General features: G+C 42.0%; 103 protein-coding genes and 1 pseudogene (2 of these 104 running past the window's edge). 23 read left to right on the forward strand and 81 right to left on the reverse strand.

Features of this window, described 5'->3' with window-relative positions:
• From QNN06_RS15165 to QNN06_RS15195, 7 genes are all read right to left on the reverse strand, one after another.
• Positions 1 to 867, reverse strand: the 5' portion of a protein-coding gene (locus QNN06_RS15165; RefSeq protein WP_213115570.1) for a proline dehydrogenase family protein. Its footprint begins 120 nt before the window's first position; the window shows 867 of its 987 coding nt (coding positions 1-867); the start codon lies at positions 865 to 867; its stop codon lies beyond the left edge, outside the window.
• 97 nt (positions 868 to 964) lie between these two features.
• Positions 965 to 1,414, reverse strand: coding sequence for a hypothetical protein (locus tag QNN06_RS15170; RefSeq protein WP_217034692.1), 450 nt, complete (start codon positions 1,412 to 1,414; stop codon positions 965 to 967).
• A 124-nt stretch (positions 1,415 to 1,538) separates the two neighbouring features.
• A complete protein-coding gene (locus QNN06_RS15175) occupies positions 1,539 to 2,477 on the reverse strand; it encodes an NAD-dependent epimerase/dehydratase family protein (protein WP_217034694.1) in 939 nt (312 codons plus the stop codon).
• Between the two features lie 83 nt (positions 2,478 to 2,560).
• On the reverse strand, positions 2,561 to 3,628 hold the full coding sequence (locus QNN06_RS15180) for a phosphotransferase (protein WP_284037835.1): 1,068 nt from the start codon (positions 3,626 to 3,628) through the stop codon (positions 2,561 to 2,563).
• A gap of 29 nt (positions 3,629 to 3,657) precedes the next feature.
• On the reverse strand, positions 3,658 to 4,836 hold the full coding sequence (locus QNN06_RS15185; protein ID WP_284037836.1) for a carboxylate--amine ligase: 1,179 nt from the start codon (positions 4,834 to 4,836) through the stop codon (positions 3,658 to 3,660).
• A 14-nt stretch (positions 4,837 to 4,850) separates the two neighbouring features.
• The gene (locus tag QNN06_RS15190; protein WP_284037837.1) at positions 4,851 to 6,146 is read right to left on the reverse strand and encodes a glycosyltransferase family 4 protein; all 1,296 of its coding nucleotides are present in this window, start codon (positions 6,144 to 6,146) and stop codon (positions 4,851 to 4,853) included.
• A complete protein-coding gene (locus tag QNN06_RS15195) occupies positions 6,143 to 6,799 on the reverse strand; it encodes a PIG-L deacetylase family protein (protein ID WP_213115564.1) in 657 nt (218 codons plus the stop codon). Before QNN06_RS15195 ends, QNN06_RS15190 begins: the two co-directional genes overlap by 4 nt.
• Positions 6,800 to 6,949: 150 nt before the next feature.
• On the opposite strand from QNN06_RS15195, the gene QNN06_RS15200 reads away from it, so the two are divergent.
• Positions 6,950 to 8,530, forward strand: a complete 1,581-nt coding sequence (locus tag QNN06_RS15200) for an acetolactate synthase large subunit (RefSeq protein WP_284037838.1) — start codon at positions 6,950 to 6,952, stop codon at positions 8,528 to 8,530.
• Positions 8,531 to 8,598: 68 nt separating this feature from the next.
• Here the strand turns inward: QNN06_RS15200 and QNN06_RS15205 are convergent, their stop codons facing one another.
• From QNN06_RS15205 to QNN06_RS15215, 3 genes are all read right to left on the reverse strand, one after another.
• Positions 8,599 to 10,554 carry a TRAP transporter permease gene (locus tag QNN06_RS15205; protein WP_284037839.1) on the reverse strand — a complete coding sequence of 652 codons (1,956 nt, stop codon included), beginning with the start codon at positions 10,552 to 10,554 and terminating at the stop codon, positions 8,599 to 8,601.
• Positions 10,541 to 10,975: a DUF1850 domain-containing protein gene (locus tag QNN06_RS15210; protein ID WP_284037840.1), complete on the reverse strand. Its 435-nt coding sequence runs from the start codon at positions 10,973 to 10,975 to the stop codon at positions 10,541 to 10,543. Before QNN06_RS15210 ends, QNN06_RS15205 begins: the two co-directional genes overlap by 14 nt.
• 178 nt (positions 10,976 to 11,153) lie before the next feature.
• On the reverse strand, positions 11,154 to 12,161 hold the full coding sequence (locus QNN06_RS15215) for a TAXI family TRAP transporter solute-binding subunit (RefSeq protein WP_213115560.1): 1,008 nt from the start codon (positions 12,159 to 12,161) through the stop codon (positions 11,154 to 11,156).
• Between the two features lie 166 nt (positions 12,162 to 12,327).
• Between QNN06_RS15215 and QNN06_RS15220 the strand changes: the two genes are divergently transcribed.
• A complete protein-coding gene (locus QNN06_RS15220; RefSeq protein WP_213115559.1) occupies positions 12,328 to 12,831 on the forward strand; it encodes a DUF2243 domain-containing protein in 504 nt (167 codons plus the stop codon).
• Positions 12,818 to 13,621 carry a cytochrome c oxidase assembly protein gene (locus tag QNN06_RS15225; protein ID WP_217034702.1) on the forward strand — a complete coding sequence of 268 codons (804 nt, stop codon included), beginning with the start codon at positions 12,818 to 12,820 and terminating at the stop codon, positions 13,619 to 13,621. The genes QNN06_RS15220 and QNN06_RS15225 overlap by 14 nt, the downstream gene beginning before the upstream one ends.
• A 27-nt stretch (positions 13,622 to 13,648) precedes the next feature.
• On the opposite strand, the gene QNN06_RS15230 is transcribed toward QNN06_RS15225, so the two are convergent.
• From QNN06_RS15230 to QNN06_RS15240, 3 genes are all read right to left on the reverse strand, one after another.
• Entirely contained in the window at positions 13,649 to 14,554 is a 906-nt protein-coding gene (locus QNN06_RS15230; protein WP_284037841.1) for a fumarylacetoacetate hydrolase family protein, read from the reverse strand.
• A 14-nt stretch (positions 14,555 to 14,568) separates the two neighbouring features.
• Entirely contained in the window at positions 14,569 to 15,339 is a 771-nt protein-coding gene (locus QNN06_RS15235; protein WP_213115556.1) for a cyclase family protein, read from the reverse strand.
• Between the two features lie 167 nt (positions 15,340 to 15,506).
• A complete protein-coding gene (locus QNN06_RS15240) occupies positions 15,507 to 16,697 on the reverse strand; it encodes an aminotransferase-like domain-containing protein (protein WP_213115555.1) in 1,191 nt (396 codons plus the stop codon).
• 239 nt (positions 16,698 to 16,936) lie between these two features.
• Between QNN06_RS15240 and QNN06_RS15245 the strand changes: the two genes are divergently transcribed.
• Positions 16,937 to 17,836: a DMT family transporter gene (locus tag QNN06_RS15245; RefSeq protein WP_284037842.1), complete on the forward strand. Its 900-nt coding sequence runs from the start codon at positions 16,937 to 16,939 to the stop codon at positions 17,834 to 17,836.
• A 112-nt stretch (positions 17,837 to 17,948) separates the two neighbouring features.
• On the opposite strand, the gene cysI is transcribed toward QNN06_RS15245, so the two are convergent.
• Positions 17,949 to 19,667, reverse strand: coding sequence for an assimilatory sulfite reductase (NADPH) hemoprotein subunit (gene cysI / locus QNN06_RS15250; protein ID WP_284037843.1), 1,719 nt, complete (start codon positions 19,665 to 19,667; stop codon positions 17,949 to 17,951).
• 26 nt (positions 19,668 to 19,693) lie between these two features.
• The gene (locus QNN06_RS15255) at positions 19,694 to 21,505 is read right to left on the reverse strand and encodes an assimilatory sulfite reductase (NADPH) flavoprotein subunit (RefSeq protein ID WP_284037844.1); all 1,812 of its coding nucleotides are present in this window, start codon (positions 21,503 to 21,505) and stop codon (positions 19,694 to 19,696) included.
• Positions 21,506 to 21,741: 236 nt separating this feature from the next.
• Between QNN06_RS15255 and QNN06_RS15260 the strand changes: the two genes are divergently transcribed.
• Both QNN06_RS15260 and QNN06_RS15265 read left to right on the forward strand, forming a co-directional pair.
• The gene (locus QNN06_RS15260) at positions 21,742 to 22,629 is read left to right on the forward strand and encodes a LysR family transcriptional regulator (RefSeq protein ID WP_213115551.1); all 888 of its coding nucleotides are present in this window, start codon (positions 21,742 to 21,744) and stop codon (positions 22,627 to 22,629) included.
• A 111-nt stretch (positions 22,630 to 22,740) separates the two neighbouring features.
• Positions 22,741 to 23,586: an MBL fold metallo-hydrolase gene (locus tag QNN06_RS15265; protein ID WP_213115550.1), complete on the forward strand. Its 846-nt coding sequence runs from the start codon at positions 22,741 to 22,743 to the stop codon at positions 23,584 to 23,586.
• Here the strand turns inward: QNN06_RS15265 and QNN06_RS15270 are convergent.
• Together QNN06_RS15270 and QNN06_RS15275 are read right to left on the reverse strand one after the other, a co-directional pair.
• Complete coding sequence (locus tag QNN06_RS15270) at positions 23,563 to 24,237, reverse strand: NUDIX hydrolase (protein WP_284037845.1); 675 nt, start codon at positions 24,235 to 24,237, stop codon at positions 23,563 to 23,565. The genes QNN06_RS15265 and QNN06_RS15270 overlap by 24 nt on opposite strands.
• 124 nt (positions 24,238 to 24,361) lie before the next feature.
• Positions 24,362 to 24,865, reverse strand: coding sequence for a DinB family protein (locus QNN06_RS15275; protein WP_213115548.1), 504 nt, complete (start codon positions 24,863 to 24,865; stop codon positions 24,362 to 24,364).
• A gap of 164 nt (positions 24,866 to 25,029) precedes the next feature.
• Here QNN06_RS15275 and QNN06_RS15280 point away from each other — a divergent pair, with 164 nt between their 5' ends.
• Positions 25,030 to 25,425 carry a DUF2243 domain-containing protein gene (locus QNN06_RS15280; RefSeq protein WP_213115547.1) on the forward strand — a complete coding sequence of 132 codons (396 nt, stop codon included), beginning with the start codon at positions 25,030 to 25,032 and terminating at the stop codon, positions 25,423 to 25,425.
• 660 nt (positions 25,426 to 26,085) lie between these two features.
• Here the strand turns inward: QNN06_RS15280 and clpP are convergent.
• The 9 genes from clpP to QNN06_RS15325 form a co-directional block, all read right to left on the reverse strand.
• Positions 26,086 to 26,670 (reverse strand): ATP-dependent Clp endopeptidase proteolytic subunit ClpP, encoded by a 585-nt coding sequence (gene clpP, locus QNN06_RS15285; protein WP_213115546.1) that lies wholly within the window; start codon positions 26,668 to 26,670, stop codon positions 26,086 to 26,088.
• Between the two features lie 28 nt (positions 26,671 to 26,698).
• Entirely contained in the window at positions 26,699 to 27,388 is a 690-nt protein-coding gene (locus QNN06_RS15290) for a sigma-70 family RNA polymerase sigma factor (protein ID WP_284037846.1), read from the reverse strand.
• Positions 27,389 to 27,543: 155 nt separating this feature from the next.
• On the reverse strand, positions 27,544 to 27,690 hold the full coding sequence (locus QNN06_RS15295) for a hypothetical protein (protein WP_213115544.1): 147 nt from the start codon (positions 27,688 to 27,690) through the stop codon (positions 27,544 to 27,546).
• A gap of 110 nt (positions 27,691 to 27,800) precedes the next feature.
• Positions 27,801 to 28,985: an MFS transporter gene (locus QNN06_RS15300; protein ID WP_284037847.1), complete on the reverse strand. Its 1,185-nt coding sequence runs from the start codon at positions 28,983 to 28,985 to the stop codon at positions 27,801 to 27,803.
• Positions 28,986 to 29,239: 254 nt separating this feature from the next.
• Complete coding sequence (locus QNN06_RS15305) at positions 29,240 to 29,953, reverse strand: type 1 glutamine amidotransferase (RefSeq protein WP_249366378.1); 714 nt, start codon at positions 29,951 to 29,953, stop codon at positions 29,240 to 29,242.
• Between the two features lie 33 nt (positions 29,954 to 29,986).
• On the reverse strand, positions 29,987 to 31,333 hold the full coding sequence (locus QNN06_RS15310; protein WP_284037848.1) for a glutamine synthetase family protein: 1,347 nt from the start codon (positions 31,331 to 31,333) through the stop codon (positions 29,987 to 29,989).
• Positions 31,334 to 31,335: 2 nt separating this feature from the next.
• The gene (locus QNN06_RS15315; RefSeq protein ID WP_284037849.1) at positions 31,336 to 32,526 is read right to left on the reverse strand and encodes a M20 metallopeptidase family protein; all 1,191 of its coding nucleotides are present in this window, start codon (positions 32,524 to 32,526) and stop codon (positions 31,336 to 31,338) included.
• 14 nt (positions 32,527 to 32,540) lie between these two features.
• Positions 32,541 to 33,905 carry an APC family permease gene (locus QNN06_RS15320; protein ID WP_213115540.1) on the reverse strand — a complete coding sequence of 455 codons (1,365 nt, stop codon included), beginning with the start codon at positions 33,903 to 33,905 and terminating at the stop codon, positions 32,541 to 32,543.
• Positions 33,902 to 35,071, reverse strand: a complete 1,170-nt coding sequence (locus tag QNN06_RS15325) for an amidohydrolase family protein (protein ID WP_284037850.1) — start codon at positions 35,069 to 35,071, stop codon at positions 33,902 to 33,904. Before QNN06_RS15325 ends, QNN06_RS15320 begins: the two co-directional genes overlap by 4 nt.
• Positions 35,072 to 35,389: 318 nt before the next feature.
• Between QNN06_RS15325 and QNN06_RS15330 the strand changes: the two genes are divergently transcribed.
• Complete coding sequence (locus tag QNN06_RS15330) at positions 35,390 to 37,153, forward strand: sigma 54-interacting transcriptional regulator (RefSeq protein WP_249366377.1); 1,764 nt, start codon at positions 35,390 to 35,392, stop codon at positions 37,151 to 37,153.
• 14 nt (positions 37,154 to 37,167) lie between these two features.
• Positions 37,168 to 38,496 (forward strand): aspartate aminotransferase family protein, encoded by a 1,329-nt coding sequence (locus QNN06_RS15335; protein ID WP_213115538.1) that lies wholly within the window; start codon positions 37,168 to 37,170, stop codon positions 38,494 to 38,496.
• Positions 38,497 to 38,751: 255 nt separating this feature from the next.
• Here QNN06_RS15335 and deoD read toward each other — a convergent pair whose 3' ends face one another.
• Both deoD and QNN06_RS15345 read right to left on the reverse strand, forming a co-directional pair.
• Positions 38,752 to 39,465, reverse strand: coding sequence for a purine-nucleoside phosphorylase (gene deoD / locus QNN06_RS15340; protein WP_217034751.1), 714 nt, complete (start codon positions 39,463 to 39,465; stop codon positions 38,752 to 38,754).
• A 132-nt stretch (positions 39,466 to 39,597) separates the two neighbouring features.
• On the reverse strand, positions 39,598 to 40,167 hold the full coding sequence (locus QNN06_RS15345) for a YitT family protein (RefSeq protein WP_307851961.1): 570 nt from the start codon (positions 40,165 to 40,167) through the stop codon (positions 39,598 to 39,600).
• A gap of 160 nt (positions 40,168 to 40,327) precedes the next feature.
• Between QNN06_RS15345 and QNN06_RS15350 the strand changes: the two genes are divergently transcribed.
• Positions 40,328 to 41,452 carry a CAP domain-containing protein gene (locus tag QNN06_RS15350; protein ID WP_213115535.1) on the forward strand — a complete coding sequence of 375 codons (1,125 nt, stop codon included), beginning with the start codon at positions 40,328 to 40,330 and terminating at the stop codon, positions 41,450 to 41,452.
• A 106-nt stretch (positions 41,453 to 41,558) separates the two neighbouring features.
• Here QNN06_RS15350 and QNN06_RS15355 read toward each other — a convergent pair whose 3' ends face one another.
• Together QNN06_RS15355 and QNN06_RS15360 are read right to left on the reverse strand one after the other, a co-directional pair.
• Positions 41,559 to 42,260, reverse strand: a complete 702-nt coding sequence (locus QNN06_RS15355) for a 3-oxoacid CoA-transferase subunit B (protein ID WP_213115534.1) — start codon at positions 42,258 to 42,260, stop codon at positions 41,559 to 41,561.
• A 1-nt stretch (position 42,261) separates the two neighbouring features.
• Positions 42,262 to 42,948 (reverse strand): CoA transferase subunit A, encoded by a 687-nt coding sequence (locus tag QNN06_RS15360; protein WP_213115533.1) that lies wholly within the window; start codon positions 42,946 to 42,948, stop codon positions 42,262 to 42,264.
• A 401-nt stretch (positions 42,949 to 43,349) separates the two neighbouring features.
• Here QNN06_RS15360 and QNN06_RS15365 point away from each other — a divergent pair, with 401 nt between their 5' ends.
• Positions 43,350 to 44,126 (forward strand): acetoacetate decarboxylase, encoded by a 777-nt coding sequence (locus QNN06_RS15365; RefSeq protein ID WP_213115532.1) that lies wholly within the window; start codon positions 43,350 to 43,352, stop codon positions 44,124 to 44,126.
• A 91-nt stretch (positions 44,127 to 44,217) separates the two neighbouring features.
• On the opposite strand, the gene QNN06_RS15370 is transcribed toward QNN06_RS15365, so the two are convergent.
• The 6 genes from QNN06_RS15370 to QNN06_RS15395 form a co-directional block, all read right to left on the reverse strand.
• Positions 44,218 to 44,748, reverse strand: a complete 531-nt coding sequence (locus tag QNN06_RS15370; RefSeq protein WP_213115531.1) for a DUF2179 domain-containing protein — start codon at positions 44,746 to 44,748, stop codon at positions 44,218 to 44,220.
• A 72-nt stretch (positions 44,749 to 44,820) separates the two neighbouring features.
• The gene (locus QNN06_RS15375; RefSeq protein WP_284037930.1) at positions 44,821 to 46,548 is read right to left on the reverse strand and encodes a CocE/NonD family hydrolase; all 1,728 of its coding nucleotides are present in this window, start codon (positions 46,546 to 46,548) and stop codon (positions 44,821 to 44,823) included.
• 112 nt (positions 46,549 to 46,660) lie between these two features.
• The gene (locus QNN06_RS15380; RefSeq protein ID WP_213115530.1) at positions 46,661 to 47,545 is read right to left on the reverse strand and encodes a glycine betaine ABC transporter substrate-binding protein; all 885 of its coding nucleotides are present in this window, start codon (positions 47,543 to 47,545) and stop codon (positions 46,661 to 46,663) included.
• Between the two features lie 12 nt (positions 47,546 to 47,557).
• A complete protein-coding gene (locus tag QNN06_RS15385) occupies positions 47,558 to 48,394 on the reverse strand; it encodes an ABC transporter permease (protein WP_217034762.1) in 837 nt (278 codons plus the stop codon).
• On the reverse strand, positions 48,391 to 49,590 hold the full coding sequence (locus QNN06_RS15390; protein ID WP_217034764.1) for a quaternary amine ABC transporter ATP-binding protein: 1,200 nt from the start codon (positions 49,588 to 49,590) through the stop codon (positions 48,391 to 48,393). Before QNN06_RS15390 ends, QNN06_RS15385 begins: the two co-directional genes overlap by 4 nt.
• A 61-nt stretch (positions 49,591 to 49,651) precedes the next feature.
• On the reverse strand, positions 49,652 to 50,425 hold the full coding sequence (locus QNN06_RS15395) for an IclR family transcriptional regulator (RefSeq protein WP_284037851.1): 774 nt from the start codon (positions 50,423 to 50,425) through the stop codon (positions 49,652 to 49,654).
• A gap of 272 nt (positions 50,426 to 50,697) precedes the next feature.
• On the opposite strand from QNN06_RS15395, the gene QNN06_RS15400 reads away from it, so the two are divergent.
• The gene (locus QNN06_RS15400; RefSeq protein ID WP_026576247.1) at positions 50,698 to 50,892 is read left to right on the forward strand and encodes an alpha/beta-type small acid-soluble spore protein; all 195 of its coding nucleotides are present in this window, start codon (positions 50,698 to 50,700) and stop codon (positions 50,890 to 50,892) included.
• 69 nt (positions 50,893 to 50,961) lie between these two features.
• Here QNN06_RS15400 and QNN06_RS15405 read toward each other — a convergent pair.
• The 6 genes and pseudogenes from QNN06_RS15405 to QNN06_RS15430 form a co-directional block, all read right to left on the reverse strand.
• A pseudogene (locus tag QNN06_RS15405) lies at positions 50,962 to 53,134 on the reverse strand (malate synthase G).
• 219 nt (positions 53,135 to 53,353) lie between these two features.
• Complete coding sequence (locus tag QNN06_RS15410; protein ID WP_284037852.1) at positions 53,354 to 54,259, reverse strand: fumarylacetoacetate hydrolase family protein; 906 nt, start codon at positions 54,257 to 54,259, stop codon at positions 53,354 to 53,356.
• Between the two features lie 253 nt (positions 54,260 to 54,512).
• Positions 54,513 to 55,253 (reverse strand): maleate cis-trans isomerase family protein, encoded by a 741-nt coding sequence (locus tag QNN06_RS15415; RefSeq protein WP_284037853.1) that lies wholly within the window; start codon positions 55,251 to 55,253, stop codon positions 54,513 to 54,515.
• Positions 55,254 to 55,273: 20 nt separating this feature from the next.
• A complete protein-coding gene (locus QNN06_RS15420) occupies positions 55,274 to 56,608 on the reverse strand; it encodes an MFS transporter (RefSeq protein WP_217034769.1) in 1,335 nt (444 codons plus the stop codon).
• A gap of 143 nt (positions 56,609 to 56,751) precedes the next feature.
• A complete protein-coding gene (gene hydA, locus QNN06_RS15425; protein WP_213115522.1) occupies positions 56,752 to 58,158 on the reverse strand; it encodes a dihydropyrimidinase in 1,407 nt (468 codons plus the stop codon).
• A gap of 187 nt (positions 58,159 to 58,345) precedes the next feature.
• Positions 58,346 to 59,026, reverse strand: coding sequence for a GntR family transcriptional regulator (locus tag QNN06_RS15430; RefSeq protein ID WP_213115521.1), 681 nt, complete (start codon positions 59,024 to 59,026; stop codon positions 58,346 to 58,348).
• Between the two features lie 322 nt (positions 59,027 to 59,348).
• On the opposite strand from QNN06_RS15430, the gene QNN06_RS15435 reads away from it, so the two are divergent.
• The 3 genes from QNN06_RS15435 to QNN06_RS15445 all read left to right on the forward strand — a co-directional run bounded on the left by QNN06_RS15435 (position 59,349) and on the right by QNN06_RS15445 (position 63,364).
• Positions 59,349 to 60,737 carry a TldD/PmbA family protein gene (locus QNN06_RS15435; RefSeq protein ID WP_284037854.1) on the forward strand — a complete coding sequence of 463 codons (1,389 nt, stop codon included), beginning with the start codon at positions 59,349 to 59,351 and terminating at the stop codon, positions 60,735 to 60,737.
• 3 nt (positions 60,738 to 60,740) lie between these two features.
• Positions 60,741 to 62,084, forward strand: a complete 1,344-nt coding sequence (locus QNN06_RS15440) for a TldD/PmbA family protein (protein ID WP_213115519.1) — start codon at positions 60,741 to 60,743, stop codon at positions 62,082 to 62,084.
• Between the two features lie 143 nt (positions 62,085 to 62,227).
• Positions 62,228 to 63,364 carry an SLC13 family permease gene (locus tag QNN06_RS15445; protein WP_217034775.1) on the forward strand — a complete coding sequence of 379 codons (1,137 nt, stop codon included), beginning with the start codon at positions 62,228 to 62,230 and terminating at the stop codon, positions 63,362 to 63,364.
• A 47-nt stretch (positions 63,365 to 63,411) separates the two neighbouring features.
• Here QNN06_RS15445 and QNN06_RS15450 read toward each other — a convergent pair whose 3' ends face one another.
• Positions 63,412 to 63,951: an NADPH-dependent FMN reductase gene (locus QNN06_RS15450; RefSeq protein ID WP_213115518.1), complete on the reverse strand. Its 540-nt coding sequence runs from the start codon at positions 63,949 to 63,951 to the stop codon at positions 63,412 to 63,414.
• Between the two features lie 1,274 nt (positions 63,952 to 65,225).
• On the opposite strand from QNN06_RS15450, the gene QNN06_RS15455 reads away from it, so the two are divergent.
• The 3 genes from QNN06_RS15455 (at position 65,226) to QNN06_RS15465 (ending at position 71,930) form a co-directional block, all read left to right on the forward strand.
• Complete coding sequence (locus QNN06_RS15455) at positions 65,226 to 65,807, forward strand: anthranilate synthase component II (protein ID WP_213115517.1); 582 nt, start codon at positions 65,226 to 65,228, stop codon at positions 65,805 to 65,807.
• Complete coding sequence (pabB, locus tag QNN06_RS15460; protein WP_217034777.1) at positions 65,797 to 67,539, forward strand: aminodeoxychorismate synthase component I; 1,743 nt, start codon at positions 65,797 to 65,799, stop codon at positions 67,537 to 67,539. The genes QNN06_RS15455 and pabB overlap by 11 nt, the downstream gene beginning before the upstream one ends.
• A 338-nt stretch (positions 67,540 to 67,877) precedes the next feature.
• Positions 67,878 to 71,930, forward strand: coding sequence for a cupredoxin domain-containing protein (locus QNN06_RS15465; RefSeq protein WP_284037855.1), 4,053 nt, complete (start codon positions 67,878 to 67,880; stop codon positions 71,928 to 71,930).
• Positions 71,931 to 72,025: 95 nt separating this feature from the next.
• Here QNN06_RS15465 and QNN06_RS15470 read toward each other — a convergent pair whose 3' ends face one another.
• From QNN06_RS15470 to QNN06_RS15560, 19 genes are all read right to left on the reverse strand, one after another.
• Complete coding sequence (locus QNN06_RS15470) at positions 72,026 to 73,126, reverse strand: DmpA family aminopeptidase (protein ID WP_284037856.1); 1,101 nt, start codon at positions 73,124 to 73,126, stop codon at positions 72,026 to 72,028.
• Between the two features lie 85 nt (positions 73,127 to 73,211).
• Positions 73,212 to 74,111 carry an acetamidase/formamidase family protein gene (locus QNN06_RS15475; protein WP_284037857.1) on the reverse strand — a complete coding sequence of 300 codons (900 nt, stop codon included), beginning with the start codon at positions 74,109 to 74,111 and terminating at the stop codon, positions 73,212 to 73,214.
• Between the two features lie 22 nt (positions 74,112 to 74,133).
• Positions 74,134 to 75,066: a metallophosphoesterase family protein gene (locus tag QNN06_RS15480; protein WP_284037858.1), complete on the reverse strand. Its 933-nt coding sequence runs from the start codon at positions 75,064 to 75,066 to the stop codon at positions 74,134 to 74,136.
• Between the two features lie 37 nt (positions 75,067 to 75,103).
• Entirely contained in the window at positions 75,104 to 76,705 is a 1,602-nt protein-coding gene (locus tag QNN06_RS15485) for an APC family permease (protein WP_213115511.1), read from the reverse strand.
• Positions 76,706 to 76,916: 211 nt separating this feature from the next.
• Positions 76,917 to 77,855: a malate dehydrogenase gene (gene mdh, locus QNN06_RS15490; RefSeq protein WP_284037859.1), complete on the reverse strand. Its 939-nt coding sequence runs from the start codon at positions 77,853 to 77,855 to the stop codon at positions 76,917 to 76,919.
• Between the two features lie 27 nt (positions 77,856 to 77,882).
• On the reverse strand, positions 77,883 to 78,212 hold the full coding sequence (locus QNN06_RS15495) for a BMC domain-containing protein (RefSeq protein WP_284037860.1): 330 nt from the start codon (positions 78,210 to 78,212) through the stop codon (positions 77,883 to 77,885).
• A 6-nt stretch (positions 78,213 to 78,218) separates the two neighbouring features.
• Positions 78,219 to 78,875 carry a phosphate propanoyltransferase gene (gene pduL / locus QNN06_RS15500; protein ID WP_217034791.1) on the reverse strand — a complete coding sequence of 219 codons (657 nt, stop codon included), beginning with the start codon at positions 78,873 to 78,875 and terminating at the stop codon, positions 78,219 to 78,221.
• 39 nt (positions 78,876 to 78,914) lie between these two features.
• Positions 78,915 to 79,199: a BMC domain-containing protein gene (locus QNN06_RS15505; protein ID WP_213115508.1), complete on the reverse strand. Its 285-nt coding sequence runs from the start codon at positions 79,197 to 79,199 to the stop codon at positions 78,915 to 78,917.
• Positions 79,200 to 79,219: 20 nt separating this feature from the next.
• Positions 79,220 to 80,734 (reverse strand): aldehyde dehydrogenase family protein, encoded by a 1,515-nt coding sequence (locus tag QNN06_RS15510; RefSeq protein ID WP_481819253.1) that lies wholly within the window; start codon positions 80,732 to 80,734, stop codon positions 79,220 to 79,222.
• A 28-nt stretch (positions 80,735 to 80,762) separates the two neighbouring features.
• Entirely contained in the window at positions 80,763 to 81,161 is a 399-nt protein-coding gene (locus QNN06_RS15515; RefSeq protein WP_284037861.1) for a hypothetical protein, read from the reverse strand.
• Between the two features lie 35 nt (positions 81,162 to 81,196).
• Positions 81,197 to 82,210: a phosphotransferase enzyme family protein gene (locus QNN06_RS15520; protein ID WP_284037862.1), complete on the reverse strand. Its 1,014-nt coding sequence runs from the start codon at positions 82,208 to 82,210 to the stop codon at positions 81,197 to 81,199.
• 22 nt (positions 82,211 to 82,232) lie between these two features.
• The gene (locus QNN06_RS15525) at positions 82,233 to 83,495 is read right to left on the reverse strand and encodes a class-III pyridoxal-phosphate-dependent aminotransferase (RefSeq protein ID WP_217034799.1); all 1,263 of its coding nucleotides are present in this window, start codon (positions 83,493 to 83,495) and stop codon (positions 82,233 to 82,235) included.
• Between the two features lie 82 nt (positions 83,496 to 83,577).
• Entirely contained in the window at positions 83,578 to 84,354 is a 777-nt protein-coding gene (locus tag QNN06_RS15530; protein WP_213115503.1) for a DeoR/GlpR family DNA-binding transcription regulator, read from the reverse strand.
• 78 nt (positions 84,355 to 84,432) lie between these two features.
• Positions 84,433 to 85,191, reverse strand: coding sequence for a 3-oxoacyl-ACP reductase FabG (gene fabG, locus QNN06_RS15535; protein WP_284037863.1), 759 nt, complete (start codon positions 85,189 to 85,191; stop codon positions 84,433 to 84,435).
• A 246-nt stretch (positions 85,192 to 85,437) separates the two neighbouring features.
• Positions 85,438 to 87,069 carry an ABC transporter substrate-binding protein gene (locus QNN06_RS15540; RefSeq protein ID WP_213115501.1) on the reverse strand — a complete coding sequence of 544 codons (1,632 nt, stop codon included), beginning with the start codon at positions 87,067 to 87,069 and terminating at the stop codon, positions 85,438 to 85,440.
• 127 nt (positions 87,070 to 87,196) lie between these two features.
• Complete coding sequence (gene opp4C, locus QNN06_RS15545) at positions 87,197 to 88,111, reverse strand: oligopeptide ABC transporter permease (RefSeq protein WP_213115500.1); 915 nt, start codon at positions 88,109 to 88,111, stop codon at positions 87,197 to 87,199.
• Positions 88,112 to 88,128: 17 nt separating this feature from the next.
• Complete coding sequence (locus QNN06_RS15550) at positions 88,129 to 89,079, reverse strand: ABC transporter permease (RefSeq protein WP_284037864.1); 951 nt, start codon at positions 89,077 to 89,079, stop codon at positions 88,129 to 88,131.
• A gap of 28 nt (positions 89,080 to 89,107) precedes the next feature.
• The gene (locus tag QNN06_RS15555; protein WP_284037865.1) at positions 89,108 to 90,100 is read right to left on the reverse strand and encodes an ABC transporter ATP-binding protein; all 993 of its coding nucleotides are present in this window, start codon (positions 90,098 to 90,100) and stop codon (positions 89,108 to 89,110) included.
• Positions 90,097 to 91,113: an ABC transporter ATP-binding protein gene (locus QNN06_RS15560; protein WP_213115497.1), complete on the reverse strand. Its 1,017-nt coding sequence runs from the start codon at positions 91,111 to 91,113 to the stop codon at positions 90,097 to 90,099. Before QNN06_RS15560 ends, QNN06_RS15555 begins: the two co-directional genes overlap by 4 nt.
• 216 nt (positions 91,114 to 91,329) lie before the next feature.
• On the opposite strand from QNN06_RS15560, the gene QNN06_RS15565 reads away from it, so the two are divergent.
• The gene (locus QNN06_RS15565; RefSeq protein ID WP_213115496.1) at positions 91,330 to 92,067 is read left to right on the forward strand and encodes a response regulator transcription factor; all 738 of its coding nucleotides are present in this window, start codon (positions 91,330 to 91,332) and stop codon (positions 92,065 to 92,067) included.
• A 12-nt stretch (positions 92,068 to 92,079) separates the two neighbouring features.
• Positions 92,080 to 93,849: a sensor histidine kinase gene (locus QNN06_RS15570; protein ID WP_284037866.1), complete on the forward strand. Its 1,770-nt coding sequence runs from the start codon at positions 92,080 to 92,082 to the stop codon at positions 93,847 to 93,849.
• Between the two features lie 64 nt (positions 93,850 to 93,913).
• On the opposite strand, the gene QNN06_RS15575 is transcribed toward QNN06_RS15570, so the two are convergent.
• From QNN06_RS15575 to QNN06_RS15610, 9 genes are all read right to left on the reverse strand, one after another.
• Positions 93,914 to 95,101 (reverse strand): M20 metallopeptidase family protein, encoded by a 1,188-nt coding sequence (locus QNN06_RS15575; protein ID WP_284037867.1) that lies wholly within the window; start codon positions 95,099 to 95,101, stop codon positions 93,914 to 93,916.
• Between the two features lie 27 nt (positions 95,102 to 95,128).
• On the reverse strand, positions 95,129 to 96,316 hold the full coding sequence (locus tag QNN06_RS15580; protein WP_284037868.1) for an amidohydrolase: 1,188 nt from the start codon (positions 96,314 to 96,316) through the stop codon (positions 95,129 to 95,131).
• Between the two features lie 212 nt (positions 96,317 to 96,528).
• Positions 96,529 to 96,999 carry an SRPBCC family protein gene (locus QNN06_RS15585; RefSeq protein ID WP_217037491.1) on the reverse strand — a complete coding sequence of 157 codons (471 nt, stop codon included), beginning with the start codon at positions 96,997 to 96,999 and terminating at the stop codon, positions 96,529 to 96,531.
• A 159-nt stretch (positions 97,000 to 97,158) separates the two neighbouring features.
• Positions 97,159 to 98,430, reverse strand: coding sequence for an MFS transporter (locus QNN06_RS15590; protein WP_284037932.1), 1,272 nt, complete (start codon positions 98,428 to 98,430; stop codon positions 97,159 to 97,161).
• Between the two features lie 71 nt (positions 98,431 to 98,501).
• Positions 98,502 to 99,062, reverse strand: a complete 561-nt coding sequence (locus tag QNN06_RS15595; protein ID WP_217037490.1) for a class I SAM-dependent methyltransferase — start codon at positions 99,060 to 99,062, stop codon at positions 98,502 to 98,504.
• A gap of 108 nt (positions 99,063 to 99,170) precedes the next feature.
• Positions 99,171 to 99,830: a class D sortase gene (locus QNN06_RS15600; protein ID WP_284035378.1), complete on the reverse strand. Its 660-nt coding sequence runs from the start codon at positions 99,828 to 99,830 to the stop codon at positions 99,171 to 99,173.
• A 57-nt stretch (positions 99,831 to 99,887) separates the two neighbouring features.
• Positions 99,888 to 100,019, reverse strand: a complete 132-nt coding sequence (locus tag QNN06_RS31390; RefSeq protein WP_481819261.1) for an LPXTG cell wall anchor domain-containing protein — start codon at positions 100,017 to 100,019, stop codon at positions 99,888 to 99,890.
• Positions 100,016 to 100,246: a hypothetical protein gene (locus QNN06_RS15605; RefSeq protein ID WP_284035379.1), complete on the reverse strand. Its 231-nt coding sequence runs from the start codon at positions 100,244 to 100,246 to the stop codon at positions 100,016 to 100,018. Before QNN06_RS15605 ends, QNN06_RS31390 begins: the two co-directional genes overlap by 4 nt.
• A 49-nt stretch (positions 100,247 to 100,295) precedes the next feature.
• Entirely contained in the window at positions 100,296 to 100,760 is a 465-nt protein-coding gene (locus QNN06_RS15610) for a hypothetical protein (RefSeq protein WP_284035380.1), read from the reverse strand.
• 204 nt (positions 100,761 to 100,964) lie between these two features.
• Between QNN06_RS15610 and QNN06_RS15615 the strand changes: the two genes are divergently transcribed.
• Positions 100,965 to 101,963, forward strand: coding sequence for an NADPH:quinone oxidoreductase family protein (locus QNN06_RS15615; protein WP_217037487.1), 999 nt, complete (start codon positions 100,965 to 100,967; stop codon positions 101,961 to 101,963).
• Positions 101,964 to 102,015: 52 nt separating this feature from the next.
• On the opposite strand, the gene QNN06_RS15620 is transcribed toward QNN06_RS15615, so the two are convergent.
• The 4 genes from QNN06_RS15620 to QNN06_RS15635 all read right to left on the reverse strand — a co-directional run bounded on the left by QNN06_RS15620 (position 102,016) and on the right by QNN06_RS15635 (position 105,450).
• Positions 102,016 to 102,951 (reverse strand): aldo/keto reductase, encoded by a 936-nt coding sequence (locus tag QNN06_RS15620; RefSeq protein WP_217037486.1) that lies wholly within the window; start codon positions 102,949 to 102,951, stop codon positions 102,016 to 102,018.
• A 40-nt stretch (positions 102,952 to 102,991) separates the two neighbouring features.
• Positions 102,992 to 103,936 (reverse strand): phosphotriesterase family protein, encoded by a 945-nt coding sequence (locus tag QNN06_RS15625; protein ID WP_284035381.1) that lies wholly within the window; start codon positions 103,934 to 103,936, stop codon positions 102,992 to 102,994.
• A gap of 16 nt (positions 103,937 to 103,952) precedes the next feature.
• Positions 103,953 to 104,123 (reverse strand): hypothetical protein, encoded by a 171-nt coding sequence (locus QNN06_RS15630; RefSeq protein ID WP_284035382.1) that lies wholly within the window; start codon positions 104,121 to 104,123, stop codon positions 103,953 to 103,955.
• Between the two features lie 130 nt (positions 104,124 to 104,253).
• Positions 104,254 to 105,450, reverse strand: coding sequence for a CaiB/BaiF CoA transferase family protein (locus QNN06_RS15635; protein ID WP_284035383.1), 1,197 nt, complete (start codon positions 105,448 to 105,450; stop codon positions 104,254 to 104,256).
• A gap of 142 nt (positions 105,451 to 105,592) precedes the next feature.
• Between QNN06_RS15635 and QNN06_RS15640 the strand changes: the two genes are divergently transcribed.
• Positions 105,593 to 106,390 (forward strand): HAD family hydrolase, encoded by a 798-nt coding sequence (locus QNN06_RS15640; protein WP_284035384.1) that lies wholly within the window; start codon positions 105,593 to 105,595, stop codon positions 106,388 to 106,390.
• A gap of 123 nt (positions 106,391 to 106,513) precedes the next feature.
• Here QNN06_RS15640 and QNN06_RS15645 read toward each other — a convergent pair whose 3' ends face one another.
• The 6 genes from QNN06_RS15645 to QNN06_RS15670 form a co-directional block, all read right to left on the reverse strand.
• Complete coding sequence (locus tag QNN06_RS15645) at positions 106,514 to 108,256, reverse strand: acetolactate synthase catalytic subunit (RefSeq protein ID WP_217037481.1); 1,743 nt, start codon at positions 108,254 to 108,256, stop codon at positions 106,514 to 106,516.
• A gap of 15 nt (positions 108,257 to 108,271) precedes the next feature.
• Entirely contained in the window at positions 108,272 to 109,249 is a 978-nt protein-coding gene (locus QNN06_RS15650; RefSeq protein ID WP_284035385.1) for an NAD(P)H-quinone oxidoreductase, read from the reverse strand.
• 22 nt (positions 109,250 to 109,271) lie between these two features.
• Positions 109,272 to 110,291, reverse strand: coding sequence for a zinc-dependent alcohol dehydrogenase (locus QNN06_RS15655; RefSeq protein ID WP_284035386.1), 1,020 nt, complete (start codon positions 110,289 to 110,291; stop codon positions 109,272 to 109,274).
• A gap of 691 nt (positions 110,292 to 110,982) precedes the next feature.
• A complete protein-coding gene (locus tag QNN06_RS15660) occupies positions 110,983 to 112,710 on the reverse strand; it encodes a CocE/NonD family hydrolase (protein ID WP_284035387.1) in 1,728 nt (575 codons plus the stop codon).
• Positions 112,711 to 112,849: 139 nt separating this feature from the next.
• The gene (locus tag QNN06_RS15665; protein ID WP_213115479.1) at positions 112,850 to 114,271 is read right to left on the reverse strand and encodes an amidase; all 1,422 of its coding nucleotides are present in this window, start codon (positions 114,269 to 114,271) and stop codon (positions 112,850 to 112,852) included.
• 125 nt (positions 114,272 to 114,396) lie between these two features.
• Positions 114,397 to 114,750: a globin domain-containing protein gene (locus QNN06_RS15670; RefSeq protein WP_213115478.1), complete on the reverse strand. Its 354-nt coding sequence runs from the start codon at positions 114,748 to 114,750 to the stop codon at positions 114,397 to 114,399.
• A gap of 302 nt (positions 114,751 to 115,052) precedes the next feature.
• Here QNN06_RS15670 and QNN06_RS15675 point away from each other — a divergent pair, with 302 nt between their 5' ends.
• Positions 115,053 to 115,343: the 5' portion of an alpha/beta fold hydrolase gene (locus QNN06_RS15675; protein ID WP_284035388.1), read on the forward strand. The gene runs 489 nt beyond the window's last position; the window shows 291 of its 780 coding nt (coding positions 1-291); the start codon lies at positions 115,053 to 115,055; the stop codon falls past the right edge of the window.

Consider the following 115,343-nt stretch of genomic DNA (forward strand, 5'->3'; position numbering starts at 1 on the left):
CTGCGGTCTTTCTGCCAGACGACGCATGAAATAGCCGTACCAGTCGTTGCCAAATGGGACATACGTACAGAAATTATAGCCTTCTTTTGCCAGCTTTAACTGCAGCTCTTTTCTAAAACCATACAGCATTTGGAATTCAAATTTATCGTTAGGAATATTGTTCCGTTTAACAAATTCCTTCACGTGATTGATGATTCGATGATCATGAGTGGCAATTGATGTAAATTTGCCGTTTAATAGATGCCATTCAATCAACTTGATATAGTTGGCATCAATATCCTTTTTGTCCTGATAGGCAATCTCTGCAGGCTCTTTATAGGCTCCTTTTACAAGGCGAATCCGATAGTTTTTATATTTTTCAAGGTAATCCATGGCATTATGGAAGTAGGCTTGGATAACCGTACCAACATTATCGTATTCCAAAGAAAGATCATCCAAAAGATCAAGCGTTGGCTGAAGATGCTTGAAATCTTCCATGTCAATATTGACAAACATGTTATATTGATTTGCCTTGTCGACAATCTCTCTGACATTGTTTAAGCAAAGACTATAATCAATATCTAACCCAAGTTGAGTCGGTTTTAGAGAGATATGTGCGTCGGCATTATTACTATGTATTGCTTCGATAACTTTAAGAATCTGTTCCCTAGCAGCTGCTGCCTCTTCTTCTTTGAATACAAACTCTCCCAAATTATCGACAGTGCAGGAGATTCCGTTGGCGTTGAGGTCCTTAATACTCTTTATTGCTTCCTCAATATTTGTTCCCGCAACAACACTTTGTGCTCCCATCTTCAAGCCGTACTTTTTGGCAGTACTATTAAGGAATTGATTTTGCGATAGACTCATAAAAATATCTTTTAACATCATGACTGCTCCCTTTTACTGATGTATTCAATTTACAAAAATATTATAGCATACGCTTTCAATAAAACTTATTTTGAGAAAATTCAAAATGAATCTAGGCTTATACCCAATTATCGTCACCGCTGTCCCAATTTCCTTGATCATAATCATCCTGATGGTCATCGTTGTCAGCATTGTCATAATCGTAATCCTGGTTTGGGTCATCCCCTAGCTCTTCCTGGAGCTGGTCAATTTCATCCTCTTGGATAATATTTTGGTCCATCAACTGCTGCATGATTTCATGGTCTTGCAGATGCTGCATGGCTTGAAATTGATCAAAGCCAATTCTACCCTGTTCAAAAAGATAGGTCAATAAAGCTCCTGCTGCCATGCCTCCTGCGAAGGTTCCAAAACGTCCAAAACCACCGCCTCCCGGAGGGTAATAATCCGGTCTGCCGTAGTAATTTCTGCGCGGAGGTTCCATGTTTTGTGGACGGTTGCGATTGGTTAACGGTCGAATAATCAAAAAGTATACTAATAAGATAATAATTATGATGCTTGTATAAATCATTTTCATCCCTGCCTTCAAATAGCTTAAGTCTGTCTGCCAATAGTATTACACTTAAATAATATTTTATTTTCCCGTAATTCTTATCGCTATAAAGTAAAAAAGCCCCCAGTTTAGGAGGCGATGTTCAGGCACCAAATGAACCTTTTTCATTGGTGTTCAAGTAATAATTTAGTGTTTCCGTTAGACCGCTTTGAAGATCATATTTTGGCTCCCAGTCCAAAAATGACTTAGCTTTGGAGTTGTTAAGGCGGCTGTGGTGGATATCTCCACTGCGGGCTTGCGTGTAGATTGGGTGGATGTTTTTATAAGAAAGCTTGGAGATAGATTGATAGAGTTCATTAATGCTAGTTTTTGTATTGCAGCCAATATTAAAGGTTTCATTCGTACCGCTATTAAGCGAAAGTACATTAGCCTCGCCAACATCTTTCACGAAGACGAAATCTCTAGTCTGCTCCCCGTCGCCATAAATAAAGGGCGGAATTCCCTGAAGGACCTTTTGCGCAAAAATCGAAATGACCCCGCCTTCCCCTTTTGTGCTTTGCCGGGGTCCGTACACATTTGCATATCTCAATATCGTATATGGAAGTTGATGCAAACTGTTAAAGGCTTTGATATACATTTCTGAGGAATACTTGGAAATCCCATAATAGGATAAAGGATTAACAGGGAATGTCTCATCTATACTTACATCATCCTGTTTTCCATAGACAGCACAGCTAGAGGAAAAGATAAATTTCTTCACATCAAATCGCTGGCTATTGGCCAAAAGTTGAATCGTTCCTAGAATATTTTGTCTCGCGTCCCCCGCCGGATCTTGAATTGAATAGGCCACATCCACCTGTGCTGCAAGGTGGATAACCGCATCCGGCCGTTCCTTTGCAAAAACAGTCTCGATCTTTGGCGTGGTTATATCTACCTTGTAAAAGGGGACATCCTTTTCAACAAACTCAAGACTACCTGTACATAAATTATCGGCCACAACAGGATCATGGCCGGACTTTACTAAATTTTGCACAACATGCGAACCGATAAACCCCGCTCCACCTGTTACCAGCACCTTCATTTATACTCACTGCTATCCAGTTCGGCGAGACTGCCCTGCTTCTTTCTCATAAAAAACGATCCCCCTTACTTTCAATAAAAAGCCTAATATAAATCGAGCTCCTTACCCCAAACCACGATTTTCTCCAGGTATCTTTTTAAAAGGAGGCTCTTTTCTCCGTTTAACACCCTTCGTAAATGATTAAGCAATCTTTTTTCCAAAACCCGTTGCAAATAATTCATTTTTAAAAGTTTAACAGGATCTTCTTTAAAGACAATTCCGTACTTTGCCATTTCCTTGTTGTAAATGTCTACACATCGGCTGCGAATGTCATCCTCCTTCTTTTGCCAATCGCCGCGGAAATCAATAAGTAGTTCAACAAGTACAACAAGATCATACCAGCAAGGTGCGTATTTGGCAGATTCCCAATCAATCAATTGAACAGGCCAATTGTGTTCATCACTCGTGTCTTGACAGCAAATATTGTGAATATGAAGATCACCGTGGATGAGGCACTGCCCCGCTTCAATGACTTCCGGGAAAAATATTGGCCCCTTTCCCAAAATGACTTTAATGATATCATAGGCAGGTTCTACCACTTTCCTTAAATCTGGATCCTGCATGGCTAAATCAAGGTATTCCTTTGTTTTTTCTATATGCTGGATCCTCTCCGCAGTCAACTCCTTAGACTCATAACGGGGAAGCCATGAATCAAATAACGTCGCCTGCTTATCCGAAAGACGGTTTTTAAAAGTAAGGGCATGAAATTTAGCTACCGTTGGAATCATCCGTTCCAGATGATAAGGTCTCAGCTTAATCTGCCCCCGAACGGGCTCCAAGCATTCAGTAAATAGCCAGAATTCACCATTCTTTACATCAGACTCTAGCCAGATCATTTTCGGCATCATTTCCTGAAAAACTGGATAAGCCTTACGATACATATTCATTTCTACTAGGTGGTTTTCTTTTAGCGGTTGCTGAAAAATTTTCAAGATGACAGGAACGGTTTCTGATCCAGAATTTAAGGTTAGTTTCCAAACGCTAGTTTTATCTCGTGAATTTTTCAAACATTCTATTTCGCTTAAGGTGACGGGTTTTTGAAGAACGCCCGCAAACTTTTCTTCCCAGCCATAGTGCTTCCATTGGCTGTTAATTTCTTTCTTACTGGTCAAAGGAAAAATCCCCCTTTGATACAAATTTTTTAATGCCTGCCCCATAAATTTCGAAGATGCGAGACGAAGCTGCGAATAAACGGAAGCGGATCGTCCCACCTGAACAGCGCTTCGACTTTTTTCCCAGAAAGCCCCTTCAGCCACTGGAAAAATGTCGTCTCGCCAAGTCTTTTCCTTTGCCGGTAAGACAAGAAATCACGAACAAAGTAGACCCATTTGATTCCATCTTTCTGCACTACGACCGGATCCGGATTTTGATTCGTGAGTGATAAATAATATAAATATGCTAAATCAACGCCGCAAGCAATCGATAAGCCTTGAGTCAAGCCAATCCTTGGGTTAATTTCGATGAATTTAAACTTTCCGTCTCTAGGATCCTTCTTAAACTCAGCAATTGCCAATCCCTTCATTTCAATTGACTTTAGAAATGGTACAGCAAGCTCGATGACTTCTTCCTCCCTTTTGCTGACGACCAGTGCCGAAGAGCCAAAGTGCGGCGGAAATTGATGGAGCTTTTGATTCATCCACAGACCCTTTAAATCCATCTTCTTATCAAAAAAGGTTTTAACGGAGAAAATGGCATTCTCTTCACCTGGTATGGCTTCTTGAATCATTAGCTCTCCATATTGACGATAAAAAAGATATTCCTCTTGTAGCTGAGCGGCATCTTCAATCAAGATGGCTTTTTTATACAGCTTGTGGTCAATATTAGAGCGAAAATGAGAGGAATGGACAGGCTTTAAAATACAGGGGAAGATCAGTTGACCGATAATTTGATCTAGCTGATGCTCGTCGTTTACGATAAAAGTCTTTGGACAGGGAACGCAGTATTTAACGGCTAATTCATAGGTGAGTCGTTTATCGAGGACTGCTTCGATAAGAGCGTGCTCTGGCAATAAAAAACGATAATATTGCGATAAAACGTATCTATTTTTTGAAATAAAATGAACATAATCATCTGAGCCTGCTAACATGACCGCTTTCTGCGGAAAGTTATGACCAACTTGGCAGAGAAAATAGAGCAGCTCCTCTTCTTCGGTTACCGGATTTGGACAGGCGCCGCAAATGGCATGCCGCGTTTTACCAATTTTGTATTTTCCTAAAGTATCAAACGCGTAAACCTTAATTCCTTTTTGTGCCAGGCTTCTGACGATACCGATTCCGGTGGCACTCATATCAAGTACGACGGCAGGGATATCGTGATGCACACGTTTCCCTCCTTTCATAATAAAGATTGATAGATTTCAGCTATCTTTTGAGCCATATAATTCACAGTTAAATGTTTTTTCGCATATTTCTGTGCCTGTGTTGCTAATTTTTTCCTTAAATCCTGTTTCTTTACGAGCCTGAGGAGCTTTTTCGCGAGCTGTTTGGAATTGGCGGGCTCTGCAATCAGTCCGGAATAATCATCTCGGATGATCTCCGGAATACCTCCGCAATCAGTTGTAATTATGGCCTGCTTGGCGAACATTGCTTCAATGACAGAAATCGGCAGAGTATCACTTGTCGTTGGCAGGACAAAGATATCGGATTCGCTTAATAATGCTGGAATATCAGTCCTCTTTCCTAAAAATCTAACATTCGCTAGTTGAAGTTCCTGAACCTGCTTCTCGAGTTCCTCCCGCATCTCCCCGTCACCGACAATGCGGACTTCTACATTACCTAGTTTTTTTTTAAGAAGGGCAAGGGCCTCGAATAAATATTTATGGCCCTTGCGCGGGCGAAGACGAGAAACACAGGTAATCACAACGCTATCCTCCTGCTTCGCCGCTTTCACTCTTTCAAATTGGATACCCGTATAAACGGTTGTCATCTTTTCGTTTTGAGCTCCTAGATTTTTCAGAAGAGGCTTGAAAACTTCGCATAAGATGACGATATGGCTGGCATTGATTACGGCTTGTCTATCAATTTCAGAAAAGTAGAATTCCTCTACCGACCCTTTTTCAATTAGATTGAACTTAAGACGGCGTTGGGTCATGAATCCATGAGGAGTGAATAAGTGAGGTTTGTTATAGTGCTGATTTAATTTTGCCATCACCAGTGCAGTGAATCGATCTTGCGAATGAATAATATCGTATTCTTGTAAATCCACCCTTTTTGCCAAAGCTTCATAAACAGATAAATCACAATAATTTCTTAAAATTTTTTGATTATAACTCCCGTAACGGTTAATAAAAAATTGTTTTGCATTTTCGGTAATCACTGACCGAAGCTTTTTCACTTCATCTCTTGGAAATTGATTCGGGCTCAAAACATCAACCTGGTGACCCAAATCCTCAAGCCCGATCTTCAAGGCCGCAATATAATTCTGCAAGCCCCCCACTATCGGATAATCCCAAAAAGTTGTAATCAAAATACGCAATTTATATTTTTGAGAACTTATGGATGAAGGTGCTTGACACCTTTTCCTATTATCCTCCAATTGTTCCGTTAATCCATAATATTTGTCCATTTGGGAGATGAGCTGCGGGAATAAGATTTGTGTGGAGGTTTGGTCTTTTTTTTGTTCTTCAGTCACTTCCATACCCTCCTGATGATTTCAAATGCTTCGGCATATTCGACACCGACCGTCATCCCGCGGATTCGAGCCAAATAGGTGACTCCCTCATAAGAACGTGGATGCGGATAAGGGCGCATTTCAACATCATAATGCTTTAGGGCACTGATTTTATCATCAATGGTATCGGATATATCGACAAAATAATTAGGTTTGAATTCCTTGTCATTTGTGTGCTGACTCCACTCGCTCGAGGAAACTGTTTCGAAGCAGAGAATCTCTATCGGTCGCCTGCCGGGCAGCGGTCGGGCTGCCGTAAGGACCGCTTGAAACAGAACCTGATGATCTCGGTTTAGGTCGCCATAATGATGGGTAAAAATCATGCATGGGTCATATTGGGCGATTAGTTTTTCCACTTCCTTATTAAGTTCGTGCAAGGGCATCATTTCTAATAACAGGTTCGGCATTTCTAAAAAAACGCTTTCTTCCACCCCTAGTTGTTCGTTTGCTTGTTGCATAAAGGGCTTGATATGATTCTCCTCTTCCTTCCTACCTTTTGCTGCAACAACGGTCACAACCTTATAGTCGTGATTGATTAATTTTTTTATGGTTCCGCCGATTCCGAGGATTTCATCATCCGGGTGTGCAGCAACCACGAGAACTGTCTGATTCACTTTTCCACCTCACCTGATAAAAAATGGTTTCTTGTAATTATATGTTAAAAGTGTATTAGGGACATGGACACCCGTTCAGGAACAAAGAAAACGGGCAGATTTTTTGGACTTTATTTGGTAAAAACTAGAGTATGAAAAAATTTTGGGGAGATGATTGATTTGAAAGTAACGGATGTGCTTGTACAATGCCTAGAGAACGAAGGTGTGGAATATATATTTGGAATTGTCGGAAAGGAAACGCTTGATTTTGCCGAATCCTTGTCAAAATCGGAGCAGATCGAGTTTGTAAATGTCCGGCACGAACAAGGTGCCGCTTTTATGGCAGATGTTTATGGGAGGTTATCTAATAAACCTGGTGTTTGTACGTCCACACTTGGACCCGGTGCCGCCAATCTAATTACTGGCATTGCCAGTGCCCAGCTCGACCATTCACCGGTCGTGGCCATTATCGGCCAGGCGGGCTTGAACAGGCAGCATCCGGAATCGCATCAATTTGTCGACATCGTCAAATTGTTTAAACCGGTCACAAAATGGTGCACGCAAATACTGGAGTCTCAATTCCTTCCAACTGCCATCCGAAAAGCTTTCAGAACGGCAAAATTAGAAAAACCCGGCTCTATAGTGGTCACCCTGCCAGAAAATCTGGCAGCGCAAATGATTCCGAACCTGCCACTGTCTGTGGCACCGATTCCAGAAATTATTCCTGACATGGACTCCGTAAAATCTGCAGTCCGGCTTATTGAAAACCACCTAAAACCGTTTGTTATTGTCGGAAACGGGGTCATCCGTCAGGATGCGGGGGACGCACTGCTCTCCTTTATCGAGGCCCTCGATGCCCCTGTCACACATAGTTTTATGGCCAAAGGGGTGCTGCCAAAAGACCACCCTCAGCAATATTTTACATTTGGCTTTAATGAGCAGGACGAAGTTTTAGCTGGACTAGAAGAGGCAGACTCACTCATTGTCATAGGGTTTGATTTTGTGGAAAAACTGCCAAAGGAGTGGAATCCGAAAAAGCTGCCGGTTATCCATATTGATACAGTTCCGGCAGAAATCAATGAGTATTACCCAGTTCAAGCTGAATTGGTTGGAAATATCAAGAAAACACTTGAAATGCTTGTGCAGCAAAAGCTTCCGCACAAAACATGGGCCCCATCAGGCGGTCTTCAGGAAAAAATAAAAATGGCTTATAAAACAGAGCAAACCGATTCAAATTTAACGATCGAAAACATTCTTCATATAGTTGAAAAATGCTCCAACGAAAACGCAATTGTGATTTCCGATGTAGGTGCCCATAAAGTTGCAATTGCCCGAACCTATCAGCCTAAAAAGCCGAATAGAACGATTATCTCAAATGGGCTGGCTTCAATGGGGATTGCCATCCCGGGATCCATTGGAGCGAAGCTTGCCTGCCCTTCCGACCAGGTTATTTGCATTACCGGAGACGGCGGAGCTTTAATGAATATTTCCGAAATCGAAACCGCCAAGCGTTTAGGCCTTTCTTTTATCATCATTGTCTTAAATGACTCAATGCTCAAACTTGAAGTCCAAATTATGAACAAAATGTTTGGAGAAAACTACGGCCTTACCTTCGGGAATCCTGATTTTGTCCAGTTGGCCGATAGCTTCGGCATTAAAGGTTTCCGGGGTGAAACGTTGTCGTATTTTGAAAAAGTTTTTAAAGAGGCACTTGCCTCAGAGGAAATCGTTTTGATTGATGTTTCCATCTGAAAGTAACCCATAACGGGATATAAAAAGGCGGATCCACCATAGACCTTTTTGGTGGAACCGCCTTGTGTTTACGCGCTTGTTTTAGCAGCATTTCCTCGTTTATTTATTACCTGTAAGGCAAATAAAAGCGCGAACGCCACCAGCCCGATAATGTCGCTTATTTTTTCCGGATAAATCAAACATAAACCGGCAATCAAGGCTACAATCCGTTCTACCCAGTGCATTTTTCTCATCCAAAAACCAATTACACCTGCACTGATGGCAATCATCCCGATAAACGCCGTAAAAACCACCCAAATCAAATACATCCAGGTTGTATTTATCATCAGCAATTCCGGTGACAACACAAACATATACGGTATGATGAAGGCGCTGATCGCCAGTTTGGTTGACTCCACCCCTGTTCGGAACGGCTCACCTCCCGATATAGCCGCTGCAGACATCGCAGCTAAGGCCACTGGCGGTGTAATATCAGCGACAATCCCGAAATAAAACACGAATAAATGGGCTGATAAATCTGGAACCCCTAATAAAATGATGGCTGGTGCGGCAATCGTGGAGGTGATGACATAGTTGGCCGTCGTCGGAGAACCCATGCCCAATATCAGAGAAGCGATCATTGTCAAAAATAAAGTCGGCAACAAATATCCACCGGATAAATCGAGCAAGCCATTCGCCATTTTCAGGCCCAGCCCCGTCTTCGTCACCACCCCAACAATGATACCGGCGGCTGCCGTAGCGGCGGCCACTCCGAGTGCCGACCTTGCGCCATCTGCCAACGCGTCGATGATTCCTTTAAAACCGATTCTGGTTTCTTTTTTAATCGCACTTACCACCACGGTGATGACGATTGACCAAAGAGCCGCGCGGATTACACTCATCCCGGACATCAACAACAGAACGATGGCAACAATCGGAAGCAATAAATAAAGCTTGCTGAATACTTCTTTCCGGTTTGGCATCTCTTCCTTTGTCAACCCGCGAAGACCGATTCTCTTAGCTTCGAAATGAGTCATAATCCAAATTCCGGTAAAATACAGGACAGCAGGTATCGCCGCAGCTTTAGCAATGTCCCAGTAAGATATCCCGTTTCCGATAAACTCGACCATGAGGAAGGCTGCTGCCCCCATCACCGGCGGCATCAACTGCCCACCGGTTGATGAGGAGGCCTCAACTGCTCCGGCGAATTCCTTTTTATAACCAAGATTTTTCATCATCGGGATTGTAAAGGCCCCAGACGTTACTACATTGGCGACTGAACTGCCGCTGATTGTTCCTTGCAGGGCACTTGAGAAAACCGCCACTTTGGCCGGCCCGCCGACACTTCGGCCGGCAATCGCAATCGACAAATCGTTAAAGTATTCGCCCACTCCTGTTTTTATTAAAAAAGAACCAAATAATAAGAATAAGAAGATATAGGTAGCTGACACCGCAATCGGTGTTCCCAATATGCCTTCCGTCGTAAAAAACATTGTTTGTACGAGACGGTCCAGTTCCAGGCCGCGGTGAGCTAAAAAGCTGGGCATATAGGGACCGAAAAGTGCGTACAACATAAATATAATTGCAATTATTGTGATGGGCAAACCAACCGCTCTGCGGGTGGCTTCTAACACCAATACAATCGCTGATAAACCTACATAAAAGTCTAAATCAGTAAGCATGCCAGCCCGTAACACCAAGTCATCGATCATGAGCGGCCAATAGGTGCCAACAACCACTGAAATGGCAGCTAAAATATAATCGTACCAAGCAACCCTATGCTCTATCCCTCGTTTTTTCTTGCTGGCTGGAAAAAGTAAAAAAATAAGCGCTAATGCAAAACCTAAATGAATGGACCTCTGTAGTTGGGCAGTTAACACTCCGAAAATTCCCGTATAGAGATGAAATAAAGAAAAGGCCAACAGAATGGCAAACACAATCCAGCCAATCCTGCCCTTCAGCTTTCTTGCCCCTGCTTCCGGGTCGTATTTTTCTAAAAGCTCCTGCTGTCGTTCTTCAGACAGTGCTTCCTCATAAGTACTCAAGGATGTTCACTCCTTTCCAAATTTGAAATATATTCAGTTTTCGTATTTCTACTTTAACGACGGTTCCCGGTTTAATGGTATGCGCTAAAGGATATTCTTTATGTTTAAAAATGACGCGGTGATTTGCCCTAACCTGTCCGATTCGCAAATAAAAAGATGGGAAAATTCGCTTCATGTTCTTGATGTAATACTTTCCAGATAGTTGTTCAAAACGTTCTCCATTTTCTGCATTTGCCGGCATGCCAATCGATGTATCCTCATACTCAAGTTCATATTGCTGGATTTGCTGACTGGCGGTGATTTTGTAGCTTTCCACTACATCAGACAGGTGGATCGAATGGGTGTACTTAATTTGAAAGGTGGATTCATTGTTTAATAGAATAAAAGCGGCTTTGGAACTTGAATGGACTGGTGTGAACACAAGCGCCTCCCGGAGTGGAATGCATGCTATTACTAGTATAGGGATAGATAAGCAGATTGCTAGCACAATGAATATTTGTGCTATATTAGGAATTTTCATTTTTCCTCCTTAAATAATGAAGAAAACGAGACCGGCTAGCGTTTGCCAGAGCCGGTCAACATATGTGAACAAGATAGTTTTATTGGGCTTTGACGCCTTTCTCATCAAAGTATTTTTTTGCTCCCGGATGGACATCGATCCCTACCCCATTTAGGGCATTCTCCACTTTAATGAGCTTCCCTTTGGCATGGGTCACTTTATCGAGATTTTCAAAAATGGCTTTCGTAATATCGTATACGACTTGTTCGGACAGGTCACTTCTTGCTACAAGCATGGCCTGGACAGCTACAGTAGAAACCACAGAACTAAGTCCATAAGTACCGGGTGGAACTTCATCCTTGATATAGTAAGGATACTTTTTAATCAGCGCGTCGATTTTATCCTGGGCAATTGGAACAATCACCACGTCTTCTGTTGCAGATAGACTTTCTACGGCTCCAGTTGGCGTACCTGCCGTTACAAATGCTGCATCAATCGTCCCGTCCTGAATTCCTTGAGTCGATTCGTCAAAGGAAAGGTCCTGCTTTTGAATATCCTTGAAGCTAAGGCCATGCACTTCGAGAATTTGCTCTGCATTTGCTGCTGTTCCGGAACCTGGTGCTCCCACAGAAACTTTTTTCCCCTTCAAATCTGCTATGGATTTGATACCTGATTTCTTTGTCGTGACAATTTGAATGGTTTCTGGATAGAGGGTGGCAATGGCCTTAATATTTCCGACCTTTTCCTTGAACATCAGCTTACCGTCAACAGCATAAGCCGCAATATCGGTCTGGGTGAAAGCAATTTCTCCGTCACCATTTTTTAAGGTGTTCATATTTTCTGCGGAAGCTCCTGAAGTCTCAGCGTTTGCTTCGATTCCTGTGGCATCCTTAATAATCTTCGCAAAAGAACCGCCCAGTGGATAATAGGTCCCGCCTGTTCCACCGGTCAAAATACTGATGAATTTTGGCTTCTCTTCTGCTTTTTCACCGCCGCTTGTCCCGGTTGTGGTCTCTTCCTCCTCCTTCGTGCTGGAACCGCATGCTGCCAGAATCATAGACATGACCACAACAAAAATCATAGAGAGAAGAAACTTTTTCTTTTTCAATTGTAAGATCCCCCTTTAAAAATTTTCTATCTGTCGTAACTATTTTTATTAAGTAGAAGGAGGAAACTTGTCATTTACGGTTAAATTGGTGCTTTAGTCCTAATTCTTGATTATGGCTTTTCTATTTCGGATAAAGTAATAATAGGAAAATAATGAGGATGGTAATATGGCTGTAACGATTAAACAAAAAAATAAGCAAGAAGTTTATTCTACACGAAATGTTTGGTCGGGCTTCCTGTTTGGTCTAGGATTAGTGGCATTTATAGATGAAACTGTTTTTCACCAGCTTCTCCACTGGCATCACTTCTATGACAAATCCACTACTGGTATCGGTCTGGTTTCTGATGGACTTTTCCACGCATTTAGTTGGATTGCGACTGTAGGGGCACTGTTTATGGTGGCAGACTTGCGGCGCCGGAACGCATGGGAGACAACAAGATGGTCAGCAGGCATGTGCCTCGGTGCAGGTTTATTTAATCTATATGATGGCATCATACAGCACAAACTGATGAAGCTGCACCAGATTCGCTATAACGTTGAAATCATTCCCTATGACATCGTGTGGAACGTTCTAGCAATTATGATGATAATCGCAGGCTTCATTCTTCTACGCCGGGCACGGAGAAAATCTTCGCCCTCAGGAGAGCTGACAGAAAATGCACTCCAATAATCATGTTACTCACTATTTGGACGATACATTTTTACAGGTTGTCCTTTTATTACCGCTCGTGCTGGTATTATTTTTGTATCTGTTAGCAATTTCCTTATTAAAATACCGTAAAAAATCATGGCCGTCGAACCGGACATTTTTCTTTGTTTTAGCTATATGTTGTGCTGTTGCCGCGGTTAGCGGACCCTTAGCTGTGCGGGCACATCAGGATTTTACCGCACATATGCTCGGCCACCTGCTTTTAGGCATGCTGGCTCCCTTGTTAATGGTACTAGCGGCTCCTCTGACACTAATCCTAAGAACATTGAATGTTATCACAGCGCGGAGACTAGTTTCCTTTTTAAAAAAGAGGTACTTTCTGTTTCTTGGTGATCCGGTTGTTGCTTCCCTGCTAAACGTCGGAGGACTTTGGGTTCTTTATACAAGTGACCTTTATTTGACTATGCATAAACACACCCTTGTTTACGTGGCAGTCCATTTACATGTCTTTCTTGGAGGATATATATTTACCTCCGCGCATGTTTATATTGATCCAATACCGCATCGAAGAAGCTTTGTATACCGTGGAATTGTGATGGTAGCAGCGTTTGCCGGGCACGGAATCCTTTCCAAGTACATCTATGCACATCCGCCTGCAGGAGTTCCAGCTGGGCAGGCTGAGTTAGGGGGTATGTTAATGTACTATGGAGGCGATGCAATTGATCTTATTATTGTCGTTATTTTTTGCTATCAGTGGTATAAAGAAAGCCGCCCTCGCGTGAAGGCAGCTTCAGAAAGCAGAACACTCTGAAAAAGTAAAAAATGTCTCAAATAAGAATTAAATGATCTGGTTCTTCAATTTTCCGATCCCGGTGATTTCCAGCTCCACGGTATCGCCGGGCTCTAACCAACTGTGAACCTCTTGTCCAAGCTCCAGAAGGCAGCCTGTTCCAACGGTGCCGGATCCAAGGATATCTCCCGGGTAGAGCGTGACTCCAGCTGATGCCCTTTCGATCATTTGCCCAAATGAGTAATAGAGATCTTTGGCATTTCCTTTCGAAAGCAATTCTCCATTTACCTTGGCCGTCATCGTTAAATCAAAGCCACGGCCGGAACGATATTTTTCAAGCTCATCCTTAGTGCCGATGACAGGTCCGATTGTTGTCGCAAAGTCTTTCCCTTTTGCTGGCCCCAGACCAATTTTCATTTCCTTCTGTTGCAGGTCACGTGCTGACCAATCATTGAATATGGTGTAGCCAAAAATATAATCCTCGGCATCCTCTGCATTGATATTCTTCCCTTCTCTGCCAATGATGCAGCCCAGCTCCAGTTCATAATCCAATGCTTGGCAGCCGGGCGGGCGTGCTATTTTTTGATTGTGGCCCGACAAAACTAAATGGTTGGTAAAATAAAAAGCAGGTATTTCATACCATTCTTCGGGTACCTTGCGGCCAGTTAGTTTCCTGGCATTCAATACATGAAGTTCAAAGGCCATAAAGTCTCTTACACTCGGCGGGTTCGGCAGCGGTGCAGTTAATTGAACCTCGCTTAACTGATAAGACGGCTTTGCAAGGTCTTCCAAATTCTTCAGGATAGGCAGATATGCATTGTAATTTTTAATTAATTCTAATAGATTGTCAGGCAGCTCACCGTTGCTGACGAGATTCATATCATAGACGTACTCATCCTTAATCCAGCCGGCTTTTTGGCGGCCGTTTGCATCAATAAATGTTATAAATTTCATTCCTATTTTCTCCTTTATTCAAAAATGGCAACTGGTCTCGCCCAGCCTGCGCTGGCACCTGTTATTTTCACCGGAAAAACCGCTACTTTGAAGCCGAAACGTTTTGGCAGTAAATCCAAGTTTGCTAATTTTTCAATTTGGCAATATTCTGCTTCCTTTCCAACATAATGGGCCGCCCACAGGACGCCATCACGCGGATTTTGCTTATAATCGGCGGCCTGATGATAAAGCGGAATGTCCCAGCCCCAACCGTCTGTTCCCATGACTTTTATTCCTTTTTGAATGAGCCAGCGTGTTGCATCCGCCGAAACGCCTGCGTGCATTGCCGCGTAGTTTTCTTCGAAGTATTTTTTGTCAGCATCCGTCCTGATTAAGACGATATCATAGGGCTGCAACTGATAATTCATTTCTTCCAATTGCTTTTCCAGATCTTCTATTTTGATTTCATAGCCCGTTTCCCTGTCGCTAAAATCAAAGAGAACTCCATGGCCATAGAACCATTCGAGCGGAAGTTGGTCAATTGTCCTAGATGGTTCTCCGGCTGTTTTGGCCGCATAATGCCACGGAGCGTCAACATGTGTTCCGGTGTGAGTTGTCAGCGTGACCGTTTCTACCGCCCAGGCAGCGCCGTCCGGAAAATCACTGGCCTTTAAGCCTAGGATTTTGGCCGCCTGCTCGGCCCCCTGTTCGTGCGATTCATAGATGATTTCAGGAGGGAACGGCTCCTTAGCCCTAATATCCAATGGAACACTTAAATCAATGATTCGCAATTGGCTGCGGTTCATTTAATTACCCCTTTTCCGTAAAGGTATAGGTTGGACATTTTCCGTTTACGACTGAAATCATAACAAATATAGGTTAAAAATGTTGTCGAAATTTACCAATGAGTGAGTATTAACTCATCAAAAAAAGTGTTAAGGAAATTAATCCTTAACACTTTTTCAATTTAAATTTATTTAGAATGTGCCGGCTTCAGCAGGACACTTACCAACCGGTCCATCCCCTCCTGAATCCGTTCAGGTGAAGAATGGCTGAAGTTTAGGCGGAAGGTGTTATACTTTGGCTGACCTACATAGAATGGCGCACCTGGCACGAAGGCTACACCCTTTTCAACTGCCTGGTGAAGCAACGCGGTGGTGTTAATCTCTTCATTTGCTTCCACCCACATAAACATGCCGCCTTTGGGTTCAGCACACTTGAACAAGTCAGTGCCGAGCTTTGCAAGGTAATCCCGCATAATCGTCATTCGATGATAATACTCTCGGCGGATTGTCTGAATATGGGAATCCAAATCAAAATCACGCAGCAAATAATAAAGAGCCTGTTGGTCTAGACTGCTTGAATGCAAATCGTTCATTTGCTTGGCTTTCGCCATCATTTGAATGATTTCGATCGGACCGGTTACCCAGCCTGTGCGCAGTGCAGGAACAACGGATTTCGAGAAGGTACTCGTATAAACGACATGGGTACGTTGCTCATCAAGTGATGCCAGCGGCTGGTAATGCTCGTGTTCATGGAATTGAATATCCCCGTATGGATCGTCTTCTAATATAAGAATATTATATTGATAGCAAAGGTTTAGTAATTGCTGGCGTCTTTCTGCGCTCCAAACCTTGCCATCTGGATTTGAGAAAGTTGGAATTACATAAACAAATTTAGGCTGGTATTGTTCCAGTTTAACCTTTAAATCCTCTGGGTCCATTCCCTCCTGATCACTGTGTACTGCAATTACCTCTGCTCCGTATGAGTGGAACACCTGTAAGGCTGATAGGTATGTAGGATCCTCGGTGAGCACGACATCCCCTTCGTTTAGCATGACTCTTGAGAACAAATCAATAACCTGCTGGGATCCTGTTGTTACCAATATATTTTCAGGGGAAGATTTAATCCCCTTACGCTCCATTTTTACTTGAATCATTTCACGAAGCGGAATAAAGCCTTCGGTCAAACCGTATTGTAAGGCGTTGTTTCCTGAGGAAAAAACTTTATCGTAGGCAGTTCTTACCGCTTCCACTGGGAAAATGTCCTCGGCAGGCAGTCCTCCGGCAAATGAAATGACATGTGCCTGCTGTGTTACCTTTAGGATGTCCCTGACAGCAGATGATTCAAAGCTTTGAGTACGAGATGCAAATGGATAATTCAATGTTAGTCGCTTCCTTTTTTGAAAAATAAATAGTTCAATATAATGCTATTTTACTAAAGCATATAATTGAAAATTGATATTATTTTAAATAGTATAATATAAAATCCTTAGATGCAAGAATTTATTTCTAAATGTTTTGAAAAATTGAAACCATTCGCTTTCCTAAATATTTTCAAAGTAGTATTATAATTTAATAGTATAAACAGAATGTTTCAGACTAACTAGAAAGGGTAATCTACATGAAAAAAGGTGTTGCACTATTAATCTTAGCCACTATTCTTTGGGGCGGTAACTACATATGCGGACGTTTTCTGGCACCGGCTCTGCCGGCAACACTGCTAAACACGATACGGTGGGGAATATCGACGATCCTTCTTTGGGGAATACTTGCTTTTAATAAAATGGATTTCCCTATCTTAAAAAAATGGAAGGAATTTTTGATTCTTGGGTTTTTTGGGGTCTTTGCTTTTTCAACCTTAAATTACTTAGGATTAAGATCATTAAGCGCTTCGCACGCAGGAATGATTTCTGCCGGGATTCCGATTGCCATTTTACTATTTACTCCGTTTGTCTTAAAGGATAAAATTCATGCTAAATCGTGGATTGGTGCTATCATTTCCGTGATTGGCGTGATGATTTTAATTCAGGGAAAACAAGGCGGGGCGTCCCAAGGCTCCCTAATCGGAGAAATTGAGATTCTGTTATCTTGTTTGGCTTGGGGAATGTATACGGTTCTCGGCAAAAAATATGGGAAAAGTATAGACCCGCTGACCATGACTGCCGGAGCATCTTTTTACGGCACCCTCCTAAGCGCATTAAGCTGTATCGGCACAGTTGATACGGGAATGATTCATATGACCGGCTCGGCGTGGCTGGCTGTCATTTATGTAAGTACACTGGCTTCGGTTGTAGCCTTCTTTTCCTGGAGTGCTGGAGTCGAAATGGTTGGACCAGCACTTGCAGCACCATTTATCAATTTACTGCCCGTTTGGACCGTCGTGTTCGGAGTATTGCTCCTACATGAGAAAATATCCTTTATAACCCTTTTAGGAGGTATTATAACGATCGCAGGAGCTGTTTTTACAAGCTACCAAACGTCAAGCAATAAAAATAAAAAAGGCCTGATCGAAACTGCTTAAATGTGATAAAAACGTTAAAGGTCCTGTCCCCCAACACCATTAAAGCGTTAAGCTTTAGGAGTGTGGAAAACAGGACCCTTTTTTATGCTCATGTGTTATCTTCTCTAGTTATTTAATCATGGAAATTCGTACCGTCAGTCGTTGCTTTGATGATACCGGCACGGATGACAAAGTCACCGAAGTACTCGCCTTCCTCGCGTTCTTTGGCATAGCGTGAGAGAAGAACACGAAGTTCTTTTAATATTTCTTCTTCCCCAATGTTTTCACGGTACATCTTGTTAAGTCGGCTGCCGTCAAAAGCGGCTCCAAGGTACATATTATATTTTCCGACTGCTTTACCCATAAAAGCAATTTCACCCAGTCCAGGACGTGCACAGCCGTTCGGGCAGCCTGTCATACGAATGGTAATTTCCTGGTCACGAAGACCATTTTCATTAATAATATCCTCAATCTTATCAATTAACTTAGGTAAATAGCGTTCTGCTTCCGCCATGGCCAATCCGCATGTTGGAAGTGCTACACATGCCATCGAGCTGCGGCGTAGGGCTGAATGATGCTTCCCATCCGTTAAACCATATTGGTCCATCAGTTCGGTAATCTTTTTCTTCTTCTGGCTGGATACATTGGCAATGATCAGGTTCTGGTTCGTTGTAAGACGGAACTCGCCGGTATGGATTTTAGCAATTTCGCGCAAGCCAGTCTTTAGTTTATAATCATCATAATCCTTTACCCGTCCACCCTCAATAAAAAGGGTATAATGCCATTTTCCGCCAACCCCTTTTACCCAGCCGTACCGGTCGCCGTTACTTTCGAAATAGTATGGCTTCGCTTCTTCGAGGCGCCAGCCAAGGCGGTTTTCAAGTTCTTCTATGACAGTTTCCAGTCCGAGGCGGTCAACAGTGTACTTGAAGCGTGCGTTTTTGCGCTCTGACCGATTGCCATAATCGCGCTGAATAGTAATCGTTTTTTCTGCCACATCATATAGCTGTTCAGGTTTACAGAAGCCTATGATCTTAGCCAACTGTGGATATGTTGCTTTATCACCATGCGTACTTCCCATACCGCCGCCAATAGCAACATTAAATCCAACCAAATTACCATCTTCCACAATCGCAATAAAACCAAGGTCGTTAGAAAAGACATCGACGTCGTTTGTTGGAGGAATGGCCAGCGCGATTTTAAACTTACGCGGCAAATAAAGTGGACCGTACATCGGTTCAATATCATCCACTTCAGGCGTTCCGGCCACTTTTTCTTCATCGAGCCATATTTCATGGTATGCTCTTGTACGTGGCAATAAATCGTCACTTAGTTTCTTTGCCCATTCGTATATTTCACCATGAATTTCGGATTGATATGGATTGGAAGTAGACAACACATTTCGATTCACATCGCCGCATGCTGCAATGGTATCTAAAAGCGTATTATGAATTCGCTGAATGGTATTTTTCATATTCCATTTTAAAATTCCGTGCATTTGAAAAGTTTGACGAGTTGTTATTTTAAGTGTCCCATTGCCATTTTCTTCGGCAAGGTCATCCATAACAAGCCATTGTTCAGGAGTTGCCACTCCCCCAGGCAAGCGGACTCGAAGCATGAATTGATAAGCTGGTTCAAGTTTTTGCTTTGCGCGCTCATTACGGAGATCCCTGTCATCCTGGAGATAGCTGCCATGGTGTTTCATCAGGCGGTTGTCATCGTCGGGAATGCCAGAGCTGAGTCGATCTAGCATGACTTCTGTCAATGTGCCGCGCAAATAGTTACTTTCTTTTTTTATCCGCTCAACATCGCTTGGCGGGCCATCCGGTGCTTTTAAAATAGAGTTCACCATGTTGAAAAGACTCCTTTCAAATCCAATCAATATACGTCACGCTGGTAACGTTTTTGCTGCTGCATTGCAGTAAGATAATCTGCCGCCTGTTCACGGCTCATATTGCCTTCTTTTTCAATAATTTCAAGTAATGTAATATGAACATCATGTGCCATATGCTTTTCATCGCCGCAAATGTAAATGTACGCACCTTCTTCAAGCCAAGCGAATAATTCCTTACTGTGCTCTTGCAAACGGTGCTGCACGTATACTTTTTCTGCCTGATCCCGTGAAAAGGCAACATCCATTTTTGTCAGCACGCCATCTTTAAGCCATTTTTGCCATTCTGTTTGATATAAGAAATCTGTTACAAAATGCTGATCTCCAAAGAACATCCAAGATTTCCCTTCAGCTCCTGTTTCTTCACGCTCCTGCATAAACGAGCGGAATGGTGCTACACCTGTACCAGGTCCGATCATTATGATTGGTGCATCCGGATTGTTTGGAAGCTTGAAGTTTTCATTATGCTGAATGAAAATCGGCAGAGTATCCCCCGCTTCAAGACGTTCCGCTGTTAAAATCGAGCAGACGCCCTTGCGTTCACGGCCGTTGGTCTGATAGCGAACAGCGCCAATTGTCAAATGAACCTCGTCTGGGTTAGCTGTTAAACTGCTGGCAATAGAGTACAAGCGAGGTGGAATTTTTCGCAGCACAGAGACAAACTCTTGTGCTGTTTCTCCCCAAGCTCCAAAATTTTGCACTAGATCAAGTAGATCTCGCCCATCTATATATTCCCTTAATTTTTCTTCATTTCCTTCTGATACGAGCTCCTTCAACTCTAAATTCGTTGAAAGCTGAGCAATTTTTTCAAGAAGCGGCTTGGTCAACACGGTAATTTCATAATATGAAGTAAGGGCAGTCTTAAGTGGACGTATGTCCCCTTGTTTCACGTTTACCGGATCTTCTTTCCCCCAAGGCAATTCCTGAATAAGCAGGTCGACAAGAGCTGGGTCGTTCACCGGATAAACCCCGAGTGCGTCTCCCGGTTCAAAGCTAAGGCCGGAACCCTCAAGCGATAATTCAAGATGACGAGTTTCTTTATTGGAACCGCGTCCATTCAAATTTAGGTTTTCCAGAACCTCAGCCTGAAACGGGTTTGTTCTGGAGTAGACGGATTCCGCAGCCTTTACTTCACCTGCATGCACTGGAATACCCGCTGCCGATGAACTTCCTCCCAGTGCTTCATTCAAGCTGCCAAGAACACCCTGAATCCATTCCCCTGCCGGCTCGTCAAAATCCACATCACAGTCAAAGCGTGGATAAAGTCTAGTGCCCCCAAGCTCTTCCAAACGTGTGTCAAAATCTTTTCCGGTTTGACAGAAAAACTCGTATGAGCTGTCTCCAAGTGCCAAAACGGAAAATTGCAGACCGTCAAGCTTTGGCGCCCGTTTTCCAAACAAAAACTCATGGAAGGATTTTGCGTTATCAGGTGGCTCACCCTCACCATGTGTACTGGCAATAATGAGGAGGTTTTGAACCTTTTTTAAATTGTTCGGTTTAAAATCACTCATCGCCGAAACGGTTGCTTTAAAACCGATCCCTTCAAGTGCCTGACTTGCTTTTTTCGCCAGACCCTTGGAATTTCCAGTTTGCGATCCATAAAGAATCGTCACCTCTTTGGATACGCTTTGGGATTGTACAGGTTGCCCTGCCGGTGCTCCCAATACAATTGAATTCGCAGAAGCAGCAAAGTACCCGCTTAACCAAACTTTTTGCGATTCCGTTAAGCTTGGCAGAAGACGATTTAGGAGCTCTGCCTGCTCCTCAGAAAATGGACTGTTCAATACCTGAAGTTGCAAAAAATATCACTCCCCTAAGGAAAATAAGCCATTTTGAAATTGCTTTAAGACATCATTTTCAATGAAAAATTGATTACTATTATAATAGTTTTACTATTCCTATAAGTCAAGTAGGAATTATAGAAAAACTATGCTTGCTGATATGTCATTTTCACTTTACCGAATATCTAAACATTAGTAAAATAAATATTAATTATCGAAACTATTAGTTTTTTTAATAATAAGGCGGGATTCATATGCATTACGAAGAATTAAAAACGTTCGTCACCCTTGCAGAGGTGAAAAATTTTACAAAAACGGCGGAGCTGCTGCTAATGTCACAGCCCAGTGTGAGTTTACATATCAAAAATCTTGAGAAAGAATTTCAAACAAAATTATTTCTGCGCTCTCCCAAATTCCTGCAAATCACTCCGACGGGTGAGATACTTTATGAACGAGCCAAACAAATGATTACCCTTTACGAACAAACTAGGCAGGACATTCTTGAACACCAAGATTCCATAAAAGGTGAATTAATCATCGGGGCCAGTTTTACGATTGGAGAATACATCCTCCCGGCTTTACTAATTGACCTGCAGAAAGATTATCCCGAATTGAATCTTCACGTGGTGATTGGCAATACCGAGGAAATTGCACAATCAGTCAAATTGTATAAAGTGGATATTGGATTAATTGAGGGGCACACCAATGAAAAGGAACTATCGGTCCACCCTTTTATGGAAGACGAGCTTTTCGTGGTTTCATCGAACGACCATGAACTCACCCAAAAAAAAGAAGTAACGATGGCTGACCTGCAGAATCAAACGTGGGTAACGCGGGAAAATGGTTCCGGAACCCGTGAGTATTTAAATCATGTTATTCGTTCCAATGGTTTGAAGGTCAAATCCTTTTTAACCATCAGCAGCAGTCAAGGGATTAAGGAAACGCTTATCAATGGAATGGGGCTGTCACTTCTGTCCGGAAGTATCATTGACAGGGAGGTCAAGCAAGGGCTGCTATCTATTATTCATGTAAAAAATCAAACTTTTAATCGAACTCTTTCATATATATACTCGCCTATCATGGAAGAAAAGCGAAATGTAAAGACCTTTATTCATTCCTTAACTCAAAAATGGCCGAAGTAAAATGACTGTGCATCCTTTTCTCTATTTTTCAGCAGGATTTTTTCATTAGCACGATGAATAAATTAGTAAATAAATAGAAATTTGCCGAAAAAGGATGAAAGGATGTTTTTTGTGAAAATAGTAAATGAACTAAAAATAATTCGAGTTCCCATTCCTACCCCTACTTTACTGCCCCATATGACAACGAACTGCTATTTGATTGGGAACGCGCAGGAAAGCATCTTGGTTGACGCTGGATATGACCAACCGGAAACGCGAAGTGAATTAGAAAAAGCCCTTGTTGAAAATGAAATCGCTGTCCCGGAAACAATTATTCTTACACACGCTCATCCTGACCATGCTCCAGGTGTTTGTCAGCTGATCGACTGGAATCCGGGTGTGTACTGCCATCACCTTGAAAAAGAGGAAACACAATCAGCCATTTCACCTTGGCGCAATATTTCTTTTTTAAAGGATATGGACATCCTGCGTATCGCTGGTGAGGAAATACATATTCTACATGCCCCAGGCCATACGGCAGGCCAGTTAAACCTGTATATCCCTTCCCAACAAATTCTCCTCGCTGGAGATAATATTGTTGCGGAAGGAACATCCTGGATTGGCCCTCCGGATGGTGACATGGGCGATTATTTTAAAACCCTTCATCGCCTACAACAGTTAAAGATCAGTCAAATCGGTCCCGGCCATGGGGAATGGGTTACAACGCCGTATGAGCACATTGAGTTTGTGTTGAACCGAAGATTGTATCGGGAAAACCAAATTAAGGACTTACTGAAAGAACATCAAAGTTTAACTTCCGTCGATTTAACGAATTTGATTTATCAAGATTCCATTCATCCTAGTGTGTTTGAAGTGGCAAAAAGAACAACTGAGGCACATTTAATCAAATTAATAAACGAGGAATCCGTCATTCAGCATGAAGAAGCATATATTTTAAAAAACAATCTTGTAGTCTAATCGATTAAACTCCGGCATCGAAAGCTGACCGCATTTTATATAATGAACAATTGTTTTCAATGTATGAATCGTTGGAGGTGCTAATGGAATTGTTTCCTCTTCATATCGGGTTAGAGCTTCTTGGGGATTAATCCATAAAGAATCATCAATTTCATTTTCATCTGGTATTGGCGTTTGACCCTCGGGCAGCCTGGCCAGGAAGAATTTTGTATCAAAGCGAATTTTGCTTTGACTAGGTGTGACAATTCGGCCAAAATAAGTTAAGTATTCTAGATTCAGATAAAGCGCTTCCTTTTTTAACATGTGTAGAAAAGAAATTTCTCCTTTAATTAACAGACGGCGGTATTCCAGGGCGGTATGTTGGTCCAGAAGAACTGGGGTACCGTCGACTGTTTGACAAAGAAGAATCCCTGCTTCCTCAAATAATTCACGTGCCGCGGCGATGTAGTAAGACTGGCTAATTGATTTATCCCGCTTTTCGTTTTTTATATACTCATCATCATAGATGGCATCGCTGTCATCTACCGCTCCCCCGGGGAATACATAAATACCTCCCATAAATTTCATCGTTTTCGGCCTTTGCGTCAAGAAAACTCTGTTCTGATGATCCATTAACACAACTGTGGATGCAGGTCTTGGTGTAACCTCCATATTTCTACCACCTTTCTGTTATTTATAGTTTAATTACATCTATATTCAACCAATCGAGCAAATTTCCCTTCCTTTTTCCATAAGAAAAAGCACACTATTTTTTTCTAGTGTGCTCGAAATGTGATTATATGGCTGGTGCTTCCATTCCCATTTGGCTCCATTCTTCCCTGGCAGGGCCATATACACCAGGTACCTGAAGTCCGGCTTGACGCATTAGCACGGTCATCTGGCCGCGGTGATGGATGACGTGCTTGATGAGAAGATTTAGGGTAACTGCCTTTGGCATCTTCATCCCAAAAACATCTTTCATTTCTGTTAAAGAGTCATCGGTCCACTGCTGCTGGACTGCTTCAACGGTGTCGGCACTTACCTTGCGAAATGCATCAGCGATAGTTTTGGCTGAAGTTGGGACTGTTCCTTCGTTTTCAACCAGGGCTACATTGATACCGAATTCCTTTAACATTCCCGGTGTACTGGTGACAATATGCCAGCCAATTCTTCCAAGCGAACGATCATCCGTTGACACCATTTGTTGAAGTGAACCGTCGGTTAAAGCATCCATGATTTTTTGTGTAGAGCCCGCCTCTTGATTCCATTCTTGCACGAATTCTTGGATTGATGTATACATAATTATTCCTCCGTTTTGTTGGTCATGATTAACTACCTATATCATTATTACCAAAATGTGGATGTTCATGTATGGTATTTCAACTTCAAAAAATGATTAACGTAGCTTGTCTTTTAGAATATAATTTTAAAAGTGGTTTAATTTCATTAAAGGGGATTTATCAAATGAGAATACTAGGAGCTATTACAGCATTTTTTGTAACTGATTTTTTCTTTCATTTAATTGATGCCTTAGCGATGGGCTTGAAGGCTGAAACGCAAGCGCAGCGGATTGGCGCCGTCTTTTTAGGGTTGCTTGTACTTTTGATCTTGATGGCTGTCTTTTACCGCTTCTTTTCACGTTCATTCTTTAACGGGTTTACCGTCGCCGCTGGTTTGTTCTTGAGCTTTGATATTGTTGTCTTTCATTGGATTTTCCAGCTTCATCGAATTACCAATGGGCCGGAAGCCAATTGGCTGGAGCCGTTGTTTGTTGTCTTTGGGTCCTTTTTTGTGTGGTTTGGAATCAAAAAAGAACGGTCTGCTGGAGTGAGCAACCATAATGGTATGCCATTTACATGAAAAACCGCCTGGATTTGTCGTTAACGGTTTACTTGTGCGGTGCAAAACTTTAATTCACAGATCTAATCAGATTGCAAATCACATAAATTTCACAACATAAATGATATTTTCACAGTCAAAAAGGCTTAGAGATATTTTTTCATCTCTAAGCCTTTTTTGTATTATCTTTTTTCACTTACTCCCCCGTATGTTGTACAAGTCATTAGACGCTAAAGCGAGTTTGATAAATAAGCGGAGAAATTTCTCTTAATTAGGAAATAGCACTGAAAATAGCTTAAATAAGCGGAAATATTCCGACTATTGACTCAAAAAACGTGAAAATGGGTAATTTTTCTTTACTTAATCGGAAAAACTCCGCTTATATACACCGAACCGAGTCTATTCTGAAGTCTAACCGAAAAATCTCCGCTTATTTTAAATATCAACATAATCCACGTACTAAATCGCAAATAATTCACCACCCCATAATAATTGTTTCATACCGTGTGATTTACAATGTGAATTAGTACAAAATAAGCAACAAAAGGCTGCCGAAATATTGATAAATCAAAAAAAACGCACTGTGAATTATATCGGGTATTCAAGTGCGTTTTCCTATGTGTTTTAAAACGTTTTCACCTTTAAAGTAAACCCGTTAATTTGTCGTCCAGGCGGTTTTTGTTAACGCTTCGGATATAAAATTTCATCTATTATCCCATATTTTTTGGCTTCTTCGGCGCTCATGAAGAAATCACGATCAGTGTCTTTTGCCACTTTTTCAATTGGCTGCCCAGTACGTTCAGCGATGATTTGATTAATGTGCTCGCGGAGTTTTAAAATACGTCGGGCAGATATTTCGATTTCGGTTGCCTGCCCTCTAGCTCCTCCCAATGGCTGATGGATCATGATTTCGCTGTTTGGCAGGGCAAATCGTTTCCCTTTTGTTCCAGCCAGGAGCAGCATGGCTCCAAACGATGCTGCCATTCCGGTGCAGATGGTGCGGACATCCGCCTGAATATATTGCATTGTATCAAAGATGGCGAATCCAGCTGATGTTGATCCTCCCGGAGAGTTAATATAAAGGGAAATTTCTTTCTCGGGGTTATCCGCAGCTAAAAATAAAAGCTGCGCTACCACGCTGTTGGCCACATGGTCATTGATTTCATCGCCAATAATGATAATTCTATCCTTTAACAAGCGCGAGTATATATCATAGGATCGTTCGCCGCGATTCGTGTTTTCAATCACATATGGAATGGTATTCATTATAACCGTCTCCTTTTAAGCAATTTGGCTAAGCAGCCATACAGAGAGTGCTTGAAGGAGAGAAAGTTTGAATAAACTTTGCTTTTGGAATTTCGCTGATAAAAGAAGGTAGCCTTTCAATAAGAAGCGTTGGATCTTCGCTCTTTAATGCTTCATAAAAGAGTTCTGCTAATTGCTCGCGTTCATCGATATTCCAATATGTTTCTGCAGTCAGGGACTGGTCTTCGTCCTTTAATTTTCCAAGACGATTTTTCGCTCGGTGCAAATTAGCCTTTACCGCCATTTCTGATGTGTATAGGATTTCTGCAATTTCCTTTATTTGATATTGAAAGGCCTCTTTTAATAAAAAGATAATCGACTGCTTTGGGGTGAAATGATTGATGAGCATCTCAACAGTATTATTTATCTCATCCAGAGTTGCGTTGTGGAAAGCTCCGGCAAATTCAGTTTCCTCTTGAATGCTTTCCTTTTTTCTTTTTCGAATGACATCCACCCAGTGGTTATGAGCAATTTTATTTAACAGGGCGGGCGTTACCCTCTGCTGTTGATTTTCATACTTTAAGGCTTTGAGAAAAGTTTCTTGTGCAACATCGTCCCCATCCCACGAGTTTTGAGTAAGAAAGTGACAATACTGCTGAAGCTTCTGGTAATGATCCTTCCAAAATAAATCTGTCTGTTCAGCAGATTCATTAATCTTTGAGTTAAGCTTGTGTAACATGGTTTTCACTCCTTTTTGCACTCTCTACACTTTAAACGGATATGGGGAGACGAAAAGATACGGGGTTAAAAATTTTTTTATAAATTTAATTTATCATATTCAATAATGAATGTATTAACACGACATATACAAAAAAACGCCATTTCTGGCGTTCTTCATGACAATTGGTTGTTATTTTCATTTATCATCTCTTTAACATCTTGAGAAATTTTATCGAAGGTTTGATTCACTCTATTCATAATAGCTTCATTGTCTGTTTCTTTTGATGGGTTTTCGGAAATTTGGTTATGCTCTTTTTCCATAAATTTCACCTCCACTTTTATGGTGTGTTATTATGGAAAATTTTATAACTCCATAGCAATGAATGAGAAAATAAGTTGACATAACATAATTACAAACAACAAAAGGTTACCTACGAAGACTTGCCTCTATATTTTTTGAAAAATAAAAGAAAGAAAATGAAGGTAACAGCCCCTAGAAAGCTGAATCCTGCAATTACCGAGATATTTGATGATATTAAGCCAAAGCCAATACCGACGATGAAGGTAATTCCTCTCTCTATTAATGATTGAAAGGATTCAATTGTTGCTCTGATTTCGGAACTACCGCTATGGTGAAGGTACCCTGATACAATAGGTTCCACCACCCCGCTTGCCAAAAAAACGAAAATTAGCATCGCAACACCCAACCAGCCGGGAAACATGGCGCTAAAAATAAACCCGCAGGCAGTGACCCCAAGAACGTAAAGAATGATGGTTTCCGTCCGAAAATAATTTTTTAAATATGCCGCTATTAGATTCCCCGGAATCCTAGCAAGTGAAATCAATGCAGAAAACAATCCAAAAAATATGACGGAAAAGCCGATCTCATCCAAATACAGCTGCCAAAACTCATCCAAGTATTTCACACAAGCAGAAATGGCCATAGCGTGTGTAATAACCACAAGTAATCTAGGTTTGTTTTTAAAGAAAGCTATTGCGCTAACAAAATATTCCCGCCATCCAACCGTTTTGGTCTGTTTATCTACGAGCAGCTTTTTAGACGGAGGTTCCCTTAAAACAACAGTCATTCCAAAAGCAATTAGCATGCTTGCCGCGGAAAGAATATAGTTAAGCTCAAATCCATAATATTTAGCCAATGCACTCCCTGAAAGTGCTGCCAGGATTGCCCCGAAAAAATCAAGCGAATTCAGACTTCCAACTATTTTTTCAAATGATTCTTGCTCGTTAGTCACCTTAAGCGTGTCATATAATAGAGCATTCAATGATCCACTCCGGCAGGCACTTGAAATCCCGGCAAGAAACACGACTAAGGCAAAAGTCCAAAAGTTAAAGGCAAACAGAAGAATGATAAATTCCAGCATGGATAAAAAGGATCCAATAACAAGCATGGCCTTTCTGCCAAACTTATCAGCCAATATCCCCGTTGGAATCTCTAAGCCGACAATCGTGACGGCATAAATGATTTCACAAAAAACAACCATCAACACCGTCATGCCCCGCTCCTGCCAAAACAACCTTTCGATTACATACGCAGGAATTAAACTCCGAAAAAATACAATGAAATACAGTTTATGAACATTTTTATTAAAATCCATTTAGCCACTCCTCCACTATTTGTATTTAATCGTTACAAATAGCTAAGGTGGTGGACGGATTTTAAGTTGTTTGAATTAACAAGGTGGTCTTACCATGTTCATACCAACATCTCCATTGAAATAGTTTTACTTATGATTATAATATCTCTTAAGGACCTCTGGATACAAATATTTTCCATTTATAAAAATCAAAACCTGGTCAATAAAAAAGCAAGCACTATTAACATAATTAGTGCTTGCATAGTCAGTTGTATTTATTTATGAAACTTTTTTAAAAATCCCGCTTCCATATTATTTAGCAACGTAAATAATACAGACCTAGCTCCATCGATTGATTCCTTCTGCTTTATCCATGTTACGGGTTCTTGGATATAGCTTTCAGGTGTGATTTGATCTCCAAAGGTACCCTGAAGGAATTCAATAATCTCCTCAGAAAATTCAGGATGAAACTGCAGTCCAACCACCCTTTCCCCAAAAGCAAACGCCTGGTTCTTGCACCCTTCACTATGTGCGAGGTTCCTGACTCCCTTTGGAAGTTCAAAAGTATCCCCGTGATACTGGAACGCATGAAATGTGGAAGGTACTCCATTAAAAAGTGGTACTTCTCCCGCTTCAGGAGTTAGCTCAATTGGATGCCAGCCGATTTCCTGATGGGTATGGGGATATACCTTACCGCCTAAAACATCAGCCAAAAGCTGTGCACCTAAACAAATCCCCAGCACCCTTTTATCCTGATTGATTGCTTCTTTAATAAAGTTTTTTTCGTATACAAGCCACGGATAAAGCTCTTCCTCATATGCTCCCATTCTCCCGCCTAGAATCACCAGCATGTCAAAATCGTTCATCGAGGGAAATGCTTCATTTTCATAGACGATCGTGCATGATAAAGAATAATTTCTTTCCAAAGCCCAATCTTCAATTAAACCTAATGTGGCTAATGGGTCATTTTGTAGATAATGTATTCTCAATTTTCTTCTCCCTTGCTTTGTTTAAGAGGTTTCTTAAAATCTGGCAGAAAAAAGATTTCGTTCCCACTCACTTACATAGCGGGAATATTTGTCCCATTCTGTTCTCTTAATCTTGATAAATTCTTCCCAAATCGATCTGCCGATGGTTTGGGCCAACACGGAATCCTGTGCCAAATAATCAACCGCTTCCTTTAAGCTTCTTGGCACCCAGCTAATATTTCTTTCCTTCAATTGGAAATCGGATGCAGCACTTACATCGAAATCAACTGGTTCGCCTGGATCAAGCTGGTTTTGAATACCTCTTAAACCTGACGCTACCAAACAAGCTGCTAAAAGATACGGGTTGCACGTTCCATCCGCACCGCGGTATTCGAAACGTCTAGCTCTTCTTTTCTCTGGTATACGTACCAATACCGAACGATTTCCTGAGCCGTAACAAATATGGGCCGGTGCCCAGGAACCAGGCTGCATTCTTTTATAGGAATTAACACTTGGTGCCCCAATTGCTATTAAAGAAGAACCATGCTTCAAAAGTCCTCCGATAAACTGATAAGCTTTTTCGGACATATCAAGTCCGCGTTGGTCTGTCGGATCTTCAAAAAGGTTTTCACCAGCCTCATCGTACAGGCTGATATGGACATGTAGTCCGCTGCCGGCTAAGTGTTGAAAGGGCTTAGGCATTAATGTCCCAACCATTCCTTTATCGCGGGCAATCTGCTTGAATAAATGCATGAAAGTGACTTGGTCATCTGCCGCTTTTAAAGCGTTGGTGTATTTTAAATTGATTTCAAGCTGGCCAGGGCCATATTCACTTGAGATTTGCTCAGTTTTAACTCCCATGCCTTCAAGGGAATAAACAAAGTCTTGGATGAAATCCTCTTGCAAATCGGCGCCCTCGGACGAGAAACAATGGCTGTTATCGGCAGGAACAAGCTGTCCACCTTGGTCCTTTAAAAGGTAAGCCTCCTGCTCAAAAGCCATGTACATTTTTCCGCCTAGGAGCGTTTCTACCTCATTTAATAACCGTTTCAACGCACCTCTTGGACAACCGTGCCATGGTTCCCCATTAATATCAACTAAGTCACACAGCATGCGGGCAGTATTCTTTCGGTAAGGAAGGATAGCAAAAGTGCTCGGATCCGGTACTGCGAAGAAATCTCCATCATTCGGACCATAGGCAGGATTCGGAATATACTCGTCAAATGTATCAAAGCTCATAATGGCTGTACTAAAATTGACTCCCTTTTCCATTGCATCCTCAAGCTGTGCCGGACGAATCGTTCTTCCGCGCGTTACGCCGGCATAATCAAGAAATTCCACACGGATAAATTCAATCTTTTCTTTCGCGACAATATCTAGTACCTGTTCTTTTGTTATCATATTTATTCGACTCCTTTATGCAATCTTCTCATAATGACATGGGTGAATAGCTCGACCCCAACGGGAATGATCGATTCATGAAACTCAAATTGCGGATGGTGTAAATCAAATGCAGGTTTCCCCTCCTGAGCGACTCCCAGCCTAAAATACGTACTTGGAACTTTTTCGGCAAAAGCCCCAAAATCATCCGCACCCATCGATGGCTCCTTCAATTGGAACACATTTTCCGTTCCGAGAAGCTCTTTTGCACCTTCCTCCAATTCTTTCGTCACCCAATCGCTATTGATAACCGGAGGATGGCTCTCTTTATAGTTGACGATTGCCTTACCGCCAAAGACTTGGGCGATATTCTGGCACATTTCTGTTATTTGTGCAGCTAGTCTTTTTCGAGTCTCTCTTGTAACTGCCCTTGTTGTCCCTTCCATTACTACCTTGTCTGCGACAACATTGCTGGCAGTTCCTCCGCCAATTTTTCCAACATGGACCACAACAGGCTCCACCGGATTGCTTGCCTTTGTGACTAACGTTGGCAAAGCTTGAAGAATCTGCGAGCTTATCGTAATCGCATCGGTCGCTCGATGAGGCCGTGCACTATGGCCGCCTTTTCCTTCTACAATAATTTCAAAATCGTCGCAGGAAGCGGTAATTGCTCCATATTTTACACCGACCGTCCCATGCGGGAGGTGAGGCCACAAATGAAGAGCCAGCATGGCATCAACAGACGGATTTTCTAAGACTCCTAGTTTAATAAGCTGCTCGGCCGCCCCATCTGCTTCCTCTCCTGGCTGAAAAATGCAGCGGACTCTCCCTGACAATTGGCTCCTTAAATGATATAACTGATAAACCGTTCCAAGGAGAATCGTCGTATGGCCGTCATGGCCGCAAGCGTGCATAACCCCTGGGTTCTTCGATGAAAAATCGAGACCGGTTTGTTCATGGATCGGAAGGGCGTCAATATCCGCCCTAATTCCAATATGTGCCCCATCGCCGTTTTCCCCGATAATATCTACGAAAATACCAGTTTCACCAATATCTTGATAAGGTATCCCCCACTCTTCCAGACAGGAAGCAATAAAGCGAGAGGTCTCATGCTCCTGAAAGGAAAGTTCAGGATGCTGATGGAGATGACGGCGTATTTCATATAGTTTTGTTTCAAGGTCTTTTTGTACTTCTAATTCCTTTTTGGTAAGCACTGTTGAATGCCCCCTTACATTGTTGTATCTTTACTTGAAGTGTTTGATAGATTTTTAGATTTATTAAATAACTTAAATAGCACATACAGGACTACCATGCCTATTGCGCCGCGAACCAAGGTCATTGGCGAACCGACAAAGGTTCCGTAGAAGACGATTCCAATTCCCACGAAGCCAAGAACCGGGAATAACGGATAGAGAGGTTGTCTCCAAGGAAGCTGTTTTACCTCTTGCAGAGCTTTCTTTCGATATAAAATTCCAGCAATAAGTGCCAATGTCCAAGAAACCAACCAGGCTAGAACCAATTGAGTAGAAAGTTCAACATATAGGAAATCAGGATTCAACACCCCTAAAACGACTAATCCTACTGACAACGCCCAAACCACGATAATTCCGTAAACAGGTGTACCAGTCTTTGGATGAACATACGCAAAAAAGGAAGGTAAAAATCCGCTCTTTGCCTGTGCATAAAAAATCCTTGATGATGCATAAAGTGTACCCATTAAAATACAGGTAGCTGCCGCAATCCATGCGGTCATATTCATGATGTAGGCACCGGCAACACCAAATACCATTCCTGCAGCTTCAGTAAATGGAGAACTATCCATGGTGATTTTGTCCCATGGAATTAATCCCTGCAATACAGCTTGTGCTGCTGAATACAAAATAAGGAAAGTTAAACTAGACCAAATTAACGCTTTTGGCAGATCCTTTGGATTTTTTACCTCTCCTCCAGCAGTTGCCAGCGTAACTGCACCTAAATAAGCGTAGGTTCCAAGTGGAATCGCTGACCAGAACCCATCCATTCCGTGTGGCAAAAATGGTGTGAAGTTTTCAAAGTTCATATCTTTGATGCCGATGATCGAGAAAAGAGCCATGACGAGGGTCATGATCACGACGAGAATCAACTGTGTTCTGGCAGCGATTTCTGTTCCAAGAATATTCAGTACAGCAAAAAGGGTAATAAAGAAAATGGCAAAAAACATTGGCCATAAATCACCTTTTAGCTGCGGGAAAAACCACATGGTAATTTTTCCTAATGCGAGCCCAACACTTCCACCGGCAATAACCCAGCCGAGTGCAAAGGTGAAACCAGACAAAAAGCCCCACCATTTTCCCATAAAGCGCTCAACCCATGTAGACATGGCTCCTGCAGTCGGCATTCCGACAGCCAGCTCCCCTAGCGCAATCATTAAGAACAACTGCGACAATCCTGCTACACCATAGGCTAGAATCGCTCCAGGTCCCGCGGTCGCAATCCCCTGCCCCATTAATAGAAAAATCCCATCGCCAATAACGGCACCTACACCCAGTGCCCAAATTGACCAGTAGCCAAGCTTTTTCTGTGATTCAAGCCCTAATTGATTATTGTTGCTCATCCAATCGCCCCCTTTAAATATTTCTGATAAACATTTTCAAAATTACGGAATAGGACCATTTCTCCGATGACTCTTGCTGTTTCGGCATCCATATAATCGGATTCTACCCAAGAGGTTAATACCTCCTCGAAGCACTCCTTAAATAAATGAACGCCAAGCCAGTTCATTTCCGGTACCGTAAAGGCGTCTGAACCATACATCACCTTATCAAATGGCGCAAATTCAAATACTTGTGAAATTATTCGCTTGACCCCGTGGCCGCTGAATGGATTCTGCAAGGAAATATCCATATAAACATTAGGTAAAATACTGACAATGAATGCCGCTTCTTCCACCCAAGGATAGCCCCCGTGAACTAGATGTACTTTTGTATCTTGATATTTCTCATCTCTTAGCATATCTAATAAAAAACTAGGGCTTGCTTTTGTCAGCACCACTTCACCGTCTCCAACACCTGTGTGAATATGCATAACCTTATCCGATGAAGTACATTCCTCCATGGCAACATGCAAGCAATAATCGCGAAAGCTTTTCACCGTTGCCCTTGTGTTAGCTCTAAATTCTGCATATTCTTCGGCAGCAAGCTGTTCATTCATAGGCGCAATTTCAAGACCACTGCGATAAGCAATAATCGACTTTAAACCCACTACCCCAGCTTTTTTCAACTCATTTGCTAAATCTGAACGATACTGCTCTTGAAATTCTACAAATGTTTGGCACTCTTCGCTTAAACGGACCATCACTGGTTCAATTCGATAAATCTCCCAGATTCGCGCTCCGCATAAATCTGCATATTCAGACTTCAAAAGTGGTGGCTGCGGATACCCAAAGTCCCCAACGATTCCGGTAATATTGGCATCCTGAAAAAGCTCCCGTGTATACTTTTTGAAATCTACTGCCCTCATATTTCGCTGTTCCACAACAGCTTCGAGCGTCGGCTCGCATGAAAAATATTTTGCTAAACGCTGAATCAAAATTTGCACCCACATGTTACTTCCCGGATATGGCTGTTTAGCAACCCGCTGATAGTTTTCTGGAATTTGATTCGGAATGACAGCAAGCGACAGCTTTCTTACAAACTCATCCGGTGTATAAGGCTCCGAATTGGCTATATATGGATGTGCATGGACATCAATCGCTTGACAGTCCTCTAATGATACTCTCATTTGATTCCCTCCTTTGTTGTATGTCGAAATTCTTGCAAATTTCGTGCCAACTTTTAAAATTCAGAAAATAATTCAAAAATCCTTATTATAACAGGTAAAAAATAAAATTCCTTATTAACAAAGGCTATAATTTCCGAGAAAAAATTTTTTCTACCGAAAAATATTTTTCGGTCATTCTTTTTCACTTTTACTAAAATTCAAAATATATGTTTTGCGCCTGCTGTAATTATGATAATATTTTGAAAATGGGACATTTACCTTTATTAAAGCGACAAAAATTTTTCGCTAATTATTTTTCGTGTTAGACAGGTGATGAAATTGAATGTTGATCAGCATCCAATATTAGAAGAAGTTTGGAATCATACCTTTGATTGTATGATGGTAATCAATGAAGATGGAAAAATTATTTCCTTAAACCGCCCAGCGGCAAGGTTATTTCAAGGCAGTCCCTCCACCCTAATCGGATCTTCTGTATTTGAACTTATTCCTTCTGAAGAATTTGAGAAGTGCTTTCAGAAAAAGGGAAAAACGGGGATCCCGATTTCTTTGGGGACCAAGCAGTTTGTCGGGAATATTGGCTGCCATGAAAACATGGATAAAAGTGTTACCTACTATTTATTTTTAAAAGACATCACTCATGGTCAACAGCTACAGGAACAAATTAATGATATGAATAAAGTCAGGCAATTATTTGACGTTATCCTTGACCAGATTGAACAAGGGATTTGTGTTATTGATGAACACGGTAAGATTCTTTTTTACAATCGCAAATCTGGGGAAGTGGATTCTTTAGAACCGGAAGCAGTTAGAAATAAACGGGTTCATGACATCTGGAATGTGGATGAACACACAAGTACACTATTGACGACCGTTCGTACAGGAAGAACACTGAATCATCGAGAAACACATTTCACAACAAACGGGAAACCGGTTACGACTCTTGTAAGAACCGTTCCGCTGCTACTTGGAGAACAAAGGGCTGCAGCAATGGAAATTTCGAAGGATATTACAGAACAAAAACAATTAGCTGATACCATTATGGAGCTTCAGAAACAAACAAAGAGTCCTTCATCCCTCCCGTCAACCCCGGCGTTACAAAAGAATCATACCCGTTTTCAATTTGAAAACATTGTTTTTTCAAGCCGGGAAATGGCTCAAACCATCGAACAAGCCAGAAGGTCAGCGAGGTCTAAATCAAATATCCTGATCATTGGTGAAACCGGGACAGGCAAGGAATTGTTCGCTCAAAGCATCCATAATGAAAGCCCGCGGAAAAATAATCCTTTCATTGCTCAAAACTGCGCAGCTCTGCCGGAATCCCTTCTCGAAGGCCTCCTTTTTGGAACGACTGTAGGAAGTTTCACCGGTGCAGTGGATCGAGCTGGCTTATTTGAACAGGCACAGGGTGGAACCCTTTTGCTGGATGAAGTTAATTCGATGAGCCCGAACCTCCAAGCTAAACTACTTCGAGTCCTGCAGGAACGAAAAGTTCAGCGTTTGGGGTCAGCAAAAGTCATTGATATTGATGTTAGGGTGATTGCAACCATGAATGAAGAGCCTCTTGAGGCGATATCCCAAGGTAGGCTTCGGGAGGATTTATATTATCGTCTTGGGGTGGTCAATCTTGTGATTCCACCTTTACGAAATCGAAAGGACGATATCCGGACACTGGCTCACCACTTTATCGCAAAACACGCCAAGGCATTGGATGTATCCGTAAACGGATTAGAAACGGAAGTTTACCAATTCTTTTACCGTTATCACTGGCCTGGAAATGTCCGACAACTCGAGCATGTTATCGAAGGCTGCTTAAATCTTGTTTATGACGAAGACACGATCGGCTTTGACCATTTACCGCCGGTCATGAAAAATAAAATTCAACATAGTGAACAATCTTTAGCAAAAGAACCATCCGTCCAATTATTAGGAAGCATGCCCGAGCAAATTGAAAAACTCGAACGCAGCATGATTGAACAGGCGATGAACCATTCCGGAGGAAACATTACAAAAGCGGCAGAACAGCTTGGTATTTCAAGGCAAAATCTAAATTACAAGCTGAAAAAATATCTTATTTATTCATAAAAGGGGGAACAATTTTGAGCCAGACCTTTTTAAAAGCCGAAGATCAAGTGATTGCCAACAGTTTAAAAATCCGCTTTTTCCCGATTGCTGTTCAATCAGCAAAAGGAACTCGTATCACCAGCCAAAACGGTGCGGAATATCTTGATTTAACAGCGGGCTGGGCCGTTGCAGGAATTGGCTATGGACATCCTAGGGTCAGCAGCAAACTCAAGGAGCAATATGAGAGCTTATCGTTTACCTCCCAGCTTTCTGCACCAGAACCTACAATAGTCTCTCTTGCAGAAAAACTTATCAAAATCACCCCAGGTGATTTTCCTAAAAAAGTTTGGCTGGGTCATTCTGGTTCAGACGCCAATGATTGTATCGCCAAGCTCGTTCCGCTGGCAAAAAACCGGACGCGAATGATTTCTTTTATGGGTTCTTATCACGGACAGACCATGGGCTCCCTTTCCCTCTCAGGACATCCTGCCCAATCGCAATTTATCGGAAGTGGGAATGTGATCAAAATCCCTTATCCAAATCCATACAGGCCACCCTTTGGGGAGACGGTTCGATTAACAGACCAAGTGCTGCAATACCTCGAACAAGAAGTGTTTAAAACGATCTGTCCGCCTGAACAAACAGCAGGAATCATTATTGAAGGAATTCAAAGTGATGGCGGTTTAATTGTACCCCCTGAGGACTTTTTGCCGCGGCTAGAAATGTTGTGCAGGCGTTATGAGATTAGTCTAATATTTGATGAAGTGAAGGTTGGCTTAGGAAGAACGGGAAAATGGTTTTCGTTTGATCACTATGATGTGGTTCCGGATGCCGTAGTCCTCGGCAAATCCCTTGGCGGCGGTCTGCCCATCAGTGCAGTAGTGGCCAGAAAAGAAATTCTTGATGTAGGTACAGGTATTCATATGTTTACAACAAGCGGGAACCCTGTTTGCAGTGCTGCCTCCCTGGAAACACTGCAAATTATCGAGGATGAAAGATTAATAGAAAATGCACGTGTTAACGGAGAATACTTCTTGGAGCAGCTGGAGAAGCTTCAAGAAAAGTACGAATGGATTGGCGATGTTCGTGGAAAAGGTCTTGCCATTGGAGTCGAATTAGTAGAAGACAGACATACCAAAGCCCCTGCTGCCGAAAAAACAGCCGCTATTTGTTATCGATGCTTTGAACTGGGTCTGCTAGTCTTTTATGTCGGAATCAACAGCAATGTTATTGAAATCACTCCTCCGCTTACTATCTCCAAGGAGGAAATTGACCTGGCAATCTCCATTTTGGATCAATCTTTTTCCGATCTTCAGGAGCAAAAAATCAATATGGATTTAGTCAAACAATACGCTGGTTGGTAATAACAAAAGCGCAAGCGTCCTGTTCAGCGGCGTATGGCCTGGAGCTCTCCAACTGAGATAAAGGAAACACGAAGAGCGTTAGCGATTCGATGTTGACTTATCGTAGGGCGGAGAGCGAAGGACACTAGCCGCTAGGGCGCTGAAGCTGGACGTATCTACCCTGGTAACAACCTATCCACAATGACTTAATCTATAATTACCTTGACCTCAAAAAGGGTGTCAGGACTAAGTACCTGACACCTTTCATTTTTAGTTTTATGCCAACTCCAGCGCAACCTCCATCATGTTTGTAAAGGCGGTTTGTCTTTCTTCTGGGGTTGTTTGTTCACGGCGAAGGATGTGGTCGCTTACTGTTAGGATCGTCAGGGCATTTACCCCTGCATAGGCAGCGTTCAGATAAAGTCCGGCTGTCTCCATCTCCACTGAGAGAATCCCCATCTTCTGCCACTTTTCCAGTGCGGTTGGGTCAGCATTGTAGAAGATATCACTGGTCAGGATATTTCCAACATGCACCGGGAGCCCTTTTTGATCGGCCGCTTTCTTTGCTTTGTCCAATAATTCAAAGGATGCAATATTGGCAAATTCACCTGGTAGATTGTATTGGTGGACATATCTGGAATCGGTCGAAGCCCCCATTGCCAATACGAGATCATACAAATTCATATGATCTTGAATGGCTCCACAGGTTCCAATCCTTATTAAATTTTTTACCCCAAAAATATGTATCAGTTCCCAGGAATAGAGGCTCATGCTTGGCATTCCCATTCCTGTCCCCATGACGGAAATTTTCTTCCCTTTATACGTTCCGGTATATCCGAACATATTCCGAACGGAATTGAATTGCTGAGCATTTTCTAAATACGTCTCCGCAATAAATTTTGCCCGTAATGGGTCACCCGGTAAAAGGATGGTTTCCGCAATTTCAACACCATTCGGTTTGATATGCGGTGTTTCTTTCATGTCGTTCATGATATATTCTCCTTTTTGTTATAGCTAATTTTTATTAAGTTCTCGCTTTTAGCCTTTTTTGATTCAGCATTATTAAAATATACCATTAATAGAGATGATTCTCTATTTTTACATTAACCAATTAACATAAAGTCAATAACCTTCAATTAAGGCTGTGATAATCCCTACAGTGACAATGGCCAAACATGAATAAAGAAAGTGATGAACATCTAGAACGGTGAATCCAGCCAAAACAATCAGCCCATCTATGAAAATAATGGTTAGTGCTAGATTGATTGAAAAGCTTCTCGATATAAGTTTAGCGAGTAAATCCGTACCCCCTGTGCTTGTTTTATGACGGAGCATAAGTCCTACTCCAATTCCGATGATGACTCCTCCAACTATCGCACCTGTCAAACTCGAAACGGAAAATTCGTCTCGAAGCGGTGCAAGTAAATCAATAAATAATGAAGAAACTAGCAGCCCTTGAATACTGTTTAAAAAATATGCCTTCTCTTTAAGTAAGGCCAAAAAACAAATAGGGAGACTTAATAAAATCATTGAAATCCCCGTTTGAAATTTAAAAAAGTAATACATAATTAGGGCGATTCCTAAAATACCTCCATCGATTAAATGGTTAGGAATAAAGAACCCATTTACCCCAATACCTAGCAGCAGACTTCCAACCAATGTAGCAAATAATTTCTCAAAAATAATGATCACCTTGTCCAACCTTTTTAATTTTATGATATGAACGTACCAAAAAATTAAGAATAAGCTAATTTGCAACATTTTCTGATAAAATAGGTACTAAACCCATAGAGACACTTATAGATAACAGTAGGATTGGCGAGAATGTGATTAGTAATGGAGGTGGAGAAATTTGACTCGAATATTAGCTATTATTTCATTATTATTTTTATTTAACTATTCAGCCCCGCTAATTGAACAAAAATTAGACCATACCGATAAGGTGCAAGCAATCGATAAAATCCAATCAGAGGTCAATATTCCGGAAATCATGTCAGCGATTGGTCAAATATTTGCCCAAGTTGAACAGCTGCTAAAACAGTTAAACCTAAACTTGGAAGAACTTCCAAAGACACCAAAAAAAGAAGAACCGATTGAAAAAATTGAGCTGCAAACACCTGACAAACAACTCTTTTCTATATCAAATATTGAATTAGGCCAGACAAAGGAACAAATTGAGATGAATGTAGGAGCAGCCAAACGGTCTTCCCTTAATGAGTATGGGAGCGATTGGTACGCCTACCACAATAATTACCATAATTTTTTTATGGTGATGTTCGATGAAAACAATAAAGCTTCAGGGGTATATACAGATCAAGATTTAATCTCTTCTACAAATGGAATTAAGCGCGGAAGCCCAAAGGACGAGGTTCATACAATCCTGGGCAATCCTCTAAAGCAAATTCAAAAAGGACGATATGTCTATCAGTTTGAGGAAGACAGGGATTATGATGTATATTTGCAGGATAATGCGTATGTGACCATTTTTTATGATAAACACGAGGGCAATACGGTAACTGCAATGCAGATGATCAGAAAAGACATTGAGGATAAGAAGGCTGATTTTTACACGAAAGCAAGTCCTGAATTAAAAGAGGGCTTTGAGTACCAAATGTTTGATTTAACCAATGCTGCTCGGGTGAATCATCAGCTTCCTGTCCTGACATGGGATGATCATGTGAGAGAAACGGCGCGAAAGCACAGCTCGGATATGGCTGTGAATGACTATTTTGACCACACGAATCTTAAAGGCCAATCTCCGTTTGATCGAATGAAACAAGACGATATTATTTTTCGGTTGGCCGGAGAAAATCTTGCCTATGGACAATTCAGCAGTATTTTTGCACATGAAGGGCTGATGAACTCGCTCGGCCACAGGGAAAATATTTTGCGTGAAGGATATCGATATCTTGGTGTAGGCGTCGCATTTAATAACGAGTCGCACCCTTACTATACAGAAAACTTTTATGCAAAATAGCCTCCTCCCCACCCCAAACAATTACAAGCGGAAGAGACCATGAAGAAAGGAACCCATTCGAGGTTCCTTTCTTCATTGATATGATGTTGTTTTTGACACCAAATTTCTACTTTAAAACAAGTTGCTCTTCTGGAGTGGAATCTCTCTTTACCCATTTGAAATCATCTGCAATTTCGTAGGAAGCAGGTGTCATTTCCTTCAACTGTTCGAAAGTAAGTTCATCCACCATTTCTACCAGATAAAGCTTCCCTTCTCGGAATTTAAAGACAGCATACTCAGTAACGATTGTGTCGACGCGATTTTTTGCAGTTAAAGGATATGTACACTCCGGAAGGATTTTCGGTTCTCCTTTAGGCGATAGGTGCGTCATCGCGGCAATCACACGTTTTGCTCCAACAACAAGGTCCATTGCGCCCCCTACACCAAGAACATCCTTTCCTGGAACTGCCCAGCTAGCAATATCACCGGTTTCAGAAACCTGCAACGCCCCGATAACAGTGGCATCAAGATGGCCGCCGCGCATAATACAGAATGATAGAGAACTATCAAAGTAGGAAGCATGCGGCAGTGCGGTAATTGGCTGAACACCTGAAGCATTTACTAAATCCATGTTTTCTGGATCTACAACAAAATCTGGTCCAGGTTCTGGTCCGGCACCCAGAATACCGTTTTCGGAATGCAGTGTAACAACTCCCTTTGGCAAATAATCTGCCACCAGGGTTGGGATTCCAATTCCAAGATTCACACAACCTAATGATAACTCCTGAGCACAACGCCATGCTATATAATGCTTAACAGAATAGCTCATCTTACACTTCCTCCCTTTTGACAACGATATCAACAAAAATAAATGGTGTTACAATCTTATCAGGATCTAATTCACCAATTTCCACAATTTCGTCTACTTCCACAATCGTTAATTTGGCTGCTGTCGCCATCGCTGGGTTAAAGTTTTGTGCTGTCTTTTTATAGACAAGATTACCCGCTTTATCAGCCTTATGGGCACGGATAATAGCTACATCAGCAGTCAGCGATTGCTCAAGGACATGCTCCCGTCCGTTATATGTACGTGTTTCCTTCCCGCGTGCCAGATCAGTTCCCGCAGCTGTTGGGGTAAAAAATGCCGGAATCCCTGCGCCGCCTAAACGAATCGCTTCTGTAAATGTCCCTTGCGGCAATAACTCGATTTCAACACTTCCCTCACGATTCGCTTTCACAAGTTCCTTATTTGTTGAAAAGAAACTTCCTACTACTTTTTTGATGCGATTTTGCTCAAACAAATCATTCAGAATGGACACACTTCCAAGACTATTTGTGATTAGGGTAAGATCTCGGAGCTCTTCCCGTTTAACTAACGCCCTCGAAAGATGACGCGGCATACCAGGGAAACCGAATCCCCCTACCATAATACTGGAACCTTCGGGAATTTTTCCGATTGCCTCGTCTGCTGTTAAGAATTGCACCTTCGTTTGAATCTGTTCAATCGTATCGTTCATCCTGCATTCTCCTTATGAGTTTACTGTTTTCTATTTACATACTAACCGGTTGGTATGTTATCATATTAAATAATAAGACAAGAGGTAATTTTCTGTCAATTGAAATTTAAATAATATTTTTTTCCTTTAAGAATAATAATTTTTTTCGAATTATTCCAAACACAGTTAGCATCAAAGAGTGTCATTATTATAATACAACCATCACAAAACATTGTCATAACAATATTTTCGTGCTTTTTCGACAAAAATCCAAAAATTTTGAGTAATCTGCTAATTTCGTTGACAAAGCTATTATTGCATGTACAATAATAACTGTATTGTTATTCGATTTTTAGTTCCAAAAGGGTTTTTATTATTTAAATATTTTACATAACTATTTATTTATTGAAAGGATGTTTGAAATGAAGTTAGAAGAAGTTGCAAAACAAATCTCCACACCGTTGGATGCACCAGCTTTTCCACGTGGGCCATATCGATTTAATAATCGCGAATACTTAAACATTGTCTATCGTACTGACATCGAGGCTTTGAGAAAGGTAGTACCAGAACCGCTTGAAATCGATGAGCCGCTTGTGAAGTTTGAGGTCATCCGGATGCCGGATGTGACTGGTCTGGGCTCTTACACGGAGTGTGGTCAAGTCATTCAAGTTAATTACAATGGTGAAAAAGGCGACTATGTACACTGTATGTATGTGGATAATCATCCAGCCATTGCTGCAGGCCGTGAAGTTGGAGCGTATCCAAAGAAACTGGGCAAACCAAGTTTATACATAGATTCCGACACGCTTGTAGGTACTTTGGACTATGGAACTTTACGAGTAGCAACCGCGACGATGGGTTATAAGCATCAGCAAATCGATTTAGAAGCGGCTCGTGAAGAAATTTGTAAGCCGTACTATATGCTTAAGCTTATTCGGGGACAAAATGGAAAGCCTCGTATTTGTGAGTTGGTGCGAGGAGAGATTAAGGACATTACAATCAAAGGTGCATGGACTTCCCCTGCCCGCCTGCAGCTATTTGCTCATGCGCTTGCACCGCTGGCAGACTTTCCTGTGCTAGAAATTGTTTCTGCTTCTCATATCCTTACTGACCTATCTCTCCCACGCACAGAGGTAGTTCATGATTATTTGGCCGAAGCTAGTGTACCTTCAAATAAGGAATTAGTAAGCCAAAAATAAGTCGATAAAAAGGGTCAGCCCCCATCGCTTTATACTAAAGCACCGGGGACTGACCCTTTTAAATAAAAAAGACCAGCTGCTATTTTAGCAGCTAGCCGGTTTTCATTTTTTGATTTTTTCTCCGATCCAGTAAATATCCTCCCTTAAAAAACCTAGGTTCATAGGATACAATAAAAGCGTGCGGTTCAAATTTTTCAATCATGGAGATTAATTCCTTTTCTCGATTCCGTTTCGTGAAAATTTCCATTTTATAACGTTCCCCATCACGTCCTTCCCCAACAAACAAGGTAACTCCAAACCCATTGTTTCTGAGCGTTTCCATTAGTTCTATGTTTTTTGTTTGGGTGTTGACCGTGAAAATAATATAACCTACTGCCAATTTTTGTTCTATTTTTGTCCCGTAAATGATCCCTATGCCAAATCCAACTGCATAAACAACCATCGCTAATATACTCTGACTTCCATTAAAGACTAAAGCCAACCCAAATACATAAACGAGCATTTCCGCCATACCTAGGATGGCAGCAAGGGCGGTGAGATTTCTAACCAAGAATATGATTCGAAGTGTAAGTAACGGTACATAAATTAGCTGCAATAATAAGATTAAAAAGATTTCTAACAAATGAAGCACCTCAGATTAAATGTCTAATGTGAAGAAAAAGCAGGCTGCACAGTCAAATGACAGAAATTACATTTATTTTTCTATCTCAATAACCGGCAGCAACAAATAGGATGGATATTCCTCCTGATGGAAAATGGTTTGCCGAGCAAGTTTACTTTCAAGACTATCAATCATCGTTTTTCCTGTATTTAAATTCGCATCATAGCGCGGGAAATTGCTAGAGGACACCTCCACCCTAATACAATGACCTGGCAGAAACACATTGCTGGAAGCCCACATATCAATTTCGATTTCGACGGTATTTCCCGTTGTTTGATTTGACAAACGAACAATTCCATCAGTAAGATTATAGGCTGTACCATCTGGCATGACATCTATCAACTTTGCTGTGAAGTCTGTAGAAACCGCATCTGTTTGGACCCACAGCTTTGCCTTGATTGGACCTGTCACTTCCAATGGCTGTTCTAAAGGCTGTGATGTATAAACAAGGACATCCTCCCGTTCTTCAATTCTCCGTTGGTCTTGAGGACCATACGTATGAGCCCCAGCAAATAATGTTCCCCCCCCTTTCGTTGGAACAGGATTTTCAGGGTCATAAAAAAACTGATCATTCGGTTCGTTCCCAGGCTTTTCCCAAGATAACACACCATCACCAAACCTCGTATTGGCCTTCCCTTCGCTATGTAAATAGAAAGGCTTATAATTTGTCCGGGCTAATGGCCATTCATATTCATCACGCCACTCATTAATGCCCATGACAAAGATTTTTATCGGTGCTTGATTCACAATCCCTGTGTCTATTCCTTTTAACCAAAAATCAAACCAGCGCAGATGTAATCCCGTCAAATCTTCCTTGTAATCAATCCAGTCACCTGCAGCATGAAGGCCGAAAGTCCGTTCACCAAGGGTCGATGTATACACTCCATGTCCCCAGGCGCCGATCATTAATTTCTGATTTTCTCTCGCTTCAGATGTGGCGGCGTTTTCCGACATTCCTTGATAGTTTTTAATCGTCGATGGAAGGAGATTATCATACCAGCCAGCAATATGATACGCTGGCACCGTAAACTGATGATATTTATGAGATATACTCATTCTTTCGCCAAGTTCTTCTCTTACTGTTTCATCTAATGAGTCATAGAATGCTGCAGCAACTCCGAGCTCTTTCAGCGGCGGCCAGTCCTTAACCGGTCTGAATCGATACCACTCGTTAATATTGTTATAAAAGTGCGCTAATTGCTTCATCTTTTCTTCAATAAGCGCAGGGTCTTTGTATTTCCGTTTGATTTCATCCGGAGCCAGCGATTCAAGCCCCCATGTTTCTGAGGAAGCAAGAAGAAATGCTCCGCTTTCCGTAAATGTAGTGTCACGACGATTGCTTAAGGTCATTACGGGAGCGATTGCTTGTAAATGTGGCGGCTGTTCTGATGCCGCCAATAATTGTGTGAATCCATAGTAGGATAATCCGAACATACCTACCTTCCCATTTGAAAAAGGTAATTTTGCAGCCCATTCAACCGTATCATAGCCATCTTCCGCTTCATGGATCATCGGGTAGAAGTTTCCTTCTGAATTATACCGTCCCCTTACATCTTGGTTAATGACGACATAACCATTTTGAACCAAGCGGTTTGTATCCAAATAACGATGGGAGTAAAACGGCAAATCTTTGTTGTAAGGGTGCCTGGTTAGTAGTACTGGGAATTTACCTTCCTTATTTGGACGATAAATATCAGCATACAAAACAGTTCCGTCTCTTAACGTACAAGGAACATTTTTCTCCACCAAAATTTGATTCATTTCCAAATCCCTCTCTCCTTGCCCATATTTATTTATTTATTGTAAGTGCTTTAGACAGTAAAAATAACTCTGTGCTGACTCATAACAAGTCAGCACAGAAAGAATTCATGTCTTATTTTCCGGTCATTTCTTTTACTTTATCTTGGTTGTTCTTAATCCACTCTTGGGCAACCTTTTCAGCGTCTTCCTTGTTTTCAATTTTAGCAATCATCTCTTCTACATCATCAATAGGGATGCTCCAATTGCTTAAGAATTTATAGGCATCTGGGGCAGTTTCTTTCAGCTTTTTGTTCGTGATAACGTGCACGTCAGAAGCCGGAACAAAATTTTTATCGTCTTTTAACACTTTAATGTCGAATTTGTTAAACATTGTGTGAGGACGCCAGCCAAAAAAGATAACGGGCTCATTTTTCGCCATTTTGCGCATGGCTTCAGCGAGCATTGCTGCTTCAGAAGAATTGACCTGTTTCAAATTTAAGCCGTAAGCTTTAATCATTTCATCAATGGTTTTTTGTGCACTTGTTCCTACTTCTATGGAATACATTTCATTTTTAAATTCACTTTCTTTTCCCTTCAAATCAGCAATTGAATTAATGTCTTTCAAATATTTCGGGACAACCCAGCCTGTTGCGGCATCTTTATAGCTGACAGCAGTGTCTTCAATTGAGTCTTTGTATTTATCCAGATAAGGAGTATGTGCAGGAATCCAGGAATCCATAAACACATCAATATCTCCTCGGGATAAGCCTGTATAGACGCTTCCGGCATCGGCATTCATTTCTTTAACGGTATATCCCATATCTTTTAAAATAAGACTAGCAACTTTAGTAGGCGGTACCGTACTGCTCCATGGGGTGAGACCAAAAGTAATCGTGATTGATTTTTTATCCTCTTTTGCATCCTTTTTCTTTTCTTGACCTGATGTACTTGAGGATGAACAGCCTACAACAGACAAGAGTAACATGGCAATGATAAAACCTAGCAATCCCTTTTTCATCTTTTTTCCTCCTTAAAATTTGGTTTTTTGACCTAAGCTTTGCGTAATCCGGTCGAGAATAATCGCTAGTACAACGATGGCTAATCCGGCGGTTAAACCGAGACCAACGTTCACAGTTGCGATTCCCCGCAATACGGAGGAACCCAGCCCTGGAGCACCAATCATAGAAGAAACGACCGCCATCGATAATGACAACATGATGGTCTGGTTGACACCTGCCATAATTGCTGGCATTGCCAGTGGAAGCTGAACTTTAAACAATAATTGTGTTGTAGTCGACCCAAAAGCTTTCGAAGCTTCCACCACTTCAGCTGGAACTTGTTTAATCCCTAAGCTGGTCATTCTTACTGCTGGCGGGGCGGCAAACACGAAGGTAGCAATAACCGCCGGTACACCACCAAGCCCGAACAAAAGAATTGATGGAATTAAATAAACGAAAATAGGCAGGGTTTGCATGAAATCTAGTATAGGACGGATAACTTTATCAACACCCTTACTGGTTGCACTAAGGATTCCTAGTGGAACACCTATAAACACAGAAACAATTGTGGAAACAATCATAATCCCAACTGTTTGCATCGCCGCTTCCCACATTCCGACAGAACCCATATAAAGACAACCCACCAAGGTGAACAGCGCCAGTCCTTTTCCGGAGATTCTCCATGCCAAAATAATGAGGATAATCGCGATGATTTCGGGCGGAACAGCGATTAAAAGCTTCGTAATCATATCAATAAAGGATTGAAATACATTGCTGATCCCATCAAAAAAACCGCTCATATTTGGAAGAAACCAATCATTAATAAATGTGTTGGTCCACTCCTCTAAAGGTAATTTGAAATAGTTCATGCTGAGACCACCACCCGATCGTTGTTTTTCCCAAGCACCAATCCCGAAAGTATAGAAACACGTGAGATAATCCCCATTAACTTCCCATTTTCTACGACGGTAATTGGATATTTTGCATTAGCGGCAAGACCAATTAAGTCATTTAACGGAGTATCAGGATCTGATAGAGCGCTTTCAAATAGAACTCTTTCCAATGGAAGATTTTCATTAAAGGCTTTAATGGCATTATCAATTGTTAATAACCCAAGATAGTTCTTTTCCTTATCAACTACATAAATAATCGGTGAACCGGATTCCTCCATTTTCCTAACCGCTTCCTGAGATCCTTCATGATAAAACATAACGGCCTCCGGTATTTTCATCACATGGGATGCTACTAAAACTTTAGAACGGTCGATGTCTTGGACGAAGTTAGCTACATAGCTGTCTGCAGGATTGGCCAAAATTTCTTCAGGTGTTCCGATTTGAACGATCACTCCGTCCTTCATGATGGCGATCCTGTCGCCGAGCTTCAGGGCTTCATCTAAGTCATGAGTGATAAATAAAACGGTTTTTCCAATTTTGCTTTGCAGCCTTAACAGTTCATCCTGCATTTCTTTACGGATAATCGGGTCTAGAGCACTAAAGGCTTCATCCATTAATAAAATGTCAGTATCGCTTGTCAATGCACGGGCTAAACCGACACGCTGCTGCATGCCGCCACTCAACTGGTTTGGCATGCTTTTTTCATAGCCCTTCAGTCCTACGTCCTCAATAATTTTCATCGCTCTCGCTTCTCGTTCCGGCTTTTTTACCCCTTGGATTTCCAACCCATAGGCGACATTATTCAACACAGAACGGTGTGGAAGCAGGCCGAATTTTTGAAAAACCATCCCCAGCTTTTTTCGTCTCATTTCAATCAAGGCTGTCTTATCCATCTTGGTGATATCCTGTCCATCGATAAAAACCTCACCGGCGGTGGGTTCAATTAATCTATTAATCAATCTTATTAAAGTAGATTTGCCGCTGCCTGAAAGCCCCATAATAACAAAAATTTCACCTGGTTTTACCGACAAGGAAACCTGATTTACCCCTACGGTCATTCCTGTTTTATTTAATATTTCATCCTTTTGTTCCCCGTTTTTAAGCATTTCTACTGCCTTTTGTGGCTTTTCTCCGAACACCTTGGTCAAATTTATTATTTCGATTTTGTTCATAAGCTTTCACCTCTTTTTTTAAAATTAGGGCCAATCAGACTATAAATATGAAACCTTTATATTAAAAAAATGAAGACAATTCCTTTGTAATCTGTTTGATTTCATTTATAAGTTGAGTAAAATTTTCCTCTTTTTTTAAATGGCTGATAATAAAAACGGTTATCACAAATTCAAGCTCTCCCAGTTTATTTTCGATGGGAAACGACAATCCTGTGATTCCCTCAATATGTTCATTTACACTAACCGCATAACCCTGATTACGAATCCCAGCCAATTCGCTAATGTACTTATCTCTTTCAATCGTCGTATACTGCGTATATTTTTTTAAACCAATGCGATCGAGTATTCCATTTCTTTCTTCTTCTGGCATGTAGGCTAAAAATAACTTTCCTGATGCACCAGCATTGAGGGAAAAGCGCTGTCCTACATTGATTGATATGCTAAGGGGTGAGTTTGGGATGGTTTTCTCGATGTAAACCCACTCATCACCAATCCTTTGAATTAAACTGCAGGTTGACTCTGATAATCGACTAATTTTCACCATGTAATCTTTGGCAATTGTCATGTAATCTATTAAATCGGAGGCACGGTTTCCTAAGACGATCAAATAGGGACCTAATGAAAATTTTTTTGTTTCTTCGTTATAGAGGAGTATTTTCAGGGTGACTAAGGTTTGAAGAATCCGATAGCACGTGGATCGATTTAGACCGGTTCCATTGCTTATTTCTGTTAAAGTAGACTTTTTGTTTTTTGGTTTCCCCAAAAATGTTAAAATCTCAAATGCTTGAACAACTGCCGGGGCCGAATATTTTTGGTCAACCTCTTCTGCTTTCATTATTCCACCACACATTTCAACTGATTGATTATTTTATTTGCTTTTAATTGTGTTCATATATAAAAACTGTATTCATATATAAAATCGAATTTCATATATGGAAACTGTTTTCATATATAGAATACTTATTTTTCAGAATATTGTCAATAGTCGAATATTATGTTGTTTTGTCGATTTGATGGGGTTTTTTTGACGAATTGTATATTTCGATTTGGGAAATGTTATACACGAGCAATTATTTTGCTCAAAAACTTCGTCGGGAGTGATGTATCATGGCTAGAAACAAACTATTGGTTCCTGGTGCAGGCAATGTTCTGGATCAAATGAAGGAAGAAATCGCCAACGAGTTTGGAGTGCAGCTTGGTGCTGATACGACCGCACGAGCGAATGGTTCAGTCGGCGGCGAAATGACCAAACGTCTCGTTGCTTACGCTGAACAATCCCTGCGAAATCAACAAGGCCAATAACCTGTGATTTCAACGAAAAAAGCTCCCCCGCTGGGCAGCTTTTTTCAAACAGGTAATATCACCCGCTGATTAATTTTTAACGGATAATTTTGCTTTTAATTCTAGACGGCGGCGGTGAAGGATTGGTTCGGTATAGCCGTTTGGCTGGTTATATCCTTCAAAAACAAGATCACAGGCGGCCTGGAAAGCAACTGAGTCCTCATAGTCAGGCGCCATCGGACGGTAGTTGGTATCACCAGCGTTTTGGGCATCAACCACTTTTGCCATCCGCTTAAGTGTTTCCAATACTTGCGCTTTCGTACAAATTCCATGATGAAGCCAGTTAGCAATATGTTGACTGGAAATCCTTAACGTCGCACGGTCTTCCATTAAACCTATATTGTTAATATCCAGAACCTTGGAGCAGCCAACCCCTTGGTCAATCCAGCGGACAACATATCCGAGGATGCCTTGAGCGTTGTTGTCGAGCTCCTGCTGGATTTCTTCAGCAGTCCAATTACGGCTAGGCGATACAGGAATTTCTAAAATATCGTCTCGTAAATCTTTAATCTCATTTTTTAATTGTTCCTGAACACTTGTAACGTCTACTTGGTGGTAATGCAGCACATGCAGGGTGGCAGCTGTTGGCGACGGAACCCATGCCGTATTGGCGCCCGCTTTCGGATGGCCGATTTTTTGCTTCAGCATTTCAGCCATTAAATCTGGCATTGCCCACATTCCTTTACCGATTTGCGCGCGGCCTTGCAGTCCTGTAGATAGGCCATTATAGACATTTGACTTTTCATAGCTTTGCAGCCATAGCGATGACTTCATATCATTTTTGCGAATCATCGGACCGATTTCCATCGATGTATGCATTTCGTCACCTGTTCTGTCCAGGAAGCCAGTATTAATGAAGACGATTCTTTCTTTTACCGCATAAATGCTATTCTTTAAGTTTAAAGATGTGCGGCGCTCTTCGTCCATTACACCAATTTTTAAGGTATTCTTTTTAAGTCCAAGAATTTCTTCTACACGTTCAAAAAGTTCATTGGCGAATGCCACCTCGGCCGATCCATGCATCTTTGGCTTAACGATGTAAATAGAACCTTTGCTGGTATTTTGATAATTCCATTTGCTATTAATGTATGCTTGGCAGCCAAACTTGTCACAACTGCATCCATGATGCCTTCAGGAACTTCATTTCCGTCCTTATCCAGGAGATCGCAGTTGTTAGATTAAGTGCCTACGTTACGGGACGAACATTAGGGAACGACCTTTGGAGATGTCTTTTCCGTCCGGTGAAGTATATTCTCGGTCAGGGTTTAATTTGGAATAATGTCTTATCGTCCTTTTGGAAACTTGCTGTTAAATCCCCTTTCATCAATCCAAGCCAGTTTCGGTAAACGCCAACCTTGTCTTCTGCATCAACCGCCGCTACCGAGTCCTCACAATCCATAATGGTGGTTAGAGCTGATTCTAACAGGATATCTTTGACTCCTGCTTTATCAGTTTTCCCGACCGGGTGGCTGCGGTCTACTTGGATTTCAAAATAAAGGCCATTATTTTTCAATAAGATTGCGTATGGAGCAACAGGGTTTCCTTGATAGCCCGCAAATTTAGCTTCGTCTTGAAGGCAAACAGTACTTCCATTGTTTAAAGCTACAGCCAATTTCCCTGATTCAACTGCATATAGAACAGCATCTTTGTGTGTTCCGCCATTCAAAGGGACGCACTTGTCAAGGAATTCTCTTGCGAATGCAATAACCTTTTCACCACGAACAGGATTATAATTTCCTTCACGTGTTGCTCCGCCGTCTTCGCTAATTGCATCTGTTCCGTACAGCGCATCATAAAGGCTTCCCCAACGGGCATTTGCCGCATTAAGGGCGTATCTGGCATTATCCACCGGCACTACTAGCTGAGGGCCTGCTTTAAGTGCCACTTCTTCATCAACGTTTTCTGTTGTGACCTGAAAATCTTCCACTTCAGGCTCTATGTAGCCAATTTCTTTTAAAAATTGTTTGTAACTTACGGCATCAAATTGTTTGTTTTCCTTGTGCCATTTATTAATTTTGTCTTGGATTACATCCCGCTTGGCAAGTAATTCACGATTTTTTGGTGCCAGTTCTTCGATAATTTTTTCGAAATTGGACCAAAATGCAGCAGCTTCTAGATTGGTTCCCGGTAATGCTTCGTCATTGATAAAACGGTAAAGGATATCAGCAACCTGGAGATTGCCCGTCTTAACGTAATTGGACATGCAGTAATTCCTCCTTAAAACTAGTAGTTATTTAAAATCCTAAACTATAAATGTTTGGATTAACAACCATAAATTTGAAATTATATTTACAGCATTCTTTATTAATACAGATAATATTTATCAACTCTGTTATACTACACATTTAAAGATTAGCATTTTCAGATAGTATATTCAATATTTATTTATAAATTTTCCAACAATTCAATTTCAATCATATTATTATTCTACTATGGAACTGCTATATCCTTCAGATTTAAATTTATTCTTTAAAGTGCCCAATTTGTCTATTTCAATTGAGATTTCGTCGCCGTCCTTTAACCAAACCTGCTGTCCTTCAGGTTTGCCGAGTATAACTCCTGCTGGTGTACCGGTCAAAATGACGTCCCCAGGTTGAAGGGTAAAGTGATCCGATAAATAACTGATGAGTTCTTCGCATGAGAAAATCATGTTGGAAGTATTAGAATCCTGGCAAACTTCCCCATTAAGCTTCGTAACAATCCTTAAATTATTGGAATTTTCTACTTCTTCCTTACTGACAAGATACGGTCCAAGCGGGCAAAATCCGTCGCAGGATTTTCCTAACAGCCACTGTCCGGTTACCTTTTGAAGGTCACGGGCTGTAAGATCGTTGGTAATACAGTACCCATAGATAACGGAAAGAGCCTCTTCCGTCTTAACGTTTTTCGCTTTTTTACCAATAATAATCGCAATTTCACCTTCATAATCCACTTGCGTTGCATTTTTTGGCAACAAGATGTCTTCCCCGTGGGCCCGGATGGCTGTATTAAATTTGCTGAAGATGATTGGTACAGGCGGCAATGGGAGACCGCACTCTGCTGCATGATCCTTGTAATTAAGGCCAACGCCAATGATTTTTTGAGGTTCAGTAACACAAGGGCCAAACGTTAATGACTCCTCATCTAAGAATAGGTTATCCTCCATGTTGGACAAATCCAATAACTCTAGGAGCTTTTCTGGTCCAAAAGCAATTAGTTCAGCCGTTGTTTTCGGCGCAGATTGAATATGGGGTAGTTTACTAGCGGCTGCCTCTACGTCAAAGATTCCTCTTTCTGTCTTGATCCCCAAGCGCAGCAGTTCTCTTTTATAAAAAGTTAGCAAGATCATTGCCTTCCCTCCGTTTTTGTAAAAAATAGAATTTATTTTCCAAAAAATTTTCAAGCGTTCCTTATTGTTGTATAATTTATATTGGTACTGTCATTGAAAGTGGTATACATCGGGGTTGGGGCGCCAAACTTCTGTCCCGTAAAATGTATGGAGTCGTCAGTGAAGACGAAAAAACACCATGCAGCACCCAATTACTTCTTTAAAAATAAAGAGCATTCCAACCCCGCCAGGTTGAAATGCTCATGAAAAAGTATTAGTTGTTTACTGTTACCCTTGAAAACAGTTTTCCCCAACCCTTTACTTTGGCAGGATCGACATTGACCATTTTTAAACACTCCCAGATTAGCACGTTGATAGTGTCATACATTGGGATTTCATACTTTTCCTCATAGTATTCTACTTTTCCAACCGCAGGGAAATTTGTACACACCACACTTAGAGCATCTGCAGGCGTCACGCATACTTCCTTAATCTGTTCCTCAATTCTTTCCTGTGAAACTTGGCTGAAAGAACGGTTGACAGTTTGGGCAAGTCCAGAAACATTAACTGTCTCTACATTACAATGCTTTTTATATTGTTCAACAATTAATTTATTGATCTCTGGGATATATGGCGTAACCATGTGGATCGTTTTAATATTATGTTCTTTAAATGCTCTTACCTGTGACAGCATGGAAGTTGTTGCCGGGATACCTGTTCTTTTTGTAATTTCTTCACAAAGCTTATAATCCATATCAAAGCCAAGCCATCCGCCAGATGTCCCGTTCCAGGCAATCACATCTACTTCTGCATGGGCCAACAGTTCAGCTGCTTGCAGCATCGGTTCAAAATTAAATTGGCTGAGAGCATCCTGTTCCAGTGAGATTTTTGTTACCTCAAAACGTCCATAATGGCAGGTCACTTCCGGTACATTGTATAACATTCTGGAGCAGATAGGCTCTAAAACCGTATTGGACGACGGTGTAAGCATTCCGATTTTCTTTGGTTCTGACATAATTACTTTTTCCTCCTTCATTAATTGACTGTGCCAATTTTCTTATTGTAGTTAATTAAGCTAGATACGGTTGCCAAGAGAATTCCGGCAAAGACGAACACCATAAGGGCTAAGAAATAGGAACCTGTTGTCGATACAATAATACCGATATAAATAGGTGTGATGACACCGGCAATATTCCCGGCAAAATTCATACATCCGCCGACAGTTCCGACATGCTCGCGCTGTGAAATGGCTGCAGGAACACTCCAATATAAGCCGCCCCAGCGCAGAAAGAATAGTGCAAAGGAAAGTGTCGTAATCGCCATGGTTACGGAAGTTGACTTAGATAAAAGGAAAATTGAGATCGCAGTCATAATACCGGCGATGGACAGCATGGTTCGCATAACGGTATTGTCATTGCCGCCCTTTTCGCGCCATTTATCCGTAATCAATCCGCCGATAATTTCACCAATAAACCCAGCACCAAAAATAATTAAAATCGATCCGCCAATCGCTTTAATGTCAAGGTTTTGTGTTTGTGCCAGATAAGATGGCCCCCAAGTCATCAGCCCATAGAAAACGGTATTAAACGAAAACCAGCCAAGGCACATGCACCAGAAATTCCTTGCGGCTAAGTAGTCCTTTGGACCTATTTTTAGACCAGTGGCATTACGCTTGTGCTCTTCATATTCTTCTTCAAGTGCTTTTCTGATATATTCGCGCTCTGCTTCATTGACTTTTGGGTTGGCATTAGGTCCGCCTTTGATAACCCTCCAGACAAGATAGGCAACAACGATAGTCAAAATACCTGCGCCGATCAATGCACCTCGCCAGCCGCCAAACCAGGCCATAAAGGCAACAATAATCGGTCCTCCTACAGCTGTTCCAAGTGGTGCACCACTATCAATGATGGTAGCGCCGCGGCCCCGTTCGCTTTTGCTCAGCCAAATTGCCTGCAATTTTGACGATCCTGGCATTACCGGTGCTTCTGTAATTCCCAATAACACACGGAGCGTCATCAACATTTTTGGTCCATTAATAAATCCTGTTAAGGTTTGGACAATTCCCCAGCTTAGCGCTGCACCATAGACCACTTTATCCGGACGAATTTTATCCGAAAGCCACCCAGAAGGTATTTGCATAAGGGCATAACCCCAGAAGAAAGAACTTAAGATTACTCCTACAAGAGCTGGATCCAATGCTAGATCCTTTTGAATAGCAGGCATGGCAATCGATAAAACTGCCCGGTCCACATAGTTAATCGTGACAAGCGCAAGTAGCATAATAAACACGCGCCAGCGTACATTCGTTGGTTTGGCAGCGAGTGCCGCATTTGGATTTTTTGAAGCTTTAAGACCAGTTCCACCTTGCATAAAAATCCCCCTTTAATAGATTTCATTGATTTTCCACAAAAAACGAAACCAATGGACGATGTGTTGTGCGTCTATCGAATTACTTGTCAGCCCTCACCTCCTTTCATATTCGATAACACATCTTAGGGGGTTATTAATAAGTTTTATATCGCTGATACTGTTGAATGAACTTTTGAAACCTTATTTCTGAACAGAAACTTTCCACGGCCTTGTTCCCCAATGACATATCCGTCGCGGACAATTTCCTCGCCACGTGACAGCACCCGAGTAATGGTACCCTTGATTTCCATACCTTCGTAAAGATTGTAATCAACATTTTGATATTGTTTTTTATGAGTAATGACCCTTGAAGCATTTGGATTAAATAGGACAAGATCAGCATCGAAACCAATTCCGATACTTCCTTTTTTCGGATAGAGGCCAAATGTTTTGGCAGGCCCAGTGGAGATGACCTCGACAAATTTTTGGAGTGATATTCTTCCCTCATTAACTCCGAAATGATAAACGATGGAGAAAATATCCTCGAGTCCAGGTACACCATTAGGAATCTTTGCAAAATTGTCCCTGCCTAAAGTCTTCTGTCCTTCGAAAAGGAATGGGCAATGGTCCGACCCTACCGTTGAAATTAAGCCAGAGGCAATCCCCTTCCACAGAAGGTCCTGGTTCCATTTTTCACGAAGCGGCGGAGAACAGACATATTTTCCACTTTCAAAATCTGGCAGTTCTAAATAGCTTTCATCAAGAACAAGGTAATGAGGGCATGTTTCCGCGGTTACTTGCACCCCGCGTTTTTTTGCCTCTGCAACTTTTTGAAGTGCATCAGCACAGCTTACATGAACGATGTAAATTGGAGCATTGGCTGCTTCTGCGATGGCAAGCGCTCTTCCGGTTGCCTCTGATTCAGTAATCGGCGGTCTTGTGTAGGCATGATAGATAGGCTCGGTATTTCCTTTTGCAAGAGACTCCGCAATTAATTCATCAATAATATCGCCGTTTTCCGCATGGACATTTGTGATAATCCCTGCTTCCCCCGCTCTTTTCAAGATTTTATACATTTCACGGTCATTCACCATCAACTCGCCCTTGTAGGCCATAAATAGTTTAATAGAAGTAATACCTTCTTTATCTGCGAGGATCGGTAGTTCCTCCAGAACATGTTCGTTGTATTCGCTAATTATGGAGTGAAAACCGTAGTCGATTAGCGACGACTCACCTTTTTTCTTCCATTCTTGTAAATTATCAAGAAGTGTCTGGCCTTTTTTAGGATTGGTAAAATTAATGATGCTGGTAATCCCGCCTGCCGCTGCCGCTCTGGTTCCGCTTACAAAATCGTCAGCCGTTCCAGTGCTTTGGAATGGCCAGGCAAGATGAGTATGTACATCTATTCCTCCAGGAAACACATATTGCCCGCTTGCATCAATGACATTGGCATCTGGAGCTGCTGAATAATGGTTTGTAATTCCGGTAATGACCCCGTTCTCAATAAGGATATCTGCCTTATAAATGTCAGTAGCAGTTACAATGGTTCCATTTTGAATAATGGTTTTCAACTTGTCTTCAATCCTTTCGTGTGGATTTCTTTAAAATAATTATTTTGTGTCGCCTGTCGACAGTTCAAATCACCAAGTTCTGCAAGAAATCCTCTGGCGCCTAGAGCAATAAGGTCCAGAATCATCTGTAGTCTGTCGACAGTTTAAAATATGATGCATTTATCCTTGTGATGACCTTCTTATATTTCTATTCTTTAGTGTATCTAGTGAAAATTTCCTTCAGATGCTCCAAGTCGGTTTCGAGATGTTTGTTCATCATAAATGCTGCCTTGTCTTCATCTCTTCGTTTCATTTGCGCTAAAATATCCTGATGTTCGTTATACACAATCCATTCCCTATTCTCACCTTGAAAGTTTAGGGTTCTGAAATAGTGACTTAATGAGTGTAGATCTCTCAGCTGTTTCTTTAATCTTCTATTTTGGCTGTATTTAATGATTAATTCGTGAAAACGTCCATTTTCGGCAATCAAAGCCTGTCTGTTCCGCTCCCCTTCTACGTCCAAATATTGCTTCGAATCAATGACTGTTTTTTCGATATTCTGCAGTTCCTGGGCTGTGGCAAGCCTGGTTGTTAATCTAGCAGCCAATGACTCTAAGACCATCCGGCACTCGTAAATATCCACGATATCCTTCAAAGTTGGTTTATAGACAGTGATCCTTGACTTTTCATCAATGGCTAATAATCCCTCTTTTTCCAAAGCGCGGACCGCTTCCCTGACAGGACTTCTGCTGATATTTAAATCTCTGGCGATTCTCGCTTCATATATACTATCACCAGGTTTTAAGTCCCCTTGGACAATCATTTCTCTTAGCGTGTTATAGACTTGATCGTAATACCGGACCGGTTTTTCAATGGAAAATGAATCCATTTTTCCTCACCACCTTCTGTAGTCTGTCGACACTTAAAAATCTCTAAAACTAGCAATCTTTACTAAACATAGTTTTATTTGTTAATCATAATGTTATAATCCACAAAAATATAGTATCACGTTTAATTGGTAAATCCAATAACTATTATTAAAATTTTCCCAAAATTCCATCAGTTTTGTAAACAGATTTTTGTCGACAAAAAAATTGAAATAATTGTCGATAAAAAAACATTTTAAATGCGAAACCAAGACATGCCCTCTTCCGACTATTACATTGTAGTTTGATATTAATGTAGAAAAATAAAATACATAGGAGGTCATCATGCTAAGTCAATCATTAATTGAAGATGTACTAACAGCAGCTTTATCCACTGGCGGCGATTTTTCTGAGATCTTTGTAGAGGATCGGTTTACCAATAACATTACGTTAAGAAGCAGTAAAATTGAAACCGCCCTCTCCGGACGTGATTTTGGGGTTGGGATCCGTGTATTTAAGGGATTGCAAAGTGTCTATGCCTATACCACTGATTTCAGCAAGGACGGTCTGGTGAAGGCTGCGAAAAATGCGGCACAAGCCATTAAAGGAAACAGTGTCATTTCCCCTGCCCCATTTGTTCAAGAGGCGTACGGGACGCTCCACCCGATCCAAATGATGCCGCAAGAGGTCGTTAAATCTCGAAAAATTGCCGTCATGAAAAAGGCATCAGATACTTGCAAAAACTACCATTCTAGTATTTCTCAAGTCACTGTCCGCTTGATGGACGAAGAACAGAATGTTCTAATTGCCAATTCGGAAGGAAAATGGGCCGAAGACAAACGGGTCCGCTCAAGACTGGCCATCCAAGCCGTTGCTGTAAGCGGCAATAAAATGGAAACTGGATTTTACGGACCGGGTGCCCATAGCGGCTTTGAATTTATCGAAAACTTAAATCTCGATCATTATGCCAACGAAGCTGCCCGGATTGCCGTAACCATGCTCGATGCCAGCCCGTGCCCGAGCGGCAAATTCCCTGTGATTATTGATAATGAGTTTGGAGGGGTAATTTTTCATGAGGCCTGCGGACATGGCTTAGAGGCTACCGCCGTCGCGAAAAATAATTCTGTATTCGCCAATCGCATCGGGGAAAGAGTTGCTCCGGAAATCGTTACATACATTGATGATGGCACAATTCCAAATGAATGGGGATCCATTAACATCGACGATGAAGGTGAAAAGGCGCGAAAAAATGTGTTAATCGAAAATGGGATTTTAACAGGCTATTTAATTGATAAATTTAATTCACGCCGGATGGGAATGGAATCTACGGGTTCCGGCAGAAGGCAATCCTTCCGCTTTGCCCCTACCTCAAGGATGACGAATACGTATATCGCCCCAGGCAAATCAAGACCGGGAGAAATCATCGCGGCGACTGAGAATGGAATATATGCCAAGTACATGGGCGGCGGCCAGGTCAACCCAGCAACAGGGGATTACAACTTTGCCATCATGGAAGCATATGAAGTGAAAAATGGAAAAATAGGCAAGCCCTTAAAGGGTGCCACTTTAATTGGAAATGGCCCGAAAACCTTGCAGCTTGTCGATATGGTTGGCAACAATCTGGGGCATGGTGCGGGAATGTGCGGTTCCTTGAGCGGCAGTATCCCGGTGAACGTCGGCCAGCCAATGATTCGGGTAAGTGAAATCACTGTTGGCGGGACAAAGGGGGAATAAGAGATGAGGATTCAAGAATTTCAGGTGAAGCTATTTGAAGAAGCTGCCGCGATTGGCTTTTCAGATGTAGAAATATATTTTGAAAGGAAAGAAGTTTTTGGCTGCCAAATTTTTAAAGGCGTAATCGACCAATACGAAATCGCGGAAGACGGCGGTGTTTCTTTCCGTGGTATTATTGACGGGAAAATGGGTTACGCCTATACGGAAAAATTAGATGATGCCTCTATCCCCTTTCTATTAAAAAATGCAAAAGAAAATGCTGAGTTCATGCCTGACGAGGATGTGGAAGAAATTTTTGCGGGCAGCAGCTCTTATGAGGACCGGCACTTTTTTTCTACCGCCTTAAATGAGGTAACCATTCCGGAAAAGATTCAATTTATTAAAGACGTGGAACGTGAATTGCTGGCAATGGACCCGCGAATTGTGGCAACAGATTATTGTTTAATTCGTACTACATCGGTAACCAAAAGCCTTTCCAATAATAAAGGATTGTCCTTGAGTGATCAGATGAATTATTTGTATGTCATGGTGGAAGCGATTGTGAAAGATGGGGAGGAAACCAAGACATCCTTTGAATTTAAAGTAACGAAGGACTTCCAAAGTCTGGATGCCAAGGAGATAGCTAAAAGAGCAGCTGAGGAAGCCTTATCACAGTTGGGTTCGAGAAATATTACGAGTAAGGATTACCCTGTCCTGTTACGTAATGATGCAGCCGCCAGCCTGCTGGCTACTTTTTCCGATAATTTTTCGGCGGAAAACACTCAAGCGGGGTTATCTTCACTTAAAAATAAACTGGGTAAGCAAATAGCGAGTTCGATGGTAACAATCGTCGATGATCCATTCCTTGAAGAAGGGCTTGGCAGCAGGAATTTTGACAGTGAAGGAGTAGCAACGGAGAAACTTACCTTGGTGGAATCTGGGGTATTGCAATCCTTCCTCCATAATCTAAAAACAGCTAAAAAGGACCAAACGGTCACAACCGGCCATGCCCAGAAAGATTCCTATAAAGGTGCCGTCAAGGTTGGTCCTTCCAATCTTTATATTCTTCCTTTAGAATCATCTCTGGAAGAGTTGGTTTCTACGATGGCCGAAGGCGTGTTGATTACCAGTTTATCCGGCTTACATTCAGGTGCGAACCAAGTATCCGGTGACTTTTCTGTTGCCGCCAATGGATTTTATGTAAAGGACGGAAAGGTCCATTTTCCGGTCAATCTTATGACGATCGCGGGGAATTTCTATCAGCTTTTGACTGATGTGGAGAAAATAGGCTCCGACCTTACCTTCCCTCTCTCACCAATCGGGTCGCCGTCCCTGTTAATTAAGTCTTTATCCGTTACAGTAGAATAAAATGGAAAATTTTAATGGGGCTGACTCTAATCTTGGGGTCAGCCCCTCATTGCTTAATGGCTATAAAATTTAATTGACAGGAATCGGATTTAATCATAATGTTATCATTGTTGAAAAAATCCTACCCTTTTTGGTGATCTCTTGTGAAAGAATATGTTGTTGTTCAAAAACAGAAAAGACTAGGTTTGCCCGTTGCTTTTTTAAAACAAGACTTCGTATTCACGGTTTCACTTATATTAGCATTGGCAAGCTGCTTCCTACACCCTCCAAAGCTTGAATATATAAATCTCAAGGTTATCATTAGTTTATTTAACCTTATGGTGGTCATTAAGGCCTTCGAGGAACTGAAACTATTAGACAAATTCGCGATTTCAATTTTAAATAAATGCCATACTAGCAAAAAAGTATCAGCGATTCTCGTTTTTTTATGCTTCTTTTGCTCGATGTTCGTTACCAATGATGTAGCCTTAATAACCTTTGTACCGTTAACAATGATTATTAGCAAAAAGATGAAGATCAACATGATGGAAACGATTATCCTGCAAACTATCGCCGCCAATCTAGGCAGCAGCCTGACACCAATGGGAAATCCGCAGAACCTGTTCATCTTTACTTATTACGGAATTAAACCTTCACAGTTTTTCGGAACGATTTTTCTATTAGCTATTTTGGGAATTGTTTTACTTGGAATTCTATTGATGAGACTAAAAGGGAAAGAATTAAATGTTGTGTTTCCGGCTTCTACTTTAGAGGGAAGAAAAAAAGCGGTGGTTTGGGGAATTGTGTTTACCGTCATCATTGCCTCTATCTTTGGTGTGGTTAGTGACAAGCTTGCCTTATTCCTAACGTTAGCTGCAGTTTGTTTACTAGATATTCATTTATTGAGAAAAATAGATTATACCTTGTTAATTACGTTTATTTGCTTTTTTGTTTTCATCGGAAATATAGCGAATACCAGCATCGTAAACACGTTTGCAAGTGAAAGTCTTGACGGTTCACATTCTGTTTTCTTTACTTCGATTCTTTTAAGCCAATTCATCAGCAATGTTCCTGCCTCCCTCCTGCTGGCAAAATTCACGTCAGATTGGCAGCCGTTATTACTAGGCGTCAACATTGGGGGACTTGGCACGATTATTGCTTCACTGGCAAGTGTCATTTCATATAAACTATTCATTAGGGAGTTTCCAGAAGAAAATAAGAAATACTTAATAAAATTCAGCATTTATAATTTTGCGTTTCTAGCAGGAATAACCCTTATCCAGTATTTTATTGGTGTATAAACCAGCGCCGGGAGCCCTGCCCCCGGCGTTTTACAGTTTAAATGAGTTTATTCTTTAATGAAAGCGACGAATCTTTCGACGACATCATCGACGAATTTCAGAGTTGCTTCTTCTTTCAGAAGTCCTGTTTCTTCATCGAATTTCGTATGTGCCTGGCTGATAAGAATTTCGTTTCCTACAGGTGGTAATAGCTTTACCTGAAGTGCTGTTAAGATTTCACGTATTTGCAGTTGGGCGCGCAGTGTTCCTGCTATGCCCATTGTAGCACCGCCGGTCATAACCGGTTTTCCAATCAAGACTTTATCGACTCGGGACAGCCAATCAAGCGCATTTTTTAACACGCCAGGAATCGACCAGTTGAATTCAGGAGTAATAATAATAACACCGTCAGCTTCTTTAACCTTTCTCTTGAACTCCAATACAAGCTCAGAAGGATTAAATTCATCATCTTGGTTATAATGCGGAAGTTGTCCGATTTCAAGAATCTCTAATTCAATGTTTTGAACAAACCTCTCCTTAATCGTTTCTGCCAAACCCCTATTATAAGAATCTTTCCGTAAACTTCCCACAATTGCTACTAATTTCATTTTTGTCACACCTCTTTATGTAGTAATAAAAAACGTTTACTTAAAAGATTATAGGTATAAAAATTTTAACTTTCAACAAAGGTGCCTAACAGCAAAATCCATTACTCGAGGACTAATAGGACCAATTACTCATTTTAATATTTGATAACCCCTTTATTTTAAAAGAAAAACTTTCACCTTTTGGAAAAATATCTCTTAAAGTTAAGCAGAAAAAACAGGCCAAGTTTACTAATTACTCCATGTGATTGTATACTAATATTTGAATTTTGTTTATTATTTAGGTGGTTTTCGTAAACTTTGCAGTTTTAAATTGCAACCATGTTGGTGAATTTCTCTGATTCCTTGAGCACTTATTGGTTACCGTAGCGGTGGATTTTGCACAGTTTCGGGCACCAATACCCTTTATTGGCTACCGTACCGATGGATTTTGCACAGTTCTAGGCACCAATACGCTTTATTGATTACCGTAGCGGAAGATTTTGCTCGGTTTCGGGCACCAATACGCTTTATTGGTTACCGTACCGATAAATTTTGCACAGTTCCAGGCACCAATACGCTTTATTGGTTACCGTACCGATGGACTTGGCACAGTTTCGGGCACCAATACGCTTTATTGGTTACCGTACCGATGGACTTGGCACAGTTCCAGGCACCAATACGCTTTATTGGTTACCGTAGCGGAAGATTTTGCTCGGTTTCGGGCACCAATACCCTTTATTGGTTACCGTACCGATGAATTTTGCACAGTTCCAGGCACCAATACGCTTTATTGGTTACCGTACCGATGGACTTGGCACAGTTTCGGGCACCAATACGCTTTATTGATTACCGTAGCGGAAGATTTTGCTCGGTTTCGGGCACCAATACCCTTTATTGATTACCGTAGCGATAGATTTTGCTCGGTTTCGGGCACCAATACCCTTTATTGGTTACCGTACCAAGGGACTTGGCACAGTTTCGGGCGCCAATACGCTTTCTTGGTTACCGTACCGATGGATTTTGCACAGTTTCGGACACCAATACCCTTAATTGGTTACCGTACCGATGGATTTTGCACAGTTTCGGGCATCAATACCCTTAATTGGTTGCCAAACTGGTGATTTTACCAAGTGTTCGGTGTAGAAAGTCTTTTATTACCTTGTGCAAGTCTTCAAGCACATGGAAGTATAAGAGGAAATAAGTTATTTTTATCCTAAAGTAGTGCTTTAATATGGAAAAACAATTTCTTTTAGAAAAGGGACATTTTTTAAATCTAGGTGGTGTCATTAGTTACTGTGATTTTAGTTATCGACAACTATGATTCGTTCACGTTCAATTTAGTCCAATACATCCGTAATATCGGTGAAGAAGTAGTGGTGATTCGGAATGACCAGTTAACCTTGGAAACAATAGAAATCATGCAGCCTGATTTTATTTTGATTTCTCCCGGACCGGGAAATCCAGATACCGCTGGTCTATGTTTGGAAGTTGTAAAAAGATTTCATCGGGAAATACCTATATTGGGTGTCTGCCTTGGGCATCAGACCATTGCCCAAGCATTTGGCGGAAACGTTATTAAAGCTGCTAAACCAATGCATGGAAAAATTTCTTTCATCAAGCATGACAAGCGTGGTGTCTTCACAGGACTGCCTTCACCATTTCAAGTCACACGATATCATTCATTAATAGTCGAAAAATCCACCCTTCCCCCCTGCTTAGAGATTAGTGCTAGAAGTGAGGACGGGGAAATTATGGCCCTTCGCCATAAGGAATATAAAGTGGAAGGCGTTCAATTTCATCCAGAATCTATTTTAACGGAAAACGGAATGGACATGCTCCGAAATTTTTTTATAAAGGAAAAGACAAATGAAACATAAAGCACCTCTATTAACCTTCGAATTTGCCGATTCATCTGGGGAAATTAAGCCGCTTGCATTTCAAAATCCAATTGAGGTTATTGTGGCTCAGACAATTGCAGAGGTATTGCCAAGCTTTAAACGCCTTCAAGAATGGGTGGACAATGGCTATTATGCAGCGGGGTTTCTGTCATATGAAAGTGCGCCAGCCTTTGATTCGGCTTTTAAAGTTGTGGATGGCGGCAGCTATCCCCTGCTTTGGTTTGGTATTTTTCAAGAACCGATCTATCAACAGGTTAGCAGTAACGGCGACTATACACATACGGACTGGGTTCCGTCTGTTAATATGGATCAGTATTATCAAGCGATAGATTTCATTAAACAATCCATTGAATGCGGCGATACATACCAGACCAACTATACGATTAGGTTAAACTCACACATTCAAGGAGACGATCTTGCTTTTTTTGAAAAACTAAAAAAAGCTCAGTCATCGAATTATTGTGCTTACATTAATACTGGTGATCAGAGTATTTTATCAGCCTCTCCTGAATTGTTTTTTCACTGGAATGGCAGTCATATCACAACCCGGCCGATGAAAGGTACAATAAAAAGAGGAAAAACATTGGAGGAAGATAAAGCAAATTCGAACTGGCTTTTCGATTCGAAAAAAAACCGGGCAGAGAACCTGATGATTGTGGACCTATTGCGAAATGATTTAGGGATGATCGCCGAGCCGGGCACAGTTTCAGTTCCAAAGCTTTTTGAAATAGAACATTATCCGACCGTACATCAAATGACCTCAACGATAACGGCAGAGGTTGCTGATAATATCAAACTCGTTGATATATTTAAGGCCCTTTTTCCATGCGGGTCTATAACAGGCGCACCTAAGATTAGCACGATGAAAATCATTTCTGACTTGGAAACAGAACCGCGGGATGTTTATTGCGGTGCGATTGGATATATCACGCCGTACAAGGAAGCTATTTTTAATGTACCAATAAGAACCGTTTTGATTGATCATCTTTCAGAGAAGGCCACCTACGGTGTGGGTGGTGGAATCACTTGGGATTCTACCTCTTTTGGCGAGTATGAAGAAATTCTCACTAAAGCAAGTCTGCTTGAAGCGGACAGTCCGGAGTTTCAATTGTTAGAAAGTTTGTTATTGGAGGATGGCAGCTTCTTTTTATTGGATGAGCATATCCAACGCTTGAAAAATTCAGCGAAATACTTCGGTTTTCCGTTTGAGTTTAGTGGCATCAGAAGGACATTGAATGACTTTTCAATTAACCATAATACTGGTCAATTGAAAGTTCGTCTTCTCTTGGACCAGCAAGGCAAGTTTTCAATCGAAGGTAGTCCTATTAACCAAATGGATTCTGTCGTAAAGGTTACTCTTGCCGACAAACCAGTTAGCAAGGAACACCTATTTCTATATCATAAGACAACATATCGTGACATTTATACGCAATTCCAGAAGAAAAAACCGGGTGACATTTTCGATGTCATTCTTTGGAATGCAGATGAAGAATTGACGGAATTTACAAATGGGAACATCGTTTTGCAAATAGGCGGATTATTATGGACACCCTCCGTAAAAAGCGGACTATTAGCTGGTACTTTTCGTGATGTTCTTATAAAAAATGGTGAGATCCAAGAAAAAACACTCACGCTGGCAGATTTGTATAATAGCGAGAAAATCTGGTTTATTAACAGTGTCCGTAAATGGATGGAAGTACAATTAGTTTAACGCGTTTATGAGGAGGAGTGCACGTGCACCTCCCTCCTCTTTTTTAATCTCCCCATATAGTCCTCTACTCCATCTTACATTCATTAGCAGATTCTACTATTTCCATAATGTTTATATAATATTTTAAAATAGCAAATTTCTACAAAAAACTCTTTATTCGTAATAAAACCTAGCAAAATCAGTCGTTTGTTATCGAGAACATTTTATTTTCTGCTTTCTGTTAAAACTGTATTATTATATTGAAATTCATATTTTATTTTTGAAAAATTTAGGGGGTGTATAATTTGCTTGTTCTTTAAAATGAACGACATTCTTTATATCGGGGGAGGTTTTTGCTTATGAAAAAAAGATTTAAAATCTTGTTTACCGTCATTTTGTGTTTATTACTTTTGTTTCAGGCGTCTGGTCAGACTACTATCGCCAAAGTAGAAAGCAAAACCAAAAATAGTACAGAGGTAGTCAACAAGAAAAAGAGCAAAATTACTGCTGCTGACCGACAAGCTGCTGCTGACCGATTATCAGTTAAAATGGAGGCAGTAAATAGCCAAGACGCAACACCTACGCTTACGCCGGGCGCAACTCCGGATTACTTTGGCAAAATTCCTAATTACGCCAACAGTCAGCTTCCCACTGATGGACCAGTCGTGAAAATCAACGGCGACGGTACAGGAGCTGCAGCCACCGCAACCGTAGCAAATGGAGTTATTTCTGAAATTACGATCGTTGATGGCGGTTCTGGATATTCTATCCCTCCTACTGTTGAAATCTCTGGTGGCAACGGAACAGGAGCTGCTGCAGAAGCAATAGTGGAAAACGGAGTAGTGAAAAGCATTACGATCACTAACGGCGGCAGCGGTTATGTAAGAACCGGGGGCATCCGAAAGTTTGTCGATTCACTACCAGGATTAGGAGCAAATAATGCCAACAATCTTGGTCAGTATATACCTGTAGCCGTACCAGATACAACAACCTATAATGGCTCAGATTATTATATCATCGAACTCCGGCAGTATACCGAAAAGCTTCACAGTGACCTGCCTCCCACAACCCTTAGAGGCTATCGGCAAATAGACTCTCAAGGTAACCCTATCACCAACTTCAACTACCTTGGACCAATGATTATTGCTCAGAAGGACCGCCCTGTTAGGGTAAAATTTTTCAATCATCTTTCAACAGGTGAAGGAGGAAATTTATTCTTACCAGTAGATACCACTGTTATGGGAGCTGGCCTTGGTGACAAGGGGTTGAAAGTAACACCAGGTTACCCGCTAAATTACACACAGAATCGGGCTACCCTGCATTTGCATGGTGGAAATACTCCATGGATTAGCGATGGTACACAACATCAATGGATTACTCCGGCAGGAGAAAAAACCGATTACCCACAAGGAGTTAGCGTTCAAAATGTTCCAGATATGGCCACTCCTGAACCGGGCTCACAAACCTTCTATTACACCAATCAACAAAGTGCTAGATTAATGTTTTACCATGATCACTCATATGGTATCACTAGACTTAATGTATATGCGGGTGAATCTGCTGGCTACATCCTTGAAGACTCAGCAGAAAAAGCATTAATCGACGCGGGAGTTATCCCCGCAGAGCAAATGCCGCTTATTATTCAGGACAAGACCTTTGTCCCAAATGACACTCAACTAGCCGCAACAGACCCGACTTGGGATAAATCCAAATGGGGCGGTGAAGGAAATCTCTGGTTTCCGCATGTTTATATGCCAAACCAAAATCCTTACGATATTGAAGGGGCAAACGCGATGGGGAGATGGGACTATGGACCATGGTTCTGGCCGCCATTTACAGGGATCGTGAACGGTCCAGTTTCAAACCCTTATTATGACCCGGTCAATGCACCGTGGGAACCGCCGGTAATCCCAGGAGTTCCGAATGTATCGGTTGTCCCAGAAAGTTTCATGGATACTCCGTTTGTTAACGGAACCGCCTACCCATTCCTTAAGGTTGGAAAAAAAGCTTATCGTTTCAGGATTTTAAACGCCAGCAACGACCGCTTCTTTAATCTGCAGCTTTATTTTGCTAAGTCAAACGATGCGATGTGGGATGATAATGGCAACTTAAATAATCCAAATGCTGGAGAAGTGAGCATGGTGCCGGCCGTTCCAAAGGCGGGTCTTCCCAGCACTTGGCCAACAGATGGCCGTGATGGCGGTGTCCCTGATCCAGCGGCATCAGGTCCAAGCATGATCCAAATCGGAACAGAAAGCGGCTTTTTGCCAAATCCTGTTGTCCTGCCGAATACACCAGTTGGCTACGATTATGACCGCCGCAGTATGACGGTCTTAAATGTTACAAATAAAACCCTTTTCCTTGGTCCTGCTGAGCGTGCCGATGTCATTATCGATTTTTCCGGTGTTCCTGATGGTTCTAAGCTTATTCTCTATAACGATGCACCAGCACCGGTTCCGGCATTTGACACCCGCTACGATTATTACACTGGGGACCCAGATCAAACTGACACAGGCGGTGCACCGTCTACCCTGCCTGGATATGGGCCGAACACAAGGACAATTATGCAGTTTCAGGTTTCTGCCAATCTTGGAACAGCTAATACCTTTAATTTAGATACATTGAAAAAACAATTGCCAACCGCTTATGCAAAATTTCAAGATAAACCAATAGTCCCTCAGGCAGGTTACAACAATGCTTTCGGTACCACCTATCCTGCTGATGGCTATGCAAGAATTTTTGATACCTCGATGACCTACTTTAACGGCCTATTGACCGGTTTGAATTTAACCAATGGCGGGTCTGGTTATACTTCTGAACCTATAGTTACCATATCAGGAGGCGGCGGGTCGGGTGCTGCAGCAACAGCTACATTGGCACCAAGAGCAGTTGAGTCGATTGGCATGACTAATGGTGGATCCGGTTACACTAGCGTCCCACAGGTTTCTGTTATAGGCGGGGGTGGTTCCGGAGCAAAGGCGACAGCTAGTCTAGCCCCTACATCCATTGCAAATATAAACGTTACAAACGGCGGTAACAGGTACACTTCACCACCTGATGTAAAAATTTCTGGCGGTAATGGTTCCGGCGCGGCTGCAACAGCCACGGTGAAAGGCGGTAAGGTTATAGCAGTAACTTTATCGAATCCAGGATCCGGCTATACGTCTGCACCAACAATCCAGTTTGTTGGCGGCGGTGGATCGGGTGCAGCAGCTACGGCCAATCTTAACTCGACATCAGTTGATAAAATAACGCTTACCAATGGCGGGTCAGGCTTTAGTTCTATACCTACCGTCACAATAACAGGTGGCGGTGGATCGGGTGCCAAAGCCTCAGCCACTCTTGCTCCGGCAGCTGTCGCTAGCGTACAATTGGTCAGTGGAGGTGATGGCTATGGTTCGGCCCCAAATGTTAGTGTTAGTGGCGGGGGCGGGTCAGGAGCAACAGCTGAACCGCTAGGGCTAACCATGGAAATGCAGCCTAAATCAATTATAGAAGACTTTGATGTGAATTACGGAAGAATGAATTCGATGTTAGGGGTCGAAGTGCCTCACACAAGTGCTAATGTACAAACCTCCATCCCATATGTTGACATTGATCCGCCAACAGAAATATTTAAAAACTCTGATGCAGCCGTTCCTTTAGGGGCGCTGGCGGATGGTACACAAATATGGAAAATCACCCATAACGGTGTGGACACACATGCAATGCACTGGCATATGTTTGATGTGCAATTAATTAACCGCGTAGGTTGGGATGGTATGATCAAGGCTCCGGATCTAAATGAATTGGGCTGGAAGGATACAATTCGCATGAATCCATTAGAAGATGTGATTATTGCGATGAGACCGATAATTCCAGATGTCCCGTTCGATCTGCCTAACAGCATACGGCCGCTTGATCCGACGATGCCACTCGGGTCGACGATGGGCTTCATGAACGTAGATCCGACCAATCAACCGGCCGCAGTCACAAACCAATTGGTGAACTTTGGTTGGGAATACCTGTGGCATTGCCATCTGCTTGGACATGAAGAAAATATTATGATGCGGCCGATGGTCGTAACGGTTGCTCCAAAGGCTCCAGAGTCCCCCGCAGCAGTTGCAGTCAAAACGGGTGTGACCCTAACCTGGACAGACCGGTCACTGAATGAAACCGACTTTTTAATTCAGCGGGCTGCCTCACCTAATGGGCCATGGACCAATGTCGGGACAGTAGCAGGTGCTAAAGGAGTAGGTGGCAACGGTACATTTTTAGATAAGTCTGTATCGAAGAAAAAAACCTATTTTTACAGGATAATCGCCAGTAATACAACTGGCTACACTCAGAAATACTCAGCGCCAACCGTTGGCTATCCGATCATGACGGAAAATTCACAACCGACAACTCCGATTTCTGTTATAACACAATAAAAAAACGAACTCCGGATTTATTAACGTAATCCGGAGTTCTTATTTTGTAACTTTATAGTAGCCATAGTCACTAGCTCCACATGTGATAATAAGAATTATATTCGATTATACTCTTTCATTATCCGTAATAGCTCTTGATGGTTAATCGCTTCAACCTTATGCCCGTAAGGTTTCACGGTTGTCATTGTTTCTGCTGCAATAAGGGCATTCACTACAGACTCATCAACTGACTGGCAAACCGCTTCATATATCGGGTCAAAAACTTCGTCATTAACAAACTCCATTTTCAGTTTTTCTGGTGCTGATTGCGGAATATCCATTTCATTTGCTGTAGAAAAAGCGAGAAAAATATCTCCTGAGCTGTTCCCGCCAGGGCTTCCACTTCTCCCAATGCCAATTGCAGCACGTTTAGCAACCCGCCGCAGCTGATGTGGAAGCATCGGTATGTCGGTTCCGATTATGACAATAATGGAGCCCTGCTCTTTTTCCAATAGTTTGTCTTTCGGCATATGTTTTCCGACCGGTACACCTAAAATGGTAAGCCACTCACGCAATCCAAAATTGGCTTGGACAAGGACCCCTATATGATGTGTCCGGCCGTTGATGTTAACAACACGTGAGGAAGTACCCGTACCTCCTTTAAACTCATAGCAAATCATCCCTGTTCCACCGCCGACATTGCCTTCTGCGACTTGCCCTGGTTTTGCATTATTAATAGCCGAAAGCACATGTTCTTCAGAAATATGCTGTCCGTTAATGTCATTAAGGACGCCATCATAGGTTTCGGCAATTACAGGCATTGCCCATAAATGATCATTGCTGAACTGGTCGCCAAAATGGTTTATCATCCATTTTGTGGTGGCATGATGAGCCATTCCTACCGAGTGAGTATTGGTGATGCAGATGGGGCTTAGAAAGTAGCCGGCATCGTTCACCCAATGTACTCCTGTCATCTCGCCATTTCCATTTAAACTATAAAAACCGGCCCAAATTGGCTGCATCGTATTCTTTTTTCCTCGTGGCAAGATGGCCGTTACTCCAGTACGGATGGGGCCTTTGCTGATTTGAACCGGACCTTCCCCTTCGATAATGGTCGTAAAACCAATTTCGACTCCTGGTACATCTGTTAAAGCATTATGTTCTCCTGTCATACCAGGGAATGGCAGACCAAGATCACGAGCACGCTTTTTACCCATATTACAACTCCTCCTAACTACGAACCAAAGGGGCTCTTCCCACCCCATTAAGATTTACGGAGTGAAGCGGCCCCCTCACCTGTTGTTATTTAATTTTATATTCGTATTTGTCCAGTATCCACTGTGGAAATTCCATCCGGGCAGTCATGAGTGGGTCGACGATTTGGCAAATTCTTAAGTCTCCTACTAAGGATAGAAGCATCCCTGCTTCATCTACGTCAATTCCTAACTGTTGGACTAAGAATTGATGCATATTGATCGTTGCCAGTTTGGCGGCATCATCCAAAGTTTCGGCCGAAGCGATGGCAATTAGCTTCTCCTCGCTCACAAGCATTGGCAATGGATATGATTCTTCTTTTAATACACCCACCTTCACCGTTACTTCACCCGGTATTTCCAATCCGCAAATGACAATTTCCCCATCGGCCATTACGGCATGCAGGTCTCCCATTGAAAGCAGAGCCCCCGGAACATTTACCGGTAAATAAAGAGTGGAGCCCTTTATAATCTGTTTGCAATCCATATTGCCGCCATGTTGGCCTGGTGTACCAGTCGGAATTTCCTCCCTGCCAGGAGCGGTACCGATAACACCAATCATCGGTTTAATAGGGATATGAATTTTATCATTGAAAATAGCTTTCCCTTCCTGAATTGGAATAATTTTTGTCGTTTCGCCCGACACATAATCCCGTAAAACTCCAAGCTTTGGTGTGGTCGTCATGACACCTTTCTGGTCTATTTTAATTTCCAATATCTCTACTTTTAGAATATCCCCCGGCTCCGCCCCTTCTACAAACAATGGGCCTGTGGCAGGGTTGATCTGTTCCCAGCCGACCGAGCTGAAAAGCTGATCCTCCCGCTGGATTTGATTGCTAAAGCAGTCATACGTTTCGAACACCACCTTGCTGCCAGCCTGAACTTTTTTAACAGGCTTATTGTTCGGTGACATCGTCAGTACGCCTTGTTCCTTGCGAATTATTTCCATGATTACAACTCCCTCTAAAAAATTAGCCCGCTGTAAGTGTATAGGACACCTGTCCTTCAGCGCCGACATCCACCAACGCTCCTCTTAGCAAGCCTTGGTCATAGTCTGTTCCGGCGTTAATGCAGATGGTTCTCCCTAATGTCGTCACACCGCGGCTTTCATGAACATTCCCGTGCAAAGATAGGAGCGGCTGGTATTTTTCAATCGCCTCGCGCACCGCTTTGCTTCCTGCTGGACCGGTTGCCAGTGAATCTCCATCAAGCACAGGCTTTAATTCATCATCATATAAGGTCCCTTGATCTAAGTCAGTATCATAAGGAGGGATATGAATATTAAAAATGCAGCGATTCATGTCCTTCACCTGCGCGGCCAATTGTTCGATTTTCTCTGCCAGATCTTCCTCGCTAAATTCCCTTGGGTACTTAAACACACTCGGCTTTCCGCCGCCCACCGAGAGAATCTCAAACCCATTTACTTCAATAATTTTTCCATCACCGTTGGCGACAAAGCTTCCCGCGTTGATCAGTTCATCTAAATAAAAATCATCGACACTTCCAGGAATCAAGATGCAGGGAATTCCTGCCGCCGAAAATCGCTCATCTGCCAACCGAATCCACTCCTGAAGGACTTCAATCTGCTTCTCTTTGATGATCAGCTCGGCATCATTTTCGTTTAAACGATTTAATTCATCCTCTGAAACTAAGAAGGGATAGAATCCGGCATCCCTAAGATTACGCTCCAAGTCTGGCAATTCCTTCTCATTTTTCACTTTAACGGTTGAGCCGTAATACCGGCAAGTATAAACGCCGTTTTTTTCCACAATCGGAACAACCATTTTCCCTGTTAAATCCCCTCCAAAAATAACTAAGTCAGCCTTATAAAACTTCCCGGCATTCGTGAATTTTCGGAAGGCTGTTTCACCGCCATGCAGGTCTGCTGCATAAAAAATTTTCACTTAGCTCACCCCACTACATTTTTTATGAAAGGTTTACTTAATCCGAAGGTATCTCTTGGAACTGAATATCGATATCGATTCCCTTCTTAGCATGGGACCGCTTCATCACGAAATAGACGATAATTGGGATAAACATTAAGCAGAGCGAAACCACAATCATTGTAAATGGCAAATCGCCTCTCAAAAACGGTATCAGAAGATAGTAACAAATCGAAATACTGATTGCCAGGGTTAACCAGCCTAGAATGGTGATTAAATGCATTCCTAAAAATTTTGTTTTTACAATTGGCGGTGAGGAGTTGAACAAAATCTTCTTGCGGGTTGAAAAAACAATTCCGGAAATCCCCAGGAAAATCCAGGCTAAGAACCAAGTGAAAATGGTGTACGCGATATTAGCCGTCCAAGAAGGCATGAAAATATCGAGCATTAAGAAAAACCAGGCACCGATGATGACTGTTCTTAAGGCGTAGGTTGGGGAGTTCGTTTTCTTGTTAAGCTCCATAAATTTGCTTGGAATCAAGCGGTCAAAGGACCAAGCCACAATATTTCGTGAAGGGCCGAAGCCAAGACCTGCCGCTGACCCAAAGGTGGCCACCGCGAAACAGATAGCAATCAAAAAGACAAACACAGGGCTTTTCGTCATGATCCCAATCATGATGGTGATAAATGGGTCATAGCCCTTAAATGGATAGGCCTCATGACCAGCATTGTAAAGATAATACAAGCTATTGGACCAGATATCGCCAAAGTTAATATAGGACATCGCATAGAAAATTGCCCAAACGACCATTAAAATAGCCAGCGAGCCAAATAAGGCCAAGAGCTGTGACTTCTGAACGTTTCGCACTTCACCGGCGAGATTTGCCCCAAAGGTAGATCCAAGGGTGTTAAGAATAATGTAGGTGGAACCGGCCATGACAGTTGCACCGAATAGAAACTTTGTTGTATAGCCATCCGCTTCAGCTAATTTTATGACATCCCCATAGGCCAAGCCTGTCATTTCAGTAAAATTAGCCGCAAACGTTCCCTGCCCGGTAATCAGGTTCGCAATGATAAAAACTACCGCCCCTACCAGCGTCGCACCGAGCGTTAAATAGGCCAGCCTAACCATCCACTTTGTGCCTTTATAATAGATAAAGTAGATGAATGCTAACAGTGCTGTTCCGATAATTGCATGCATGATATTGCTGTTGAAAAACTCCGCCAGCCCCAGCCATGTTGCGTCATTTCCGTTAATGAGTGCAATCGAATAGAAGAATTCAACGATAGACCATTTGATAATCCAGTTTAAAAGAATCCCCGTCCACGAAATAGATGTAAACGTTATCATAAAACTTGCCATCAAACCTAGTGAGGGATGAAGAATCCTGCTTATATAAATATATTCTCCGCCGGAGCGCGGCATTGAGACCGATAACAACCAGTATAGGCCGGCAATTATAAACATTTGTGCGACAGTCAGGATGGCCCAAACCATATGAGCGCCTGGATATAAAAATGGTGCCCACATGATATAGACGAGCGCAAACATCAACCCCGGGTTGGCAGCGGAGTAAATCATCGTGTCTATTGGACTGATCTGCCGGGCAATTCCACCTGTTGATTTCTGTTCAAACAATGCGAGTCCTGCTTTAGACATCTTTTCACCCTTCTTTCCTTAAAAATATAGGCTGTTTTCGTAAATGCTGTTGCTTCTTGCGAATAATCCTTATTAGCAACAATCTTTTAGAAAAGAGCCAAAATATTAGAAAATCACAGTGACGAACCTATACACAAAGAAGACTTTTTTTCTGAGAAAAGAGGATCTTCCTTGCAGTCACCCCCTCAAGATAAAAATTCCACTTAAAAAATTAATCTAACAAAGTTAGCAAGGTTTTTACTGTTTGAGCGGAAACGTCCAGGCTAACTTTTTCATCAGCAGTGAGCGGCAATTCTATAATACTCTCAATACCATTCCCGCCAAGAATCGTTGGGACGCCCAGGTAAATGTCCTTATACCCATATTCCCCCTCCAAATAAGCAATCGAAGGGAGGATTCTCTTTTTATCCTTCACGATGGCCTCGGCCATTTGTACAATGGCCGCAGCAGGTGCGTAATAAGCACTGCCCTGGCCAAGAAGATTGACAATTTCGCCGCCGCCATTTCGCGTCCGTTCTACAATCCTGGCGATTGTTTCGGAAGGAAGAATACGTTCTAAGGGGATTCCGCCTGCATACGAAAAACGGACCATGGGAACCATCGTATCACCGTGCCCGCCCAGGACAAAGCTCGAAATATCCTCCACTGAAACATTTAATTCCTGTGCAACAAAGGTATTAAATCGGGCTGTATCGAGTACTCCCGACTGCCCAATCACCCGATTTTTCGGAAAACCGGTAGTTTTGTAGCAAACATAGGCCATCGCATCAACTGGGTTGCTCAGGACTAAAACATAGCTGTTAGGAGCATAAACGGCTATTTGCTCAGACACTTCCTTGATAATACTGGCATTGATCGTAACCAAGTCATCCCTGCTCATGCCGGGCTTACGGGCGACCCCCGCAGTAATAATGACCAGATCAGCAGCTTTTATATCTTTATAATCGGAGGATCCTATTATCATAGAATCATATTTCTGCACCGGACCTGCTTGGAGCAGGTCTAATGCTTTCCCTTTAGTTGGTTTTTCCTGGCTAGGAATATCTAATAAGACAATATCCCCCAATTCTTTTTGCGCAAACATGAGAGCGATTGTAGTACCAGTATTTCCTGCTCCGATGACAGCAAGCTTTTTCCGTGTGAAGGACATACATGACCTCCTTTCCAACGGTTTTATCTACTCCGATTGCGATTCTAAGCTCGACTCTATTTTAGCTTCTTGTTTTCTAGCGATGGGCTGCTCCATAAATAGCTGCGGCAAGCTTCCATCGGGGTGCGGAATCACATTAAAGGCAATAAGAGATCCTTTTTTTCTGGCAGTTTCTACCCCTGCTTCAACTGCTGCCTTTACTGCACTGACGTCCCCTTCGACCACGATTGTCACGAGGGCCGGGTCGACCATATTTTGTTTGACAAGCTGGACAAAAGAGGTTTTTACCATCACATCCAATGCCTCAATGGAGGTAGCGAGCCCTCTTGTTTCAATCATTCCTAACGCCTTTGCCACCTCACATCACCTCTTCCCTTCTGCTTTTACTAATCTCCCGGTATGCCCGCTTACGATGAAACCGGCATTAGCTTCATCCGTATCGATATGCATTTCTAAGTTATACTTAGGCGATACACGAATCTGTACCCTTTCAAATCTGATTGGCCGCATTGGATTGTCAGTTTGCACAGCGACATACTCCCCGTCCTCTACATTGAATGTAGCGGCATCCTCTGGCGGCATATGAATATGAGCATGGGCAATAATCAATCCATTTTCTAAAAATAAACTGCCATTCGGCCCAATAATGGTAACAGGTGAAGATCCCTTTAGGTTCCCTGATTCCCGGATGGGCGGCTTCAAACCAAGTTTTATCGCATCCGTTTGACTTATCTCCACTTGAGTTTCACTGCGCAGCGGTCCGAGGACCCGAACTCTTTCAATGCTCCCCTTTGGCCCTGCAATGATGACCGTTTCATTCGCAGCAAATTGTCCGGGCTGAGATAAATCTGCCTTTTTCGTCAGCTGGTATCCCGTGCCAAATAGGAATTCTAAATCCTTTTCCTTTAGGTGGCAATGCCGGCCCGAAACTCCAATAGGAATACTCGCTTCATCATGAGGTTTCTGTTGCAACCGCCTCAATACTTCCTCAATAATTCGTTGTGTAATTTCTTCCTTCATCTTATTAACCTCATTTTTTCAACCATGAATTTATAGTTTTTAACCCTCAATCTTTGGCAGAACCAGTTGCAATTCTGTGTGTGGCCTTGGAATAACATGGACAGATAAAAGCTCGCCAACCCGCTGCGCCGCTTCACTTCCTGCCTCTGTTGCTGCTTTTACCGCCCCAACGTCTCCTGTAACCAAGACAGTCACGATTCCCCCACCAACGTGGACCTTCCCGACGAGATTTACATTCGCCGCTTTTACCATTGCATCCGCCGCTTCCAATGAAGCTACCAAACCTCTTGTTTCAATCATTCCCAGTGCACCATTTATCGCCATTCCGTTTTCCTCCTAAATTACTAAGATTTTTGATATTGTTCTATTACACTCTTAACCAGTTTTGTGATCATCTCTGTGTCAATGTTTTTCATTTGGTTTCCGGTTGCTTTTTTTATTACCTGTTCCACTATTTCGTCATTGCTCACTCTATTTTCAATAGATTGGGATGGCTTTGGTATCTCGACATCCTTGATTCCATAAGCGATTCTTTTAATATTAATCAAATGTCTGGCTGTGATGTTGTCCGCCGTTATGTTCCCTCCATATGACCCGCATCCTAGGGTTAGCGAAGCGGTTAACCCTGTCGTCGCCCCTGCTGCCCCAATCGATGCCAGCGTGTTTACCAAAACCCGGGAAACAGGCATTTCCAAGCCAAACATTCTGGTAACGTCATCATCATTGGTGTGAAGGGCCAGACTATGCCCCCTGCCGCCAATATTCAATAATTCCTGACAGATTTTTTTCGCCTCTTCCAGATCAGCAGCAGTATATAAGGCAAAAATGGGTGAAAGTTTTTCAATCGAAAAAGGGATTTCCTTTCCGATTGAATCTTCCTCAGCTATCAATATTCGTGTCCCCGCAGGAAGCTTTAGTCCGGACATCGCAGCGATTCGCTCTGCTGATTTTCCGACGATAGCCGGATTCAGTTTTCCTCTAATTGGGGAAATGATGTTTTCAAGTAATGCTTTTTCCGAAGCGCTTAAAAAGTAAGCGCCATTGTTTTTCAATTCTCTTATCGTCATTTCTTTTACATTTTTGTGAACAACAATCGCTTGCTCGGTGGCACAAATGGTTCCATTATCAAACGTTTTGCTGTCAACGATCAGTTTGACCGCTTTACTGACATTGGCCGAGCGGTCGATATAGACAGGAACATTCCCCGGTCCGACTCCGTAGGCCGGTTTTCCGGAACTATATGCAGCCCGGACAAGCCCGCCGCCGCCTGTGGCTAAGATTAATTGAATATCCTGATGGTGCATCAGTTCCGTCGTTGCTGCCATTGTCGGCCTGCTAATCCAGCCGATTATCCCTTCAGGCGCCCCCGCCTCAATCGCGGCATCCTGGCAAACCTGCAGCGCCTCCACTGTACACTTTACCGCCGATGGATGTGGGCTGACGACAATCGCATTTTGCGATTTTAATGAAATAAGTGTTTTAAAAAATGCCGTGGAGGTAGGGTTCGTCGTTGGGATGATCCCGGCAATGACCCCAAACGGATAGGCGATTTCGGTGATTTTTTCTTTTTTATTCTCACTGATAATACCTACCGTTTTTTCGTCCTTAATAGATTGATAGACGCCCATAGAACCCAATTCATTTTTGATTTTTTTATGTTCTGTCACACCCATTCCCGTTTCTTCAACAGCTATTCTCGCTAATTTTTCAGATGCTTGATAGGCTGCTTCTGCAACATGTTTAACGATACGGTCGACCTGATCCTGAGAAAACTCCTGATATTTGGCTTGAGCTTCCTTCGCCAGTCTTACAGCCTCCAGCATCTCCTTAATCGAGGTCGAATCATTATCCAATTCCAATTTGGCACCCTCCTTTCTCATTTCCTCGTCAATTATGATGTGGAAAAAATTTCACCTGACCTTTTTCTGTTGTATTTACCGATAAACGGTTCCAGTTGTTAATTTCCTCCTCCGTAAGCGGTCGATGACTAGATGGTTCTCTTTCAACTATTTTCTTTTTAAACCCAATCGAAGCTGATATGTTTTTCCAAACGTTGATTTCTTCCTGCGTCAAAGGTTCGACCTTTGTTGATACTTCCGAAAACCCTATAGACATCGAAATTTGTTGCCAATTTTTCAAATCTTGTTCTGTAAGCGGAGGATAATCCAAACTTTTATCTTCAACGGAATCTAGCCTGTTCACTTCATTAGAAAGGGAAGGTTCCGAGTATTCCCGAAGCTTTGAGAGTACTAATCTGGTAATCCTTTCTACCAACTTCTCATCCATTGTTTCACCACCTGATAAACAGCCGTATAGTTTTCTTATATTTTTCCATCCTGAAAATATTTTTCCGCCAAGACATCAGTGTCCTCGGTAAATCCACTGCCCAATTCCCGTGTTGTCTCGTTATCACGGCTGCCGACCCAGGCAATCAACTGAAGCCGCCGCATTAGTATAAAAGTGGGAATTTCTTGTTCTTCCTCCTCTGAAAGCGGCCGGACACTTCGATAGCCTTTTAACCATGATTCAATAAGTGCGGGCACATATGGTTTGTGTTCAATAAAGCTTAAGGAAGTAGCGAGGTCATACAAATACCAGCCAAATCCACAGTCATCAAAATCAATTACCTTGATTTGATCGCGCTCCACCAAAAGATTGGCAAGCCGTAAATCGGAATGGATGAGTCCATAACGGGTAGGAGCTTTACCAAAACGCTCCAATCTCGTTTTTATCTTTTCGGAAACCCTAGTGAACAATTTTTCACGCTCTGTCGTTATACCCAGCCCATCCTGCCATCTTCCCCACTTTGGAGTCTGGCCAAGGATCGTTTCATAATCCCAGGTAAGCCTGCGGACATGAAGGAGTTGTTCCCAATTTGCCATACTGTGTTCATGCAATTGGGCCGTAATCTCCCCAAGCATTTTAAATTGGCTGATTAGCTCCTGCTCATTGTCTTCATTTGGCGCTTCACCTTCTAAAAACGTGAAAAGAGTACAGTGATAATTCATATTTTCATAGTTGACGACTTGAATATATTCACCATTCCCCCCGGACACAGGCAAAGAGACATGGATGGACGAATGCTGGTCAATCGATCTTAACCACTCCAGTTCACTTTCCACTTCTATTTTTGTGTGATACCCAGGACGGCCCACACGCAGAATATATTTTTCCCTCGTAGTAGTGTCTGTAATTAGGTAAGTAGCATTTTCGGAATAGTTTAATAGCTGAATAGATGATTGCGATAAAAAGGGATAAAAAGGAATAGCGGCTTTGGCAATTTGATTAAATTTTTCCATGGATTCCTGTAAAGGATCAATTGAGGAGCTGCCCATATTCATTACTCCTTTCGAATTGTTAACTGTAGCTGAAAACCGATTTAGCTGCCTGTTTGATGCTGGCCTCGCATTTCGACAATAACTCATCACAATATTCCTTATCGCAAAGCAAGCCTGGTTTAAACTGTAAGACCCTGTTATCGAGCATGGAATAGATTGCCCACACGCCATTTTTATAAAGCTCCTGCATTACGTAGATAGCACCTTGCGGATGATTAAACTCAAGCCCCATGACAACTCCCAGTTGGCGGATGCCGACAAAAAAGTCCGGATGCTGCTTCTTGATGGTTTCTAATCCTGTCCGCAAGTATCTGGCCACAAAGTCAACGTTTTGCTGAACCTCTTTACGCTGCGAGATTTCTAAAACTTTGATCGCTACAACACAGCCCAGTTCCGAACCACCAAATGTCGAGATATGGGCAAAGCCATCCTCATTCATCCAATTTCCTGCTTGTTTACTTACGACGGTTGCGGCAATCGGGTAAATCCCGCCGCTGAAGCCTTTGGAGGTGACAAGAATATCCGGTTCGACTCCGTAATGCTCAATTCCCCAAAGCTTGCCCGTCCGCATTAGGCCAGTCTGCACTTCATCAGCGATATAAAGTGTCCCGAATCTTTCACATAACCTTTTTACAGCTGATAGGTAACCTCTTTCCGGCATTGGGAACCCATAGGTTGCCGGTATTGTTTCGATAATGACACAGGCCACATCTTCATTTCTGAGTGCCTGTTCCATTTCGTCCAAATCATTAAACGGAACATGAATAAATTCTGACGGGTCACCTTCACTCAAAAACAAACGTGAATACCGCTCATTTCCTAACGATACGGCGAGTCCTGTGTGACCGTGATAGCCATTAATAATGGAAACAATTTTCTTTCGTTTCGTAGCATAGCGGGCACATTTCAGGGCCACATCGATTGCCTCGCTTCCGCCGGCGGATAGAATCGAATAATGCAGGCTATCCGGTGTACTTTGTGAGAGTTTTTCCGAAAGGCGGGCTCGCGTCATGGCAGGAAAGTGATGATTGCCAATATCGAATTCATCCAAGGCTTCTTTCAAAGTGGCAATAATTTCAGGATTACGGTGACCGAGATTATAAGTTCCGCCATTTAAATGGACGTCCATTAATCTCTTGCCTTCCATATCATAAAAGTAATAACCTTCTCGCTTACCCATCACCAAGTCAATTCCATCTTTTTGCCACTGACTCGTTTTACCCGGGTTCCACCATTGGATAGAGTGGTCAAGAACGGTTTTTTTACTGCCAAATTCAATCATTTGATTTCTCCTCATCTCTCTTAAAAGCATTTTGATAGGACTGTTGTCACGTATTTAACTATTGGGATTTCAGGACCTTCTCCTAAAACTCATCTGCCACAATTAATTCAACACCATGCGCTGAGATTATTTTTTTCCACTCATCAGGACAGCTTTGGTCAGTAATAATCTTAGAAGCATCTGTAATGGAACACATATACGCAAACGTCGTTTTCCCGAACTTTGAATGATCCGCAAGAACAATGACCTCTTCGGCACGCTCCATCATTTTCCTAGAGATGCTCGAACCGCTGATATCATAATCTGTAATTCCGTTGGCAGTGGAAATACCGCCCGCGCAAACAAACGTTTTATCGGCACGAAGCATTTCGAGCATTCGTTCCGAAAGTGGCCCGCTCATATATTTCTGGTTTCTTTCAATTTCGCCGCCAATAAAGATTACGCGCCCTTTAAAGCTGTCCATGGCCCCAAGCATAACCGGAACGGAATGAGTAATTAAGGTAATATCCTTTTTATCCGACAAGTATGAAATCATATCGAGAGGCGTGGTGCCGTTGCCGATCATTATGATGTCACCGTCTTCTACTAGGTCTGCGGCCGCCTTACAAATGGCCTGTTTCTCTTTTTGGTTGATTGTTGTTTTTTCATCGAAAGGCAGTTCCCAGCTATGAATCTTGTTTTTGACGGCACCGCCATACACCTTCTTTAAAAATCCTTCCTTTTCAAGCCGATCCAGGTCACGGCGAATCGTCTCATCGGACACTTGAAGAAGGTTGGCCAGCACGCGTACTTGAACCTTCTCCTCTTTTTCTAAAGATTCCATAATGGTTGTTTTTCGTTCTTCATAGGATAAAGACATATCCAGTACCACCTACTAAACACAGAATCGGAACCTTTTCTTTTTAAAGGCATTATTTTTCAAAAAAAAAACAGATTATTAGTTTTCCGGTAATATTTGTCCCCCATCGACGATGATGGTCTGACCTGTGATAAAGCCTGCTTCCTTGGAGGCCAAGAATAGGGCCGCATAGCCGATGTCTTCAACAGTGCCCAGCTTTCTCATTGGGATAGCAGAGGCCATTTCTTCAAGGTAGTCATCCCCCATTCCTTCGAGTCCCTCTGTTAGGACATTCCCTGGCAGCACCGCATTCACGGTAATTTGCTCACCGGCAAGCTCCAAAGAAGCTGTCCGCATGAACCCCAATTGCGCTGCTTTACTAGCCGCATAGTGAGACCAACCCGGATAGCCGGTAACAGGACCAGTAATCGACGAGGTGATGACAATTCGCCCGTATTCAGCTTGCTTGAGATATGGGATGCACGCTTGTACAGCGTGGAATGTGCCCTTCGCGTTGGTATTCATGACAGTATCCCAATCTTCATTTGTCATAGTTTCTAGAGAGGCAGATGGAAAAATCCCGGCATTGGCGCATAAAACATCTATACCGCCAAATGTTTCATGGACCTCTTTCGCTACAGCTTTCATTGAGTCGCGATTTTGTACATCGCCTTGGAATGCCACAACCTTAGCATTTTCACCGCCCAGTACAGCTGCACACGCTTGGGCAGCCTCCAAATTTCGGGCCACAACCGCAACCTTTGCTCCATGCTTGGCAAACACTCGGGCAATCCCTTTTCCAATCCCTTTGCTGCCACCCGTAACGATAACCGTCTTACCCTGCAATGAACTATACATCTTAACAGCTCCTCTACCATTTAAATGTGAATGGGCTTTATCAAAAACCAACAAAATACCAATATCCAATTTGCATGAAGTTGTGGGATGTGATGTGAATTGTTGTGGATTTTGGAAGATAGTAATATGTATGAATATATAGGACGGAATATTCAGTTTATTAAATCAGTTATTTTTTGTTTTGGGAAAGAAAAAAAGCAGCATCAACCTTGAAAGGCTGATGCTGCTAGATTTTAAGATTTTTGTTTATTTTTCAATTTGCCATTCATTTACGTTGTAGAACATGCCAAATTGTTTTGGTTGTCCTACTTTGACTTTCTTATTTACCGCTCCCTGTAGGTAGTCTGAATAAAGTGTGAATGTTGGCAAATCCTCATGCAGGATTTCTTGGACCTTGTCATAAATCACTCTGCGTTTTTCTGGATCTGGTTCTAACTTACCTTGGGTTAACAAATTATCAAGCTCTGGATTGCTATAGTCCGCAAAATTATAGGTTCCACCTGTTACATAGAATGTACTTACATCCGGATCAATTTGGTATGGGATTCCAAGGAACATAATATCAAAGTCATGCTTAGCACCTTTTTGCATATGGGTTGGAAAATCAAACTTTTGAACCTGAACGTTTAGCCCTACTGCTTTTAAATTTTCTGCAACAATAACAGCGGATTGCTCACGAACCTGGTTGCCGATTGGAACATTGACTTGAATTGGCTTGCTCTTATCCCAGCCTGATTCTGCAATAAGTTTCTTTGCTTTTTCTGGATCATACTGGTAGTTCTTAATGTTTTTATCAAAATATGGATGGATCTTTGTGTATGGTCCATCAATGATTTCTGCTTTTCCTTTTAATAGCTTCTCAACAAGTTGCGGACGGTTAATCGCATAAGCGATTGCTTGGCGCATCTTCTGATCAAAGGTTTTTGTATTCAGGTAAATTTCCTGCCAATCATAGCCCTTAGGATCATTAGTTGTGACATTCGCCATATTTTTCACTTTTTCAATATCTTGAATCGCAATTGCACCGGTAGAAGGATAGTTGATATGAATTTCGCCGGTCTGCAGCTGTGCTGTAATGTTTGCCTGTGGAACCACCTTAAAGAAAAGCTTTGCTGTTTTAGGAGCACCGCGATAATAATCTGGGTTCGCCTTAAGTTCAACACTCGATTCTCCGCTGAAGTTAACAAGGGTGTAGGCACCATTGGAAACAGTTGGCTTTAACATAAATGGATCTTGATGAAGTGTTGCAGGATCCTTGTCCTTTAGGATATGGCTTGGAACAGCTCGGAAATTGATTAAGCTTCCTTTAAGATAGTTCGGGTCAGTTGGTGCTTTTGTGTGAATGACAAAGGTTTTGTCATCAACTACTTCAATCCCCTTAACAGACTTTTCTCCTTTAGGCAGCTGGCCATTTTCATCCAAGCCATCAATCACATTAAGAGTTTTCAAGCCGGAACTTTGAACGGCAGGATTTGCCAGTAGATCAAAGGTAAATTTAACATCCTCAGACGTAACAGGTTTTCCATCTGTCCAATTTGCCTTTGAATTAATTTTAATCGTAAACGCTTGGTTATCCTTTGTATCAAAGCTTTCTGCTAACTTATTTTGAAATTTCATATTTTCATCTGGTTCAAAGAAAGGATCAAATAGAATATTTGCCAATGTAATGGCACCCAAGTCACGAGTATTAATCGGATTAATCGCACCGATCGCGTTTGAAACACCTACAACAATGGTATCACCAAATTGTGCAGAGCCTCCGCTCTTCCCGTTTTCCTTCGGTGTGCTTGATGCATTATTAGAACCTGAACATGCACTTAAAAATAATAGTAATGCAACTGATAAAACCGTTAAAAATTTTCCTTTCAGCTTCTTCATTCCCGTCCCTCTTTTCATTTTATATTGGATTGCTATATATCATTGGGGGCAAGGCCCCCAATTGTTTAACGCGATAATGTGATGAGAGGCTGGCCCCCACTGCGTTAATGCGCTAAATACCTCAATTTTACTTCAATGTTTTAGGGTCCAAAGCATCCCGCAGGCCATCACCGATAAAATTGATGGCTAATACGACAATGACAATCATTACCCCTGGAGGAACCCATAGCCATGGCTGGTCGGTTAATACCGTTAACGATTGGGCATCTGTCAGCATGTTCCCCCAGCTTGCTGTCGGCGGTTGTACCCCCATCCCGAGGAAGCTTAGAGATGCTTCTACGATAATGGCTGCTGCTATGCCAAATGTAGCTTGGACAAGAATCGGAGCAATTGCATTCGGCAAAATATGCTGGAATAAAATTCTTGGTGTACTTAACCCAAGCACTACGCCCGATTTGACATAATCAACATGTTTCAGCGAAAGTACCGTTCCGCGAACCAATCTGGCAACGGCCGGCCAGCCCAAAAGCCCCAAAATCCAGATGATATTAAATAGGCTTGGTCCCAAAATACTAACCACCACAAGAATTAACATCAATCCTGGGAATGACATGAAGACGTCTGTCAATCGCATTAACACAATATCGACCCATCCGCCAAAATAGCCAGAAACCGCACCTAGGATTGTTCCAATAAGGGTGTAAATAAGAACTGCCCCTAGTCCGACTGCCATCGAAACCCTTGAAGCATAGATAAGGCGTGTGAAAAGATCTCGTCCGACTTGGTCGGTTCCTAACCAGTGCTCAGCAGATGGCGGTGCAGAGAATTCGTCATAAACCTGATACGGGTCCTTTGGTGCAATAACTGGTGCAAAAATAGCCATCAGGATGATTAACAACATCAAAATACTGCCTGCTACGGCCAAGCGATGCTTCATAAAACGTTTAATTATTAGTTGTAAAGGAGTTTCCTCTCCGCCAATCTCTGTATGAGAAATGGGAGGTTCCACATCCTTTTTAATATTTGTTTCTAGCATTGGCATACCAAGTTCCTCCTTTCCTATTTATACTTAATGCGCGGGTCAACAAACGAATAGACAATATCTGTTAATAGATTGGCAAACAGCACCATAAATGCCGTCAATAGATTAAGAGCCATCAGTGTTGGATAATCCCTGGACATAATCGACTGAATGGTCAACTGACCCATACCCGGCCACTGAAATATCTGTTCGGTGATAACCGCTCCGCCAAGCAAGAAAGGAATCTCCATACCAATGATCGTAATAATCGGAATCAAGGCATTTTTTAAAGCATGTTTATTGGTAACAACAAATTCTTTTAACCCCTTTGCTCTCGCCGTCCGTAAATAATCCTGCCCCAGCACCTCCAAGAGACTTGCCCGGACATAGCGGACATATTGCCCTGAAATTCCGACTGCCAGCACGTTCACCGGAAGAATTAAATGCTGAACCTTATCCAAGAAATTATCTTCACTGCCCAGGGTCGACATGCCCCCTGCCGGCAGAATCTGCAATTGGACGGCAAAGATATAAATAAGGCCCAATCCTAAGAAAAAATGCGGGATGGAAATTCCAAAGAACGAGGTCCCTGTCGCCAAATAGTCAAGTTTGCTATATTGCTTGACTGCACTTAAAATCCCTATCGGCAGGGCGATGATTAATCCCGCTAGAAGGGCAAGTCCCATTAATTCAAACGTCGGGCCAATCCTTTCGAAAATCATCTTTGATACTGGTTCATAGGTTGAAAAGGAGTAGCCTAAATTGCCTTGTGCAAGATTACCAAGCCAATGGAAAAATTGAATGTAAAGCGGATCATTCAAGCCCAGCTGTTCCTTCCTCATCTCCAGCAGTTCAGGTGAAGAATTGGGGTCGACATACATATCAACCGGGTTTCCCGGCGCCATATTAATGATGATAAAATTGACAACCATGACCCCAAATAAAACTGGGATGGCAATTAAAAGTCTGCGGATAATATAGGGAACCAAATTTTCACCCTCTTTCTAAAACTAATTTTTATGCATCGTTAACCGCGAAGCAGGCAACGCTATGTTCCTTACCTTTTAGAACAGGTCTTTGCTCCCGACAAATCGCTGTTGCAATCGGGCAGCGAGTGTGAAAGCTACAGCCGCTTGGCGGATTGGCCGGACTTGGGACATCGCCAGCAATAATGATTCTTTCTTTCGTTCTTAATTCAGGGTTCGGTATTGGATAAGAGCTTAACAACGCTTTTGTATAAGGATGCTGCGGATTTTTGAAGATTTCTTCCGTTTTTGCAACCTCGACAATTCTCCCTAAATACATAACTGCAATCCGGTCGCTGATATACTTAACGGCTCCTAAGCCATGGGCAATAAACAAATAAGTAAGGTTGAATTCTTTTTGCAGATCCTTCAATAAATTCAGGATTTGTGCCTGAATGGATACATCCAAAGCAGATACCGGCTCATCGCAAATGATCAGTTTTGGATTAAGCGACAAGGCTCTGGCAATTCCGATCCGCTGCCGCTGGCCTCCGGAAAATTCGTGCGGGTAGCGATTTTTATAGCTTTTTGGCAGACCGACCAGTTCCAAAAGCTCGTCTACTCTTTTATTGATTTTTTCCTTTTCAACTACTTGATGAATTCTCATCGGTTCTTCGAGGAGATCTTTGATTCTTTTCCTTGGATTCAGAGATGAATACGGGTCCTGAAAAATAATCTGCAGGTCCCGGCGCAGACCTTTCATCGTATCTCTGTTAGCAGTGGTGATTTCTTTCTCCTGAAAATACACCTTACCCTCTGAGGCATTTTCCAGCCTTACAAGCGTTTTCCCAATGGTTGATTTACCGCAGCCCGACTCTCCTACCAATCCGAGTGTTTCACCTTCGTTAATATAAAAGTCGACCCCATCTACCGCCTTCACGTGACCAACCGTTTTCGAAAAAACACCCTTTTTAATAGGGTAATAGGTTTTTAATTTTTCTACTTTTAGTAAAGGAGTCGTTTCTTTTTCAATCATGGTGGTCATGTGAATATTTCCTCCTTAGGTTGATCGGAGTTTGTCCTTAAACCGTCTTCCTCCGTTAACCAGCACCTTACTTTATGCCCTGCCTGAACATCCTTAAGTCTAGGCTGTTCCTGCTCACACCGTTCCGTTGCATAGGGGCAGCGGGTATGGAACCGACAGCCTGCTGGCATATGCTTGATGCTCGGCACTGAACCAGGAATTGAAGCCAGGCGTTGTTCACTTTCATATTCCAAATGTGGAATGGAGGCCATTAGCCCTTGGGTATAAGGATGCTTTGGCTCCTTAAATAGCGTGAATACATCTGCTTCTTCCACAACCTGACCAGCATACATGACAATTACCCGGTCGGCCGTTTCCGCAATTACCCCAAGATCATGGGTAATTAGCATAATGGCGGTGTTAGATTCCTTTTGCAAGGTTTTCATCAATTCGAGAATTTGCGCCTGAATCGTTACATCCAGGGCAGTTGTTGGTTCATCCGCAATCAACAGCTTTGGCTTGCAGGCAAGCGCCATCGCAATCATCACCCGCTGCCGCATTCCGCCTGACAATGCATGCGGGTATTCCTTCATAATCTCATTCGCCCTTGGAATTCCAACCTTTTTTAACATTTCAACGGCGTATTCCTTAGCAGCCTTTGGATTCATTTTTAAGTGAAGCTTGATTCCCTCAATCATTTGGTTCCCAATCGTAAAAACGGGATTTAATGAGGTCATTGGTTCCTGAAAGATCATCGAGATCTCATTTCCCCTGATATCTCTTATACGCTGATTAGATACTTTTGTAAGGTCTTCTTCTCCAAAAAGAATCTGGCCCTTATTCACCTTTCCGTTTTTCCCGAGCAAACCCATAATAGATAAAGAGGTGACGCTTTTTCCGCAACCGGACTCGCCAACAATGCCGATGGTTTCTCCAGGGTTGACTGAAAAACTTACCTCTTCTACTGAAATCACTTCTTCACTGTCTGACTCAAATGCAATTTGTATTTGGTTTACTTCCAGTAAAGGTTTCATTCCTTCACCCCTCTTTCTAAAAACTATTAATTTTGTAAATTTTCCGAACATTCTACTCGGTTAACATTATTTTAATAAAAATAGTAGTGATAAAAAAAGGGACCTGAATTGACATTTCGTATCATTACTTGACAAACAAAAATAGAATTACGCTTGTTGATCATGTCAAAGTATAGTATATTTTGAATATTAAAATAATGTTTTAGGGGATGCCTTATGTACCAATTAGTTATTGCTGATGATGAATATGAAATCCGGCACGGCCTAGTAAACTATTTTCCTTGGAATGAACTTGGATTCGAAGTAATTGGGGAAGCAGCAAATGGGAAAGAAGCCCTGGAGCTCGTTTCAGAGGGAAATGCTGACGTTTTGCTTTGCGATATTCAAATGCCGATCATGACCGGCATTGAGGTCATAAAGGAAATGCATGAGCAGAAATCCCCTGTCCTGACTGTTTTTTTAAGCGGTTACCAGGAGTTCCACTATGCCCAGTCTGCCATTAAGTACGGGGTCAAAAATTATATTCTAAAACCCACAAATTTTTCAGAAATAACGGAAGCGTTTTCACAAATAAAAAAGGAACTAGACCAAAGAATTCCAGCCTCTACCCAAACGGTTTCCTTAAAACTAAAAGACGATGATGTTGATCCGATTATTAATAAAATTAAAGATTATGTGAAAACCAATTTTAAAAACGCAACATTAGATGAGGCTGCTCAAGTCGTTTATATGAACCCCCATTATGTAAGCAAATATTTTAAACAAAAAACAGATGTCAATTTCTCTGATTTTCTTTTTCAAGTCAAAATGGAAGAAGCAGCAAAATTAATTAAAGAAATGAAATACAAGACCTATGAGGTAAGTGAAATGGTCGGATACAGCAATGCCAAGAATTTCACACGTGCTTTCCGAAAATATTTTGGGGTCAGCCCAAAGGAATATCGGCTAAATTAAGGATTGCTTCCAATGGATTCTTTAAAACGTTCCTTTTTTATTAAAAATTTAAGCAAACTGCTGATTCCAATGCTGATTCCCATACTCATTCTAGGTTCACTTGCGATAACATTAATCCATTTATATTTGAAGGAAAAAATTAATCAGGAAAACTTAAATCTACTCAATCAAATCCAAATGAATGTGGAAATGATTTTCGATGAGTTAAATTCTATTAACTTAACTATTGCGGCCAGTGCCAAGGAATTTCTAGACCTGCAAAATATGCTCGAGAAAAAATGGTTGGACCCAGAGGATTTTGTTAAACTGGCGTCGTTAAAAAACACCATCGACTCTCCTGCTATTGCCCACCCATACATTGATTCGATTTATATTTATATTAAAAATGACAAAAAACGATTTTTAACCTCAACAACAGGCGGTGTAGTAGATCTTCATGATTTTGATGATGTCTCTTGGTATAAGGGGCTCAGTAAGGTAAAAAGCGGCGATGCTGTTTGGACCCAAAAAAGAACAGTAATTCGGAAGCTTGTGGATTTTCCCGACCAAAAGATTGATGTCATTTCCTTGTACCGCAGCATTACTCTTGCAAATGGTAACCTCGGGTACATTATTTTGAACGTAAACACAGATTATTTAAAGGACAATCTAAATAGTTTATATAAAATGAACGGACAAAATATTTTGGTTATGGATAAAAATGACCAGGTACTGTTTGAAAATCATCCAGTTCATTTAACTTCACATGAAGCGAAGGAAATGTTATCCACCGCTAATGAAATTAGTACATTGAAAATAGGAAACGAACCTTCTACTGTTTTTAAGCTGGACTCCCAAAAATATGGCTGGGTGTTTTTCTCGACCATCCCGCGGAGTTCGCTTTATAAGTTGCCATACCAATTAAGCTTGCTTACTTTAGTTCTCCTGCTTTCGTCAGTTATTGTTGGGGGAATTATCGCTTATTATCTAACGAAAAAGAATTTTGCCGAAATTGATTCGATTGTCAATATCTTAAATAATGCCGAAAAGGGTGAACCTCTGCCCCATTTGCCAAATGACGTAACGGATATTCACAGCCTAATCATTCATAAGATTTTGACCAATTTTATGGAGCAATCCTATATGAAGGTGCTCTTGTCGGAGAGAAAATATAAAATGCAGGCACTGGAGTTATCCGTGCACCAATCCCAATTAAATCCGCATTTTTTGTATAATACACTAGAAACGATTAATTGGAAGGTGATCAGTCTTACAAAACGGCCAAACGAGATTAATGAGATGATTGATAACCTTGGAAATATCCTTCGATACTCCTTAAGCGCAAAGGACAGCTTAGTCATTTTCAAAGATGAAATAAAGCATACGAAAAGCTATGTGGATATTCAGAAAATCAGGCACAAGGACCAGTTTGCGATCTATTGGGAATGTGATGAGGGTGTTGAAAACTATTATGTTGTTAAACTGTCCCTGCAGCCTCTGATCGAGAATTCCCTTCAGCATGGCCTGCCTGGCTTGGGAAGAAAGCTTTCGATTAAAGTAAAAATAAGAATCTTCCCAACCCATCTTTATGTAGTGGTTATTGATAATGGCAAGGGAATCGACAGGGCTAGGCTAGAGGAAATCCGCTCGAAGCTGAAATCAAATTATACAGCAAACGATCACATTGGCCTTTATAATACCCATAAACGCTTGCAGCTTACCTACGGGGACAACTATGGTCTATCCATACGCAGCAAACACGATTGGGGAACAACCATTTCAATACAAATCCCCATCAAATAAATAAGGGGCCTAAGCACCGGCGCGTTAAACATTAACGTACCGGGGTTCAGGCCCCTTTCACATCTTAATTAATATTTAGGTACTTCAACGCGCTTCTGACAAAATACTGGACGCCTAGAATCAATGCTTCTTCTTTCACATCAAATTTAGGATGGTGGTGCGGATAGTTTTCAGCAGGATTTTCACTTCCTGCCCCCAAAAAGGCGAAGCATCCCGGTGCTGCCTCTGCAAATGCGGAGAAGTCTTCGCTGCCCATTAACGCCGTGCCCCTCACGAAGCTGCTTTCTCCAAAGGTTTCCACAATCGTTTGTTCAACTAATGAGGTAACCTTTTCATCATTTATCGTTGGACTGTAGCCAAAGTCATAGTTTAATTCATAGGTTGCACCATGTGCTTCGGTGATTCCCTTTGTTAATTTTTCCATCCAGATTGGAATCTGCTTGCGTACCTCAGGGTCAAACGTGCGAACAGTTCCGCCTAATGTCACTTTATCTGGAATGATATTGTTGGCAGTTCCCCCATGGAACTGGGCAACCGTAATCACAGCCCGATGGCTGGCATCCACTTTTCTAGAAATAAACTGATTGATTCCATTTACAAGCTGAACACCAATAGCAATTGGGTCAACAGTTTCTTCAGGTGCCGAACCGTGTCCGCCTTTACCTTGAATGACAATATCAAAATCATCGCAGGCCGCTGTCACATGTCCGTAGCAGAGAGAGAATTTACCCAAAGGCCCTTGTGAGCCGAGGTGAAGGCCGATCACACCGTCAAGGCCATCGGCTGCCCCCGCCTTTACCATTTCCTGTGCACCGCCAGGGGACAGTTCCTCCGCATGCTGGAAAAAAAAGCGGATTTCCCCTTTTATATCTTCTTTTAATTGGGACAAAACTTTGGCTGCGCCAAGAAGCATCGCCGTATGTCCATCATGACCGCAGGCATGCATCACACCTTTATTTTTGGAGGCAAATGGCAATCCTGTTTCCTCTAGGATTGGCAGGGCATCCATATCTGCCCGCAGCCCCAATACTTTGCCAGACTGGCTGCCAAACAGACGTCCCATGACACTCGTTGGTGTGACCCTGGAAACTTCAATATTGCCAAACGATTGCAGTTTTTCATAAACGTAATTAGAGGTTTCAAATTCTTGAAAAGAAAGCTCCGGATTTTCGTGAAAATGTCTGCGCCACTCAATTATTTCTTCTTCAACTGCCTCTATTAGTTTCTGGATATCTACTACTCTTTCAATCACAAAATCCCCTCCACATTACGGGTACTTTTATTTCTCACCTAAGAATTTGAAGGCCGAGCGGACGAAATAATTGACACCTTTTATTAAAGACTCTTCCTTCACATCAAATTTTGGATGATGATGCGGATAATTTTCGGCTGGGTTCTCGCTTCCAGCGCCTAGGAAAACAAAACATCCCGGTGCTTCCGCTGAAAATGCTGAAAAATCCTCCCCTCCCATGATCCCATTTGCAATGACTCGATTGCTTTCTCCGAATGTTTCCACAATGGTTTGCTCTACCAGTTTGGTGATATTTTCTTCATTTATGACAGGTGCGTATCCCAGGATATAATTTAATTCATAGGAAGCGTCATGTGCTTCAGTGATTCCTTTAGCGATTTTTTCAATCCAGACGGGAATCTGTTTGCGTACTTCCGGATCAAAAGTGCGGACAGTCCCGCCAAGGCTTACGCGGTCAGGAATAATATTATTGGCTGTTCCACCATTGAATTTGGTAACAGAAATGACAGCGCGCTGGGCTGCATCCACTTTCCGTGAAATAATTTGGTTAATTCCGTTAATAATTTGAACACCGATAGCAATTGGATCAATCGTTGCATTTGGTGCAGAACCATGTCCGCCCTTGCCTTGAATATCAATATCAAATGCATCAGTCGCTGCAGTGACTGGTCCATAACAAACAGTAAAGATTCCTGAAGGAATTTGCGAACCAAGGTGAACGCCGATGACCCCATCAATCCCCTCTGTAACGCCGGCCTTCACCATTTCCGATGCGCCGCCAGGGAACAATTCCTCAGCATGCTGGAAGAAAAAGCGGATTTCCCCTTCTATTTCATCCTTTAATTGGGACAGAACCTTTGCCGCTCCTAAAAGCATGGCAGTATGTCCATCATGACCGCAGGCATGCATCACACCGTCATTTTTAGAGGCAAATGGGAGCCCGGTTTCTTCTTGAATTGGAAGCGCGTCCATGTCAGCACGTAAAGCAACAATTTTACCAGGCTTAGCACCGACAATCCGTCCTAATACGCTTGTCGGCGTTGGACGAGATAACTCAATATTGCCAAAGGACTCTAACTTCTCAAATACATAATTGGATGTTTCTACCTCCTGAAATGAAAGTTCAGGATTTTCATGTAAATGTCTGCGCCACTCCACAACCTCTTTTTCAACAGCTTCAACTAATTTCTTAAGATCAAGTGTTTTCTCTACCATAAATTAAGCCTCCCTAAAATTCTTTTATTCAAGATAATTTTAGAGAAAAAGTACATTGAAATACAACAAAAATATAGAATATTCTAATAACTGTCAATATAAGAGTATTTTCTGAATCTAAGAAACCTTTTTCTTCCACTTAAAAAAACTTTCAATAAGAAAACATCCCGGCTTATTTCAAGCTTGGATGCTGTTTTCAAAGTTATGGGGACTCAAGTACGAAATTTTTTTCTAGACTGATAGACAGCCTTTTTAATTTCTTTCTCCAGGTTTTGGAATAGGTTTTCAATCACCTTGATTGCTGCTCCATTAAGTAACCGATCAGGAGTCACTTCCATAGCCCCTGTTATCACTACATCAGCTTTAATAGTTAATTTGCAAGCCCCTTGCCAATCTCTTAGAAATAAATCAGACTGCGCCTGAATTTTTCCAAGTTTGCTAGTTCCGTTTATTTTCAGGCGATAAAATGATGGGTTTTTTTCTTCTATACGTCGTATGTCGATCGCATATACATCGTTGATTGGACCAATCCGGATATCAATTTCGCCTCGGTAGATACCACTTGAAGTTTCAACAAACGACTTGCAGTTAGGAATCGAGTTTTTTAGGACTGTTTCATCTTTCAACCATTTCCATACTAAATTTCTAGGCAAACCAATAGCATGATTGTACTCAATCTTCAACCTTCTCCCCCCATGGGCATCAGTATTAGAACTCTATGTCAATCATTGTATTCATTCATTACCGGTCATGTTAAAGAAGTATTGTGGTGTCTGGGCTATTCATGAAAATTTTTCAAACACGAAAAAATTCCAAGCCAATATAGGCCTGGAACTTTTATGCTATGCATTCGGTTGTTTTCTCCTGGACCAAACGACAACAGGGATAAGCAGCAAAGATAAAATGCCTCCCGCCAGCGAGAGTATGGTATAGCTTGACTGGGCAACGACCATTCCGGAAATGGCTCCGCCAGATGCACCGGCAAGAGCAACCAAAACATCAATTGTTCCCTGTGTCTTAGCACGTGTGGAAACGTGAGTAGCATCGACAATAATCGCTGTACCGCTAATCAAACCAAAGTTCCAGCCAAGCCCTAGCAGCGCAAGTGCAATCATAAGGACAAGCATTGAATCGGACGGTGCAAAAGCAGCAAGGACACCTGCCGCAAGCAAAGTGGCACCTGCAACAATGGACATTGCCGTACGGCCAATTTTGTCAGCAATTATTCCGGTCACCAAAGATGGAAGATACATGGCGCCAATATGAATACTGATAATTAATCCGATATCACTCAGATCGTGTCCATGGTTTCTCATATGGACAGGTGTCATGGTCATGATGGCAACCATCACTAACTGTGTTAGGACCATCAGGGCAGCACCGACTACGAGTTCGCGCTTCTTCTTGAGCGATGCGCCGGTGGGTAGTTTTGAAGAAAATTCTCCGTTGCTGCTATTAACTTCTGACAATATCTTTGCAACCTTGAGAGGATCTGGGTACAGGAACATCAACAACACAGAACCGGCCAAAAGGAAAGCAGCAGCCCCTAAAATAAACGGGCCGGCCAAAGGTGGAACACCGATCGACATTGCAAATCGTCCCATTACATCAACAAGATTCGGCCCGGCAACAGCCCCAAACGTCGTCGCTAACATGGTGATACTGATAGCGGTTGCCCGCTGTGAAGGACTGGCGAGGTCGGTACCTGCATAACGGGTTTGCAGGTTAGCTGCGGTTCCGGCACCATAGATTAATAGTGATGCAAACAGCAGAATAATAGAATTGATGACAGCTGCCGTCACCACTCCAATCGCGCCGATACCTCCGGCCAAAAAACCCGCTGCCAGTCCAAAACGGCGGCCGTATCGCTGCGACAGTCTTCCTATCAGAAGTGCTGCACCTGCGGAACCAAGAGTCAACAATGCCACTGGGAGTCCGGCAAACCGGTCGGTTCCCAGCATATTTTTGGCTAGCAGTGCCCCAACCGTTACACCAGCAGCAAGTCCTGCGCCACCGAGCATCTGGGAAATGACCGCTACCCCCAAAGTCCGCTTATATAACTGTTTTTGCCTTTCAGGCGAATCGATGTAAAGATGTATTCCATCCACTGGAATTTCTAAAACTTTAGCGTTATCATCAACTTTTGGGTCAATCACCTTTTCACCCCCTTATATTTTTTAAATAGCTAAACCTTTTGACAAAATACCGTTTGCCGTCCTTCTTGGTCGTTCTCTTCAAAAAAGAGCACTTTCCATTCACTGAATTCGTTTAAAAGCTCTTTTGGCTTCAATTTATATTGATCGGATATCGTTTGGTATGCTGTCTTGGGTGTCTGAAAATAGGTTTCCATAAAGAAAAATCCGTTCCTTTTTACCATGCTTTTGACAAATGGAAAGAGGGATCGGTCTAGGTAGTAGGTAATCACAATAAGGTCGGTTGCGATGTGCTCCTTCTTAAGCTGTGTGACATCCGTTAAATCACAAACGCGCGGATTAATATTGAGATGCTGTTCGACAGCTTGTTCCTGAAGAAAGTGGATGGCAATCTCTGATATATCAAGAGCCACTACATGATAGTTTAATTGGGCAAGAAAAATACTGTTTCCACCTAGACCGCAGGCAAGGTCAAGGGCATTCCCGCCGTGAAGGTGTACTGAAAGATCTTTCAATCGGGGATTTGGAACAGACTCCTTTAACTCAGTCAAACGATCTTTGTATTTGGCGTTCCATTTAGATTTCATATCCATTTTATAACCCCACATCCAACTTGTATAAATGCCTAAATTCTACCATACAAAAAGCCCGCTAAAAAGGGGGCAAAATGAAAAATGAGGGCTGAATAGCGCAAAAAAGAATCAGGCCCCTTTTAATTTGGCGTGGATGATCAGGCGGTGGGTTCCTGTGGTGATGGGGTCGCAGGTGATCAATGTCAAGATTCGGTCTTGACCATTGGGATTTAAAACAGATAAATCATCAGGTTCCACAATTAAAACATTGTAAATATCGTAGGTATAGGCTTGTTTTTTGTCCTCCACCACAATTTCATCGCCAGGCTTTAGTTCATTCAAGCGGTTAAACATCCTTCCATATGTTCTGCTGCGATGGGCTGCGATGGCGGCGTTTCCGATTTCACCGGGAAGGGCCGTACCGTCCAAATGGCTAGCACCAATTTTTAAATTTGCTTGACTTGCCCCTTCTAATATGGGCAAAGTTAGGTCTATCTTTGGTATTTTTATAATACCAGTCAGGCCGTCCATTTCGAAATTTTTATTTATCAGGGCAGGCTCCTGGATTGTTCCTTGCTCAGGTATAGGCTCCCTTTCCAAGCTTTCATCAAATGCCTTATTTAGACTTTGATAATTATTTTCCAGAGAGTTTTTGTTTCCATGCTTTTTTTGATCCCATTTCTTTAACAGTAAATTTTGTTCATGGTTATGAAAAACCTCTGTAATTTTTGGATAAAACATAATCATAATGCCTAAAAGAATTAATAGGACAGCAGTTAACTTTTTCATACATGCACCTCAATAAAAAAATTGAGAGAGATATTAATCCCCCTCAAAGCTATGATTCTAGTTGTTTAGCTTTTTCCGTCTTAATAAATACACACCGGAAGCGGTAACGAGTAGTCCGAGTAAATAATAGCCAAATGGGCTTGACTCTCCTGTTTTTGGAAGTACCCCAGTTGTTGTGGTTTGTTTTATAGTTTCTTGTGCCGGAGGATTCTGATTTCCTTGATTTTGTGGAGGCGGGGTATTATTATCCGTACCTCCCGGGTTTGGCCCAGGTTGATTTGGATTATCTGAATCTCCTGGTTTATCTCCCGGTTTATCTCCTGGCTTATCTCCTGGCTTATCTCCTGGATTGTCTCCCGGTTTATCTCCCGGATTGTCTCCTGGCTTATCTCCCGGATTATCCCCTGGATTACCATGATCATCGTCACCTGGCGGAGGCGGCGGCGGTGGCGGATAACATTTTTCCTACCAATAATTGATGGTACCGTTTGCTTCGACACCGACTCTTACGTCTCTTACAGGAATGATGACCGGTTCCCGGTCCTTTATAACCAGCTTGAAGGCAGTGATATCATCTGTTACGTATTCAGCATTATCTTTTAATTTAAAATTCGGGGAATTTCCTGGTGCTTCCATCTTAGTCCAAACGCCTTTCCAAAGGACGTAAACCTCTACTACGTCTTCCCTACAGTCATTTTTTAAATGAAAATGAATTTCCGTATTCTTATTACCCTTTTGATCCTGGTCGCCCTGGTGCCCGTTATTAGGATTGCCATTATTCCCTTCCTGCTGTCCCCCCTTATTGTTCCCGTTTTCATTTCCATTCCCTTGACCGTTTGCGGCAACATAAGAAGCGGGAATGATTAGTAGGAAAATTAGTGCATACGTGGATGCCATTAACAACATCCTTTTTAGGTTAACCGTCTGCAATACGCCACCTCTTTCCTAATTGAAAAACAAGTTGAATGCAGTTTTATCCTATTCAACATTTTCCTCAATAAGTACGATTCCTTTTTCCTATTTCTTTTTAAAAAGAAACTTTACCAATTTTTTGATAAATCTGAATTCGTTTTACAAAAATGGCTTTTCCATGTAAAATGGCTTCAATAGTAAAAAAGTGGGAGGGGAATAAATTTGAGTGAATTGTTTAAAGCATTAGTGGTTGATAAGACGGAGACCGATTTTTCGGTTGAGGTTAAAGAAGTTTCTTTTGATATCCTTCCTGAAGCGGAAGTACTAATCAAGGTTGCTTATTCCAGCATAAATTATAAGGATGGACTCGCCAGCATCGCAGATGGCAAAATAGTCAGGTCATTTCCGTTTATCCCAGGTATTGATTTAGCGGGAGTTGTTGTCTCGTCTCAGGACCCGCGCTTCCAAGAAGGTGATAAAGTTATCGCGACAAGCTATGAGATTGGGGTTTCCCATTATGGAGGCTTCACTGAGTATGCACGGATTCCAGGCGATTGGGTTGTTCCGCTCCCGAAGAATCTTTCTTTGAAAGAAGCGATGGTTTTGGGAACAGCTGGCTTTACCGCTGCCCTTTCTGTGCAAAGGCTCGAAGAAAACGGGGTTTCTCCTGAAAAGGGAAGAGTTTTGGTAACTGGAGCAACTGGCGGTGTTGGAAGTATTGCTGTCTCGATGCTAGCTAAACGAGGCTACGAGGTGGTTGCAAGTACTGGAAAAGCTGCTGAACATGATTATTTACATAACCTTGGTGCGTCTGAAGTGATCTCCCGTGAAGAGGTTTATAATGGAAAAATCAAAGCGCTGGATAAGCAGCTTTGGGCTGGTGCGGTTGATCCGGTTGGCGGTGAATCCTTAGCGGCTGTATTAAGTAAAATTCACTATGGAGGCTCGGTAGCTGTAAGCGGATTAACTGGAGGCGGAAACGTCCCAACAAGCGTATTTCCTTTTATTTTGCGCGGTGTAAACCTGTTGGGGATCGATTCGGTCTATTGTCCAATGGAAGTACGTAAAAAGCTATGGGATCGAATGGCCACAGACTTAAAGCCGTCCACGTTATTGGATTCAATTGCAGTTGAAATATCACTTGAGGACTTGCCTGAGACCCTGCCTATCATTTTGAAAGGACAGGCTAAAGGGAGATTCGTAGTAAAAATTCAAGCTTGAACAAATATAAGGACCCTTCGGAATTAAGTTTCCAAAGGGTCCTTTTTCTGATTTATAAATGGAATATCTGGTCAATGCTTTGAATCTCTTGTGGTGAAAGCTGCACATTCAGCGTTTTTAAATTATGAAGCACTTGGTCTGCATTTTTGGCACCTGGAATAATCACATCGATTCCTTCACGTGTTAAATACCAGGCAAGGACCACATGAGCAACCTCTGCCCCTTTTGCATCGGCAATTCCCCTTACCTTATCAATTTTAGCTAAGTTTTGCTCATACACTTCTTTCTGGAATTGCGGCCTTTTTTGATTCTTTTCACTAATCACTGTGTTTATATTATATTTTCCCGTCAAAAACCCAGAGGCAAGCGGATAGAAAGGAACAAAGGAAATCTGATGATCTATCATATAAGGCAATAATTCTTTCTCGGCGGCTCTGCTTAATAGGTTATACTCCCCTTGATACACATCAACGTAACCATCTTTATTCGCTTCTTTTAACTGCTCCAACGAAAAATTGGATACACCAATAGCTCTGATTTTCCCTTCATCCTTTAATTGCTTCAATGCCCCAACCGCTTCATCCTTTGGTGTATCTTGATCAGGGAAATGGATATAGAACAAATCTATGTAATCAGTTTGAAGACGCTGAAGGCTCTCCTCAACTGATTGCTTTAAAAAAGCCGGAGAATTATCAAGCACCACTTCGTTCCCAACAAATTTATGGGCCGCTTTCGTGGCAATGACAATCTCTGAACGATTTCCACTTTCCTTGACAATTTCTCCGACGATTTCTTCAGAACGTTTTGGACCATAGATAAACGCAGTATCCAAAAAGTTAATCCCTTCCCGTAGTCCTTTTCGAACTAAATCTCTGCCTGCTTCTTCATCCAGGTTAGGAAAAAGATTATGTCCACCAACAGCATTGGTACCTAAACCTATAGGATTCACATATAAATCTGTTTTTCCAATACGAATTTGCTTAACCACGTACCTTTCATCTCCTTGTTTATACTATTTTGCAAGTTTCCTAAACTCCCTCAAACCAACGGCGAGCGTTATCAACCATCATATTGGTAACCTGCTCCTCCGTTACACCGTATTTCTTCAACTCTGGAATCACTTCTTCTAACACAAAACTCATGCTCCAACTCGGGAATGCTTTCGCGGATGTTCCATCAGGATACCAATCATACGAACAACAATAATCCTGCGACAGGAACATGCGGTCTGCGTACCCTAGATTCGCAACGGCTATCACGGTATCATTTCGCGATTCGTTTGAACACACTCTTGTTATGCCATAACGGTCCATGCCAATAAATGGCCCCCGCTCCAGTACCTGAAGGATGTACTCCAGATTGTCGGTATCTCCAGTATGACCAATCAATATCCGTTTAGGATCGACTCCCTCTTCTTGAAGAATATCAAGCTGGTTTAAGCCCGTTCCGCTTGCCGGATGAGAATGAGTCATAATCGGTACACCGGTCATTTTATGGGCCCGTGCCACAGCACGGATGACTTTTTCGACATCCTTGGTAACCCCTTGTGCGTCTGTCGCACATTTTAAAAAGCCGGCCTTGATCGATGTATTTTGAATACCAACTTCAATATCTCTAACAAATAAGTCTGCCATATAGTCAATACTGCGATTTTGGAAGTGAGGCGGGATGTAATGATACGAATAAATTCCTGTTGCCGCAATAATTTGCACACCCGTTTCACGTGCCACTCTCTCAATAAAGCGGATATCCCGGCCAAGTTCCATCACCGTTGGGTCACAAATGGTCTTAACACCAAGTTCCTTCACTTTATTTACCTGCTCTACCGCTTTGGCGAATTCCTTTTCTTCATCATACAAATGGGGAAACTGTACAAAGACAGCTTCCGAGCGGACACGCATATGTTCATGAATCAGCGTAACTCCAAGCTCTGCAGAATCAACTGGTCCTGTTACAGTATTTATTAATGTCATAGCCTAATCTCCTTCTTTATTTTTCCAGCAATTTATCCAAACTCTCTTCCAATACCTTAGGCTGATTGGCCAGCAACTTGAAAACATTCATTTCGTGTCCCCCGGACGCATCCTCGATGAAATCTAAAGACTCCTTGACTTCGGGACTTGCCTGGTCATACTCTATCAACTCAATACGGTCCATCATCTACCAACTTTCTATTTCCACTTTATTGATAGTTTATAATTTTCCGACAATAATTGCAAAGCCAGGGTATTTCCTGGCTTTGTTAATAGTGCCTAGTCCTTTCACTAGTCAACAATTTTATTCTAGCAATTTATTTTTTAGCAGAGCTAACAACTCCAAGCGCCAAATATCTTTCTATTTCCTCCATGGAATAACCTAATTCCGCCAATATTTCATCGGAATGTTCGCCTATTGCTGGTGGAGGTGAAAACTTCTGAACATTGGTATCATTGATTTTAATAGGAACCCCGGTAACAAATACTGCGTCCCCTTGTTCACCCATATTCATTTTTTGGACCATATTCCTATCCTTTATTTGCGGATTGTTAATGATGTCTATTAATGTGTTAACCGGGCCGCACGCAATTCCAGCGTTTTGAAGAAGCTGAAAAACTTCCTCTTTTGTATACTGGATAGTCCACTCTGAAACCATCTTTTCCAATACATCCCGATTCTCCATTCGTCCCTCCTTGCTATTAAAGGGAGAATCGCTATTCAGCCATTCATTTTTACCTATGATTCTGCAAAGCTTTTCCCACATATGCTGAGCAGCAGGTGCAATAAATATATAACCATCCTTTGTCGGATACGTATTACAAAATGCAAGAGGGTCACGATTGCCAATTCGCTGGGGCTCTATTCCCTTTAACATGACTTCGGAAAAATGGTATCCAAGTAAGGAAAGCATTCCATCGAGCATGCTTACATCAACATATTTTCCTGTCCCGGTACGTTCCTTGTGCACTAAAGCCAGCATGGCACCCATCGCCGCTTGCAATCCTGAGAGATGGTCTGCTATATAGAAGCCGACATTAGTAGGAGGCCCGTCCATATGTCCAGTAAGCTCGGCCAATCCGCTCATAGCCTGAATGGTCCCATCGTATGCTCCATAATTTTTATAAGGCCCTGTCAAGCCAAAACCTGTAATATGGACCATGCTTATTTTGGGGTTAATCTCCGAAATAGTCTGATAGTCTATTCCTAAACGCTCCGGTACACCGGCACCATAATTGGTAATTAAAAGGTCGGCTGTTTTTATTAGCCGATGAATGATTTCTCTGCCTTGTTCAGATTTCAAGTCGATCGAAAGTCCGCGTTTATTTCGGTTTTGGGCAGCAAAATACAGACTTGTATCCTCATGGAATGGTCCAGCCATCCTGCCAACTTCTCCCTCAATCCGCTCTATTTTTATGACATCAGCACCGTGGTCGCTAAGGATTTGACTGCAATATGGCCCAGAAATGTAATGCGTAAAATCTAAAATCCGAATTCCAGATAGAATTGACACAGCGGACACCTCTCTTTTTGTATTTTTTTATTAAATGTGGCAATAGCGACTTTCCAACACTTATATGTTTGCTTTTTTAAAAATTGTTTTATATAAATGGTATATTGAACATAGTAACCTAAAAAAAGAGAGGAAATATCAAATGAAATGTTTTTCGATTGATCTGGATGGGACGTTATTAAACTCAAAACATGAAATATCAGATGAAAGTTTCAAGGTTCTGCAGGAATTACGGGAACAAGGGCATCAGATTATTTTTAACACAGGCCGAGCTTTTGATGATGTGATTAAATATGATCATGTGCAAAAAATAGCTGCTCCCATTTTTACTATTAATGGGACTGTTCTATACTCTGAAAAAAGAGATGTCCTATACGAAGCATCTTTATCGGTTTCCATCTATAAAGAACTAATGCAAATTTTAAAAGAAATTGGAATGTGGATTATGGTCTATACAAATAAAGGTGGGTTTCCGTGCCGATATCCAGCGCTTCAAGATAAAGATCCTGAAGAAATCGTGAAGATTTTCCATCATTATGATTACGATCAAATTCTAGATCAGGATGATATTAAAATTTACAAGATTATGGTCGTCGCACCCGGGAACCAACTCGAAAAAATTGACCAAGTCAAACAAGCAATTGAAGGGAAATTTGCAGTCTCCATGGCCTCTTCTTACGTTCACGTAGTCGAAATTACCTCTATTGAGGCAAATAAAGGAGAAGCACTGCGACGATACCAACAATTAATGAATATCCAGTTTGATGAAATTTTTGCGTTTGGTGACGGTGGGAATGATATCTCCCAATTTAAAGCAGCGACTACTTCCGTCGCAATGGCCAATGCCCCTTTAAATGTTCAAAAGGAAGCCGATTTAATCTCTAAGACAAATGATGAAGATGGATTTGCCTATGCAGTCCGGCACTTATTAAATTTCTAGCATCTCTTGACTGAGGCATCATTGCAAAAACTAAATAAATTCGGGGCGTGCTTTTCACGCCCCAAATTTATGGCTTCCTGCTTCATGGTCAAATGCATTTAATCGGGACGATTGATTTGATATTTATATATTTTTTAATACACTCAAAAAAGGAAGAGGCGGAAAAGATGCAGGGTCTGATATTAAATCAATAACCACTGATCCTTCTGTTGCAAAAGCTTCCTTTAAAGCTTCTTCGATTTCTTCTGGTGAACTTACTCGAATGCCTTTTACACCGCATGCTTCTGCCACTTTGGCGTGATTAACGGCAGTCAGGTCACAAGCCGATGTATTTCTTCCCCAACGGGCCTGCTCAGCCCATTTTTGATAGGCTAGAACTTCATTGTTTATGACGGCAACCACCACATCTATACCGTGCCGTTTACATGTTTCCAGTTCACTCCAAACATGAGCAAACCCGCCATCTCCTGATAGACAAAAGACCTTTCGATTTGGTTGTGCCACCTTAGCACCCATGGCCATCGGAAGCCCCCAGCCAAGACCCGCAATTCCTCTAGGAAAAATAAATTTTCGATTTCCTTTTGCCTTGATATAATTCGCCAGCCAAACAGAGGAGAAGCTTGCATCCGCCACAATAATATGATCATCTGTTAATTGTTTTTCAAGTTCGGCTAAAAATCTTTCCACTTTAAACGGCGATTGGTCTGAGTTTTGGATTTTTTCCGCTTCCTCAGTATGAGCTTTTCTCGCTTTGGCAATGGCTTCTACCAGACTAGGACGCTGTTTATTTCTTTTTTCAAGATTCTTGCGTAAAAGGGCGTTTTTCAATGCTTCCAATGTTAATTTTGCATCTCCTGCTAATCTTAAAGATTCATAGTTCCGGCCAATTTCCATTGGATCAATATCTATATGAATAAATTTTGCCTCTTTAGAAAATAGTTTCCAAGAATCGGTTCCATTTTGGTTAGTACGATTTCCCACCAATAATATGACATCGGCCTCTTCTACCATTGGTCTCAAGAATTTTGTGGCTCCGCCTTTGCCCATATAGTAACCAATCGGCCCGATGGTTAACGGATGTTCTTCATCCACTGCGCCTTTTCCCATCGTCGTTGTGGCGACAGGGATAGAACATTCATTTTGAATTTGGCGAAGTTCGTGGATAGCCCCCGATGAAATAACACCTCCGCCTGCATAAATAAATGGACGTTCTGCACTTGCGAGCAGTTCAGCAGCCTCTTCGATTCGGGCCGGGTCTGCAATAGTCCTGTCCAAAGGGTAAGTAGACAGGCAAGCCTTTCGTTCTATTTGTACAGGGTTTTTCTTCGTATCGAAGGAAATATCTTTTGGAATAAGCAATACGGCAGGTCCAGGCCGCCCGCTCGCAGCAGCGGTAAACGCCATGTCCACGTAATCTTCGATTCTAGCTTCTGATGGAACCCTTTTCACCCATTTGGCCACACCTGAAAAAAGCTTTACATGATCAAGCTCTTGAAAGGAGTTTTTTTCCTCTTCTGAAGTCGGCACTTCATCAACGAGGGCTACAACAGGGTGGGACGCTTTTAAACATTCTGCCAATCCCGGAACCAACAATGTGGCAGCGGGACCATTCTGTGCCGCCACCACAGCTACCGTTCCAGAACACATCGCGTAGGCTTGCGCCATGTAGGAACCGGCATTTTCCTGCCTGAATCCGATTTGTTTAATTCCAAGATCGGAACTGGCCAGCATAATGGTCTGCGGATTACTTTGCCCAAAAATATACTCAACACCATGGCGTTTTAATGCTAGAGCAAACCTTTGGGCATTTGTTACTTCCTGAGTTAAAACATCAGTTTCGTTTTGTGTTTCTGTAATATTGGCCATTCACAATTCCCCTCCTCACTCTACCTTTAGGACAATCTTTCCGGTATTTCGATTTTCCTCCATATACTGATGAGCTGCAGCTACATCTATCCAATCAAAAACTTGATCAATGATGGGGGCCAGTTTTCCTGTACTAAATTTCGCTCTCGAAAATTCTTCAAACTGACGGGTTAAATCGATTTTAAATGCTTTGCTTCTGGACCTAAGTGTTGACCCGATAAATTGGATTCTTTTCTGTAGGAATGGGCCTAAATGTGCTGAGTTTAATGCTTGTCCGCCCAAGGTCCCGATTAAAATCCATCTTCCATCAATCCCAATTGACTTTACATTAGCTTCCCAATAGGAAGCACCTATGAAGTCCATGATTAGCTGGACACCTTTTCCATTCGTGATTTCACGTACTTTTTCCGAAAAATCTTCTTCCTTATAATTAACAGTATAGTTTGCGCCAAGAGATACACAGCGGTCTAATTTTTCAGCAGAGCCAGCAGTTACGATACTTACCGCACCTATTTCCCTTGCAATCTGGATAGCTGCTGTTCCAACACCGCTGGCGCCGGCATGAATCAGCACATGATCTCCCGCTTTTAAATTTCCTAATACAACCATGTTTAAATAGGCAGTCAGAAAGGCTTCCGGAATCGCTGCAGCTTCCTCAAACGTCATCTCGTCTGGTATTCTCATCCCCATATCTGCCGGAATGACCACCTTCTCTGCATAGCCGCCGCCCGGCAATAGGGCATAAACCCGGTCACCTTCCGTCCAGCCTGTTACACCAGGGCCAACTTTTTCAACCACACCAGACATCTCCAAACCAATAATGGTTGATTCACCAGGAGGTGGCGGATATAACCCTTTTCGCTGCAGCAAATCGGCACGGTTTATAGCAGTTGCTTTCACTTTTATCAGTAAGTCACCCTCATTTGGGATTGGATCTTTTACTTCTCCGGTGTACAAATCATGATTTTTGTCGTTTACTAGAACAGCTCTCATCTAATTTCTGCCTCTCTTTCATTTAAGTTTCTCTAGGAGTAAATAAAACCTTCGGGCCGCCATTGTTTAGGCATTCCTCAAAACCTTCTTTAAAATCCTTAAGTTCCAAGTATTTTTTTACAATAAAGAGCGCTTTGGTCTGCAATTTTTCCATTAATTTAATGGCTATATGCCAATCTTCTTTAATGGCAGCGATACTGCCAGTCACCTTTAATTCTTTATATGCGATGTCCATAAAAGATACATTTGTTCGTTTCGAGGATGTACCTATCTGGACAAATTGTCCTTTTGAACGCAGGATGGAAAGCCCTAAATTAACACCGTTTTCATTCCCAGAGCATTCAAAAACGATATCAATGATCATATTTTTCTCTTTTAGCAGACTTGGCAAATCCCCGGACATGACTGTCATATCCACGCCCATTTGTGAAGCGATTTCAAGGCGTTCTGTATCTGCTTGCGTCCCACAAACTAACACTGTTGCCCCAAATTGTTTTGCTACAAGAGCGGTAAATAGTCCGATGGTGCCCGGACCAATAATTAAAACAGTATCTGTTGGTGTAATGTCAGCATTATACACACCCCTTACCGCTACAGACAGCGGTTCAATTAACGCACCTGCATCATCTGAAATCGTATCAGGGACAATATAAACCTGCTGTTCATGAAGTTTTACAAACTGGGCAAAGACTCCATCATAATCGAAACCAATCCGCTTTCGTTTGCTGCAAAGGTTAAATTCTCCCCTTGCGCAGTATTTGCATTCTTGACAGCTGCTGTATGTAGGATGGGCCACAATCCGGTCCCCGATCGCTACTTTACGGACCTTTTCCCCTACTGCGACCACTTCTCCGATAAATTCGTGGCCAATAATGACTGGAGGCGCTTTAGGATCACGGTGATAATTTCCTGTATATAGCTTTAAATCTGTTCCGCAAATACCTGCCCGCTTAACTCTGGCCAGTATTTCATATTTGCCTATCTCTGGAACATCGGTATCCTCTAAGGAAACCTGTCCATCTTTTAACACAACGCATTCCATTTTTGGATATCCCCCCCCTTTGAAAATGCTATATAAAAATGATAAAAAAATCATAGGCTACCTGATTGGTGGTTTTTTCAAGTGTTCCGACTCATATAAGACTCTTATGCTCCCTAACTAGCAATCTTTTCAAATGTTTAGGGTTATATAATGGCTATATGATACCGAAATGGCACTCTTTTTAAGCATTCGAGTTCATATAGGTGCGCTAAGCTACCGAAACGGCAATATTTTCAAGCGTTCAGGTTCATATAAAGGTCCTATGCTACCGAACTAGCAAAATTTTCAAGCATTCGGGTTCATAAAAAGGTCCTATGCTACCGAACCAGTAAATTTTTTCAAGCTTCAGGTTCATATAAGCGCCTTATGCTACCGAACCAGCAATATTTTCAAGTGTTCGGGTTCATATAATGGCCCTATGCTACCGAACCAGCAAATTTTTCAAGCGTTCAGGTTCATATAAGTGCCCTATGCTACCGAACCAACATTTTTTCAAGCGTTCGGGTTCATATATAGACTCAATATGATACCGAAATCCAGAATCTTATAAGCAGACGGTCGCATATAACAGGTAAATCTCTTTTCTCTCTTGCCTTGTTGAAAAGATACATTCGATTTTTATATTGCAAGAGCGAAAAAACCCTCAGCAGAGGGCATTTTCACCTAATTCTACGTTTCTATCAAATTTAACCTACCTAGGAATAATCGGGAGCAAGATATGGGATGGAAATTTTTCACTATGAAATACTTTTTGGGAAGCAGTAATGAACTCCTTGCTATCAATTCCAGATTCACCCGTGTTCGTATTCCGGTCAAATCGCGGGAAATTGCTGCTGGAAATCTCCACTCTCATCTTGTGCCCTTTTTTAAATAAATTGCTGGTTGCCAGTAAATCAATTTCATAACGGTACACTTCATCTGGCGTGATGAGTGAAGGCGGCTGATTTTTCTCTCTGTATTTGGCCCGGATAATGCCATCCGCTATGTTAAACGCTTTTCCGTCAGGATGAACATCTACCAGTTTTGCGGTAAAGTCAGTATCAACTGCGGAGCTTGATGCATATAAGACCACTTTTACCGGGCCGGTTACCTCAATCTCTTCCTCTAAAACCTCACTCGTATACACTAAAATATCATCGCGCGCTTCCAAATGCTGCTGGTCGATTGGTCCGCGAAGATAATTCGCCGGCATTAGCAGGTTACCGCCAAGCGTTGGCACAGGATTGGTTGGGTCATAAACATAACTGTCGTGCGTTTCTTCCTGCGGAGGTGTTATAGAAAGTGACCCATCGCCATCTTTTGTATTGGCATTCCCATTGCTTTGGAAATAGTACGGAGTATAAACGGTTCGTTTCAGCGGCCATTCCTGCTCACTGCGCCATTTGTTTTCGCCCATTACAAATAGTTTTACTGGCGACTCTTCTGTTATTCCGTTTTCGATTCCCTTTAACCAATGGTCAAACCATTTTAATTGTAGGCTTGTTAAATCCGTTTTCAATTCAAGCAGCAGACTGGATGTACTCATCCCAAAATTGAGGTCCCCTACGATTGGGGCAAACCCTGCATGTGCCCATGGGCCAATCATAAGCTTCGTATTCTTCTTTTCTTTTAGTTTTTCATAATGATCGAGATCCTGCCCTAATAAAAGATCATACCATCCAGCAATTCCAAAAATCGGTACTTCAATGTTATCTGATTTTTCTCTTACACTGATTTCCTGATGGTATTCGTCTCTTAAATCATGATTCAAAATGTCATGAACAAACGCAGCATAGCCTTCCCCTAGTTTGAGCCATTCACTGTCTCGGATCGGCAATTGCGAATAGGCAGCCTCTTCTATATGGTCAATGGAATCGAGAAGTGTCATAAACTCTTTTAAAAAGTCCGCTTTTCCTTGTTTAGCTTTTACGACTGCATTCGGTCCAATCGTCGACATACTCCAAGAGACCAATAAACCAAGTTCCAGCGCGCCGCCGCGATACATATACACATCGGTTCCCCATGTGATGGGAAAGATTGCTTTTAAGCTTGGCGGCTGCATGCTGGCGGCTTGGAATTGAGTCATCCCCATATACGACAGGCCATACATGCCGACATTTCCATCCGAGTATGGCAAGGAGGCCGCCCACTCTACCGAATCGTAGCCGTCATTATATTCATTTTTATAAATATAAAAAGGAGCGCCCTCTGATTCAAAGCGGCCGCGCACATCTTGAATGATGACGACATACCCTTTGTGGGCGGCAGCGATTGGATCCAGTACCATCGTGGTCAGGGGAAGAAATTCCTTATTATAAGGTGTGCGTTGTAACAGAACGGGATATCTTCCTTCTCCATCGGGACGAAAAACCTCAGCATACAAGGTGGTGCCATCTCTCATAACAGCCGGGACATTCTTTTCGTGAATAATTTTACTCAACAAAATCCCTCCTTTTTAAATCTGTCGCATTGGTTTAGGTTTACTTGCGGATAAGGGGTATCCACTTGCGGATAATCCCCTCTTACTTGCGTATAAGCACTTTTTACTTGCGGATAATCCATTTTTACTTGTGCATATGCTACTTTACTTGCGGGACAGGTTCCACATACGTTACAAATGCTTTTTCATAGGCATGGCAAGCCTGCAGGACGAGCTTATCCGCAAATCTGTTTCCTGCCACCTGCAAACCGACAGGCAACCCGCTGCTAGTCAGCCCAACAGGCAATGAGGCCGCAGGGTGTCCAGTCATATTGTAGATTTGCGTAAGCATCCAATCTGTGGAAGGGTTTACACTATTTCCGTTAATCAAGGATGGACCCGGTAAGTGGTGTTCAAATGCTGTTGTTGCCAGAACAGGTGAAAGTAACAAATCATAATTGTTTAATACATCTTGGATTTTTTTCCATACAATCGTTCGTTTAAGTTCAATAGATTTATAATCAATCGCACTAAGCTTTCTTCCAATTGCAATCATTTTGGCCATTCCATCGGAGAAGCTTTCCGGGTCTTTATCGAAGAATTCGCCGTAGGTGGCAGCAAATTTCACGCACCACATTCCGGAGAAGGCACGAGCTAGTTCCTTTAAGCTTAAACCTAGATCAAGGTCAATCTCTTCCACTTCACAGCCTAGATCAGCATAATGCCTAACCGCTTTGTCGATAACTTCGGCAACATCATGCGAAATTTCATACAGACCGAAGTTACGGGTATAGGCAATCTTTAGGCCCTTTAAATCCCGGTCAAGGTCCGTGAAATCCTCTCCTAAATCCGGAATTGAATTTGGATTATTCACATCATAGCCGGCCATAACTGAAAGCAGTAAAGCAGCATCTTCCGCAGTCCTTGCCATTGGTCCATTATGTAAATACGGATGTTCGGACCCAAATAAATTGAGACGATCCTCATGAGGAACCAGGCCAAAGGTTGGTTTTAAACCAAATATTCCTGTCAATGCTGCCGGAATACGGATCGATCCGCCTCCATCGCTTCCCTCGGCGAACGGTGCCAGTTTAGCGGCTACAGCTGCAGCAGAACCTCCGCTTGATCCTCCTGGAGTTAACCTATCATCCCAAGGATTTTTCGTCACACCAAATAGCGGGTTATCTGTAACCCCTTTATGGCCGAATTCTGGTGTGTTTGTTTTTCCAAGGACGATCCCGCCCTCCGCCTTAATTCTTTGTAAAAAAATAGGGTCATAATCGGGAACATAATCTTTAAAAAGTGGAGATCCATATGTAGTTAAAATCCCTTTGGTTGGGGTTAAATCCTTGATGGCAATCGGGATTCCGTGTAGTTTTCCAAGTGTTTCCCCCTTCAACACTGACTCTTCGGCACTTTTTGCTTCTTCGAGGGCTTGCTCATTGATGGTCACATAGGCATTCCATTTGGAGTTATGAGTTTCGATACGGTTCAGAAATGCCGTGACTACCTCGACTGGGGACAGTTCTTTTTGTTTGATTAACTTTCCTAACTCTGTTGCAGTGAAATCTGAAATGGACACGTAATTCACTCCTTTTTTATTAAGTCTTCTTTTCTATTATACTTGAATTTATCGTCAATTTTAATTATTTTCTGAATATTTGTTTAAAAAAAGCGCAAGGAACTCACAAAACCTGTTCCTTGCGCTTAATTTTTATTTAACAATCTGATCAATAACAATTCGATTTTTTCTATTAATCGTCCCTTAACAGCGGAATTCAATTCCATTTCATCCATTGTTTCTTTCAAATTATTAAACCACATTTCTGCCCGGTCCGGAGCAATCTGGAAGGGATGCCGATCCTTAACCTGATTCTCATGCTCGTTACTTGTTTCTTCAGATACCAGCCGATTGATAAAAATTCTTTGGCGATTCTTTAGAAGTTCAATATCCACGTTTCTCGCTTTAAACATGGTGATGTAATAATCATCCTTCATCAGCCTATCATAAAAACGGTCCACCAACTCGTTGACTTTTTCCTGATTCATTATTTGAGACATGACAATACCTCATTTCAGATAATAGCAGTAATTTCTACTACCATTATAGTGTAAACCAAAAGGAGAAACTGTGACATAAATCACAATATAATGATTCGCACAACTATGACCCTTTGATCTGCTTGAATTGACTTCTGTGCCGTCTCCCTTATAAAAAATAATACCTATATGTAATTTACATTTATATGTGTTAAAAAATTAAACTTGATGATATACTAAATTAAGTCTAATCATTATCGATGTTTTCACCATAAAAATATAGGAAATAAAGGTTTTATCCAAACCCTTAGGAGGAATGAACTTTGAGTGAGGTAAAAAAAAGTTACTCCGAAATTCCTTATTTGCGTCTCGGTGCCGGTGAGCCATTAGTTCTTATTCACGGACTTGGTGAAGTAAAGGAAGGTTGGTCAAATCAATTCGAATTAGCCGACCAGTTTGACTTAATTATTCCGGATTTACGTGGACATGGTGAGTATCAGTTTCCCGGTGAAATATCCATATATAACTTTGCCTACGATGTGATCACATTACTAAAAAGCCTTGGAATTGAAAGCGCACACATTTGCGGTTTATCAATGGGAGGAATGGTGGCA

The organism is Neobacillus sp. 114 (assembly GCF_030127045.1).
Lineage (GTDB): Bacteria > Bacillota > Bacilli > Bacillales > Cytobacillaceae > Neobacillus > Neobacillus rhizophilus.

Bases quoted from the DNA above. Each gene is read 5' to 3' on its own strand.
- QNN06_RS15170 (WP_217034692.1), bottom strand. From the start codon at position 1,414: ATGATTTATACAAGCATCATAATTATTATCTTATTAGTATACTTTTTG.
- QNN06_RS15175 (WP_217034694.1), bottom strand. From the start codon at position 2,477: ATGAAGGTGCTGGTAACAGGTGGAGCGGGGTTTATCGGTTCGCATGTT.
- QNN06_RS15200 (WP_284037838.1), top strand. From the start codon at position 6,950: ATGATTGATTTGAAAGTAACGGATGTGCTTGTACAATGCCTAGAGAAC.
- QNN06_RS15220 (WP_213115559.1), top strand. From the start codon at position 12,328: ATGGCTGTAACGATTAAACAAAAAAATAAGCAAGAAGTTTATTCTACA.
- QNN06_RS15225 (WP_217034702.1), top strand. From the start codon at position 12,818: ATGCACTCCAATAATCATGTTACTCACTATTTGGACGATACATTTTTA.
- QNN06_RS15230 (WP_284037841.1), bottom strand. From the start codon at position 14,554: ATGAAATTTATAACATTTATTGATGCAAACGGCCGCCAAAAAGCCGGC.
- QNN06_RS15235 (WP_213115556.1), bottom strand. From the start codon at position 15,339: ATGAACCGCAGCCAATTGCGAATCATTGATTTAAGTGTTCCATTGGAT.
- QNN06_RS15245 (WP_284037842.1), top strand. From the start codon at position 16,937: ATGAAAAAAGGTGTTGCACTATTAATCTTAGCCACTATTCTTTGGGGC.
- cysI (WP_284037843.1), bottom strand. From the start codon at position 19,667: ATGGTGAACTCTATTTTAAAAGCACCGGATGGCCCGCCAAGCGATGTT.
- QNN06_RS15260 (WP_213115551.1), top strand. From the start codon at position 21,742: ATGCATTACGAAGAATTAAAAACGTTCGTCACCCTTGCAGAGGTGAAA.
- QNN06_RS15270 (WP_284037845.1), bottom strand. From the start codon at position 24,237: ATGGAGGTTACACCAAGACCTGCATCCACAGTTGTGTTAATGGATCAT.
- QNN06_RS15275 (WP_213115548.1), bottom strand. From the start codon at position 24,865: ATGTATACATCAATCCAAGAATTCGTGCAAGAATGGAATCAAGAGGCG.
- QNN06_RS15280 (WP_213115547.1), top strand. From the start codon at position 25,030: ATGAGAATACTAGGAGCTATTACAGCATTTTTTGTAACTGATTTTTTC.
- clpP (WP_213115546.1), bottom strand. From the start codon at position 26,670: ATGAATACCATTCCATATGTGATTGAAAACACGAATCGCGGCGAACGA.
- QNN06_RS15290 (WP_284037846.1), bottom strand. From the start codon at position 27,388: ATGTTACACAAGCTTAACTCAAAGATTAATGAATCTGCTGAACAGACA.
- QNN06_RS15295 (WP_213115544.1), bottom strand. From the start codon at position 27,690: ATGGAAAAAGAGCATAACCAAATTTCCGAAAACCCATCAAAAGAAACA.
- QNN06_RS15300 (WP_284037847.1), bottom strand. From the start codon at position 28,985: ATGGATTTTAATAAAAATGTTCATAAACTGTATTTCATTGTATTTTTT.
- QNN06_RS15310 (WP_284037848.1), bottom strand. From the start codon at position 31,333: ATGATAACAAAAGAACAGGTACTAGATATTGTCGCGAAAGAAAAGATT.
- QNN06_RS15320 (WP_213115540.1), bottom strand. From the start codon at position 33,905: ATGAGCAACAATAATCAATTAGGGCTTGAATCACAGAAAAAGCTTGGC.
- QNN06_RS15325 (WP_284037850.1), bottom strand. From the start codon at position 35,071: ATGAGAGTATCATTAGAGGACTGTCAAGCGATTGATGTCCATGCACAT.
- deoD (WP_217034751.1), bottom strand. From the start codon at position 39,465: ATGAACGACATGAAAGAAACACCGCATATCAAACCGAATGGTGTTGAA.
- QNN06_RS15355 (WP_213115534.1), bottom strand. From the start codon at position 42,260: ATGAGCTATTCTGTTAAGCATTATATAGCATGGCGTTGTGCTCAGGAG.
- QNN06_RS15360 (WP_213115533.1), bottom strand. From the start codon at position 42,948: ATGAACGATACGATTGAACAGATTCAAACGAAGGTGCAATTCTTAACA.
- QNN06_RS15365 (WP_213115532.1), top strand. From the start codon at position 43,350: ATGAAGTTAGAAGAAGTTGCAAAACAAATCTCCACACCGTTGGATGCA.
- QNN06_RS15375 (WP_284037930.1), bottom strand. From the start codon at position 46,548: ATGAATCAAATTTTGGTGGAGAAAAATGTTCCTTGTACGTTAAGAGAC.
- QNN06_RS15380 (WP_213115530.1), bottom strand. From the start codon at position 47,545: ATGAAAAAGGGATTGCTAGGTTTTATCATTGCCATGTTACTCTTGTCT.
- QNN06_RS15385 (WP_217034762.1), bottom strand. From the start codon at position 48,394: ATGAACTATTTCAAATTACCTTTAGAGGAGTGGACCAACACATTTATT.
- QNN06_RS15390 (WP_217034764.1), bottom strand. From the start codon at position 49,590: ATGAACAAAATCGAAATAATAAATTTGACCAAGGTGTTCGGAGAAAAG.
- QNN06_RS15395 (WP_284037851.1), bottom strand. From the start codon at position 50,425: ATGAAAGCAGAAGAGGTTGACCAAAAATATTCGGCCCCGGCAGTTGTT.
- QNN06_RS15400 (WP_026576247.1), top strand. From the start codon at position 50,698: ATGGCTAGAAACAAACTATTGGTTCCTGGTGCAGGCAATGTTCTGGAT.
- QNN06_RS15410 (WP_284037852.1), bottom strand. From the start codon at position 54,259: ATGATCTTGCTAACTTTTTATAAAAGAGAACTGCTGCGCTTGGGGATC.
- QNN06_RS15415 (WP_284037853.1), bottom strand. From the start codon at position 55,253: ATGTCAGAACCAAAGAAAATCGGAATGCTTACACCGTCGTCCAATACG.
- QNN06_RS15420 (WP_217034769.1), bottom strand. From the start codon at position 56,608: ATGCAAGGTGGAACTGGTCTTAAAGCTTCAAAAAATCCAAATGCGGCA.
- QNN06_RS15430 (WP_213115521.1), bottom strand. From the start codon at position 59,026: ATGGATTCATTTTCCATTGAAAAACCGGTCCGGTATTACGATCAAGTC.
- QNN06_RS15435 (WP_284037854.1), top strand. From the start codon at position 59,349: ATGCTAAGTCAATCATTAATTGAAGATGTACTAACAGCAGCTTTATCC.
- QNN06_RS15440 (WP_213115519.1), top strand. From the start codon at position 60,741: ATGAGGATTCAAGAATTTCAGGTGAAGCTATTTGAAGAAGCTGCCGCG.
- QNN06_RS15450 (WP_213115518.1), bottom strand. From the start codon at position 63,951: ATGAAATTAGTAGCAATTGTGGGAAGTTTACGGAAAGATTCTTATAAT.
- pabB (WP_217034777.1), top strand. From the start codon at position 65,797: ATGAAACATAAAGCACCTCTATTAACCTTCGAATTTGCCGATTCATCT.
- QNN06_RS15465 (WP_284037855.1), top strand. From the start codon at position 67,878: ATGAAAAAAAGATTTAAAATCTTGTTTACCGTCATTTTGTGTTTATTA.
- QNN06_RS15470 (WP_284037856.1), bottom strand. From the start codon at position 73,126: ATGGGTAAAAAGCGTGCTCGTGATCTTGGTCTGCCATTCCCTGGTATG.
- QNN06_RS15475 (WP_284037857.1), bottom strand. From the start codon at position 74,111: ATGGAAATAATTCGCAAGGAACAAGGCGTACTGACGATGTCACCGAAC.
- QNN06_RS15485 (WP_213115511.1), bottom strand. From the start codon at position 76,705: ATGTCTAAAGCAGGACTCGCATTGTTTGAACAGAAATCAACAGGTGGA.
- mdh (WP_284037859.1), bottom strand. From the start codon at position 77,855: ATGTCCTTCACACGGAAAAAGCTTGCTGTCATCGGAGCAGGAAATACT.
- pduL (WP_217034791.1), bottom strand. From the start codon at position 78,875: ATGAAGGAAGAAATTACACAACGAATTATTGAGGAAGTATTGAGGCGG.
- QNN06_RS15505 (WP_213115508.1), bottom strand. From the start codon at position 79,199: ATGGCGATAAATGGTGCACTGGGAATGATTGAAACAAGAGGTTTGGTA.
- QNN06_RS15515 (WP_284037861.1), bottom strand. From the start codon at position 81,161: ATGGATGAGAAGTTGGTAGAAAGGATTACCAGATTAGTACTCTCAAAG.
- QNN06_RS15520 (WP_284037862.1), bottom strand. From the start codon at position 82,210: ATGGGCAGCTCCTCAATTGATCCTTTACAGGAATCCATGGAAAAATTT.
- QNN06_RS15525 (WP_217034799.1), bottom strand. From the start codon at position 83,495: ATGATTGAATTTGGCAGTAAAAAAACCGTTCTTGACCACTCTATCCAA.
- QNN06_RS15530 (WP_213115503.1), bottom strand. From the start codon at position 84,354: ATGTCTTTATCCTATGAAGAACGAAAAACAACCATTATGGAATCTTTA.
- fabG (WP_284037863.1), bottom strand. From the start codon at position 85,191: ATGTATAGTTCATTGCAGGGTAAGACGGTTATCGTTACGGGTGGCAGC.
- QNN06_RS15540 (WP_213115501.1), bottom strand. From the start codon at position 87,069: ATGAAGAAGCTGAAAGGAAAATTTTTAACGGTTTTATCAGTTGCATTA.
- opp4C (WP_213115500.1), bottom strand. From the start codon at position 88,111: ATGCCAATGCTAGAAACAAATATTAAAAAGGATGTGGAACCTCCCATT.
- QNN06_RS15555 (WP_284037865.1), bottom strand. From the start codon at position 90,100: ATGACCACCATGATTGAAAAAGAAACGACTCCTTTACTAAAAGTAGAA.
- QNN06_RS15560 (WP_213115497.1), bottom strand. From the start codon at position 91,113: ATGAAACCTTTACTGGAAGTAAACCAAATACAAATTGCATTTGAGTCA.
- QNN06_RS15565 (WP_213115496.1), top strand. From the start codon at position 91,330: ATGTACCAATTAGTTATTGCTGATGATGAATATGAAATCCGGCACGGC.
- QNN06_RS15570 (WP_284037866.1), top strand. From the start codon at position 92,080: ATGGATTCTTTAAAACGTTCCTTTTTTATTAAAAATTTAAGCAAACTG.
- QNN06_RS15580 (WP_284037868.1), bottom strand. From the start codon at position 96,316: ATGGTAGAGAAAACACTTGATCTTAAGAAATTAGTTGAAGCTGTTGAA.
- QNN06_RS15595 (WP_217037490.1), bottom strand. From the start codon at position 99,062: ATGGATATGAAATCTAAATGGAACGCCAAATACAAAGATCGTTTGACT.
- QNN06_RS15600 (WP_284035378.1), bottom strand. From the start codon at position 99,830: ATGAAAAAGTTAACTGCTGTCCTATTAATTCTTTTAGGCATTATGATT.
- QNN06_RS15605 (WP_284035379.1), bottom strand. From the start codon at position 100,246: ATGGTAATCCAGGGGATAATCCGGGAGATAAGCCAGGAGACAATCCGG.
- QNN06_RS15625 (WP_284035381.1), bottom strand. From the start codon at position 103,936: ATGACATTAATAAATACTGTAACAGGACCAGTTGATTCTGCAGAGCTT.
- QNN06_RS15630 (WP_284035382.1), bottom strand. From the start codon at position 104,123: ATGATGGACCGTATTGAGTTGATAGAGTATGACCAGGCAAGTCCCGAA.
- QNN06_RS15640 (WP_284035384.1), top strand. From the start codon at position 105,593: ATGAAATGTTTTTCGATTGATCTGGATGGGACGTTATTAAACTCAAAA.
- QNN06_RS15645 (WP_217037481.1), bottom strand. From the start codon at position 108,256: ATGGCCAATATTACAGAAACACAAAACGAAACTGATGTTTTAACTCAG.
- QNN06_RS15650 (WP_284035385.1), bottom strand. From the start codon at position 109,249: ATGAGAGCTGTTCTAGTAAACGACAAAAATCATGATTTGTACACCGGA.
- QNN06_RS15655 (WP_284035386.1), bottom strand. From the start codon at position 110,291: ATGGAATGCGTTGTGTTAAAAGATGGACAGGTTTCCTTAGAGGATACC.
- QNN06_RS15670 (WP_213115478.1), bottom strand. From the start codon at position 114,750: ATGTCTCAAATAATGAATCAGGAAAAAGTCAACGAGTTGGTGGACCGT.